Origin of the sequence: Candidatus Electronema sp. JC (assembly GCF_048287365.2) — a bacterium.
Lineage (GTDB): Bacteria > Desulfobacterota > Desulfobulbia > Desulfobulbales > Desulfobulbaceae > Electronema.
Map to the genome: position 1 here is coordinate 1 of NZ_JBLWEM020000028.1, position 85,329 is coordinate 85,329.

The 85,329-nt window shown below is 57.4% G+C and carries 70 protein-coding genes and 1 tRNA gene; 31 read left to right on the plus strand and 40 right to left on the minus strand.

Features of this window, described 5'->3' with window-relative positions; translation table 11 throughout:
- Window positions 1-91: 91 nt before the first annotated feature.
- From ACNKH3_RS04280 to ACNKH3_RS04325, 10 genes are all read right to left on the minus strand, one after another.
- Window positions 92-625, minus strand: coding sequence for a hypothetical protein (locus tag ACNKH3_RS04280; RefSeq protein WP_420208370.1), 534 nt, complete (start codon window positions 623-625; stop codon window positions 92-94).
- Window positions 622-1,368 carry a hypothetical protein gene (locus tag ACNKH3_RS04285; protein WP_420208371.1) on the minus strand — a complete coding sequence of 249 codons (747 nt, stop codon included), beginning with the start codon at window positions 1,366-1,368 and terminating at the stop codon, window positions 622-624. Before ACNKH3_RS04285 ends, ACNKH3_RS04280 begins: the two co-directional genes overlap by 4 nt.
- Entirely contained in the window at window positions 1,349-1,963 is a 615-nt protein-coding gene (locus tag ACNKH3_RS04290; protein WP_420208372.1) for a hypothetical protein, read from the minus strand. The genes ACNKH3_RS04285 and ACNKH3_RS04290 overlap by 20 nt, the downstream gene beginning before the upstream one ends.
- Window positions 1,964-2,101: 138 nt before the next feature.
- Window positions 2,102-3,271: a glycosyltransferase family 4 protein gene (locus tag ACNKH3_RS04295; protein ID WP_420208373.1), complete on the minus strand. Its 1,170-nt coding sequence runs from the start codon at window positions 3,269-3,271 to the stop codon at window positions 2,102-2,104.
- Window positions 3,272-3,704: 433 nt separating this feature from the next.
- Entirely contained in the window at window positions 3,705-6,773 is a 3,069-nt protein-coding gene (locus ACNKH3_RS04300; protein WP_420208374.1) for an FAD-dependent oxidoreductase, read from the minus strand.
- Window positions 6,774-7,517: 744 nt separating this feature from the next.
- Window positions 7,518-9,593, minus strand: a complete 2,076-nt coding sequence (gene fusA / locus ACNKH3_RS04305) for an elongation factor G (protein WP_417916510.1) — start codon at window positions 9,591-9,593, stop codon at window positions 7,518-7,520.
- A 230-nt stretch (window positions 9,594-9,823) separates the two neighbouring features.
- Window positions 9,824-12,988 carry a tetratricopeptide repeat protein gene (locus ACNKH3_RS04310; RefSeq protein ID WP_417916394.1) on the minus strand — a complete coding sequence of 1,055 codons (3,165 nt, stop codon included), beginning with the start codon at window positions 12,986-12,988 and terminating at the stop codon, window positions 9,824-9,826.
- A 435-nt stretch (window positions 12,989-13,423) separates the two neighbouring features.
- Window positions 13,424-13,648 (minus strand): DUF6364 family protein, encoded by a 225-nt coding sequence (locus ACNKH3_RS04315; RefSeq protein ID WP_417916395.1) that lies wholly within the window; start codon window positions 13,646-13,648, stop codon window positions 13,424-13,426.
- A gap of 26 nt (window positions 13,649-13,674) precedes the next feature.
- Window positions 13,675-14,313: a hypothetical protein gene (locus ACNKH3_RS04320; RefSeq protein ID WP_417916393.1), complete on the minus strand. Its 639-nt coding sequence runs from the start codon at window positions 14,311-14,313 to the stop codon at window positions 13,675-13,677.
- 5 nt (window positions 14,314-14,318) lie between these two features.
- The gene (locus ACNKH3_RS04325; protein ID WP_417916392.1) at window positions 14,319-14,750 is read right to left on the minus strand and encodes a hypothetical protein; all 432 of its coding nucleotides are present in this window, start codon (window positions 14,748-14,750) and stop codon (window positions 14,319-14,321) included.
- On the opposite strand from ACNKH3_RS04325, the gene ACNKH3_RS04330 reads away from it, so the two are divergent.
- Complete coding sequence (locus ACNKH3_RS04330) at window positions 14,735-15,004, plus strand: hypothetical protein (protein WP_417916391.1); 270 nt, start codon at window positions 14,735-14,737, stop codon at window positions 15,002-15,004. The genes ACNKH3_RS04325 and ACNKH3_RS04330 overlap by 16 nt on opposite strands.
- Window positions 15,005-15,068: 64 nt before the next feature.
- Complete coding sequence (gene murJ / locus ACNKH3_RS04335; protein WP_417916390.1) at window positions 15,069-16,661, plus strand: murein biosynthesis integral membrane protein MurJ; 1,593 nt, start codon at window positions 15,069-15,071, stop codon at window positions 16,659-16,661.
- Here murJ and ACNKH3_RS04340 read toward each other — a convergent pair.
- From ACNKH3_RS04340 to ACNKH3_RS04375, 8 genes are all read right to left on the minus strand, one after another.
- A complete protein-coding gene (locus ACNKH3_RS04340; RefSeq protein WP_420208375.1) occupies window positions 16,627-17,070 on the minus strand; it encodes a hypothetical protein in 444 nt (147 codons plus the stop codon). The two genes, murJ and ACNKH3_RS04340, sit on opposite strands and share 35 nt — an antisense overlap.
- 141 nt (window positions 17,071-17,211) lie before the next feature.
- Entirely contained in the window at window positions 17,212-18,357 is a 1,146-nt protein-coding gene (locus ACNKH3_RS04345) for a toxic anion resistance protein (protein WP_417916388.1), read from the minus strand.
- Between the two features lie 9 nt (window positions 18,358-18,366).
- Window positions 18,367-19,476, minus strand: coding sequence for a hypothetical protein (locus ACNKH3_RS04350; RefSeq protein ID WP_417916387.1), 1,110 nt, complete (start codon window positions 19,474-19,476; stop codon window positions 18,367-18,369).
- A gap of 18 nt (window positions 19,477-19,494) precedes the next feature.
- Window positions 19,495-20,079 carry a 5-bromo-4-chloroindolyl phosphate hydrolysis family protein gene (locus ACNKH3_RS04355; RefSeq protein WP_420208376.1) on the minus strand — a complete coding sequence of 195 codons (585 nt, stop codon included), beginning with the start codon at window positions 20,077-20,079 and terminating at the stop codon, window positions 19,495-19,497.
- A 126-nt stretch (window positions 20,080-20,205) separates the two neighbouring features.
- Window positions 20,206-20,562, minus strand: coding sequence for a nucleotidyltransferase domain-containing protein (locus tag ACNKH3_RS04360; RefSeq protein ID WP_417916385.1), 357 nt, complete (start codon window positions 20,560-20,562; stop codon window positions 20,206-20,208).
- The gene (locus tag ACNKH3_RS04365) at window positions 20,555-20,971 is read right to left on the minus strand and encodes a nucleotidyltransferase substrate binding protein (RefSeq protein ID WP_417916384.1); all 417 of its coding nucleotides are present in this window, start codon (window positions 20,969-20,971) and stop codon (window positions 20,555-20,557) included. The genes ACNKH3_RS04360 and ACNKH3_RS04365 overlap by 8 nt, the downstream gene beginning before the upstream one ends.
- Before the next feature lie 3 nt (window positions 20,972-20,974).
- Window positions 20,975-22,600, minus strand: coding sequence for a substrate-binding domain-containing protein (locus ACNKH3_RS04370; RefSeq protein ID WP_420208377.1), 1,626 nt, complete (start codon window positions 22,598-22,600; stop codon window positions 20,975-20,977).
- Window positions 22,601-22,768: 168 nt separating this feature from the next.
- Window positions 22,769-23,455, minus strand: coding sequence for a hypothetical protein (locus ACNKH3_RS04375; protein ID WP_420208378.1), 687 nt, complete (start codon window positions 23,453-23,455; stop codon window positions 22,769-22,771).
- A gap of 250 nt (window positions 23,456-23,705) precedes the next feature.
- On the opposite strand from ACNKH3_RS04375, the gene ACNKH3_RS04380 reads away from it, so the two are divergent.
- A complete protein-coding gene (locus ACNKH3_RS04380) occupies window positions 23,706-25,004 on the plus strand; it encodes a citrate synthase (RefSeq protein ID WP_417917020.1) in 1,299 nt (432 codons plus the stop codon).
- 51 nt (window positions 25,005-25,055) lie between these two features.
- Here ACNKH3_RS04380 and ACNKH3_RS04385 read toward each other — a convergent pair.
- Window positions 25,056-25,130 (minus strand) — tRNA-Cys (locus ACNKH3_RS04385).
- Between ACNKH3_RS04385 and rnc the strand changes: the two genes are divergently transcribed.
- From rnc to mutS, 8 genes are all read left to right on the plus strand, one after another.
- A complete protein-coding gene (rnc, locus tag ACNKH3_RS04390; RefSeq protein WP_417917021.1) occupies window positions 25,095-25,955 on the plus strand; it encodes a ribonuclease III in 861 nt (286 codons plus the stop codon). The genes ACNKH3_RS04385 and rnc overlap by 36 nt on opposite strands.
- Window positions 25,952-27,958: a S1 family peptidase gene (locus ACNKH3_RS04395; RefSeq protein WP_420208379.1), complete on the plus strand. Its 2,007-nt coding sequence runs from the start codon at window positions 25,952-25,954 to the stop codon at window positions 27,956-27,958. The genes rnc and ACNKH3_RS04395 overlap by 4 nt, the downstream gene beginning before the upstream one ends.
- Window positions 27,912-28,979, plus strand: a complete 1,068-nt coding sequence (locus tag ACNKH3_RS04400) for an elongator complex protein 3 (RefSeq protein WP_420208380.1) — start codon at window positions 27,912-27,914, stop codon at window positions 28,977-28,979. The genes ACNKH3_RS04395 and ACNKH3_RS04400 overlap by 47 nt, the downstream gene beginning before the upstream one ends.
- A 38-nt stretch (window positions 28,980-29,017) precedes the next feature.
- Window positions 29,018-30,841: a hypothetical protein gene (locus ACNKH3_RS04405; protein WP_420208381.1), complete on the plus strand. Its 1,824-nt coding sequence runs from the start codon at window positions 29,018-29,020 to the stop codon at window positions 30,839-30,841.
- Window positions 30,842-30,852: 11 nt separating this feature from the next.
- On the plus strand, window positions 30,853-31,692 hold the full coding sequence (gene nadC / locus ACNKH3_RS04410; RefSeq protein WP_420208382.1) for a carboxylating nicotinate-nucleotide diphosphorylase: 840 nt from the start codon (window positions 30,853-30,855) through the stop codon (window positions 31,690-31,692).
- Window positions 31,693-31,790: 98 nt separating this feature from the next.
- Window positions 31,791-32,054, plus strand: coding sequence for a hypothetical protein (locus tag ACNKH3_RS04415; protein WP_420208383.1), 264 nt, complete (start codon window positions 31,791-31,793; stop codon window positions 32,052-32,054).
- Between the two features lie 23 nt (window positions 32,055-32,077).
- Entirely contained in the window at window positions 32,078-33,094 is a 1,017-nt protein-coding gene (locus ACNKH3_RS04420; RefSeq protein ID WP_420208384.1) for a hypothetical protein, read from the plus strand.
- A gap of 89 nt (window positions 33,095-33,183) precedes the next feature.
- Window positions 33,184-35,841 carry a DNA mismatch repair protein MutS gene (mutS, locus tag ACNKH3_RS04425; RefSeq protein ID WP_420208405.1) on the plus strand — a complete coding sequence of 886 codons (2,658 nt, stop codon included), beginning with the start codon at window positions 33,184-33,186 and terminating at the stop codon, window positions 35,839-35,841.
- Window positions 35,842-35,900: 59 nt separating this feature from the next.
- On the opposite strand, the gene ACNKH3_RS04430 is transcribed toward mutS, so the two are convergent.
- The 6 genes from ACNKH3_RS04430 to ACNKH3_RS04455 form a co-directional block, all read right to left on the minus strand.
- Window positions 35,901-36,752 (minus strand): caspase family protein, encoded by an 852-nt coding sequence (locus tag ACNKH3_RS04430; protein ID WP_420208385.1) that lies wholly within the window; start codon window positions 36,750-36,752, stop codon window positions 35,901-35,903.
- 32 nt (window positions 36,753-36,784) lie between these two features.
- On the minus strand, window positions 36,785-37,942 hold the full coding sequence (locus ACNKH3_RS04435) for a CHAT domain-containing protein (RefSeq protein ID WP_420208386.1): 1,158 nt from the start codon (window positions 37,940-37,942) through the stop codon (window positions 36,785-36,787).
- 98 nt (window positions 37,943-38,040) lie between these two features.
- The gene (locus tag ACNKH3_RS04440; RefSeq protein WP_420208387.1) at window positions 38,041-38,979 is read right to left on the minus strand and encodes a CHAT domain-containing protein; all 939 of its coding nucleotides are present in this window, start codon (window positions 38,977-38,979) and stop codon (window positions 38,041-38,043) included.
- Window positions 38,980-39,234: 255 nt separating this feature from the next.
- Window positions 39,235-39,657 (minus strand): hypothetical protein, encoded by a 423-nt coding sequence (locus tag ACNKH3_RS04445; RefSeq protein ID WP_420208388.1) that lies wholly within the window; start codon window positions 39,655-39,657, stop codon window positions 39,235-39,237.
- A 29-nt stretch (window positions 39,658-39,686) separates the two neighbouring features.
- Window positions 39,687-41,639 carry an amylosucrase gene (locus ACNKH3_RS04450; RefSeq protein ID WP_420208389.1) on the minus strand — a complete coding sequence of 651 codons (1,953 nt, stop codon included), beginning with the start codon at window positions 41,637-41,639 and terminating at the stop codon, window positions 39,687-39,689.
- A 3-nt stretch (window positions 41,640-41,642) separates the two neighbouring features.
- Entirely contained in the window at window positions 41,643-42,518 is an 876-nt protein-coding gene (locus ACNKH3_RS04455; RefSeq protein WP_420208390.1) for a PfkB family carbohydrate kinase, read from the minus strand.
- Between the two features lie 821 nt (window positions 42,519-43,339).
- On the opposite strand from ACNKH3_RS04455, the gene ACNKH3_RS04460 reads away from it, so the two are divergent.
- Together ACNKH3_RS04460 and ACNKH3_RS04465 are read left to right on the plus strand one after the other, a co-directional pair.
- Window positions 43,340-44,569, plus strand: a complete 1,230-nt coding sequence (locus ACNKH3_RS04460) for an NAD(P)/FAD-dependent oxidoreductase (RefSeq protein ID WP_420208391.1) — start codon at window positions 43,340-43,342, stop codon at window positions 44,567-44,569.
- Between the two features lie 11 nt (window positions 44,570-44,580).
- Entirely contained in the window at window positions 44,581-45,309 is a 729-nt protein-coding gene (locus tag ACNKH3_RS04465) for a DUF1641 domain-containing protein (RefSeq protein ID WP_420208392.1), read from the plus strand.
- A gap of 111 nt (window positions 45,310-45,420) precedes the next feature.
- Here ACNKH3_RS04465 and ACNKH3_RS04470 read toward each other — a convergent pair whose 3' ends face one another.
- The 7 genes from ACNKH3_RS04470 to ACNKH3_RS04500 all read right to left on the minus strand — a co-directional run bounded on the left by ACNKH3_RS04470 (window position 45,421) and on the right by ACNKH3_RS04500 (window position 51,798).
- Window positions 45,421-45,774, minus strand: coding sequence for a DMT family protein (locus tag ACNKH3_RS04470; RefSeq protein WP_417916670.1), 354 nt, complete (start codon window positions 45,772-45,774; stop codon window positions 45,421-45,423).
- 3 nt (window positions 45,775-45,777) lie between these two features.
- Window positions 45,778-46,891 (minus strand): peptide chain release factor 2 gene (gene prfB, locus ACNKH3_RS04475; protein WP_417916669.1). Its coding sequence is split into 2 segments (ribosomal slippage): window positions 45,778-46,806 and window positions 46,808-46,891, totalling 1,113 coding nucleotides; the frame shifts between segments, so codons are not numbered across the junction.
- Between the two features lie 27 nt (window positions 46,892-46,918).
- On the minus strand, window positions 46,919-47,164 hold the full coding sequence (locus tag ACNKH3_RS04480; RefSeq protein ID WP_417916668.1) for a hypothetical protein: 246 nt from the start codon (window positions 47,162-47,164) through the stop codon (window positions 46,919-46,921).
- Complete coding sequence (gene lnt / locus ACNKH3_RS04485) at window positions 47,161-48,819, minus strand: apolipoprotein N-acyltransferase (protein ID WP_417916667.1); 1,659 nt, start codon at window positions 48,817-48,819, stop codon at window positions 47,161-47,163. The genes ACNKH3_RS04480 and lnt overlap by 4 nt, the downstream gene beginning before the upstream one ends.
- Window positions 48,816-49,664 (minus strand): hemolysin family protein, encoded by an 849-nt coding sequence (locus tag ACNKH3_RS04490; protein ID WP_417916666.1) that lies wholly within the window; start codon window positions 49,662-49,664, stop codon window positions 48,816-48,818. The genes lnt and ACNKH3_RS04490 overlap by 4 nt, the downstream gene beginning before the upstream one ends.
- A gap of 106 nt (window positions 49,665-49,770) precedes the next feature.
- Window positions 49,771-50,421, minus strand: a complete 651-nt coding sequence (locus tag ACNKH3_RS04495; RefSeq protein ID WP_417916665.1) for a potassium channel family protein — start codon at window positions 50,419-50,421, stop codon at window positions 49,771-49,773.
- A gap of 15 nt (window positions 50,422-50,436) precedes the next feature.
- Window positions 50,437-51,798, minus strand: a complete 1,362-nt coding sequence (locus ACNKH3_RS04500) for a TrkH family potassium uptake protein (protein ID WP_420208393.1) — start codon at window positions 51,796-51,798, stop codon at window positions 50,437-50,439.
- A 381-nt stretch (window positions 51,799-52,179) separates the two neighbouring features.
- On the opposite strand from ACNKH3_RS04500, the gene cbiM reads away from it, so the two are divergent.
- The 4 genes from cbiM (at window position 52,180) to cbiQ (ending at window position 55,172) form a co-directional block, all read left to right on the plus strand.
- Window positions 52,180-52,785, plus strand: a complete 606-nt coding sequence (gene cbiM / locus ACNKH3_RS04505; RefSeq protein WP_417916331.1) for a cobalt transporter CbiM — start codon at window positions 52,180-52,182, stop codon at window positions 52,783-52,785.
- Window positions 52,782-53,393: a hypothetical protein gene (locus ACNKH3_RS04510; RefSeq protein ID WP_417916332.1), complete on the plus strand. Its 612-nt coding sequence runs from the start codon at window positions 52,782-52,784 to the stop codon at window positions 53,391-53,393. Before cbiM ends, ACNKH3_RS04510 begins: the two co-directional genes overlap by 4 nt.
- A 69-nt stretch (window positions 53,394-53,462) precedes the next feature.
- Window positions 53,463-54,236: a DUF4198 domain-containing protein gene (locus tag ACNKH3_RS04515; RefSeq protein WP_417916333.1), complete on the plus strand. Its 774-nt coding sequence runs from the start codon at window positions 53,463-53,465 to the stop codon at window positions 54,234-54,236.
- A 153-nt stretch (window positions 54,237-54,389) separates the two neighbouring features.
- Window positions 54,390-55,172, plus strand: coding sequence for a cobalt ECF transporter T component CbiQ (gene cbiQ, locus ACNKH3_RS04520; RefSeq protein WP_417916334.1), 783 nt, complete (start codon window positions 54,390-54,392; stop codon window positions 55,170-55,172).
- Window positions 55,173-55,181: 9 nt separating this feature from the next.
- On the opposite strand, the gene ACNKH3_RS04525 is transcribed toward cbiQ, so the two are convergent.
- The 4 genes from ACNKH3_RS04525 to dtd are packed head-to-tail and all read right to left on the minus strand — an operon-like array spanning window position 55,182 to window position 60,835.
- Entirely contained in the window at window positions 55,182-58,097 is a 2,916-nt protein-coding gene (locus tag ACNKH3_RS04525; protein WP_420208394.1) for an insulinase family protein, read from the minus strand.
- Window positions 58,098-58,148: 51 nt separating this feature from the next.
- Complete coding sequence (locus ACNKH3_RS04530) at window positions 58,149-59,165, minus strand: ParA family protein (protein WP_420208395.1); 1,017 nt, start codon at window positions 59,163-59,165, stop codon at window positions 58,149-58,151.
- The gene (locus tag ACNKH3_RS04535) at window positions 59,162-60,370 is read right to left on the minus strand and encodes an ATP-binding protein (RefSeq protein WP_420208396.1); all 1,209 of its coding nucleotides are present in this window, start codon (window positions 60,368-60,370) and stop codon (window positions 59,162-59,164) included. The genes ACNKH3_RS04530 and ACNKH3_RS04535 overlap by 4 nt, the downstream gene beginning before the upstream one ends.
- A gap of 15 nt (window positions 60,371-60,385) precedes the next feature.
- Window positions 60,386-60,835 carry a D-aminoacyl-tRNA deacylase gene (dtd, locus tag ACNKH3_RS04540; RefSeq protein WP_420208397.1) on the minus strand — a complete coding sequence of 150 codons (450 nt, stop codon included), beginning with the start codon at window positions 60,833-60,835 and terminating at the stop codon, window positions 60,386-60,388.
- Window positions 60,836-60,992: 157 nt separating this feature from the next.
- Between dtd and ACNKH3_RS04545 the strand changes: the two genes are divergently transcribed.
- The 9 genes from ACNKH3_RS04545 (at window position 60,993) to ACNKH3_RS04585 (ending at window position 74,127) form a co-directional block, all read left to right on the plus strand.
- Window positions 60,993-62,960, plus strand: a complete 1,968-nt coding sequence (locus tag ACNKH3_RS04545; protein WP_420208398.1) for a bifunctional aldolase/short-chain dehydrogenase — start codon at window positions 60,993-60,995, stop codon at window positions 62,958-62,960.
- Between the two features lie 498 nt (window positions 62,961-63,458).
- Window positions 63,459-64,715, plus strand: coding sequence for a peptidoglycan-binding domain-containing protein (locus tag ACNKH3_RS04550; protein WP_420208399.1), 1,257 nt, complete (start codon window positions 63,459-63,461; stop codon window positions 64,713-64,715).
- A 195-nt stretch (window positions 64,716-64,910) separates the two neighbouring features.
- Window positions 64,911-66,791 (plus strand): molecular chaperone HtpG, encoded by a 1,881-nt coding sequence (gene htpG, locus ACNKH3_RS04555; RefSeq protein WP_420208400.1) that lies wholly within the window; start codon window positions 64,911-64,913, stop codon window positions 66,789-66,791.
- A 137-nt stretch (window positions 66,792-66,928) separates the two neighbouring features.
- Window positions 66,929-68,419, plus strand: coding sequence for a B12-binding domain-containing radical SAM protein (locus tag ACNKH3_RS04560; RefSeq protein WP_420208401.1), 1,491 nt, complete (start codon window positions 66,929-66,931; stop codon window positions 68,417-68,419).
- A complete protein-coding gene (locus ACNKH3_RS04565; RefSeq protein ID WP_420208402.1) occupies window positions 68,412-69,398 on the plus strand; it encodes a glycosyltransferase in 987 nt (328 codons plus the stop codon). The genes ACNKH3_RS04560 and ACNKH3_RS04565 overlap by 8 nt, the downstream gene beginning before the upstream one ends.
- 122 nt (window positions 69,399-69,520) lie before the next feature.
- On the plus strand, window positions 69,521-71,107 hold the full coding sequence (locus ACNKH3_RS04570; protein ID WP_417916476.1) for a peptide chain release factor 3: 1,587 nt from the start codon (window positions 69,521-69,523) through the stop codon (window positions 71,105-71,107).
- Window positions 71,104-73,416 carry an NB-ARC domain-containing protein gene (locus ACNKH3_RS04575; protein ID WP_417916475.1) on the plus strand — a complete coding sequence of 771 codons (2,313 nt, stop codon included), beginning with the start codon at window positions 71,104-71,106 and terminating at the stop codon, window positions 73,414-73,416. Before ACNKH3_RS04570 ends, ACNKH3_RS04575 begins: the two co-directional genes overlap by 4 nt.
- 129 nt (window positions 73,417-73,545) lie before the next feature.
- Window positions 73,546-73,845 (plus strand): type II toxin-antitoxin system RelE/ParE family toxin, encoded by a 300-nt coding sequence (locus tag ACNKH3_RS04580; protein WP_417916474.1) that lies wholly within the window; start codon window positions 73,546-73,548, stop codon window positions 73,843-73,845.
- A 3-nt stretch (window positions 73,846-73,848) separates the two neighbouring features.
- A complete protein-coding gene (locus ACNKH3_RS04585; RefSeq protein ID WP_417916473.1) occupies window positions 73,849-74,127 on the plus strand; it encodes an addiction module antidote protein in 279 nt (92 codons plus the stop codon).
- 42 nt (window positions 74,128-74,169) lie between these two features.
- Here ACNKH3_RS04585 and ACNKH3_RS04590 read toward each other — a convergent pair whose 3' ends face one another.
- A complete protein-coding gene (locus ACNKH3_RS04590; RefSeq protein WP_417916472.1) occupies window positions 74,170-74,508 on the minus strand; it encodes a Kazal-type serine protease inhibitor family protein in 339 nt (112 codons plus the stop codon).
- A 65-nt stretch (window positions 74,509-74,573) separates the two neighbouring features.
- Window positions 74,574-75,953, minus strand: coding sequence for an FAD-binding oxidoreductase (locus ACNKH3_RS04595; protein WP_417916471.1), 1,380 nt, complete (start codon window positions 75,951-75,953; stop codon window positions 74,574-74,576).
- A 168-nt stretch (window positions 75,954-76,121) separates the two neighbouring features.
- On the opposite strand from ACNKH3_RS04595, the gene mtnA reads away from it, so the two are divergent.
- The 3 genes from mtnA to ACNKH3_RS04610 all read left to right on the plus strand — a co-directional run bounded on the left by mtnA (window position 76,122) and on the right by ACNKH3_RS04610 (window position 79,119).
- Window positions 76,122-77,207 (plus strand): S-methyl-5-thioribose-1-phosphate isomerase, encoded by a 1,086-nt coding sequence (mtnA, locus tag ACNKH3_RS04600; RefSeq protein WP_417916470.1) that lies wholly within the window; start codon window positions 76,122-76,124, stop codon window positions 77,205-77,207.
- A 75-nt stretch (window positions 77,208-77,282) separates the two neighbouring features.
- Window positions 77,283-77,915 (plus strand): M23 family metallopeptidase, encoded by a 633-nt coding sequence (locus ACNKH3_RS04605; RefSeq protein WP_420208403.1) that lies wholly within the window; start codon window positions 77,283-77,285, stop codon window positions 77,913-77,915.
- 4 nt (window positions 77,916-77,919) lie between these two features.
- Window positions 77,920-79,119 carry a phosphoglycerate dehydrogenase gene (locus tag ACNKH3_RS04610; protein ID WP_420208404.1) on the plus strand — a complete coding sequence of 400 codons (1,200 nt, stop codon included), beginning with the start codon at window positions 77,920-77,922 and terminating at the stop codon, window positions 79,117-79,119.
- Between the two features lie 52 nt (window positions 79,120-79,171).
- On the opposite strand, the gene ACNKH3_RS04615 is transcribed toward ACNKH3_RS04610, so the two are convergent.
- Entirely contained in the window at window positions 79,172-79,447 is a 276-nt protein-coding gene (locus ACNKH3_RS04615) for a hypothetical protein (RefSeq protein ID WP_417916124.1), read from the minus strand.
- A gap of 160 nt (window positions 79,448-79,607) precedes the next feature.
- On the opposite strand from ACNKH3_RS04615, the gene ACNKH3_RS04620 reads away from it, so the two are divergent.
- Window positions 79,608-82,553, plus strand: coding sequence for a fibronectin type III domain-containing protein (locus ACNKH3_RS04620; RefSeq protein ID WP_417916125.1), 2,946 nt, complete (start codon window positions 79,608-79,610; stop codon window positions 82,551-82,553).
- 173 nt (window positions 82,554-82,726) lie between these two features.
- Complete coding sequence (locus ACNKH3_RS04625; protein WP_417916146.1) at window positions 82,727-84,658, plus strand: aconitate hydratase; 1,932 nt, start codon at window positions 82,727-82,729, stop codon at window positions 84,656-84,658.
- A gap of 40 nt (window positions 84,659-84,698) precedes the next feature.
- On the opposite strand, the gene ACNKH3_RS04630 is transcribed toward ACNKH3_RS04625, so the two are convergent.
- Window positions 84,699-85,329 (minus strand): FG-GAP repeat protein (locus ACNKH3_RS04630; protein ID WP_417916147.1); only part of this gene is annotated, 631 nt, incomplete at its 5' end.

Below are 85,329 nucleotides of genomic sequence, written 5' to 3' on the forward strand. Positions count from 1 at the left end.
CTTTTGGCGCATAAACTGTCAGTTGAATAAAATCAACGAGTTGCAAAACCAACTGCGTAACTCCTATTTCTATTTTACGAAACTCCACGATCTATCTTTTAACTTGACTAAGTATTGTCGTGGCGATTTCATCCACACCAACACTATCAGTATTGACAGAAATCAAGTTTCTAATATTAACTTGATTCCAAAATGGATTGTTTTTAAACCATCCTTTTAACGGCTCTATCTCATGGAATGTTTTTTTTAGTTTTCTACTATCATTAACAACCCTGCTTGCAAGACTATCTTTGCTGGCTATTAAATAAATAAAATAAGTGACATAGCCGCCTTTTCTTAAAAAGTAATCAATTGAATAAAGATAGTTATTATTGTCTGGGCCAGAATAGCAAAATGTAGATATCAGACCATCGATATTTGACATCAATAGTTCAGTATAAAATTGAAAACGAAGCGAATCCCTGTATCGCCTATAATCTGGTGTATTGAAATCATAAAGTAAGGAAGCAATATCTACAGTTTTTGAGTTATCAAAAATTTTAAATCCATTTATATTAGAAATACTTAAAGATACTGTCAATTTTCCTGATGACGGTGGCCCAAGGATCAGTAGATGCTCTTTCATTCCGAGATATCTTCTGTTGAATCTTGGTTGTCTGGTAAAGAAGAATTACACTTATCGGACAAGTTGGATGTACATAGCACAACAAAAGAACATAAAGTCTCTCGTTTTTCTCTAGCTCGATTAAATCTTGATCTCTTAGAGAGATTTTTCATCACAAAATAAAAAACTACCACTAGGATAACTTGATACATTACAAGAACATCGTAAGAGAAGAAAATATAATTGTCAATCAACCTGTGAGCTACAATAGTGGCATAAATATAACACAGAAAAATTGTTGGTAATAAATAAAGACGAATTTGCCTTAATGCATTTTGCCTTTGACTGTTTGCAAATAAAACCAAACTATTATACTGAACAAATGATCTCATTAGAAAGTAATACTGTGAATTCCATGTATTTTCGTTAATACCATGCTCGCTAAATTTTGATAAAAATATCTTTTTCGCTGTATCTTCTAAAGCGTCACTATTCATCTGATTGATGATTTGTCTGACATTATTTGGATCTTCATTATATTTTTCAAAAAAATAAGCAGAACCAGATTGGATAATACCAAACGTATACCCAATTAAAACAAAAAATAAAAGATTAGCTGGTGAGTTTAATAAGGCAGCGATACTTTTAACTTCAATTATCCCAAATTCAACCGAGATGAGAATAAGCATAGAAGTAGAAACAGAACCAGGAAGTAAATATGCTACAAAGTCTGAGTAAGATATTCTATCTAGTATTTTTTCCATGTGTTTGGAATTCGTAATGTTTTATAGCGATATCAATTATTTGATAAACTGTTAAATCTTGATCAATATTTATTCCAGTAAGAAACAGGTATCTTGACGAATGCGCTAAAGCTGATGTGATATTATTTCTTGCTAATGCCTTACGAGCTTTCATCATTAAATGATGAGTTTCAGTTTTTATATATTGACGATAGTCTCTTTTTATAGTTGGCTCATCTATATCAGAAGAATTAATTTTAGCAATAGGTGCGCCAATTAAATATATTTCCAAATACTCATTTGTAACAATTCCTAAATCAATATAGCGAGTTGAATTATCACCATCGTAACAACAAAAGAATCGCCCGAACTGAGCATGTGTTATCAATGATTTTATCGATAGATTGTCTCTTTCCGTTCCGTGTTTCTCAAGTTGACTACACACATCTTTTGCATCTTCTGGAGTGAATTTCATTAATAAATCAAGGTCACTATCTTCTCTGCTTTCTTTATATCCATTTCTACTTCCGGCTAAGTATATATCAATAGGCTCCTTATCTATTATTGACAGAATGTACTCAATTTGTCTATTAAACAGACCATTCGTCAGAGACATTAAATAATTAATGCGCTTACAGAAATGTTCGGAATAGATATTATGCATAAATATTTTTTTACCTTGTCATAATAAAATTAACTTACAGCAATAGCAGGATATTCTGAATATTTTTTCATTTTTTCGAGAATTTCATTTTTAAATGATTTCGTCAATAAATATCGAAGAAAATCTTTTAACAAACAACTCTGCTGAAAAAATCTTCTTGCTACAGGTATAACAATTATCTACAAGAACACGATAATTTAACCCAGAAAAAAACAACTCTAATTTATTTAGAATATTACACTCATTAAAAATATCGTGTTGATACTGCTTATAAACTGGTAAGTTTGAATCTAACTCTACAGGCAAGGTAAGTCCAGTATTGTATTCTTCTATATATCTTGCTATTCCAGCTACATCTGTTGTAATTTGAGGAACACCGTTTGCCATTGCTTCAAGCAAGGCATAATTAAACGAATCGTGAATACTAGTATTAATATTGAAATCAGAGTTACAGACTATCTCCATAGGGTTGTCAAGTAATCCTGTATATACAATTTTAACGTTTCCAACAAGTTCCTCGCGTGGCGAGGTCGGGCCAATAACAAATAACTCTACATCACGGTGTATTGTTTGCGCTATAAGGATTGCCAACTTGATTGTCTGATCTATTCGTTTAACCGGTCGCATATTGCAATGACAAGACAAAACTAACGACCTATCATTTTTGATAAAATTTCTATCATAACTTTTTTTGTTGACATCAATCACAGGCGGTATTACCCGTATCTTTTTTCGTAAACTTGGAAATTTTTTTGAAATTTCATCTGAAAAACGCTCAGAGTAAGTAGCCCAATAATCAATTTCATCTGAAAGCATACGTAATCTAAAAATGTTGTTCAACTGTGGGCCGATCTCCCAGATGTCACTGCCAACCGGGAAAGACAATAACTTGATATTATATCCTCGTAAATTCAAGATATTCTTTGCAGTTATTGCTGCATTTAGATATGGAAAGAGATGGCTAGCCCATATAAGTATCTTCTCTTTTGTTCCAATCTTGAAAGCGATGTTTATTATTTTTTCAATCAACAATTCAGATAGTATTGACTCAAGTGACCCAATACTAGATATAGACATTCCATTGCCTAATATTTCGATTGGAAATTTTTTAGATAAACGTACAGCAGCAGGTGGATATTGATCAGTTATGTAGGTAACTGATTTAACCTTGCCCACTAATTCAGAAAGAAATTTACATTTTATTGTAGCAGCGCCGGCAAAAGTTCCTTTGCCACAGCCTATGATATGAATATTTCCCATATAAAACTCTTTGAATAACCGTTTGATTTTGCTTGACTGTTTCTGTCGCTATAGGCACCATTGTCCGAGCCGTACCCGTCCGAGGTCAAGGATAGAATGATGGTGGTCATATCCAACGCTGCGCTCTGTGATTATTACCCTCTTGTTACTATTCTCGGCAACACTATCAACCGTCCCTTATACTTCTCCTGATATTTCATATCATACGCAACCAGCTTCCGTGGATCGTGATCACACTGCGCAGATATTGCGTGACGTGTCTGACGAATACGGTCAACTGTCGGATCGGTTTTCATCGTCCCTATCCTTCTGCATAAGCTGAAAAGGTGTGGAGCAAACAGGAATCATATCTCTGCTGCCGCCCTCTGTCAACCAAAAACAGCCCGGACTGCTCCTGCAATCCGGGCTGTTTTTTTTCTCTGAAGCCGCTCAGTTACGCCGCCACAGCCTCCTTGACCTTCTCCCCAAAGGCATGAATCTGGGCCATGATGCCGTTCATGGTGAAGCGGCCCATGTCAATCGCCATGGTCGGGCAGCGGGCCGCGCACACGCCGCAGCCCTTGCAGGAGGCGGTGATGGTGCGGGCCTTGCGCTTGCCGTTGTCATCCTTATAGATGTCAATGGCCTTGTACGGGCAGAAGCTCTCGCAGGCCCCGCAGCCGATGCACTGCTCCGCATCAATCTGGGAGACAATCGGGGCCGGAGTCACCGAACCCTTGGCCAACGGATGACAGGCTCGGCCCGCCGCCGCCTGCGCCTGAGCCACGGTCTCATCCATCGAGCGCGGTGAGTGCGCCAGACCGCAGACATACGTGCCATCCACGGGCAGGTCAACCGGCTGGAGCTTGACATGCGCCTCAAGGAAGAACTTCTCTGCCGTGACCGGCACTTTCAGCATCTTGGCCAGCGCGGTCGGGTCTTCCGGGACAATACCGGTGGACAGAGCCAGCAGGTCGGCATCCGCCTCCAGCTCCTCGCCGAGCAACGGGTCAAAGTAACGCACCGTGACCGCATCACCATTCACGCTGACTTCCGGCTTGCGCTCCAGGCTGTAGCGGGTGAAGATCACCCCAAGCTGCCGCGCCTTGCGGTAGTCATCCTCCATGAAGCCGTAAGCCCGCATGTCGCGGTAAAGCACCACAATCTGCATCTCCGGCTGCAATGCCTTGAGGCGCAGGGCATTCTTCAGTGCCTGACCGCAGCAGACCCGGCTGCAATAAGTCAGGTCTTCATCCCGCGAGCCGACGCACTGAATCATCACCGCCCGCCTGGCCGCCTTGAGGCCGTCCTGCTCCGCAACCAGCCGCTGCTCCAGCTCAAGCTGGGTGACGATCTTCGATGATTGGCCGTAGCAGTACTGAGTCGGCTGATAGGGATTGCCGCCAGTGGCGAGCACGGTCACGCCGTGGTGAATCAGCTCGCTCGCGCCCTTGCTCTCGACCGTGGTGGTGAAGCTGCCGACATAGCCGGAGCAGGCTGTCACCTGCGCCTCAGTATGCACGGTGATGCGGGCATGGCCGTTTACCCGGTCAATCACCGCCTGCACCGCCTGCCGGGGATCATTGCCGCGCCGGTCAGCCGTGAGCAGCAATGCCTTGCCGCCGAGCTGGGTTCCCCGCTCAATCAGGGCCACATCAAAGCCCTGATCAGCAATGGCCAGCGCAGCCGTCATGCCCGCCAGTCCGCCGCCGACCACCAGTGCCGAGGGCGTGACCGGAAGCTCTGTTTCTTGCAGCGCGGTCAGGTGACAGGCTTTGGCCACAGCCATGCGCACGGCATCCTTAGCCTTTTGCGTGGCCCGCTCCGGCTCGTGCATGTGGACCCAGGAGCACTGGTCGCGGATGTTGGCCATTTCAAAGAGCGAACGGTTCAGGCCCGCCTCGCGCAGAGTGGCCTGAAAAAGCGGCTCATGGGTGCGCGGCGTGCAGGCCGCCACCACTAAGCGATTGAGCTTATGCTCTTGGATGGTCTCGGTCAGCACCCGCTGCGCGTCCTGCGAGCAGGAATACATGTTGGCCGAGGCATAAGCCACATTGGGCAGGGTCTTGGCGTACTCGGCCACCGCAGGCACATTGACCACGCCGCCGATGTTGATGCCGCAGTGGCAGACAAACACGCCGACTCGCGGCTCTTCCTGACTGATGTCGCGCTCGTCCGGGAAGACCGCCTTGACCGTCTCACTGCCTCTGGCCGCAGCAAGCTGGCCTGCGCAGAGAGCTGCGGCCCCGCCGCCCTGCGTGACGGAATCAGGAATGTCTTTCGGCCCTTGGAAGGCTCCGATCACATAGACACCCGGCCTGCTGGTGGCCAGCGGGGTGTATGTGTCCGTCTCAGCAAAAAGATACTCGTTCAGGTCAATGCCAGCAGCCTGAGCCAGCTTGTCCGCCTCGTCCGGGGCCTCAAGCCCCTGCGAAAGCACGACCAAATCAAACTTTTCGCAATGATGCTGGCCGTCTTCAGTTGACCACGTCAGCAGCAGGCCGCCGCCGAAAACATCCTCGACCTTGGGCGGACGGGCGTAGATGACCCGGAACTTGCCTTCCTCCACCGCCCGCTTGCGGGCTGCGTCAAAGCCCTTGCCGTGGGTGCGCACGTCCATGTAAAACAGGGTGATCTCGCAGTTCGGGTCGTGCTCACGGGCCAGCGTGGCCTGCTTGATCGCGTACATGCAGCAGACCGAGGAGCAGTAGTTGTTGCCGCAGGTCTCGTCGCGGGAGCCGATGCACTGGAGAAAGGCAATCTTCTTGGGATGCTTGTGGTCGGAAATGCGGAGAATTTCGCCGCCGGTCGGGCCGGAGGCGCACATCAGCCGCTCATGCTCAAAGGCCGTGACCACGTCTTGGAATTTGCCCAGACCGTACTTGGCCATGACCTCGTCGCTGACCCGGCCAAAGCCCGGCGCAAGAATCACTGCCCCGACTGGAATCTCTAACGTTTTCTCTGTGTCGTCAAAGCGGATCGCCTTAGCTTGACAGGCCACAGCGCAGAGGCCGCAGGTGTCAAAGTTCAGCTTGAGGCAGGCTTTGGCATCAATGTAATAGGAGGTCGGCACGGCCTGCGAATAATCAATATGCGCAGCGTGATTGACCTCCATGTTCTCGTTGAAATCGTTGCCGATCTGCTTGAGACAGTAGAGCGTGCATTGACCGCAGCCGGTGCAGACCTCCTCGTCAATGTAGCGCGGCTGCTTTTTGATCGTGGCCGTGAAATTGCCCGGCTCGCCTTTCAGCTCAACCAGCTCGGACAGGGTGAGAATCTCAATATTGGGATCGCGGCCCGCCTCGACCAGCTTGGGCGCGAGGATGCAAAGCGAGCAGTCATTAGTGGGAAAGGTCTTGTCCAAGCGGGCCATGACCCCGCCAATGGCCCCGGACTTCTCAATCAGATAGACCTTGTAGCCGAGTTCGGTCAGGTCAAGGGCGGTCTGGACACCGGCCACGCCGCCGCCGATCACCATCACTGCGCCGCTGATCTGCGCGGCGTTTTCTGCAATTGCGGTCATGAATAGCTCCTTCCTGCGTCCGCTGGCCAGAACGCGGCGGCAGAGCCGCGCTGTCTGGCAGCGGCGTGAAAAATGAATAAGCGCAGACGGCTCTCTGTCCGTCTGACGCTTCACGCAAGAAGGATGAAGGGAATCAGAAGGGGAGGACAGCCGTCAGCAGTTTGCCCCGGCCCGAACTGGGCAGGGTGCCGGTACGGCATGTTCAGATATGGCGAATGGTCAGCATTCAGTTGTTCCTTGCAGAGATGCGTTGATAAGAACTGACGGCAACCATAGCTCAATATCGACGGAATTGCAACAGGAAAAGGAGAACAGGAGGCAGTCTGGACAGGAAATGCGGCAGAAGCGAGGCCGCTGGCGCAAACTGGTCTGGCAGGCAGCAAAAAAATGATATTTCCCTTGAAATATTGAATTGCCAGTCTTGGATGCGGCAAGTCGCAACTGGCTGGGCTTTTCTTGCGGAAAAAACCGCGAAAATGCCGTTTTGTCTGTAAAAAAAACTGTATTGCCCGCAAGGGGAGGAGGCAGAGGGCTGCGGCTCAGGCAAAGGCCATCGCCTTTGTTTCGCTCAGTTATTTTGCAAAATCCGCCTTTTTTTGAAAATTGGCATGGCCTTTGCATATACCAAGATGTTCTTCATCTCTTCTTTTTTGGATCGGCTCTTCTTTCATCGGGAGAGCCGATTTTTTTATGCCGCAGCAAAGGGCTGCGTCCGCATTCAGACGCAGCCCTTTCTCATCTGCCTTACTCCGCCGCCGCTTCCGCCTGATGGGCGGCGATGATCTTCTGCGCGATATGCTGCGGCACCTCTTCGTAATGCGAGAACTTGACCGTGAAGCTGCCGCGCCCGCCGGTCATTGAGGTCAGGTCAGGGCCATAGAGCTGAATTTCCGCCTGCGGGGCCTGCGCCCGGATGACCTCGCGCCTGCTGTTGCTGTCCATGCCCAGAACCCGGCCGCGCCGCGAGTTGAGGTCGCCCATCACGTCGCCGACATGCTCCTTGTCCACTTGGATTTCCAACTCCATGATCGGCTCCAGCAGCACCGGGTGCGCGTTCATGACCGCCGTCTTGAAGGCCAGCGAGCCGGCGATCTTGAAGGCCATTTCCGAGGAGTCCACGTTGTGATAGGAGCCGTCTAAGAGGCTGACTTTGAGGCCCTCAAAGGGATAGCCCGCGAGCACGCCTTTGTCCATCGCCTCGACGATGCCCTTTTCCACTGCCGGGCGGTACTGCTGGGGAATCACGCCGCCGACGATTTTATCAACAAACTCAAAATGCTCGCCCTTAGGCAGCGGCTCGATTTCGATGGTGCAGTCGCCGAACTGGCCGCGCCCGCCGGACTGCTTCTTGTGCTTGCCCTGGGCTGTGGCCTTGCCTTTGAGGGTCTCGCGGTAGGGAATTTTTGGCAGCGACAGCTCCATCTCCACGCCAAACTTGCGCTTCATCCGCTCCTTGATCACCTCCAAATGCACCAAGCCAATGCCGGAAACCAGCACCTCGTGGGTCTGGGTTTCGCGGGTCATGCGCAGGGTCAAGTCCTCGTCGAGCATTTTGGTCAGCGAGGAGAAGAGCTTTTCCTCGTCCTTATCCACCTTGGCGCGGACAGCGTAGGAAATGGCGGGCGGCAGCGGCTCCAGCGGCTCATAAACCACCGGCGCGGCCTCGTCGCAAAGGGTGTTGCCGGTGCTGGTGCATTTCAGCTTGGCGGCAGCGACAATCATGCCCGGCACGACGCTGTCCACCGGCTTTTGCTCTTTGCCTTGGATCAGGAAAAGATGACCGAAACGCTCGCTCTCGCCCTTGCTGGCATTATAGAATGTGTCACCTCTCAGGGTGCCGGAGAGCACGCGGAAGACAGTCAGCCGCCCGGTGAAAGGGTCTGCCGTGGTCTTGAAGACTTGGGCGGAGAAAGGCGCGTCCGCCGCGCCGGTGCGCTGCACCAGCTCCTTAGTCTTGGGATTGGTGCCGACCAAGGGCGGACGTTGCTCCGGCGCGGGCAGCAGGCTGACGATGGCATCCAGCACGACTGAGCTGCCCGCGTTGTTGAGCGGCGAGCAAGGCATGGTTGGGGCAATCTTACCCTGCCGCACCGCAGCAGCGAAGCCTGTGAGCAAGGCCTCATCAGACAGCTCGCCTTCCTCTAAGAAATGCTCCAGCAGGTCGTCATCGGTCTCAGCCACATACTCCATCAGGGTGGCGCGGCGGTCAGCAGCCTCAGCAGCCAGCTCGGCAGGAATCTCGGCAATGTCCGCCGTGCCGTCGGGCCGGAAGATGAGTGCGCGGCGGTTGAGCACATCAACTACGCCTTTGAAGTCCTTTTCCGCACCGATAGGCAGATGCAGCACTGCCGGATTGAGCTTGGCAAAGGTCTGGCGGATCTCGTCAAAGGTCTCAAGGAAGTTGGCCCGCTCGCGGTCCATCTTGGTGATGCAGATCAGACAGGGCAGCCTGCGCTCCAGCACGAAATCGACAAAGCGTTCGGTCTGACTGCGCACGCCCAACACCCCACCCACAGTGAGCAGTGCGCTGTCTGCCATCCGGGCCGCAAACTTGGTCTCGTTGACAAAGTTGTCGTCACCGGGCGTGTCGGCTAGGAAAACGCCGCAGTTCTGCCAGGTCAGATGACCAAAGGCCGCGCTGATGGAGATTTTCCGGCGGACTTCCTCTTCCTCGAAGTCAAGAGCGGAGCTGCCCTCATCCACTTTGCCCAGCCGTCCGACCGCCCCGGCAGTGAAAAGCAGAGCCTCGGCCAAGGTGGTTTTGCCGCTGTGGCCGTGTCCAAGGATGACTGTGTTTCTGATCTGCTGAACGTCGTGCATAAATGCCTCCGCTGCCCGGTGCTGGGATTGATCTTGTCGGCAGAAGGCGCGGAAAAGGGCTTCCCCTTTTGCTCCGGGAATGACAACAGCTCTCTGCCGGGACATGATGAGCTGTATTCTGCTCCTTAATCCTTTTCAAGTCAAGCTGCAACCAAACGCGGCCCTGCTCTTCCCGGCAGCGGCGGGGAAAAGGCTCCTTATCCGGCGCAGGGAGCAGCAGCTTGCCAGTTTCACTTCCCCACCAGCACGAACGGTGCCCAATCCTGCACCGGCTTTTTGTCGCGGATGAATTGCAGACGGGTTTGATGCAGGGCCTCTGCCGGGCTGATGTTCTGCTCCGAACTCAGCCACTTGTCGTAGAAGGTTTCCATGAAGTCCCGCGATGAGGCATCGCCGACCGGCGTGAGGGTCATCAGCACATTTTTGGCCCCGGCGGTGCGGAAGGCGCGGACCAAGCCGTACACCCCTTCCGAGTAATCCATCACGCCTTTGCCGGTGTCGCAGGCGGAGAGCGAGACCAGCTCTGTGCCGTGCAGGTTGAGGCCGAGCACTTCGAGGCTGTAGAGCAGGCCGTCGTCGCCGTGCGAATCCACCACGCGGCCTTGCAGCCAGTTGTTGGCTCCGGCAAGGGCCAAGCCGGAAAGCAGCAGCGGAGCCTCGTCCCGGAGTTGTTCGGTCAGTCCGCCTTCCTTTTTGTCGTCGCCAAGGTAAAAGCCGTGCGTGGAGAGATGGAGGATGCGGGGCGGCTGTTTGAGGTGTTTCAGGCTGTATTCGCTGGCATCGTTGCCGATGAGGACGGTCGGCTTTTCGCCGGTCTTTTTGGCGAACAATTCGCCGATATTCAGCGCCTCTTTTCTGCTTTCCGGCAGATACTCGATGCCTTCCGCCAGCTCGCGGACGGCGCGTTGCTGATACGCAACAAGCGTCTGAGCTGGCTCCGTCTTGCCTGCGGGCATTGAATCGCGCACGTATTTCGCCCCGCCGATTGCCACTAATCCTTTGCCTCTTGGAAAGTCTTTGCCGTTCTCAATCAGGTCGCGGCCAGTTTGCAATTGATTGATCTGCTGCCGTTCGGTGAGGAAGCGGCCATCAGGAAGACGGAGGGAGGCGAAGGAGAGGAGGTTCAGCGGGCCGTCCGGGGCGATGTAGAGTTGCTTCAGGCTGCGGATTTGCTCATCAAAGGGAGCTATGAGTCGCTTGTACGCTTCGGCGGTTTCATCTTTGAGATACTTTTCAATCTCCGCGAGCGGGCCAAAATCACGGAAGAGAAAACGCTGTTTGGCTTTTGGGTCGGCGAGCAGCAGCAGGGCAGCAAGGTGCAGTTTTCCTATTTTCCTATTTTTGAAATCTACAGGTACAAACAGCCGGTATTCAATCAGACCGCTATGTTGCGGCAAGGCGGACAGCACCTTGTCAAGCGTCACATCTCTCACCTCAAGGCCAGTCCGCAAATGCCGCGCCAAAGCCAGCAAAGCCGTTTCGGCCTGATTTGCTTTCTCTATCAGTTCGGCGATGTTCTTTTTTTCTGCTGGCAGGCGCAGTGATTGGCTGACCTTTGCCTGCGATGCGCTGATCTGTGCGTTGATCTTTTTTGATTTTGCATCATCATTGAGCGTAAGCATCCTATACTGAACGCTGCTTTCATCGGCATAAAGCTGTTTCCAGCGGAGTATGACTTCAGCGGCGAACTGCTGATACTCTTTTCCTGGCTGATAGTTAGCTAATGAAATAACCGCATCTTGAAAATCTCTTATTGATTGTAGATACAGCCGCCTCGTCTTATCACTGGAACTCGTATAGAGTTCTTGAAAAGATCGGGACAGCAGACGATTTTCCTGCTCTCGCAGCAGGCTCAGGGCAAGTGTAGGACGGTTTGTTATGATCAACAGAACGATATAATTTATCTGCGTTATGAGAGCATTTGGATGTTTCTTTCCTATCACTTTTTCACTAAGCTTGATGCCACGCTTCAAGAGTAGCTCCGCCTTGCCGTAGCTGCCTTGGGCATTATACAAAAATGCCAAATTATTTATGACATACAGCATACCTGGATGTTCCTTTCCAAGTACCTTTTCCCTGAGCTTAATAGCCTGCTTTAAAAGCATTTCTGCCTCGCTGTAGCGGCCTTGGTAATTATACAACAAGGCTAAGTTGTCGATAGAAATGAGCGTATCCGGGTGCTCTTTGCCAAGCACTTTTTCCCTGAGCTGAAGAGCCTGCTTGTACAGCTGCTCTGCTTCGCTGTAGCGATCTTGAGATTGATACCAAAAGGCTAAGTTATTGATAGAAGTGAGCGTATCTGGGTGCTCCTTGCCCAGTACCTTCTCCCTGAGCTGAAGTGCCTGCTTGTACAGCGGCTCTGCTTCGCTGTGACGGCCTTGAGATTGATATAATCCAGCTAAACCATCTATTGAATCTAACGTATCTGGGTGCTCCTTTCCCAGTACCTTCTCCCTGAGCTGAAGTGCCTGCTTGTACAGCGGCTCTGCTTCGCTGTAACGGCCTTGAGATTGATATAATACAGCTAAACTATCTATTGAATCTAACGTATCTGGGTGCTCCTTTCCCAGCACCTTTCTTCTGAGCTGAAGTGCCTGTTTGTACAGCGGCTCTGCTTCGCTGTGACGGCCTTGAGATTGATATAATACAGCTAAACTATCTATTGAATCTAACGTATCTGGGTGCTCCTTTCCCAGCACCTTTCTTCTGAGCTGAAGAGTTTGCTTATACAGCGGCTCCGCCTCGCTGTAACGGCCTTGAGATTGATATAATCCAGCTAAACTGTAAACTGAAGTCAGCAAGCTCGGATGTTCTTTTCCGAATATATTTTCCTTGAACTGAATAACTTGATTTAAAAGTGGTTCTGCTTCGCTGTAACGGCCTTGATATTGATATAATACAGCCACGTTATTAATAGAAATTAATGTATTCGGATGGTTATCGCCAAACACATTTTTACTTAACTGAAGAACCTCTTTAAAAAGCGGTTCAGCTTCGATATATCTACCTTGAGATTGATACAAATAGGCTAAATTACCGATTGAAATTAATGTATCATAGTGTTTGTCTCCAAGTTCAGCTCTTCGTAACCGAAGAACTTCTTTTAAAAAAGGCTCAGCTTTATTGTAGCTTCCTTGGGATGTATACAAGACAGCTAAATTGTTAATTGAAGATAGCGTATACGGATGCGTCGGGCCGAAGTGTTCAAGTGCATACGAACAAGCATGTTCAGCAATGTTAATTCCATTTTGATAATTTCCATTTTGATATTCCGTAGTAGCGCTCTCGTTGAGAGATACCAATTGTTGTCCAGCATCCTCCACGCAATAACCACGCCGCACACCCCAGCCCATCAGCAGCGCAACAGCCAGCGCAATCCTTGCGACATGCTTCATTTCCTCTTCCTCCTATGTAGTCAGTTTTCATTCGCAGCCCGCTTCAGCCGCCTCATCTCCAAGCGAAAACGCCTCGCGTCACGCTTTCCATGCCTCATGTCACGCTTCAAACGCCACGTTTCACGCTTGACTTGCCTCGTTGTCAGCGTGCAACGCCTCTCGTCACGCTTTCCGCGCCTCATGTCACGCCGCAAACGCCACGTTTCACGTTTGACTTGCCCCATTTACAACGTTCAACGCCTCGTGTCACGCTTGATATGCCTCATGTCACACTGCAAACGTCGCGTTTCACGCATGATTTGCCTCTGAGGAAGCGTGAAACGAGGCATTTCATGCGTTCCCTGCTTCATTGTCAGCTTTCCACGCCTCAGAGCAAGCGTGAAATGCCGCTCGTCTTCTTCGCTCCGCCAAAGAAAACCATTTTAATTCAGACACTCAGTCGCTGCCTGATACAGTCGCATCCGCGCCTCTGCCTTTCAGAGCACCTTTCAGCGATTGGACAGTTGGCGGCAGCTGAGATGCCTGCTCCAGATGCTCATGCCGGATCAGCTCAAAGAAATCCGCCACAAGACGGGAAAGAGACTTCCCTGTTCGTGCGGAATACTCTTTTGCCGACTCAATCAAGTGCTTTTCCATGTTCAAGGTCACTCTCGCATTCACAGCATTCCTCCTGTTGCTCTTCTTATTTACCGGCACTCATCCGTCGTCTGATACAAAGGCAGCAGCCGCACCGCCGCCACCTCGCTGTTCGGCACAATCTCCGTGGGAATCTGCTCGCTCACGCCGTCCGCCCGAAACAAATAGAGCTGCTCCTTGCCGCGCAGCAGCAGCCGGTGACAACCCTTGGCCCATGCTTCGCCCCGCTTGTCCTTCTCATCCTTCAGCCAAACCTTCACCCGTGAATACGAAAGAAAATCGCCGCGCTGCTCCCGCGCAAAGTCGGCCTTGCCTGTTCCTGCGCCAAGCTGGTAAAAGACGATGAAGAGGAGGAGCAGGCCGATTGGCCCGCCTGTCTGCGCAACGGCCCGCAGCCAAGAGCGCAGCTCCGGCCGCTGCTGCCAGCACCGCTGCAAGAGCAGCGGCAGGCCGAAGGCAGCGAGCAGGCAGAGCGTCGTCAAGCACCAGCGGGCCTTGCAGACCCAGAAGCCGTAGAGGAGAAAATATTCGCGCTCAATCTCCAAACCGATCAGGCCGAGATGAAAGCACTGAAAATAGTGATAGGCATACGACCAGCCCGCTATGTAGAGCAAGCCTGTGGCAACGCCGGTGATCACACCGGTCTCAATCAGGCCGGCCCAAGGAAAAGAAGTATCGTTGCTGGACATGTCGGCTATTCCATCCCGCTGATGCTGAATTCCATCTTTTTGGGCACCTCGTAATGCTCAATCTGTTCAGTGCAGATTGCATTGCTGCCGGGCATCAGCTCCCAATCTTTTCCCGGCTCAAAATAACTGTCCTTTCTGCTGCAAGCGTAACTTTTCGCTGCGGTACCCGGCATCGTGAGTTCATAGCAGACAAGGATTCTGTCATCTTCCTTGTGCCGGAAGCAGACTTTCTGATGATTGAACAGCTCCCATTCCGGCCCTTCATCAAGATGCGTTTCGTTGCCGTCACGGTCAAAGCAGGTGTAGGCGGAAGGCCCTTTGACGCTTTCGCTGCAATCCAAGTGCAGCATCTTGCTTTTCTTGTTTTTGAAGCCAAGTTCCGCTTGCGCGGCACCTGCCGCCGCAAGCAGAACAAGCGCGGATGCAAGCGCAGGCAATGCTTTTGCTCTCATCTTCTTTCCTCCGTAAAAACGTGCTGGCGGATGAATCAGCCGCCGTTACGCAGCAGCTCCACCGCCTCTTGGCTGAGTCCCGTGCATTTGCTGCATTATATCTGCCGGAACATGCTCACGCAGCATATTCCAAGCGGTCTTCATTTTTTCCTGTTCAATCTGACGAGCTTGTTTTTTGCGCGGAAAAGGGCTTCCCCTTTCGCTCCGGGAATGGTAACAACCAACTGCTGGAACAGTGATGTGCCGCATTTTGCTCCCTGCTCCGGCGCACGTCAAGCAAACAACCATGCGCAAGCAGAAATTATGCCAGAAAAAGCAAGCAGTTCAACAGGGAGAATCGCCAAGTCCGCCGGTGCGGTGAGCGGCGCAGTGATGTGCAGCCGAGTGCTGGGTTTAGCGCGGGAGCAGGTCTTTGCGGGGATGTTCGGCGCAGGCTACGCCTATGATGCCTTTGTTGTCGCCTTCCGCATTCCTAACCTGCTGCGGGATTTGTTCGGCGAGGGCGCTCTCTCTGCCGCCTTTGTCACAGTCTTTTCCGATCACGACACCAACAAGGGCGAAGAGGCGACGTGGCAGCTGGCTTCCAACGTGCTCTCCTTCATCACCGTGCTGCTCAGTTTGATCACCTTGGTCGGCATCCTGCTGGCTGAACCGATTGCCCGCCTGCTCGCGCCGGACTTCGCCCAAGTCGCAGGCAAGACCGAACTCACCGCCCTGATGACCCAGATCATGTTTCCTTTCCTGATCTTGGTGGCTTTGGCAGCGGTGGTGATGGGAATCCTCAACACCAAGGGCAAGTTCTTTATTCCGGCTATGGCCTCGTCCTTCTTCAACCTTGGCTCGATCATCGGCGGCGTGTCCTTGGCCTGGCTGCTGCCGCAATTTGGCCAGCCTGCGATTGTCGGCATGGCCTGGGGGACGCTGCTCGGCGGCCTGCTGCAATTGCTTGTCCAACTGCCTGCGCTGCGCAAAACCGGCTTCCGCTTCCGCCCGCATCTTGACCTGCGCGACCCCGGCCTGCGCCGCATCCTTTGGCTGATGCTGCCCGCCACCATCGGCCTTTCCGCCACCCAGATCAACGTCTTCGTCAACACCAACTTCGCCGCCTCCTGCATGGAAGGCTCGGTGTCCTGGCTGAACTACGCCTTCCGCTTGGTGCAATTGCCCATCGGCGTGTTCGGCGTGGCCTTCTCCATCGCCGCCATGCCGGTTTTAGCCCGTCATGCCGCGCAGAAAGACATGGCCGGGCTGCGGCAGACTTTCTCCTCCTCGCTGGTCATGGTCTTCAGCCTGACCATCCCGGCAGCAGTCGGCCTGATGCTTCTTGCTGGGCCGATCATCCGCCTGATCTTCGAGCACGGGGCCTTCACCGCCGAAGACACGGCCCGCACTGCCGAGGCACTGATCTGCTACTCCTGCGGCCTCTTCGCCTATTCAGCCGTCAAGATCATGGTCCCGGTCTTCTACGCCCTCAACGACACCAAGTACCCGGTGATCAGCTCATTCCTTGCTGTGGCGGTCAATGTCCTTTTCATCACCCTCACCATTGACCTGTTCTCCTTCCGGGCTGTCGCCTTGTCCACATCCTGCGCGATGATTCTCAATTTCCTTTTCCTCGGCACAGTGCTGCACCGCAAGCTGGCCGGTTTCGCCCTGAAGCAGCTTGCCATAGGCACGTTCAAGATCATCGCCGCCAGCGCGATCATGGCAGGCGGCATCTTCGGCATGAGAATGCTGCTCCAGCCGCTCTTGGCCGGGGCAATTCCGTTCCAGCTCGGTGGAGTCGCCGTGCTGATCGGCAGCGCATCGTTGCTCTACGCCGCCGCCCTGCATTGCCTCAAGCTGCCGGAGTTTGATGAGATCACGGGGAAGGTGCGGCAGAGGCTGGGGCGGTGAGCTGCGCTTCAATCTGCGAGAGACGTTGTTCCGCCGCTGCGACAGAGAATTCTTTGATCCAAAAGCGCCGTCCAAGATTGCTGCGTATGAAGTTCTTTGCCTTTGTCTTCTGCATGTCATTGAGGCTGTCAAACCTTGCAAGCAGATATCGGCTGATTTTCAGATACATGCGCACAGCGAGCTGCGGTTCATCGCTATGCGCCCAAGCATAGCCGAAGGCGGTCAGGTCGTCGTCCGCAAGCACTCTGGCAGCCAAACAGGGAACAGCTTCGTCGAACAAGCCGGATTCCACCAGCATCTGAATGCCAAGAATGCTGATGCGTTGATCTTTATCGGCGACGGCAAAGCGTGCGGCTTTGATCTTTGATTCTGATGAAAGACCATCGAGATAATTATTCACGTCCTCCATGTCGCCGCTGCTGATTGCACGTCTAAGCTCAGTCAGGCTTGCAGGCTCATCGGCAGCGGCGCAGCCTGTTGTCGCAAGGAAGACGATCAGGATGCTTCTGACAAAGGCTGCCGCCATATTTGCAGTCTGATGCAAAAAGACTCAGCCTAACGCCGCCTCGCTCGCCGCCTTCAACGCCGCCTTCAGCTTATCCTCGGCTTCGGCCAGCTTTTGCAGGCCCTCGGCCCGCTTCTGCCGGTTCTCGACATCCATTTTGATGCCCTGATCAATGGTCTGAATCAGCTTGTCAGTCATCTTCTGCAAGGTCTCAACTTTGACAAAGCCCTCGCCCTGCGCTTTTTTCACCGCCGCCTGGGTCTCGCCCAGCATTTCAGCGGTGGACATCATCATATTGTTGGTCATCTCCCGCGTCTCATTGACCATCGCCATCGCCCGCTTCTGATCAAAAAGAGAAATGGCGATGACCAGCTGCTTCTTCCATTCCGGGATCATCATCAGGATCGAATCCTGAATCATCTCGACAATGGCCTTGGAACCCTGCTGGGCCACCCGGATGGTCGGGCCGGAGGTGAGAGCCGAAGTGCGGGCCAGCTTGAGGTTGTAGAGCCGCCGGTCCAGCGACTGGATGCAGTCGCCGAAGTCCTTCAAATCCTGCAATTCCTTGGCATCCACGCCGTTCTGGGCGGCCAAGGTCTGCCGCTGCTGCTCGAACTGCGCCTCCATTTCGGCCAGCTTCAGCTCGCCAGCGGCAATCACCACCTCCAGCTGGTTGAAATACTCGTTGTTGCGCTCAAAAAGGGTGTCCAAGCGGTTGAGATGGCTGATCTGATTGGTCTTCTCGCCCTCCAGCCGCTTGATGATGCTGTCAATCTGCACCTTAAGGGTCTCGTAGCGGCGGATGAAGGCGCGGGCCGCGTCCACCTTGGCCGCCAGCCAGCCGCCCACTAACGGCAGACTGCCTGCAAATCTGCTCAACGCGCCACCCGCGCTCTGCGGCAGGCCGCGCACGTCGAGATCAAGGATTTTCCCTTTCAGATCAGACATCAGCTGGCCCGCTGGCCCGGCATCGCCGGAGCGGATATTGGTCAGCACCGAGTCGGTGAAATCCACCAAGCCCTTCTGGCTACTCACGCCGTAAGCCAGCACCGCCTGGCTGCGGCTGAAATCAAGGCCCGGCAGCATGGCCTGCGCGGCCTTCAGCTTTTCCGGGGCCTTATCAGCCAGCTTCTTCCATAGCTGGTCGTTCTTCTGTTCGCTCAGGGCCAGCACCGGCAAGTTTTCCATCATGTCTTCTCCTTAAAAGCTGCTGAGTTGTCGGGTGATTTTGTCCATCGCCGCCGCGCCGGGCATGGGCATGACCGCGTCTATGCTCTTGGGCAGGCCGATCACTTCCAGCACCTCCGGGTCGTTCTCCACGCCCATCAGGCCGCTGCGGAAGCCGTGCTGCTCCCAAGCTAATTTTTGAATCTTCGGCTCTTTCAAGGCCGCGAGCAGCTTCTTGCCGTTCGCGCTCAGGGCGATCAGCGGATGGCTGGCCCAGACCGTCGGCACCGGATAGAGGATGCGCACCTTAGATTTGAGCAGCGGCAGATGCTCCTTGTGCTGAAGCGAATATTCAACCAACTGATTTTCATAGCCGACAATCATCGGATACGCGCCCACGCCCTGCTGAAGGAATTTCTCGAACAGCACGGCGGAGGAGTCCTCCATGTGGCCAAGGCGGGCGTAGAAGTCTTTCACCTGCGGCAGCACCTGATCCGCGCTCTCCGCTGTCACCACCTCGCCGCCGTTGAGGGTGTTGGCGATCAGGGCGGCGAACATGTTGCCGGAATTGCTGCGGGCCGGGTCGGTGGTGCGGATGATCATGCTGCCGTAAAGCTGCGCCAGACCGACCTCCTTCCACTGCTTCTTGGCCATGACATGCTCCAGCAGTCTGGGCAGATCAACGATGTAGTTCACGCCCTCGCGGTGCTGAACAATCCCGGCCTTGATCAGCGCGTCAGTAACGATATCCCACGAGTACAGCACGATGGGCGAGTTGAAGATGTCCGCCGACTGCTGAAGCCGGGTGCCGGACGCGGAATTCTTGAACGATTCCACGTTGAGCTGGCTGGCTGGCCAGAGGAAGTCATCGTTGCTGGCCGCCTCCTGCACCATCTCCACGCTGCCGGTTTTCTTCACCTCCACCTTCAGGCCCTGCGCCGCCAGCAGCTCGCTGACCTTGGCGGACTGAAGGAAGGCGATTTTCTCCGAACCGGCCTGGCCTGTCACGGTGATCAGATTTTCTTGCGGGACCGGACTGCTGCCGCCGCCGCTGAGGGAGGCGACCTTCTCCTTGCCGAGCATGAAAAAGGCCGCTGCCGCAGCCACTGCGAGCAGGATGATCAGCCCTAAAAATTTCTGCATGTCGTTCTCCTTCCGGGTTCAGTCGAAATCGAGCAGGTTGTCAAAGGTTTTCGCGCTGGTGCTGAGGTCAATGGCATCATTTTCCAGCAGGCGGTGGTGCATTTCCTCAAACTTGGCCACGGCTTTGGTGACGGCTTTTTCGGTGGCCTCCAGTGCCCGCGCGCTCTGGGGCGACTGGGTTTTCTGATTGGCAAGGTCAATGTAGCCGCTCAGGATTTCGTGCAGCCGCTGAAGGCGGTCGGGCAGGGCTTGGGCCATGCGCATGTCCTGCGGGTCTTTCTCAAAATTGACCAGCAGCTCGTCGCCCAGCTCGCAGAGATGCAGCACGGTCTGCTTGAAGACCGGATTGCTGACTGCCGCCGCGTCCGCTCGCACCAAGGACAGAGCCAGCCTGCACTGCGAGAGATACTGCCTGAACTCCTCCCGCGAAACGCCGTCCGGCAGCTCGGCTAAAATTTTGCGGTGCTCCGGCGGGAAAAGCAGGCGGATGCCGACGTATGCGCCGGTCGCCAGCAGCAGACTCAGCCACCAGAATGCGCCTTGGACGAGCAGCAGCAGGAAGATGAAGGCGGCGGCAATGCCGGAGATTAGCTCTTTGATCATGGCATTATAGATTCAGTCCGCGCAAAGCGGCGCAGACACGTCCCTAAGCTGTCCGGGGATGTCCAAAACAAGATCATGGACATCCGAAAGTTCACAGCGAACCAAGCAGAGCGTGCTGCCAAGTTCTCAAACTTCTTTGACCACGTGCGCATCGAGGCCGCCTCTGTTCCATTCAGGTTTCAACACCGCATATTTTTTCAGAATCTCCTGCTGAAAGCTCTCCGGCAGCCTTGCCCAGTCCCGCGCTTCAATCAGGACAGGAATATTTGAATCCTGCAACGCCTGCACGAAAGTCCGCAGCTCCTCCAGCGGGATCGGCGACAGGTCAGGAGACCGCAGGACAATATCCAGATCGCTGCCCTCATGCGCCCCGCCGTTCACCCGCGAGCCATAGGCCCAAGCCGTCACGTTTGGCAGATGCCGGGCCAGCAGCCGCGCAAGCTCAGATCTGTGCCGCTCCCGCAGCAAGAGCGCGTCAGTCATGGCATTGCCTGATCACATCGTGCGCCCGGCGGGCATCGGAAATGAACTGCGGCAGCAGATGCAGGGTGTCATCAGCAAAGCCTGCGCCGTAGTCATGGGCTGTGTCATTGCGGTTGTCCCGGTAGCGCAGCCAGCGTTCCGCTTCTTCCATCTCCATGAAGCCGTATTTTGCCGCATGACGGAAAATATCCTTGAAGGTGAGCTGATCAACCTGCTTCGGCGTGGCAAAATACGCCTTCAAACACTTTTTCAGCAGTTTGCCGGTCTGCTCAAGGATGATCTCAAACTCTTTGACGCAGGCAGCCCGGTAGATGTCATACACTTCATCTTCAGCGGACAGATGTTGCAGAGCCAAGAAAGCCCGCTCCAAGGTGCTGATGCAGCGGTCAAGATATTCGGTGTTGATCATGCGCTAATTATACCCCTTGGCCTCGCGGAACGCCTGCACCACATCCACCCGGCCATCGAACATCCGGCCTGACATGGCCTCGGCAAAGGCTTTCATCTGCTCCGGCTTGGCATCGCCGAAGAGGATGGTGAAGACCGGAACATCCTTGCCCATGTTTGTGCCGCCGATCAGCGTCTGGAACTGGCCCAGAGTGCCCTCGCTCATGCCGTCGCTCATCACAATCACGGCGGACTGATACTTGCCGGACTCGGCGTACGGCTTCAGCCGCTGCATGGCCTCTGCCGCGCCCAGATACATGTTGGTGCCGCCGCCCGGCTCCAAGGCTTCAATCTTGGCGAGCAGATCGCCCAGTGCCTGCGGGTCGTTGCCCTGCATCTCAAACGTGGCCATCACCCCGCTGTTGAAGGCCACAATCAGCGTCATGTCCTCTGGCGAGGCTTGGAGGAGATATTCCTTGGCAATGCGCTGATCAAGCAGCGTCCGCATCGCCTTGCGCAGCTGCCCCACGCCGGTGCCCGCCATGCTGCCGGAGTAATCAAGCACGTAAGCAGTGAGCGAGGGTTTGCGGAAGGCGGTCTGATAAAGGTTGAGAGCCTCGGAAACCACCGGCGCGGCAGGAATGCGGATCGGATTGAGAATGCGGCTGACGTTGATGCCCCAGTCTGGGTTGAAGGCCGCGCTCTTGGCCGGATCAGCTTCCATGCCCACCAGCCCGGTGCGGCGGCCTTGGGCCTGAATGCTGTCCTGCACCGCCGGACTGAGCAGATATTCCTGCAATTTGGCAAAGGCGGCTTCTTTGGCCGCGTCGCCCTTGGCAATAAAGCCGAACGGGCTGTCAGCGATGGACACGCCGTCCACCGGATAGACGGCGAAAAGCGGCTCTTGGCCGGGCGGTAGCTGGCGGTTGAACTCAATCACCATTGCCTCGTAGTTGACCATGCCGTCAAAGTAGAGATAGTCCTTCAGCAGCATGTCCTTGAGCCAGCCGGAGCTGCCGGACGAGCGGTTGACGCTGCGCAGGAAGCGTTTGATCTTGGCCGCAGTCTCCGCATTGCTGAGATGCTCGGCGGTCAGCACCTCCGGCCCGCCTGCAAAGGCGGTGAGGAAGGCGAGAAAGGCCGAAGTGCCGGAGTTGGACTGCGTGGCCGAGGTCATGGCGAAGCGCAGATGCTCCTTCTCCACCGCCTCCAGAATCTCCATCACTGTGACATCCTTCGTGTCCCAGCCGAGCTTAGTGGCGACAGACTTCTTCACCGCGAAGACCACCGGGCTGCGCATGACTGACTTGGCGTTCTTGACCACGCCCTGCTTGTCGCCGAGCGAGAGCCAGAGACTGGACGCGGGCCAGACCGCGTCGAACTGCGAGGCTTTGCCCTTGGCCAGCTCCATGCCGATGTCCACCGATCCCATGTACTTGATCGAGACAGCGACGTTCTGCTCCCGGCTGAACTGCTGAAGCAGCGGCTCCAATGTGCTATTCTCTGAGCCGGAGACGATGGAGAGGGAAACTGCCGCTGCGGCTGGTTTGGAGCTTTGCTGCTGGGGCGGCTGGCTTTGGTCGCAGCCAGTGAGAATGAATGCGGAAAGGCTGGTGATCAGGAATACAAGACGGCGGAACGACGGCTTCATGCGCTTCCTCCTGAAGAGGTGAATGGGCTGGATAAACTGCTCAGTTATCGTACCCGCAGTTCCGCAGGAATGTCAAGAGGCTTGACAGACCGTTTCAGACTGACATCTTATTTGAAATTCGTCAAAAATTTGTTAGGAAAATGTCAGGAAGCACTTGACCGACGCTTCTCAGTCCACCTCCACGCCCGGCCCTTCATCAGCGAAACTGGGCCGCTGCTCAGGGGAATAGGCGACGCGCCCCTGCTCCTCCAGCAGCGCCTCGAAGCGGAGCAGGTCGCGCTCGCTCAGCTCGTCCACGCCGAGCTGCTCAAAGCGGCAGTCGCAATGGATGAGCTGGCCGCCGCACCACGGGCAGATTTCCACCGGGCAGCCCAGCTCGTGCGGCTCGCCGGTGGCGGCCTGGCAGGCTGGGCAGAGATCCGGGTCTGTTTGCAGCGGCTGATATTCCGGGATCTGCTCTGTGTCATTGACCGCCTGCTGAAATGCTTCGGCTGACTCAAACTCGAAGAAGTCAAGCAGGTCGCGGTCAAGCCAGCCCTCGCGCAGACTGCCGTTGAACTCGATGCCTTCGCTGGAGACCAAATAGAGATAGGCATCTTCCGAGGCCACAGCGGCGATGAGGAACACGCCCCGCTGCCGGGCCACAAGGCGCAGCTCCTTGATCCAATCGTTCTTGGCCTCTGGCAGGAAGCTGTAGAACTCCTCCAGCACAGTGAGGGCGGTGCGGTCGTCGCGGAAGATCAGCAGCAGGTCAAGGGCCGCGTCCAGCGCCTCGTCAGGCGCGGCGTAGCGCATCAGCGTGCGGATATGCCGCCGTTTTTTCTCCAGTTCGTCCATTGTGCCGCGTGCTTGCATGATCTTCTGTCCTGATGAGCTGCGGCGGCTCTTTTCTCCGCCTTGATCTTTTCGGGAATCTGCGGTACAATCGGCCCTTGTCCGACGCTCCCGCCCTGTCGGCAGCCCTGCGCCGCCGCCTGTTTTCAATCCCTTGCCGCGCGGCATTGTACCCGGACAGGGCAGGCCGCGCATCATCTTTCCGCCGCCTGCCGTCCCTGCGGCGCGGGCAGGAATTTCATCCGTCAACCATCAGCCAGAGGTGCCCGTCATGAGCGACAGCCACAGCGGCGACAGCGCCGTCCTCACCATCGAAGGGAAATCCTACAGCCTGCCCATCGTGCGCGGCACAGAAAGCGACGCAGCCATAGACATCAGCAAACTGCTCCAGCAGACCGGCTACACTACCTTGGATCTTGGCTACAAGAACACCGCTTCCTGCACCAGCAAGATCACCTTTCTGGACGGCAACAAGGGCATCCTCAGCTACCGGGGCTACGGCATCGAGGAGCTGGCCGACAAGTGCCTGTTCGTTGAGGTCGCCTACCTGCTCGTGCACGGCCACCTGCCCACGGCCTCGGAGTATCAGCATTACCGCGACCTGCTCAACCGCTACTCGCTGATCCACGAGGACATGATCCATTTCTTCGACCGCTTTCCGCCCGGCGCGCCGCCGATGGCGATCCTGTCGGTGATGGTCAACAGCCTGTGCAGCTATTACCCGGAGATGAACGACGATCCCACGGCGCCGCTGGATCTGACCGCCGCCCGGCTGATCTCCAAGATCCGCACCATCGCCGCCTTCTCCTATAAGAAGAGCATCGGCAAGCCGCTGATCTATCCCCGCCCGGATCTGAGCTACTGCGCCAACTTCCTCAACATGATGTTCGACAGCCCGGTGGAGCCGTACACCATCCGGCCTGAGGCGGTGGCCGCCCTGAACAGGCTGCTCATCCTCCATGCCGACCACGAGCAGAACTGCTCCACCTCGACAGTTCGGCTTGTCGGTAGCGCGGGCGTGAACCTCTACGCCTCCATTGCCGCTGGCATCAACGCCCTTTGGGGGCCGCTGCACGGCGGCGCCAACGAGGCGGTGATCACCATGCTTGAGGCTATTCAGCAGGACGGCGGCGACTTCCAGAAGTACATCAACAAGGCCAAGGACAAGTCCGACCCTTTCAAGCTCTCCGGCTTCGGCCACCGGGTCTACAAGACCTTTGACCCGCGCGGCAAGATCATCAAGAACGCCTGCGACGAGCTGCTGGCCTCGCTGAACTCCTCTGACCCGCTGCTGGAAATCGCCCTGCGGCTGGAAGAGGTGGCGCTCAAAGATCAGTACTTCATTGAGCGCAACCTCTTCCCGAACGTGGACTTCTACTCCGGCATCATCTACCGCGCCTTGGGCATCCCGACCAACATGTTCACAGTGATGTTCGCGCTGGGCCGCCTGCCGGGCTGGATCGCGCAGTGGAAGGAGCAGCAGGAGGATCCCGGCTCGAAGATCGGACGGCCGCGCCAAGTCTATGTGGGCGAGCCGTCGCGGCCTTTTGTGCCGATGTCCGAGCGATAGGTTGCATGAAAAAAGGCCGGTGAACGTAAGTTCACCGGCCTTGAATGTCCGTGGAGGCGACGAGCGGATTTGAACCGCTGAGTAAAGGTTTTGCAGACCTCTGCCTTACCACTTGGCTACGTCGCCCTGCTGTGCGGCAATTTATACTCCATCCGGGGCAATCTTGACAAGGGGAAAATCAGCCCGCCCGGAATTTTTCAGACAAGGAACATGGGAACCACGCTTGAAGAGCTGACCATCAGACATGCGGAGCAGCTGGCCCAGCTCCAGGACAGCATCGGCCATGTCTTCCGCGACCGCGAGCTGCTTCAGCTCGCCCTGATCCACAGCTCCTTCGCCTTTGAGCGCATGGACTGCGGCAGGCACAATGAGACGCTGGAGTTTCTCGGCGACGCGGCCTTGGACATGGCGGTCGGCCACCTTCTTTTCCTCCGCTTTCCAGATTTGCGCGAGGGCAAATTGACCCGCATTCGGGCCGCCTTGGTGAATGAAGGCAGTCTGGCTGACATCGCCCGCAGCTTTGAGCTGGGACGGCACATCCTCTTGGGCAAAGGCGAGGACAGCTCCAACGGGCGGGAGAAAGCCTCCATCCTCTCCTGCGCCTACGAGGCGGTGATCGGGGCGATGTTCTTGGACAGCGGCTACGAGGCGGTGCAGGCGCATGTGCGGCGGCATTTCGGCCCGCTGATTGACCGGCAGGGCGAGAAGCTGATTGCCGCTGATGCCAAAAGCAAGCTCCAAGAAATCCTGCAAGAGCGGCACAATGAGGGGCCGCTCTACGCCTTGGAAGCTGAGGACGGCCCGCCCCATGCCCGGCTCTTCACCGTCTCGGTCAGCTTCCGTGAAAGGACGCTTGGTTCCGGCACGGCTTCGAGCAAGAAAGAAGCGGAGCAGGCTGCCGCCCGCGCCGCGCTGGAGCAGCTTTTTTCAAACCAAACAGGAGATCTATGAATTTCAGAAGGCTGGCCGCCGCGCTGCTGGCGTTGCTCTGCGCTGTCAGCAGCGCGGCAGCGGAGGACAAAAATATCAGATTCCTCAGCAAGGAGCTGATCACCCGGCTCAATCACGGCATTTACGAAGTGGTCACGCCGAAGCTGGAAAGCAGCCGGATTGAATACGACCGCCCCCTGCCCTTTGACAAGCTGGACTTCCGCGAGCGGAATGAAAAATACAACAGCATCGGCACCGCTTTTTTCATCAGCGGCAAAGAGCTGGTGACAGCGGCCCATGTCTTCAGTCTGACCAGCTTTTCCTTGCAGAAGGACTACTTCATCCGCGACAGCGCGGGCACGGTCTATCCGGTGGACAAAATCCGCCGCTGCTCCACGGTGCGCGACCTGCTCATCTTTGACCTGAAGGAATATCCGGAGCAGGCCGAGCCGCTCGCCCTGTTCAGCGGCGCGCTGGAGGTGGGCGACACGGTCTTCTCCGCAGGCAACGCCTTGGGCGAAGGCATCGCCTACCGGGCCGGGCAGGTGGCCTCCTTCACCGAGGAGCGCGAATATGGCCTGTGGAAGGACATCCGCTTCTCCTCGCCCGCCTCGCCGGGCAACAGCGGCGGCCCGCTGCTCAACATGGCCGGAGAGGTCGCCGGGGTGATCGTCCGGCGGGCCAATGTCGGCGAAAACTACAATGCGGCAGTTCCGATCAGCGAGCTAAACACCCTGCCGGACACGGCGGAATTCCAATCCCGCAATGTCAGAATCGGCATCGCAGGCACTGAGGAGGCTGTGGTGCGGGACTGGGTCTTCAGTTTTCCTCTGCCTGCGCCCGTGGCGGAGCTGGCCGAAAAGGCCCAGAACTCGTTGGAGGATTTCCATAAAGCACTGGCTGCCGAGCTGGCCGAGCAGGTCAAGGACAGGAATTTTCCCGCCGGGGAGAGATTCCGCGACTATCTGCGCAATCAGCCGGTTTTTCAAGGCGCGGCCTCGCTGTCGCCGAGTGTGGATTTCAAGCAGTGGACAGCGGCCAGCTACGGGCTGGAAAAAATCCCGCTCTCCGCCGAGCAGCATGTCCATCGCGGCGAGGCGCTTCATTTCTCCTTTCAGGCTGTGGTTGAAAAATCGCCGGATCTGCCGCTCAAAGCTTTTCTCGGCTCGCCCAAGCTGATCATGGACACCCTGCTCAAGGCGGTGCCCTACTACCGCCAGATGGGCGGAGAAAAAGTCCGCATCGTCAGCTTTGGCGAGCCGGAGCGGAACGAGATCTGGACCGACAAGCTGGGCAGACGCTGGACTTCCTCGCTCTGGTACAGCGAGCATAACAATTTTTTCATGAGCAGCCACTGTCTGCCCTATCCGAAAGGCGCGCTCTGCAATGTGACGGCGCAGCGCGTCGGCATCCTCAAGCTCAACTACTTCGGCATCATCAAGGAAGGCGCGGACGAGATATCTCTCGGCTATGAAGGCGATGCGGACGACTGGGCCGAATATTTCGCCTTGGACAAGGAGCTGCTGCCGATATTCTTCCAAGGGGCGGAGCTGGTCCGCGAAAACAGCCGCCTGCGCCTGAAGCTGAAGGATTTTCAACTCGATTTCAGCAGCCCGAAGATCAGCGGCAAGTCCTCGCTCCATTTCCACCTCGGCTATGACAACGGCCCGCTGCTGGCTGAGGCGCTGGTGCGCTTTGAACTCTTCCCGCAGAAGGGCAGTCCGGCGCATTACCGCGTTCAGCCGCTCTGGGAGCCGGGGCCGTTCAGCACGGACAGCTACAAGAGCACGTGGAAAGAGGCGGTCAGCGGCGCAGGCGAGTTCTCCGGCAAGGTGATTGACAAAGGCGACCGCCGCATCATCCACAAGGCCGCGCCGCAGACGAAAAAAACTGTGGCCGCCCCTGACGGGCAGAAGATCGGCGCGCTGTTCACCGTCGGCTGCTCGTACAAAAGCGCGGCGGAAGAGGAGGGCGACATTGAGCAGGACTGCGCCAGCTTCATCAGCGGCATCAAATTTTTCTGAGGTGTCCGGCCCGCTGATCATCCCGGTTTTCATCCCGCACGAGGGCTGCCCGCACCGCTGCCTCTTCTGCAACCAGCACCGGATCAGCGGCTGGAACAGGCCAGTCACGCCGGAAACGGTGCAGGCGGAAATCGCGGCATGGCTGGAGCGGGCAGGCGGCAGGCGCGAGACGCAGGCCGCCTTTTACGGCGGCAGCTTCACCGCTTTGCCCCGCTCGCGGCAGGAGGAGCTGCTGCTGGCGGCCAGACCTTTTTTGGACGCAGGCCAGCTGCGCTCGCTCCGGCTCTCCACCCGGCCTGACTGCATGGACGCGGAGCAGGCCGCTTTTCTCAAAGACCGCCGCGTGGCCACAGTGGAGCTGGGAGCGCAGTCGATGAGCGATGAGGTTCTTGCCTTTGCCAAGCGCGGCCACACCGCTGCCGACACCGAACGGGCCGCCGCCGTGCTGCGGCAGGCCGGGCTGGAAACCGGCATTCAGCTCCTGATCGGCCTGCCCGGCGACAGCCGCGCCTCGCTGCGCCGCACCGTTGACCGGGTTATCGCCCTGCGGCCTGATTTTATCCGCCTTTATCCGCTCTTGGTGGTGCAGAACAGCGGTTTGGCCGATCTCCACGCGCAGGGCAGCTACAAGCCGCTCAGCTTGGCCAAGGCGGTGATTTTGACCGCCTTCATGAAGGAGCGCTTTGAGCGGGCAGGCATCCGCGTGATACGGACAGGGCTTCAGGCAGGAGAGGAACTGGAATCATCCCTGCTGGCCGGGCCGTGGCATCCGGCCTTTGGCGAATTAGTCAGCTCGCGCCTGCTGCTGCGGCAGACGCGCAGGCTGCTGGCGCAGGCCAAGACCGGCACTTTCCGTCTGCGCATCAATCCACGCGATCAGTCCGCCTTCCGTGGCTTGAAATCGGCGAATGTCGAGCGGCTGCGGCAGCTCGGCCTCTGGCAGCGGATCACTTTGACAACAGACCCCACGCAGGAACGGGGGACAGTGCGTCTGGACGCAGACTCCCTTGAACCGGCATGACAGGCCGCATCTCTCTCCAACACAACCAAGGACATATTATGAACCGCGCCAAACAGAAGCTGCTTTCCATCGTCTTCGCCTCGCTGCTGTTAGTCTCCTGCGATAAAAAAGAAAAGGAGGCGGAAGTGCGGAAGAAGCCGGAGCCGCCCAAGCCCGCCGCTGTCTCCATGCTCAGTCTGGTGCCTGACGACACCATTTTCTTTGCTGGCGGGCTGGAGCCGGTGCCGCTGAAAGAGGCCCTGCAATGGACTGCCGCGCATTTCAAGTTGAGCGACGAGCTGCTGCATCCGCAGGACATGGAGAAGCTCGGCGCGGAGGCCAAGAGCGACGGCCAGCGCATCCTGCTTCAGCTCTGGCAGGCGTATATGGAGACCGCCGCCGCGCCGGACGCGCAGTTCGCCAGCTGGGGCTTTGCCGAGCAGCCGCAGCTCGTCTCCTACGCTGTCGGCCTGGCGCCGGTGCTCTGCCGGATCAGCCTCAGCGACCCGGAGCAGTTCAAGAAGAAGCTCGCCGGGCTGGAGGAGAAGGCCAAGGTGACGGCGGCCCAGGACGGCGCGGCAGGCACAGCCTCGTTCCGGCGTTACGCGCTGACAGCGGCGGCAGCAACACCTGCGGTCAGCCTGATCATCGGCGTGGACGGCAAGGAGGCGGTGTTCATGCTCGACCTTGGCGTGGACAGCGAGCAGACCTTGGCCTTGGCGTTCGGCCAGCGCAAGCCGGAGAAGTCCTTGGAGCAGAGCGGGCGGCTCAAGGTGCTGCGCGACAAGCACAAACTGCACCCGTCCTGGCTTGGCTACCTTGATCATCAGCAGATCGCCACCGGGCTGACCACCAAAGACGGCAACCGGATGGCGAAAATGCTCCAGCTGCTTCTGCCGCAGGCATCGAAGGAGACGGCCAAGCAGCTCGCTGATCTGCAAAACGAGGGCTGCCGCAGCGATTTGCAGGAGATCACCGCGAAGTGGCCGCAGACCTTCGGCGGCTACACGGAGTTCGACCTCAAGGCCCAGCCTGCCCGCCTCAACTCGCTGCTGGTGCTGGAAAGCACCGACCAGCCTGCGCTGGACAGCCTCCAGTCCCTGCGCGGCTTTGTCCCGGACTATGTCCGCAACGCCGCCGGGCCTGCGGTCTTCTCCGTCGCCCTTGGCCTGAACATGGACAACATTGCCCCGTACCTGACGCGGCAGTGGACCGAGTTCACGCAGAAGCAGTACAAGTGCGGCTTCCTGCAAGAGATGCAGGCTGAGGCGAAGACGCAGAATCCGGCGGCGGCAGGCATGGCGGCGGGCATGGCCGCCGGGGTGCGCGGCCTGTCCTTCTCCCTCTTCTCGATGACGATGGACAAGGCGGCGGCAGGCGGCTTCGCTCTGCCGCAACAGTTAGACGCAGCGGTCAGCCTCTCCGCCAAAGACCCGATGGCTTTGGTGCGGACAGCCTCAGCCCTGCTGCCGCAGCTGGCCGCCTTGCAGCTCTCGGCGGACGGCGCTCCGGCACAGGTGCCTGCGCCCTTCCCTTTCCCGCTGACAGCGGCGGTCAACGGCTCGCATCTGACCGTCTATTCCGGCAGCGCAGGCGAGCAGGCGGCCAAAAGCCTCAAGGCCGCCGCGCTGGACTCCTCACAGGGCTTCCTTGCCGGCAGCATGGATTACAGCAGATATTACAGCCTGTTGGAGGAGCTGCTGCCCATTGAGGACGGCAAGAACGCGGAGCTGAAAACAGCGGTCGCGGCGATGAAGCAGGTTGACCTCCGCATGACGACGGAGCTGGATTTCACCAGCCGGGGGATTGAGATGACGATGAACGTGCTGCCAGGCTTGACAGTCCCGGCTGCCGACCCAGCTGCGGCGCAGGCGCAACCCTGATGGCGGCGGCGATGGACACATTTCTGCTGGACGAACTGCTGCGGGGCTTCCTCCGTGAAGACCTCGAACACGGCGACATCACCACTGAGGCCATATTCTCCAGCGAGGAGACCGGCTCGGCGCTCTTCGTGGCGCGGGAGCCGCTGGTCGCTGCCGGGCTGAAGAGCGTCGCCGCCCGCGTCTTCCGCCTGCTTGACGAGCAGATACGCTTCTTCCACATCACCCCGGACGGGACGCGCACGGCACCCGGCGAAACACTGCTGACGGTCAGCGGCCCGGTGCGGAGCATACTCCGGGGCGAGCGGGTGGCTCTCAATCTGGCCCAGCGGCTATGCGGCATAGCCACATTAACCAAACGCTATGTGGATGCAGTGCAGGGCTGCAAGGCGGTCATCGCTGACACCCGCAAGACCACGCCCGGCCTCCGCCTGCTGGAGAAGCACGCGGTGCGCTGCGGTGGCGGGCGCAACCACCGCTACAGCCTCAGCGACGGCGTGCTGATCAAAGACAACCACATCGCCGCCTGCGGTTCCATCAGCGAGGCGGTGCGCCGGGCGCGGGCCGCTGCGCCGCACACCATGGCCATCGAGGTGGAGGCCGACACGCTGGCGCAGGTGGAGGAATGCTTGGCCTGCGGCGTGCCGGTCATCATGCTTGACAACATGGACGTGCCGACGCTGCGGCAGGCAGTGGAGCTGATCGCAGGCCAGGCATTGGTCGAAGCGTCGGGCGGGGTGAACCTGCGCACGGTGCGGGCCATCGCTGAAACCGGAGTGGACATCATCTCGGTCGGCGCGCTGACGCACTCGGCACCGGCCTGCGACATCGGGCTGGACTGGGCGGCGGGCTGATGTTTTGCGCTTCAGCAAGCTGTCCCAGCATGTAAGGGCGGTTCGCGAACCGCCCCTGCGCCATAACCCTACCAACCTCAACCGCACATCCCAGCATCGTGCCCACTGACACTACCTCCGCTTCCCCAGCCGTCCTCAAGATGACTCCCATGCTGCGGCAGTACCTCGAAATCAAGGAGCAGCACCCCGGAGCCATCCTGTTTTACCGCTTGGGAGACTTCTGCGAGATGTTCTTCGAGGACGTGGAGAAAGCCTCGCGGGTGCTGGGCATCACGCTCACTTCGCGTAACAAGGGCGATGAGAACGAGGTGCCCATGTGGCACTTCCTTTCCTGCGCCAATCAACCTTCAGCCTTCCCTTGACAAAGACCGCGCAGCTTTTTAGGATGAGCGGCACGGGCTGTGGGTGCGAACAAATTTCTGAAAATATCGATAGAGAAAAAATGAGCTATTCTTTCCGTATGAGCTTTCCAAAATCGTTGTCTTCAGCAAGTAGCACATTGCAAACAAAGGAATGGAAGATGGAGCTGCCTCTCCATGGATCACCTCATTCAGTCACATTCTCTTCACCTGCGAAAGAAGAGGCTTCGATTTATGACACAGACAAACTCATTGTTTCTGGTTCTGGGTACGAATCTTACGAAGCCGCAGAGATTAATGGGCAACGCATAAAAAATGCTTTGATGGCCACCTGTGCAAGGCATCGTATGGGGCTTGATTTCTCAGAAAAGAATATCACAATGACCGAATCAATGATTACCTTCTTTGAGAAACAAAGAGGACGGAAGCATATTGAACAAGTTGATGGTCATGTGATCATATTTAGCTCTGAAGATAAACCACTCTTTAGCTCTGTTCATTCAACATTTAGAATTGGCACTGATCCTGATATATTTTTCAGGACATTTATGGTATCTTTAAAGTCCTCTCCTGCATTTTCAGAACGTGAGCGTCTTGCCTACCGACTCTTTAATACAGCTCTCTTTCAGCCAGATATTCTTGCTGCTTTCTTATTTTTAGTTATAACAATTGAGGCGTTAAGCGATTACACTCCACGTTCTGAAGCGGCAACTGCGCATGTAGATATGCTGATTGAGTCAACAAAGAATAATCGTGCGCTCACAAAAGAAGATTCGGATTCGATGGTCGGTGCTCTTCGCTGGCTTAAGCAGGAATCAATCAAACAGGCAGGAAAACGGCTTGTTACAGAGCAGTTAGGAAATCGTAGGTATGCAGGGATGATCGCAACGAAATACTTCAGCGAATGCTACGATCTAAGAAGCCGTCTTGCACATAGCGGAACTCTTGATAATGAAAAATTTAACAAGCTGGCACCTCATTTATCATTCTTAGTATCCGATCTTCTTACAGCTCCTGTGCTTGGGCCTCGTGATGAAGAGTAAATACTCCAGTGACATTCTCCACAACCCCAACTAAACCATCCCACATCGTGCCCTCAGATTCCACCCCTTCCATTCCTGCCGCCCTCAAGATGACTCCCATGCTCCGGCAGTATCTGGAGATCAAGGCGCAGCATCCCGGCGCTATCCTTTTCTACCGGATGGGTGACTTCTATGAGATGTTCTTCGAGGATGCGGAGATTGCCTCGAAGACTCTGGGCATCACGCTCACATCACGCAGCCGCGAGGATGAGAACCAAGTGCCCATGTGCGGGGTGCCGCACCACGCAGTTGCCAGCTATCTGAGCAAGATGATCAAGGCGGGCTTCCGGGTTGCGGTCTGCGAACAAGTCGAGGATCCGAAGCAGGCCAAGGGCATAGTGCGGCGGGAAGTTGTCCGGGTGGTCACGCCGGGAGTCACTACGGATGAGCAGCTCTTGGACGAGAAGAGCAACACCTTTGTCTGCGCCTTGACTGCCTCGCACAGGGGAGCGAAGTTGCTGGCGATTGGCCTGAGCTTTCTCGATGTCTCAACCGGCAATTTCCTCATCAGCGAACTGCCTGTTGCAGACGGAAGTCACGAGAGCATCATTGATGAAATCACCCGGCTGCGGCCTGCCGAGCTGCTGCTTGCCGAGGACGAAGCCGAGCCGTTGACCGCGCTCACCGAAAGCCTGCAAGCCCTCCTGCCGGGCCTGTGTCTGACCCTGCGTCAGGACAGCAGCTTTGAGGCGCACACTGCCCGTAGCGCCCTGCTCGAACACTTCCGTGTCAGCAGCCTTGCTGGCTTTGGCTGCGAGGGGCTGGACACCGGCATCCGGGCAGCGGGTGGCCTGTTAGCTTATATCCAAGATACCCAGAAGACGGGTCTCTCCTTCATCCGTCAGCTCCGCCTGCTTACCCGCTCAGGTTTCCTGATCATAGATGAGTCCTCGCGCCGCAACTTAGAGCTGACAGAGACCGCTCTTGGCGGCAGACGGCAAGGCTCGCTGCTCTCAGTGTTGGATCTGACCTGCACGCCTATGGGCGCGCGTCTGCTCCGGCAGCGGCTGCTCTTTCCGCTCCAAGACAAGGCCCGGATTGAACGGCGGCTGGAGGCGGTGGCTGCCCTGCTTGCAGACAGCGTGCGGCGGCGTGATATGCAGGAGTTGCTCAAGGGCGTGTACGACATGGAACGCCTGTGCAGTCGCCTGGTGCTCGGTCATGGCAACGCCCGCGACATGGCGGCTCTCAAGCTCTCCTTAGCCTGTTTACCGGAGCTGAAGAAACTGCTGCTGAACACGCCTGCCAGCCTGCTGCATGAGACCGGCACAGCCTTGGATCCGCTCTTCGACCTGCATGATTTGATCCACCGTGCTGTCCGGGATGATGCGCCGGTGACGCTCCGTGAGGGCGGTCTGATTAGGGAAGGCTTTCATGCCGAATTAGACGAGCTGCTGCACCTCCTCCGTGACGGCAGGCAGCTGATCGCCGCACTGGAGGCCAAGGAGCGGGAACGCAGCGGCATCGCCAAGCTGAAGGTAGGTTACAACCGGGTCTTTGGTTACTACTTTGAGGTCAGCCGCGCCCAGCAGAAAGGCGAGCTGCCAGCCTACTTCATCCGCAAGCAGACCCTGGCTAACGCCGAGCGTTTCATCACCCCTGAACTGAAGGAACTGGAGGAGAAGATCAGCACAGCAGAGGAGCGTCGGCTGCTGCTCGAATACGAGCTGTTCCTTCAGATCAGGGAGCAGATCTCCGCCCAAAGTGAGCGGCTGCTGGCGACCGCGCACGAGGTGGCCCGCGCTGATTTCTACCTCAGTCTGGCTGAGGCCGCAGCCCGGTATCAGTACAGCAGGCCGCAGGTCAGCGAGGGCGACGCGCTCTGCATAGTTGAGGGCCGTCACCCGGTGATCGAGCGGAGCATGGAGGCGGGCAGGTTCGTCCCCAATGACGTGCTGCTGGATCAGAGCGAGCAGGAGCTGCTGATCATCACTGGCCCGAACATGGCGGGTAAATCAACTGTGCTGCGGCAGACCGCCCTCATAGTGCTCATGGCGCACATTGGCAGCTTTGTTCCGGCGGCGCAGGCGGAGATCTGCCTTGTTGACCGCATCTTCACTCGCGTGGGTGCAATGGACGATCTGCGGCGCGGCCAGTCCACTTTCATGGTCGAGATGAACGAGACGGCCAACATCCTCAACAACGCCACCGAGCGCAGCTTGGTCATCCTTGATGAGATCGGGCGCGGCACGTCAACATACGACGGACTGGCCATTGCTTGGGCGGTGGCTGAGGAGCTTGCCGACAAGAACGGACGCGGGGTGAAGACCATGTTCGCCACGCACTACCACGAGCTGACTGACCTCGCGCCCACGCACCCGCGCATCAGGAATTACTCCATCGCCGTGCGGGAGCACAAGGGCAGCATCATCTTCCTGCACAAGCTGGTGAAAGGAGCGGCGAGCCGCAGCTACGGCATCCAAGTCGCTGCGCTCGCAGGTGTGCCCAAGCAGGTGGTGCAGCGGGCGCAGGAGATCCTGACCAACATCGAGCGGGGCGAGTTCACGCCGACTGGCGAGCCGAGCATTGCGGTGTCTGTGCGGAAGGCGAAACGCCAGCAGGCGAACTCCTGCCAGCTCTCCCTCTTCCCAGCCAAGGAGGACTGCCTGCGCCAGCTGCTCAAGGAGGTGGACCCGGACGAGCTGTCTCCCAAGCAGGCGCAGGAGCTGGTTTATGCGCTGGTGGAAGAGGCGATGAAGCGGGGGTGAGAAACACGTTACGGCACCTGAATTCATCAGGTGCCGCAACGTGTTTGTTTTGCAGGCGGTTACGTGAAGAGCTGCCGCTGCTTATTAGCGTCGGTTCCTTCTAACTGCGGCTGCTGGTTATAGCTATACTTATCTTCAAAATCATTTAAATACATATCATATAATTCTTGATAAGTAAGCTTGTAGCCAGCAGCCTTGATAGATTCTATGGCAAAGTATGTCATGGCACCATGATATTTGCCTTTGATTGCAGCATCGAATGAAGATTGCATACGTTTACATCCACTGAGCAGTATTTCCTTCATCTCCGATTCTGGATACTTGCTTTTCTTTATGATAGAAGTTATCTCAGGGGTTTCCCTTGCTGAATTAATTGCTCTAAACCCAAGCCACTCAGGAGGAAGCAAACGAGGCCGCCGATCATCTGGGGGTACAATAGATGATGGTTGCGCTTTAATAATAGCCTTTGTAACTGTAGCAGAATGGCAGGAGTCTGAAATCACCGTTAGCTGCACATCTGCTGGAAGATCGTAGAGAAGTTCTCTGATTTCATCATCTATCAGCAGATTATCTTTGCAATCGTATGGGCAAATTGCTTGATCATACTGACCCATCCATACTGTTTTAATCTCATCGTCATCGTTATCAATGACATAAGTGCCGTGCGACGAGTTTGTAAACACCAGAACATCTCCAGCTTGCGCCCCGAGAAGAAGGTTCTTCAGCCCTTCAATCATCTTCGTCTTCGTTGCTTGATCATCGAGCAGCAAGGTTACGTTTGCAAAATCATAATGATTAACAAGAAGATCAGCCCAAGCCATAGCATCATTCACGCAACCTCTAAGAGAAATATCCTTCCCATCTAAAACAGGATATTTATTGATGCCTACACATAATGCTTTCTTTGACATTGCGTTCTCCTTTTATATAGTTTGTTTTGCAGCTAATTAGCTGTAGCTAAATCTTGTCGGTGTGCAGAACCAGCATCACCATACAAGACAGCACTACATCCCGTCAACTCTCCCCATTCTTCTAAGTCGCAGATTGTTTCTTTCCTGGCCTCCATAAAGGCAAGGCCAACATTTTCATGTTCAAACAAGGTGTTGTAAAATACTCTTGTAAAAGCTGTGGCTCCGCTGTCAGTGACTGGCCAGAAATAGCCAGCATACGCGGAAACTCCGACGGTCAAAAAAGCGGCTGCCAAGCCATTCGTTTGATTTTCTTTGGAGACAAGCCGCTGACCTTTTTTAGCACCGCTCGATTCACAAGCACTGCTAAAAACAAAGCAGGGTGGCGCATTCTTCCACTGTAGTGTCAACACGTCATCCGCAGAAAGTTCTCCATCCGCAAAACGCAATGCGCTGAGACCTGGATTATCCTGATTTAGAAAACCATGTCCACCAAAATGAAGCATATCGTAATCTCCAGCAGCTATTTTCTCCTTGAAATTGCTTAATGTAGCCTGTTCTCGGACAATCATGTCAACCTCAACCTGAAATCGGCCTTGCTGTCCTGTTAATTCGTGCAGCGTAGCAATATATTTTCCTTCAGCAGGAGAAAGATCAGATGTTGGATTAATAACAGCAAGAATACGGACAGTAGAATCCTGCTGCAAGGGATTACGACCTTCCCTCAAAAGCATACGCGTAGTGACAAGACGACCAAAAGGAACCTTGTCAAGAGCAAATTTTTCCGAAGCAAACCCTATAAGCTCCCAAGGGATGCTCATAATTGTTTCATCAATATTAAATAAAATCGCTGTAGGATTTATGCGTTCAAGAACTTTTTCGCCTTCAGTTCCAATGAAAGTTTTATAGAGACACTCGCCAATTTCCTTGAGCAAGCTGTTGGCTTTCTTTAGAGTGAGGCCTATATTCTTGCTCCATAAAAATAAATCGCTAGTCGAATTGATAATATATTCTTTGATCTTCCAGTCAACAATCACATTCTGCTGCCAAGTAATTCCTGTACCCTCTTCGTGAATGGAAACAAGAAAATCCAATGACTGGCCTGTGTCCGGCAAGTCAGGCCGATAACGGGCTATAGAGATATGAATTATTCTTGGCATCTCCTGCCGTCCTGCGCTGTATCCTCCAAACATCACGCTCTGTATCTCCCGCTATTTTTTTGATTAAGGCCAAAATCAAGATGCTCCCTACCTTCTACGGGAAACCGCCTTGGGATGTCAAGAAATATGTATTAGCTGACAATTAAAAAAGCTGTAGATCGAGCGGAGCATGGAGCCGGGCAGGTTTGTCCCGAATGACGTGCTGCTTGATTGCGGAAGAGCAGCTCGCCGAATTCCTGCGCCGAAACCAAGTCCTTGCCGCCCTCCTCGTCCTCAAAGAGCAGCCAGCCCTGCTGCTTGTCCGCTGCCGCGCCGCCTGCCTTGGTGAACTCACCTTTCCCGGCTGCGCTCAGGCTGCTCTCGCTGGCAAAGGTGCCGTGGCCGTCAAAGTGGATGATGTCAATCTTGGGCCGCCGCTCATCCCGCAGCCGCTGCCTCAGAGCCTCCAGCGTAGCCGGGTGGAGAAACTCCACCTCCACCCGTGCCGAATCCTGCTGCTCCAGAGCGGAAAGCACGGCCTCAGCATCGCCGCGCGGGTTGATGAAGCCAGCTCCCTCCGGCCTGCTGACGATAAAGAGCAGATGCAGCACAGACTTGGCAGCGCGTGGCTTCGGGCTGCGTCCCTGCCCTGCGCTCGGCAAGCCCCGGCGGATGGAGATAGGCGGGTTCTCGTTGAAGAGATAGGAGCCGCCCGGCGTGGCCAGCAGCTCCCACGGCAGGGCCAGCACAGCTGGGTGATCGGCAGCAATGCTGAGGACGCGGCCTTCTTCCGCAGTGTCCAAAAAGCGGTCGAACAACTTGGCTGACTTGCGGTCGCTGTCGAATACAGCAGCGAAGAGCGCAGCTCCCCATTCGGGCAGCTTTGCCTTTACTGCGCCGGCCCGCTCATCGTCCGGCTCGGCAGCATAGCTGGTGCCGTAGTCTTCCACGTACCAGCCGAGTTCTTTCAGGTCGTCCTCATTCAACGGACTGATGAACTGAGCTGGCTGGCTGCTGTCCGGGTTGGCTCCGAACAGAGAAACCATGACATGGGCGGGATCAGGGAAGGTGAGGCGCAGTTCGAGGGGCATGGTGGAAGCTCCTGTGGCAATGGGATGGCGGCGATGAACAATAACTATACCCTGCGCACCGTCCGGCGGCAATCAGCCTGGCCTTGGCAAAGGCAAAATCCTTGTCCGGCCACGAGCACTCTGGTGCTCGGAATGCGGACAGGAGAGTGATCGTTTTCCAACCACTCTCCTGTTCGGTTTACGATCACTCTGGTTATCGTCAGACGACCACTCTCCTGATCGTAAAACAACCACTCTGGTGCTCTTGAACAAGGGTCAGTCCTCCTCGCAAATGACCGTGCAGTTAAGATGCAGGACAATCACCACAAGGGCCACGCCCAGCACCTGCAAGGCATTGCCAGAATATCCCATTGCCACAAGGATTGCGCCGAAGGACTCCAGCACGCTCTTGCTGCTCAGGTCGCGGTATCGCTGCCACTGCGCATACAGCACCCCGCCTTCCTCGCAAAGGTCGCGCCGGGCCGCCTGTTTGAACCGCAGCCAGAAGCTGCGCGGCTCCTCCTTAGTGACAGAGGCAATCACCTGCCACTGCGCAGGCAGGCGTTCGGGGATGTCCTGCTTGCCGGGTTCGTCGCCTTTGTATTTGGCATCTGCTGATGCGTCACGCAGCTCGGCAAGCTGCTGGTCAATCTGAAGGGACAGGCTGGCAAGCTGTTCCGAGGTGAAGGGGCTGGGCATGGTATGTCCTCCTGCAACGAGCAGCGTCGTCAGCCTTTTTTGAGCCAGTAGAATTGATAGGGCGGCAGGATCAGCTCATTTTGGAAGCAGTGCGGCGGTCGGCCTGTGACTAAATCAATCATCTCCTCGTGACGGCTAAAGCCGTGCCCCTCCAGCAGGCGGATGTCAGCCGCCTGGGCGCTGCGGTCGAAATTGACGATGACAAAGACCGACTCATCCGGCTGCTGGCCGACGCGGATGAAGCTGAAAAGGCGGTCGTTGCGCAGATCGGTTAGCTCCCGGTTGTTGAAGTCGGCAAAGGCGGCGATCTCCTTGCGCACTGCGATCATTTTGCGCAGCCCTTGAAAAATGGCGTGTTCCGGTGCGCCTGGCTCGTTCCGCCGGGCCAGCGCGTCCCAGTTCAGGCGGGGACGGTGCATCCAGCGGCTGTCGTCGGCCTTGTTCGGATTGCCGGTGTAGCTGAAATCGTTGAAAGTGCCGACCTCGTCGCCGTAATAGAGCAGGGGAATGCCGCCGAAGGAGAAAATCAGGCTGTGCAGCAGCAGTATCCGCCGCACGGCGAAGTCGATCTCCTGCGCCTCCTGATGGTTCACCGCGTATTCCAGCCCGGCCAAGGAGGCCAGCGTTCCGGAAACCCTCGCGTCGCCTGTTTTCTGGTTGTAGCCGAAAATCCGGCCAGCGGCGCGGGAGCCTTCAAAGCTGCCGGTCAGATAATCCACTAAAAATTTGCGGTGCTCGCGCGGCTCGTAGCCTGCGGCCCGGATGTCCGCGTCGTCAAAGCCGAAGCCGATGTCGTCGTGGCAGCGGATGTAGTTCAGCCACGTGGCCCGCTCCAGCTTGTCCGGCAGGCTTTTGATGGCATGAGCCAGCAGCCTGCTGCTGTGGGTGGCCGCCGCGTCCCAGAGCAGGGCCATGAAGGTGGCATTGTAGGCAATTTCGCATTCTTTGGCAACGACTGCGTCCTCGCCGAAATACTTGATCACCTCCAGCGGGGCGACAATGGCCTCGGCGATGAAAAGCAGGCCGGGCGCGACCACTTGGCAGCAGTCCTTGAAGAGCTGAAGGACCAGATGGGCCTCCTCCTGGTTCTGGCAGGTGGTGCCGAGTTTCTTCCAGAGAAAGGCCACTGCGTCCAAGCGGACGATGTCCGCGCCCTGATTGGCCCAGAAGAGGATGACATCCAATATCTCCAGAAAGACCTGCGGGTTGCCGTAGTTCAAATCCCACTGGTAGTTATGGAAGACCGTCATCACCCATTTCTGCATCGCCTCGTCCCAGGTGAAGTTGCCCGGATCAGTGTCCGGGAAAACTTCGGGCATGGTCTGCTCGAACATGTCGGGAAGGTTGCGGTCTTCAAAAACAAAATAATACTCCTGAAAGCGGAGGTCGCCCTGCCGGGTCCGCTCCGCCCATTCATGCTGATCCGAGGTGTGGTTGACCACCACGTCCAAGGCCAGCAGGATGCCCTCCTGCCGGAAGGCTGCGGCCAGCTCGCAGAGGTCGTCCAAAGTGCCGATCTCCTCGTTGACAGCCCGGAAATCGCTGACCGCGTAGCCGCCGTCGCTTTTGCCCGCAGGGCTTTTGAGGATCGGCATGACATGGACCAGATTCACGCCCAGCTCCGTCAGATAGGGGATTTTCTCTTTCAAATGCTGAAGATTGAGGGAAAATCCGTCCACATACAGGGCCATGCCCACCCATTTCTGATGGAGGAACCAGTTGTGATCCTGCTCGCGGGCGATGTCGCTTTCCTGAAGCTCCGCAGGCCGGTCCAAGTAGTTCCGCGCCAGCACTTCGACCAGCTGGAGCATGTACTCCTCAAAATCAGGCCGCCTGCCGTAGAGGCGGCTGAACAGGCTGTGGATGGCGTAGAAATTGGCGCCCAGCCGGGTGTAGAAATGCCGCAGATCCCGTTTGTGGAAATCGGGCTGCATCTGATTGAGAATTTTGTTCAGCAGGGAGTGGGCGATTTGCTCGTACATGACTTACTGCCAGGATTGAAGATGCTGTTGATAAAAGGCCGGATCCGCGCTCACCGCGCCCTGAATGCCGACCACGGCGGCGGCGAACTGCTGCGACCGCCGCAAGGTCTCGGCCAGCGGCCAGGAGCGCAGCAGGCCCAGCAGCAGCACCGAGGCGAAGGCATCGCCTGCGCCCACAGTGTCGGCGACCGCCGCCGGTTTGTCAGGCCGGACTTCGAGCAGGGCGTTGTCCGGGCCGATCGCGACCGCGCCTTGGCTGCCGCACGTCACCACAATGCCTTCAAAAGCGAAACGGGTTTTGAGCTGGCGGGCGCGTTCTTCCATATCCCTGCCTTCGGCAATCAGAGCCAGCTCCTTCTCGTTCAGCTTGAGCCAGTCCAAGCCGTCCAAGAGAGCAAGAACGCTGTCTTTGCTCCAGAACGGCTGGCGGAGATTGATGTCCGCAAAAAGTTTGCCTTGGTGCCGCTGCCGCAGCGCATGAAAAATTTTTCGGTTGTGCGCTGTCCGCAGGGCCAGCGTTCCGAAATAAAGCCAGCCTTGGCTGCGTTCCGGCAGAACAGCGGCAGGAATGTTGTCATAGGCCTGCTGCTCTTCAATGGTGTAGGACGGCTCGCCGCCGACAAACTGCACAGTCACTTTTCCGGTGGGATATCCGGCAGCTGCGCCAAGATGCCTGCGGCTCATGCCCCAGCTCTCCATCCGTTCGGCGATGATCTGGCCCGCGTCGTCATCGCCCACAGCTGAAATCAGCTGCGGCGCCGCGCCGAAGGCGGTCAAATTCCATGCCACATTGAAAGGCGCGCCGCCAAGAACCGCCGCGCCGCCGGGAAAGGTATCAAACAGCACTTCGCCGAATATCCATAGATCAGGTGCGGTCATCAGAAAATCCTTTTGCAGATGAGCAGATTCCACAGCAGGGGGCTGCTGCGGACCGACGGCGCGGCTGCCGCTGAATTGGCCGCGCCGACATCGGAAATTATGTAAAAATAATGAGTTGACAAGTCGCGTCGAACGTAGCAAGCAGAAAAGCTGCATGGTCTAAAACAGAAAATATCGCTAAATTGAATTATTGTCAATATGTTTTAGTTGAAAAATAATTTCAGGTTGATCAGCGCAGCTAAATAAAGAGAATGATTCAATAGCGATAATAGAGCTGTTATCTTTCAGATAATGTGTTTTACACGATATGTTGCCCTGTGATCATTTAAATGAAATTATTCATTCAATTTTCAATGTAAAATATTCTAACGACAAAATTATTTTTTATATAAAAAATCAATCATAAAATCATTGCTGTCTCGACAAAAATTACTATAAAAAACAATGTATAAATTTTTACAATTAAAATTTAAAAATTAAGACCGCTGATCTTTAGATTATTTAAAAATACTGACAACTTAATCCTTTGGTTGTGCAGCTGCAACCCTCAAAGCAAAAAATCCCGCAGAGATTTTATCCCTTTTGAAAAAAGGCAGGTTATAGTCCGCTTTCTTGTTTTTCCAGCGCGCCGAAACGGATCTTTTGGTAAATTCAAATAAAACATATTGTTACAAAGTTAAGCCTCAATGTGCGTTGCAGCTGGAAATGCCACGACGTGGCGAAACAGTCTTGACTGCGCAAGGTGTTTTGTGGTATACAACTATCTTCAGGTGAAATTTTATTGATCAGCTCTAAAAGAAAGTTCAACGGAGACATGCGAAATGAAAAAGCTGGTGATTCTGGGTGCAGGCTGCGCAGGAACAATGGTTGCCAACAAACTGCGCAAGCGGCTGGACCGCAGCGAGTGGTCCATCACAATCATTGACAAAGACGACAGGCATGTGTATCAGCCCGGTCTGATTTTTGTTCCCTTCGGCATGTACAAGGCCGAGGATCTTGTCCGCCCCCGCAGCGAGTTCATCGGCAAAGGGATCAACTTTATTGTGGATGAGATCGTCGCTGTGGATACGGCAACGCAGACTGTGGAGACCACAGCAGGCAAGTACGAGTACGACAAGATCATCGTCTGCACCGGCGTGACCATTGCGCCGCAGGAAATTCCAGGCATGATGGAAGGCTGGCAGACCAAGATATTTGATTTCTACACCTTGGAAGGCGCGGTGAATCTGGAGAAAAAGCTGCGCACCTTCAAAGAAGGCAAGATGGTGCTCAACATTGCCGAGTTCCCCTATAAATGTCCGGTCGCGCCGCTGGAATTCGTCTATCTGGCTGACTGGTATTTCACCGAGCGGGGCGTGCGTGACAAGATAGACATTCACTTTGTCACCCCGATGACTGGTGCCTTCACCAAGCCCAAGGCCTCTGCCTACTTCACCAAGGTCATGAAGGAGAAGAACATCAGAGTCACCGCTGAGTTCATTCTTGCTGAGGTTGACAGCGCGAACGGCAAGCTGATTTCCGCAGCTGGAGATGAAATCGAGTGGGATCTGCTGGTGTCCATTCCGCCCAACGTCGGCGCGCGCTATTTGGTCAACTCCAAGGTCTCCATGGATGAAGTCGGCTATGTGAAGACCAACAACCACACGCTGCAGGCGGAGCACCACGAGAACATGTATGTGCTCGGCGACAATACAACTATCCCCACCTCTAAAGCTGGTTCCGTCGCCCATTTTTCCGCCGAGATCATGGTCGAGAACTTCATGCGCGAGATCAACGGCGAGCCAGTCCGCCCTGATTACGACGGCCATTCCAACTGCTTCATCGAGACCGGCTTCGGCAAAGCGTCCCTGATTGACTTCAATTACAAATACGAGCCGCTGCCCGGCAAATTCCCGCTGCCTGGTCTGGGGCCGTTCTCCCTGCTGGGCGAATCTAAGACCAATCACTGGGGCAAGATGATGTTCAAATGGGTCTATTGGAACAAACTGCTGACCGGCGAGGAGCTGCCGCTTGAGGCGCAGATGTCTCTGGCAGGCAAAGTTCAGGATTGAGGGGGCCTGTCATGACCAATGAAGAGAAGATTCTCGCCCGCCTCGATGAACTCACCGAGGAAGTGCGGGAAGCCAAACGGGCGGTCAGGCCCTATGCGGAGCTGAAGCAGGAGCTGGAGCCGCTGATTCATTCCATCGTGCGTGAGGCCACAGACCGCCTGAGCGGCTTGGACAAGCGCGTGGATTTGGAGGAAGTCGGCGACATGGTCGGCCAGTCGCTGGCATCGAGCAAGAATATTGCCGATGCCATCAAGACGCTGGACAGCATCATGGAGTTCAAGCGGGATGCCGCGCCTTACGCCAAGGACATGTTTCATGAGCTGACGCTCCGTCTTCAGACGGCCCTGCACGGCTTTGAAGGAGAGAACTTGCAGGAGCTGCTCAGGCAGTTCATCGTCAACATGGGCAATATGGCCGAATTGATGAAGATGCTCAGTTCCTTCATGGACATGAAGCGGGATGCGTCCCATCTCAGCGGTCAGGTTTTCAACGATCTTGTTGAACGCTTGGACAGCCTGAAGAAACGCGGCTTAGTGGACGATTTTGAACAGATGATGGCGATTGGCGAGCGGGTCAGCGCGAAGATGAAGACGATTGACCTGAACAATGCCAAACCAGTCACCGGCATTTTCGGCATGATGTCGGCCCTGAAACGCAAAGAAGTGCAGGAAGGGCTGGGCGTGCTGATCGAGCTGGCGACCGTTGCGGCGGCGTTGAAAGAGCCAGCCAAAGCGGCTTGATTAGACCTCTTGCGTAAGCCGCAACTTGGGCAGGGGCGAAAAATTTTTCGCCCCTACATCGAACACATGCTTGGCGCAGCCACTCAGCACAGGGGCAGTTATGCCAGAGGTCTATTGTTGCAGCTTCGCCCGGAACATGAAATACACCGCCCCAACCAAGCAGAGGCCCGCCCAGAGATAATCCAGCTTCAGCGACTCCTTCAGATAGAAGACGGAGAAGGGCAGGAAGACCGTCAGCGTGACCACTTCCTGAATGATTTTGAGCTGACCCACGCTCAAGACCGTGTGGCCGATGCGGTTGGCCGGAACTTGGAGAAGGTACTCAAACAGGGCGATGCCCCAGCTCAACAAGGCCGCGACTATCCACGGCCTGCTGTGCAGCTCCTTGAGGTGAGCGTACCAAGCGAAGGTCATGAAAACATTGCTGCACGCCAGCAGGAGGATGGAAGTCAGGACTGGACTCATCGCTTAACGCGGCTGCCAGAGCAGGAAGGCCTTGATGAACTGATCCAGCTCGCCGTCCAAGACTGCGTCCACATTGCCGACCTCCACGCCGGTGCGGTGGTCTTTGATCAGCCGGTAGGGCTGAAGGACGTAGGAGCGGATCTGGCTGCCCCAGGCGATGTCTTTTTTCTCGCCGTGCAAGTTTTCCTGCGCCTGCAAGTTTTCCTGCTGCTGCTTGTCATAAAGCTTGGCTGTCAGCATTTTCATCGCCATTTCCTTGTTGCGCAGCTGCGAGCGCTCGTTCTGGCACTGCACGACAATGTTCGTCGGCAGATGCGTGATGCGGATAGCCGAGTCTGTCTTGTTGACATGCTGGCCGCCTGCGCCGCTGGAACGGTAGGTGTCTATGCGCAGGTCTTTCTCGTTGATGTCTATCTCGATGGTGTCATCTAATTCCGGCAGCACCATCACTGAAGCAAAGGAGGTGTGGCGGCGGCCCGATGCGTCAAAGGGCGAAATCCGCACCAAACGATGGATGCCGACCTCGGAGCGGGTGTAACCGTAGGCGTTCTTGCCGCTGATCAGCACCGTGACCGATTTCACACCGGCCTCGTCGCCGGGCAGATAATCGAGAATGTCAGCCTTGAAGCTGTGCAGCTCGGCCCAGCGCAGGTACATGCGCAGCAACATGCTCACCCAGTCCTGCGATTCCGTGCCGCCCGCGCCCGCATGAACCGTGAGCAGGGCGTTGCAGCTGTCGTGCTCGCCGTCAAACATGCACTCCAGCTCCGTGGCCTCGACCTCCGCAGCCAGCCGCCCCAGCGAGGCCTCGACCTCGTTCAGGGCCTCCGCGTCGCCTTCCTCAAGTGCCATGTCCAAGAGCAGCTCCGCTTCTTCAACATGCCGATAATGCAGCTCCCAGCCATTGACCACATCTTGCAGCTGGCCGAGCTGCCGCTGCACCTTCTTGGCGTTGTGCTGATCATTCCAGAAATCCGGCTCCAGCGACTCTGACTCCAAGCGTTCAATGTCCAGCTTTTTGCTGTCCAAGTCAAAGATGCTCCTTCAGCGCGAGCATTTTGTCTTTCAAGGCCTGTATCTTCTGCCGCAGTTCCGCAGTTTCGGTCAAATCAGCCATTGTTCCGCTTTCTCCTGAAAATTTAATTTAATCCTGCCTGCCGAACATCTGCTCGTAGGCCTCATTGCGCATCTTCGCCATCCGTTTGACGGTGAAGCTGCGCTCCTCGTCTAACTGGTGGCGGATGATGTATTCATCGCGCAGCAGCGCCGCCACTTTGGCTGTGCTGAAGCCGCCTTCGGTCTTGAGCTTGCCGCTGGCCTTGCGCACCGAATACTGCCACGTGCCGTCGCCGCACTGGCTCACGCCGATGTAGTCATTCTGCCTGTTCACAGCTGACCGCCTCCGCCGCTCCGGGCCTGCTTGCGCCGTCCGATGTCCAGCTGCCAGCGGCCAAGCAGCAGCAGCCCGGTCAGCGCAAGGCAGCAGGCGCCGAACCAGTGGCCGATGCGGACGAAAAAGGTCTGTCCGGTCAGCAGGGCGATGCTGTTGTCAGCCAGCACCGCTTCATGGAACAGCCCGGACTGACTTTTGACCGCGCCGGTCGGCTCGATGATGCCGCTGATGCCGGTGTTGGCCGCCCGGAGCAGGCTGCGCCGGTTTTCCACCGCCCGCATCACAGTCATGGCCCAGGAATGGTGCGGCGCGCTGGTGTGTCCATACCATGCGTCGTTGGTCAGATTGATCAGCAGGTTCGCGCCCTCCGCCGTGGTTTTCCGGGCGATTTCCGGAAAAATGGATTCAAAGCAGATCAGTGTTCCCGCTCTGATCCGCTCCGCCGCCAGCGGCTTGGAGGAGCTGCCGGAAGTGAAGTCGCCGAGCAGCTCGACCAGCGGCCTGACAAACCAGAGATATTCACGCAGAGGAACGTACTCGCCAAACGGCACTAAATGCTGCTTGCTGTACCGGTCAACCATTTTGCCGCTCCGGTCAAGCAGAATGGCGCTGTTGAAGTATTCCACCGGCTTGAGATTCTTTTTTTCTCCGCTGTCCGGCGCGTCCATCTCAACCGTGAAGAAAGGCGCTCCGGTGATCAGCTGAATTTTATTTTTATCGACAAAATCGCGCACCCGACCCATCAGAGGGTCGCGGTGAGGATAGAAAGGCAGGGCGGTCTCCGGCCAGACCACCAAATCCGGCTTCATCCCTTGACTGAGCAGCTGTTCAGTCAGAGCGATGTAGCGTTCCACAGTCGTCGTTTTCTGGGCAGGAGACCACTTGACGCTTTGCTCAATATTGCCCTGCGCCGCCGCCGCCGCCGCCTGCTCCGCTTCAGCCGCCTCAAAGGCCACCTGCCGGTAGCGGAAGGTGGAGTAGCCGCCCGCGCTGTAGAGGCAAAGGCAGACCATGACCGCCAGCAGATATTCGCGTTTGGCCGTTTTCACAGTCGGACGGCGGAACAGCTGCTCCATAATCCAGAGCAGAAGGGCGTTGATCTGGACAATGAAAAAGGTGATCAGATGATGCCCGCCCAAGTCAGCGGCCTGAATCAGCAGCGGCTGGCTGGAAAGGCCGTAGCCGAGGTCCATCCACGGCAGGCCGGTGAAGAGCCAGCCTCGTGCCACGTCAAGGCCGACCCAGGCCGCAGGCGCGGTGAGCAGGACAGTGACCGACAGCGCCCTGCCGCTGTCCGGCCTGCCGGTCAGCCGGTTGAAAATAGCGCAGAACACCGCTGTGTAGGCGGCCATGTAGGCGGCCAGCAGAACAAGGACAGCCAAGGCCGCCGCGCTGTGCAGACCGCCGTAGCGCTCCATCACCCCGCTGATCCAGTAGAAAAGGCCGAGATGATACAGCAGGCCCGAAAACATGCCCATTCCGCCGCTCTTGGCCGGAGGCAGCCGCCGCGCCGCCCAGAGCAGCGGAATCAGGGCGACAAAAAGCAGCGGCCACCAGCCGGTCAGGCCGGGCATGGCCAGCGTCAGCAGCAGGGCCGAGGCAGCCGGAGCGGCCAGCGTCAGCAGTCTGTTCGGGGCGTTCTCGTCGCTCATGTCTTGCGGATTCTCACTGTGCGGACCCGGCGCGGGGTCGCGGTCAGCACTTTGAAGGTCAGGGGCGGCGCGGTCACGCTCTCGCCCTGTTTCGGCACCCGGTTGAGCAGATGGATGAGCAGGCCGCCCACCGACTCGTAGGGGCCGTCCGGCAGCAGGCAGTCAAAATGCCGCTCCACCGCCTCAATGTCAATCCGCGCGTCCACGGCCACGGTCTGGCTGTCCACCTCCAGCATCAGCTCCCGCTCGCCTTGGTCGTATTCGTCGTCAATCTCGCCGACGATCTCCTCCAACACGTCCTCCAAGGTGATCAGGCCCCGGACGCTGCCGAACTCGTCGGTGACAAGGGCCATGTGGTTCTTGCCGGACTGGAAATCGCGGAGCAGCTCGGTGATCGGCTTGGATTCGGGAATCAGCTCCGGCGGGTTGAGCTGCTCCTCCAGCGTGGCTGCGGTGCCGCCGCTGCGGCTGAGGATGCGGAGCAGGTCTTTGGCATGGACGATGCCGACGATGTTGTCCGGGCTGCCGCTGTAAATCGGGATGCGGGTGTAGCCTTCCTCGCAGATCAGGCGGCTGATCTCCTCCACCGAGCTGCTGAGGTCGGCGGAGATGATTTCCGCCGCCGGGGTCATGATCTCCGAAGCCACTGTAGCCCGGAAATTGAAAATAGAGTTGATGAGCTGCTCTTCATGGCTGCTGATCAATCCGTGCTCCTCGCCGTCCTCCAGCAGCTCCTGAATCTCATGCTCCAGCTGCTGGGCCGTGTCCGGCGAGGAGCGGAACAAAGGCCGCCGTAGCCGCTGCCAGAAAGATTTTTCCTTCGCTTCCCCCTCGTTCTCGCTCATGGTCTCCGCTGTCATCCTCCCAGATGTCGAAAATAAATCCGCTGCCGTCTGTCCCGGCCATTATAGCATGAGCGGCCCGGCCCGGCGATGAGAAATCGCCGCCTGCTCAGGGAACGATTTTCGTCATCTGGGAAATTTTGCCGATGGCGACGAAGTTGTCGCCCTCCTGAAACAGCTCGTCAGCCTTGGGGATGTACTCATAGCGCTTGCTGCCGTTGCGGCGCACAGCGATGATCTGAATGCCGAAGGTGTTGGTCAGGTTCAGCTCGATCAGGCTTTTGCCTGCCCAGCGTTTGACGGTGAACTCCTTCACCGCCATGGAGCGGTCAAAGGAGAGATATTCAATGAAGCCGGGCATGGCGATGCGGCTGGCGATCTGCTTGGCGGCCATGAATTCAGGAATCACCACGTCGTCCGCGCCGATCTTGTGCAGCAGCTTCTCGTGATCCTTGTTGGTCGCCTTGACCCAGACCTTATGCACGCCCAGCTCTTTCAGATACATGGTGATCATCACGCTGGCGGCGATGGAGTCGCCGACGCTGACCAAGACATGCTCCAGATCCTGGATGCGGATCTGATCCAGCGCCTCGCGGCTCATCGCGTCCGTCTGCACAACCTGAGTCAGAACATGCTGCGCGTTCTTCACTTTTTCCGGGTCGCTCTCCACGCCCAGCACCTCGTGGCCGAGCGCGACCAAGGTCTGGCCGAATTTGAGGCCGAATTTGCCCAGGCCGATCACGCCGATCTGCAATTTCATCGCTCCGCTCCCTCCTCAGCCGATGGACAGCTTTTCCTCTGGCCGGGAATATAAAAGTTTGGTGCCGAAAGACTGCACGGAACTCAGCAGGACCAGCGGGCCGAGCCTGCCGATGAACATCAGCAAGATAATGATCACCTTGCCCAACGGCGAAAGTTTGGGGGTGAGATCAAGGCTCAGGCCGGTGGTGCCGAAGGCGGAGACCGCCTCGAAAAACAGCTCAAGAAAGCGGCCCTGCCCCTGCCTGCTGGCCGCGCCGCCGCTTTCGGTGAAGCTGAGGGCGATGAGGCTGAAAAAAATGATGGCCACAGAGAAAAAGAGCAGGGTCAGCGCGCTGTTGACAGATTCCCGGTCCACGGCGTAATGGCCGATGACGATCTGATGCCTGCCCCGCAGCTGCGCTTTGATAAAGGCGTGCAGGACCCGGAAGGTGGTCACTTTGATCCCGCCTGCGCAGGAGCCGGGCGCGCCGCCGATGAACATCAGCAGAATCATGAACATCAGCGAGCCGCTGGTCATGCTGGCGATGTCCATGGTGTTGAAGCCTGCGGTGCGGCAGGTGACAGATTGAAACAAGGAGGCCAGCACTGCGTTCTGCGGCGGCAAGGAAGAGCTGCCGAAGAAAAATTCCGCGCACCAGATGCAGAACGCGCCTGCCGCCGTGAGGAAGAGCGAGGTTTTAAGGACTATGCCCACATGCCAGGCATCCTGCGGCGGCAGTTTCTTCCTCCTGAAGCGGAGCAGCGAGCCAGCCTCAAGGAGGACGGAAAAGCCTAATCCGCCCAGCACAATCAGCAGGATGACAGTCAGGTTGACCGCCCAGCTGCCCTGCCAGCGGCTGAGGCTGTCGGCGTTGAGCGAAAACCCGGCGTTGCAGAAGGCCGAGACCGCATGAAACAGGGCGTGAAAAGGCGGAAAGCCCTCCGGGTCGCTGAGAAAGAGCAGCAGCGCGCCGCAGAGTTCAATCAGAAAGGCGACAGCAAAGACCTGGATGAGGAATCTGCCGAGATGAAAGTTGGCGTTGTTGAGGATGCTCTGGCCGACTGCGATCTTGTCGGTCATGGAGACCCGTTTCTTCCACAAATACAAAGCCAAGGTCGAGAAGGTCATGATGCCGAGGCCGCCGCCCTGAATCAGGAGCAGGATGATGGCCTGGCCGCTGCGGCTGTAGGCTGTGCCGGTGTCCACCACAGCCAAGCCGGTGACGCAGACTGCTGAGGTCGAGGTGAAGAGCGCGTCGAGAAAGGAGACCCGGCCCGCTCCGCTGCTGAAGGGCGCGTGCAGCAAGACCGCGCCGAGCAGGATGGCGGCGGCAAAGAACAGCACTGGCAGCGAGATGGGCGTGAGTATCTTTTTCAGTCTTCGGTGCAAGTTCATGCGCGTCAGCAGGGCGGCGGATGGAAACACGGTCTGTCCGCCCCAGAATAGCAAAAAAACAGCTTGCAGGAAACAAATTTTGAACGCGCGGCTGGGCAATGGCGATGTCAGCTCCTTTTTGGCATGTCATCATCCGGGGCCTGACAGCTATCCTCCTGCGTTTTTTAAAAATACAAGAAGACGGCGGCGGGCCGCCGCAACGCGGGGAATGGCCGGCATGGCCTCAAATCAGGCCAAAAGACCGGCGCTGTCATCTGAAGCCTGCATCTCGGCCAGAAAAAAACTTGCCCCGGCTTGACATGGCAGCCGCATTGGAGTATTTGTGTGACTGCATCAATATTACCAATGCGTGTCAGATATTATTCCTTGAAGGAAGCAGTCATGCATATCTCTGAAGGTGTTCTTTCCGCGCCGGTGCTGATCAGCGGCGCAGCGCTGGCCGCAGCCGGAACAGTCCTCGGCCTGCGCCGCCTTGATTTTGAAAGCATCATGCCGACAGCGCTGCTGGCCTCGGCCTTTTTTGTCGCCAGCTTAGTGCATGTGCCCATAGGCCCCGGCTCCGTGCATTTAGTCCTGAGCGGCCTGCTCGGCCTGACGCTGGGCTGGGCCTGCTTCCCCGCCATCCTTGTCGGCCTCTTCCTGCAAGCGGTCTTCTTCCAATTCGGCGGCCTGACCATCTTGGGCGTGAACACCGTGACCATGGCCGCGCCCGCCGTGCTCTGCCGCTATCTGTTCCGCCGCTGGTTAGACAAGCCGGGCACCCGGCCCGGAGCCGCCTTTGCCGCAGGCTTTCTCGCGATTCTGCTCTCCTCGCTGCTCACTGCCTTGGCCCTCGCCTTTTCCGACGAAGGCTTCCTCGCCACCGCGCAGACAGTGATCGCCGCCAACGTGCCGGTGATGGTCATTGAGGGCTTCATCACCGCCTTCATCGTTGGCTTCATAGCCAAGGTGCAGCCGGAAATCCTACAGCTACGGAGCGCGTCATGAACCGCCTTGCTCATCTCGTCGTACTGCTTGCTGTCCTGCTCCTGCTGCCGCCCGCCGCGCAGGCGCATAAACTGAGCGTCTTCGCTTGGCCGGAAGGCGGCGAGATTCGCGGCGAAGTCAAGTTCAGCGGCGGACGCAAGGCCAAGAATGTCCAGATTGCGGTGCAGAACGCGGCAGATCATGCCATGCTGGCGGAAACCGCCTGCGACGAGAACGGTGCCTTCCGCTTCGCCCTGCCGGAGCAGGCCCTGCAAGCTCGGCCTGATCTTCTGATTGTCGCCAATGGCGGCGAAGGACATCGTGGTGAATGGCTGCTGGAGGCCAAGGACTACGCCCCGGCGGTTCCGGCAGGCTCGGTTCCGACAAGCTCGGTTTCGACAGGCTCAACCACCGCCGCCGCTGCTGTTTCTTCCGGCCTCAGCGAGCAGCAGATCCGGCGCGTCGTAGCTGAGGAGATGAGCAAGGCGCTGTCGCCTGTCCGTCAGAGTCTTGCGGAAAGCCTTGACCCCGAACCCACCCTGCGCGACATCCTCGGCGGCATCGGCTGGCTGATCGGCCTAGCTGGTCTCGCCGCCTGGGCGCAGAGCCGCAGAATGAAGCATTCCTGAACGCGCGGGCCGCCGCAGCGGCAGCCCGGCCTTTTGCCAACGCACCAACATCAACCAAGGAGCAGAACAATGCAGATCAAAGCCGCAGCCATGACCGCCGCCCTCCTCGCCCTGCTGACCGGCGAGGCCCTCGCCCACTTCGGCATGGTAATCCCTTCGGAGAACATCGTCACCCCGGAGAAGAAAACCATCACTGTGGATGTCTCCTTCTCGCATCCCTTCGAGATGATTGGGATGAACATGGTCAAGCCCAAGCAGTTCCAGATGATATCCGGCAGTGACAAGATCGACTTGCTGCCGCAGCTCAAGGAGGGCAAGGTCATGGAGCATCAGGCGTGGACAACAGACATCGCCATCAAGAAGCCGGGCGTGTACAGCTTGGTCATGGAGCCGGAGCCGTATTGGGAGCCTGCGGAAGACCTGAGCATCATCCACTACACCAAGACTGTCATTGCCGCGTTCGGCGATGATCAGGGCTGGGACGAGCCGGTCGGCATCGCCACCGAGATCGTGCCCATGACCCGGCCTTTCGGCAACTACGCGGGCAACAGCTTCAGCGGCAAGGTGCTGCTCAACGGCAAGCCGGTGCCGGGCGCGGAAGTTGAGGTGGAGCTGTACAACAAGGACAAAAAATTCACGGCGCCGAGCGACTACCACGTCACTCAGGTGGTCAAGGCTGACGAGAATGGCGTGTTCACCTTCGCCTGCCCGCAGCCGGGCTGGTGGGGCTTTTCGGCCCTCAATGAGGCGGACTACAAGCTGAAGAACCCAGCTGGCGAGGAGAAAGGCGTGGAGCTGGGCGCGGTGCTGTGGATCTACCTGGATGAGTACAAGAGCAAATGAGGAAAATGAAGGCAACATTGTTTTCCGTGCCGCAGTGGATCTACCTGGATGAGTACAAGAGCAAATGAGGGTCGGAGCTGAAACATGCGCAGGGGCATACACTCCGTATGCCCCTGCGCAAGCTGCCGGTATGCCCCTGCGCATACGGACGGCATGGGCAGGCGCATACGCGACCCCGCACGGGCGGTCATGACCTTTGAGCAGTTCAGTGCGGGCCGCTCGCTCCTGCATCAGGCTGACCCGCGCGGCAAGCTGATCAGCGCGGGCGTTCTCAGTCTGATCTTCGCCCTCTGCCAGCAGCCGCGCACCGCCTTGGCCGGACTGCTGCTGGCCCTGCTGCTGACAGCGGCGGCCCGGCTGCACTGGGCCGCAGTGCTGCGGCGGCTGCTGGTGGTCAACAGCTTCAATGCCCTCCTGCTGCTCCTGCTGCCACTGACCTATGGCGGCGCGGAGACAGTGCGCTTTGTCTGGTTCGATCTCAGCCTGAGCGGCCTGCGTTTAGCCGCCTTGATCACTGTGAAGAGCAACGCGGCAGTGCTGCTCTTCATCAGCCTGCTGTCCACCTCCACAGTAGCCCGGCTGGGGCAGGGTCTGCAAGCCCTGCGCCTACCGCAAAACCTTTGTCTACTCCTCCTCTTCTCCTACCGCTATCTCGGCCTGATCCACGAGGAGTTCCTCCGCCTGCGCCGCGCCGCCGCGCTGCGCTGCTTCCAGCCAAGCACCAACCTGCACACCTACCGCACCTACGGCCACCTGCTTGGCATGGTCATCGTGCGGAGCTGGAACCGGGCGGCGCGAGTGCAGCAGGCCATGGCCCTGCGCGGCTTCTCCGGCGCCTTCCGCAGCCTGCATGTGATGGAGCTACGCCGCAGCGACGTGTTGCTGACCGGCGCTTTGCTGCTGGCGGCCCTGCTGCTGGCCGCCCTGGAAGTGTAAGCCGAACCGCTACAGCTCCGTCACCTCGTCAAACAGCCCGGCATCCGCCCTGATCTTCTCCGCGCTGCCGATGCTGGCCCGGAAGCCCTTGGCAGTCAGATTCTCAAAAAACGGGGCAAAGCGGCGCAGATCAGCCGCCTTTGTGTCAATCACCTGCTCAAGAAGCCGCTGCCGGTATTCCTGCGTGATGCCGCAAAGATATGCGTCCCGCTCCTTCAGACCGGCGGCGGCGGGCGAGCGCAGCGGATTCAGGCTGCCGTAGGCCCCGATGACTAACTGATCCAGCTTGGCCGGGCTGAGATCCAGTTTTTGCACAGCGGCGGCCAGCGTCTCGTAGGCCTCATAGGTGCGGGCCACCTGCGGATCCCGGTAGCTGACAGCGGCGAAATTGCCGGTGACCGGATGGAACTGGACAAAGCAGCCGTAGGCGCCGCCCTGCTGGCGCACGGTGTTCCAAAAATAATCCCGTGAAAGCCACGTCTTCAGCACCTCAAAGGAGCCGTTGTACTGGCTGAACCCGCTGAACAGCCTGCCGCCTTGGACGTTGAAAACCACATCGGCTGAGGTGGCGAAAGCCTGCCGCGCAGGCAGGGGAGGAAAAACTAGCTCCGCCTGCCGCCGCTGCGCCGCGCCGTTCAGTGCCTGCCGCATGCCGCCGAGGCGATTTTGCACTGCCGCAATGTCAGCGGCGGAGCCGGTGACGGCGACCGTCAGCCCCTCCGGCTGGAAGAGCAGCTGGCGCAGCTGCTCCAGCTTGCTGAGAAAATCCTCCTCGCGCTCTTCGTAGTTCGCGGCCAGATCCTTGAGCTGGAGATAGGCCGTGGCCCCGTTGACCAGCTCGTTGACCGCTCCGGCCTGACTCAGATGAGCGAAGACGCGGGCCGCCGCCAGCTGATAGCCCTCGCTCTGCACCGAATGCTCGGCCCAAGTGAATTCCCGCAGCACGATTTCCTTGATCCGCTGCCGGTTGCTCAGGCTGAGATCGGCGAAGACCTCCTGCGCCAAATCCAGCGCCTGCGGCAGCCAGCCCGACAAGGCCTTGAGCTGGAGCCAGAGCAAGGGCCGCAAAGGCCGGGACGGGTCCACATGGCTGTAAGTCGAGAAGGAATGACTGAAGCCGCCGGTGCGGATGCTCACGTCCTTGGCGAAGCGGACATAGTCTCGCTGGCCGGTGCCGATCTCGGTGGCGATGGTGCCGAAGAGGTCCAGCCAAGGAAGCAGCTCCGCGTCAAGGCAGGAGCAGTCCAGGCCGAACTGGACATAGGTGATGGCGTTGGTGTCCAGCTCGCTGCTGATGCAGCCATCTGCAACCGTGACCCGATGCAGCGGCGGGCGGCGGTTCAAATCCGACCGGGACAGGCGCGGCAGCAGGGCGAGCTGCTCCTCGCTGTTCGGAGTCTGCTGGAGGCGGATCAGCTCCTGTGTCTCAGCGGTCAGGGCCTCCAGCTGCGCCGGACTGAGCGAGCGCTGATAGTCGGCCAGCCTGCGCTGCTCCTCCTGCGCGGCGCGGGCCGCCTTGTCTGGGTCAGGACGGAGGGTGACGGCGGCGAAAGCCGGGTTGTCGAGCAGTTTTTCCTGGATCAGCCGCTCGAAATACCGCTCCTCCAGCGCCTTTCTGCGGATGGAGGCGAACAGCTCCTCGAAGCGCAGGGCGGCAAAGGGATCCGCGCCATGCTTGAGGGCGGGCATGGCCTTGCCGATCAGATCCAGCCCGCGCTGGGCGTTGGTCAGATCCTCGCGGGCGGAGAACTCGTAATGATTCAGCTCGGCCAGCACCAAGTCAGGCTCCAAGCCCTGCGCGACTGCCGCAGTCAGGGCCTGCCGGTGCAGGGCAAGAAAGCGGTCGCGCTTGTCCGGGTCGGAACCGGCCAGATAGGTCAGCATCACCGTCTGGAAGCAGGAGTCGGCCAAGAACATGCCGCCGAAGTCGCGGCACAGCCCAGCCTCGACCACCGCCTTTTTCAACGGCGAGGCATCGGAATTGTAGAGGATGTTGGCGATGACCTGAAAGGCGGTGTTCAGCTCGCGGTCGAGGACTGTGCCGACCGTCGAGCCGACAGCTAAATATGTCTTGCCGTTCAGGCTGCCGCCAGACGGTGCCGCGTAGCCGTCCTCGATAAAGACCGGGCCGCTGATCCGCCGCCCTTGGACAATTTCAGATTTTCCGCCCGGCGCCGTGTGCTGCCGGAGAAAATTGTTCTGCACCGCCGCCAGCTCCTGCTCCAAGTCCGCGTCGCCGTAAAAAAACAGCATTCCATTGGAGGGATGATAATGCCTGCGGTGGAACTCGGCGAACTGCTCGTAGGTCAGATCAGGAATGCAGGCCGGGTCGCCGCCGGACTCGTGGGCGTAGGTGGATTCCGGCATCAGCCCTGCGAAAATCTGGCGGAAAATGATCTGCACCGGATCGGAGAACGCGCCCTTCATCTCATTGAAGACCACGCCTTGAAACTGGAGCGGCGCATCCGCGCTTTCCTTGTGATAATGCCAGCCCTCCTGCTGAAAGGTGCTGCGGGCGAGCAGCGGATTGAGCGTCACATCGCAATAGACATCCATGATGCTGAAATATTCGCTCAAATTGCGGGTGGCGAAAGGATAGAGCGTGGTGTCCGAGCCGGTCATGGCGTTGAGAAAGGTCATCAGGCCGCCTTTGTGGATCTCGCCGAACACGTCATGCGCCGGATATTTCTTCGATCCCATCAGCACCGCGTGCTCAAGGATGTGCGCCACGCCGGTGGAGTCCTCAGGCACGGTCTGGAAAGCGATGCAGAAGGTCTTGTTCGGATCGCTGTTCTTGATCGCCAAGGCCGGTGTGCCGAGCAGCTCGTGTTCAAAGAGATACACATCAGAGCTGATGTCGGCGACATGCTCCTTGCGCCGGAGGATGAAGCCGTGATGGACGGAGCCGATGGTGAATTCTGTCATGGGAAAAGTCTGGTTCTTTGGTGAAGTGAAGAGATTCGCAGGGTTGCCTGTTCAAAGATTCATGTCTATTTTCGCGGCAATTTTTTTTGCCAGCAGCTCAAAATCAGTTCTGGCATCCCGAACTGCCCCGGCATGGCTGCCGATGGCGCCGTCAGCCGGTGTCAGATTGAAGACAGGCTTCCGATGCTCCTGCGCCATAGGGATGAGACTGCGGTAGTGCTTTATCGTGGCAAGGCGGTACATATCTTGTTCCGGTTCAACCTGTTCAGAATCATTCTGGTTCAGCACAGCTTCACGATAAACACGAGGAATACGTTTTATCCATTTATCATAGGCTTTAACTGGTCTGTCCAGACGCACGCTGTGCTGTTGACATAGATAACCTATAGGCTGCATCCTTCCTTGAGGAAGCTCAAATTCAGCATATTCTTCGCAATCTGAACTTCTTCTCCATCTGTTTAAGCGGTCATTCCAAGTTTCTTTCCATTCAGTCAAGGTTGGACCGAGATTTTTCAACCCTTGCAGTGAAAATAAATCTGCTCCAAGCGGGATGACAACATAATCTGTTGCAATAAGAACTGACCTGTTGATAGCGCCAAGATTTGGCCCTATGTCCACAAGAACTATATCTGCCTGAACTTTTTCTGAAGCCTTTTGCATAACCTGCCAAAAAGAACTCAATATTCGCATTGGCCTGTAAAGGTTGTTATCTCCAATTCGCCATTCACCAGACAAACAGTCTTCGTAAGAAGAAAGAGCGACATCTCCAGCTATAAGATATAGGTCTTGCGTGATATGTTGAAGTATTGGCTCTGCTATGTCTCCAACTCCGGTGAGAGGTTTCACGCATCTGTATACAGTCGCGCCTTTTTGTTTTGAATCCCATATTTCTTCTATTCTTTCTTCCGTAAGGAAAGCAGCTGTCAAATTTACCTGCGGATCGAGATCAGCGACAACAACCCGCTTGCGGAGGCTGGCATACATCCAAGCCAAATGATAAATGAGCGATGTTTTGCCGACTCCTCCTTTGTTGTTGAAAAAAGTCAGAACCGGGACGTGCTGGCTCATGTTTTTCTCCTTAAGGTGCAGACAACTGCGCTCTGGCTGGTTTCAAACTCAGGCTCAGGGTTGCTATTTTCCAACATCGCTTTTTTAGCTATGGCGATGCCTCGGCCAAACGCCTGCACAAAACCGAATGTTTTCAGCACATCGGTAATATTCGGATTGCGATAATCGGTTATCCCTGGTCTGCCAAAATTTTCAGCTGTGACATTGCCGTATGGCCCGCCGGGACTGCTTATTTCAATCCGGTCATTGAACCAATACACCCGCACCGGCGCATTTGTCCTTTCGTAGGTGCGGTGCAGCACCGCATTGTAAAGTATCTGCTGGAAGGCGGCAGGCGGATACGGCAGCTCTTTCTGGTGGGTCGGAGCGGAAATAATGTCAACCGCTGTCCGGTTGTGCGCTTTCAGCTTGTCCTCGGCTCGGCGGAGGATGTCAACTACTGCGCCGCCGATTTTTTCTTCATCAATGACCGGATCAGCAAGTTCAGTTCCGTCAATCCGTAAAAACTGAATGCAGGCTCCGGGCAGAAAATCTTGCGGACTTTTCCCTATGGCGAGAAGACCAAGAATGGTTGGCGTGGTCTCATCAGGCGAGACAATCATCTTGCAGCTTGCCAGACGCTCTGCATAAGAACGATTGTTTGACTCCAGCACATCTGCGGCAAATGCTGACGGCAGATATTCATTTTCAAAAATCAGCTTGGAAAGATCGCTGATTTTTGCCGACAGCACAGGATAAAGATCAAAAGGAAGATTTTTGCATCTTCTTTTCTCATTGAGAATGCGTTCTTCTTGCTCGTTGGCAAGGGCGCGGCGGGGGCCGGTGCGTATCCATATCCGCCCTTCATACTTCACCGGCGGCATGTCGGACGGCATGACCGTGACCACTGCCATTTCCGCTCCTTTCAGGATTCTTTTTTCCACAGAAAGAACAGGCAGCGGCAGAATGTTGCCGTCTGTTTTGATGTCGGCCAAGGAGCGCAGCAGCTGATCTGTGATTTCAATCCCGGACGGCGTTCCGTCATCTTTGGCCCCGATAAAGAGCACACCGGCTTCATTGTGATTCGGCAGATCGTTGGCAAAGGCGCAGACCGCCTGCCTCCCCTTTTTCGGCGCATCACCTTGAAAACTTTCTTTCCGTTCCGCTCGGTCAGATTCCGTGTCGCTCAGCAGAGCTTCCAGTTCCTCATCTGTGAATCTTCTCATGACAGCAAGCCGTTGCTAAAATTTTTTCTGCGAATCCAGCAGCACCGTCACCGGCCCTGAGTTTGTCAGGCTGACTTCCATCATCGCCTGAAACTCGCCGCTGGCCGTGACGATGCCGAAGCACTGCACAGCTTCAATGAAATCAAGATAAAGCTGCTTGGCCCGCTCCGGCGGCGCGGCCTCTGACCACGACGGGCGGCGGCCTTTACGGCAGTCGCCGAGCAGAGTGAACTGCGAGACGACGAGCATGGCCCCGCCGGTGTCGAGGAGGGAGCGGTTCATCAATCCGGCCTCGTCGTCAAAAATCCGCAGGTTGACGATCTTTTCCGCCAGCCAGACGATGTCCTGCGGCGTGTCCGCCTCATGCACGCCGAGCAGCGTCAGCAGCCCCGCGCCGATGGCCCCGGTTTCACGTCCGGCCACCGTCACGCTGGCCCTGCTGACCCGCTGAATCACTGCCCGCATCAGCTATCCTCCTTCAGTTGCAGTTCGTCTTTGAACGTAAACAGCATAGAGCAATCAGGCCGGAAAAGGCAAGCCTGATTTTTCCAAGTTGGCAGGAAGGGCGCGACGGAGTATAGTTGCCGCATTTTTCGCCAATTTGAGCCTTGATTTGATCAGCATGAATAATTTATGGAATGAAAGCGAGGCCGCAGCCTGCGCCGACGAGCTGGCTTTGCGGGTTTACAGCTCCCGCCTGCTGGGCCGCGAGCCTGCCTTGGTGCTGCACGGCGGCGGCAACACCTCGGTGAAGATAACAGAGAAGAACCTGCTCGGCGACGAGGAGGAGATTCTGTATGTCAAAGGCAGCGGCTGGGATTTGGCCACGATTGAGGCTGCCGGATTCGCGCCGGTGCGACTGCGGCCCATGCTCGCGCTGGCCAAGCTGAAGCGGCTGACCGATCCGCAGATGGTCAACGGGCTGCAAACCCAGCTCATCCGCGCCGACGCGCCCGCGCCCTCGGTGGAGACTATCCTTCATGCCCTGCTGCCTTTCCGCTATGTCGATCACACCCACGCTGACGCAGTGGTGACAATCTGCAATACGCCGGACGGCCTGCGGCGCATCGGCGAGCTGTACGGCGGCTTGGCCGTGATCGTGCCCTATGTGATGCCCGGCTTTGACCTTGCCCGCGAGGCAGGCCGCTTTTTCGCCGCGCAGGCCGGGCCGCAGACCATCGGCATGGTGCTGATGAATCACGGCATCTTCTCCTTCGGCGACACGGCGCAGGAATCCTACGAGCGGATGATTCGCTTGGTGAGCATGGCCGAAGAGCATCTGCGCCAGCATGACGCTTGGGAGCTGAACGGGCCGCCAGCAGCGGAGCCGCGCTTTGACCGCTGCGAAATCGCCAAGCTGCGGCAGGCCATTTCCGTCAAAGCGGGCAGGCCGATGCTGCTGCATGTCACCGGCAGCCAGCGCGGGCTGGACTTCGCCCGCCGGGCCGATGTCCGTAAGCTGGCCTGCGGCCCGGCCACGCCGGATCATGTCCTCCGCACCAAGGCCCTGCCGCTGATCGGGCGCGATGTCGAGCAGTACGCGCAGGATTACCGCCGTTATTTTGAAGCGCATGAGCCAACGGCCCAAGAGCGCAAGGTTATGCTCGATCCGGCCCCGCGTGTGCTGCTCGACCCGGAGCTGGGCCTGTGCTTCGGCGGCGCGTCCGCCGCCGAAGTCGGCATTGTTGCTGACATTTACGAGCACACGATGGACTGTATCCTCCGGGCGGAGCGGCTGGGCGGCTGGCAGCCTCTGTCTCCGCACGATCTCTTCGATGTTGAATATTGGGATTTGGAGCAGGCCAAGCTGAAGAAAGGGGGCAAGACTCCGGTCTTCAAGGGGGAAATCGCTCTGATCACCGGCGCGGCATCGGGCATCGGCAAGGCTTGCGTGGACTCGTTCCTCAAGCGGGGCGCAGCGGTGGTCGGCTTGGATATTGATCCGAAAATTGCCGAACTGTCCACCTCTCCCGCCTTTCTCGGCCTGCAATGCGACATCACCGATGAACAGCAGGTCGCGGCGGCTCTTGACCAGACCGCGCTGCGCTTCGGCGGTTTGGACATGCTGGTGCTGAACGCGGGCATCTTCCCGCCCAGCAAGGCAGTTGCCGAGCTGCCCAGCGAGCTGTGGCGACAGGTGATGGCGGTGAATCTTGATGCCAACCTGACTCTGCTGCGCGAGGCGCATCCCCTGCTCAAGGCCGCGCCCGGCAAGGGCCGCGTGGTGGTGATCGGCTCAAAAAACGTGCCCGCGCCCGGCCCCGGCGCGGCGGCCTATTCCGCTGCCAAGGCCGCGCTGACCCAGCTGATGCGGGTCACGGCTTTGGAATGGGGCAAGGACGGCATCCGCATCAACGCCCTCCATCCGAACGCGGTTTTTGACACCGGCATCTGGACTGACGAAGTTTTGCAGGCGCGGGCCACGCATTACGGCCTGAGCGTGGCGGCGTACAAAACAAACAACCTGCTCGGCGTGGAGGTGCGCAGCTGCGATGTGGCCGAATTAGCTGCTGAAATGTGCGGCCCGCTCTTCGCCTGCACCACTGCCGCCCAGCTGCCGGTGGATGGCGGCAACGACAGAGTGGTATGAGCGGCGGAATGACGGCAGGCAATTTTCACCATTTTTTAACCGCTTCGCAACACAGCCGCGCATAAAAGCGCGTGCGCTGCTTGTTGCTGCTCAATGCTATGTCTTATCCGCCGCATACGCGTTCAGCGGCGAGTGCAAAAAATAATAGAACATCAGCAGGCTGTTCCGCCTGAATGGGGAGGGTAACATGTTGAAACTGAAGGTTAAGATATTTTTTAAACACCCTTCGCCGCCAAGTGCAATTTTTTGTATTGCCTTCTTGAACGGCAAATGCTATAGTAGCTCATGTCTTGAGAAAAGAGCTGCGCTGCCTGTGCGCTGTTGACAGCCAAGGGCATTTGCGGTATAGAGCAAAGCAGATTCTTTTCGCAAACTCCGCCCAGCAGCCGTCCGGCTGCTTTCCGCGTCCGCAGTCAGGCTGCGGACACTGGTGCGGCAGGCAGGATCTGATATTGAATTATTGATGCGCACAAAACAACACATGAAAGGAGGCAGGTAATGAAGAAGGATCGCGTGGCGCTCGGAGCAGCTGCTCTGCTGGCTTTGGCCGGATTTGCTCATGCCAATGATTTTGGCGGCGGCTACAACCCGGGCCAGGATGTCGGCGTTCAGGATGAGCCGCTGCAGGACATGGGCGCCGTTCAAGGCGAGCAGGCTGTCGTCCAGAACGAGCAGGTTGTGTATGAGGATGTCTCCGCCAGCGCAGGCCCTGACCAGATGCTGTCCGGCGGTGTTCCCGGCGTTCCGGTCAATGCCAAGCCCGGCGAGTGCTACTCCCGTTGTATCGCTCCGGCCAAATACAAGACCGTCACCGAGCGGATCATGGTCCGTCCTGCCACCGAGCGAATCGAGACCATCCCGGCCAAGTACAGATGGGCTGAGAAGCGCGTAGTGGCAAAAGACGCTTCCGAGCGGATCGAGACCATGCCGCCGAAGTTCGCATGGCGCACCGAGCGCATCGTCCTCCGTCCCGCTTCCGAGCGGCTGCGGGCCATTCCGGCGCAGTACGAGACCCGTCAGGAGCAGGTTGTTGTGAAGCCCGCCTCCACCCGGATCGTCACCACCCCGCCGGTGTTCAGAACTGTGAAAGAGCGCGTTCTGGTGCAGGCCGCCTCCACCAAATGGATCAGAACTGCGGTTCCCTGCGCGCCGGAAGATGTGAAGCTGGGCCTGACCGACTGCGAGACTCTGTGTCTGGTTGAGACACCGGCGATGTACAAGACCGTGATCAAAAAGATTCTGGTCACCCCGCCGCAGGAGAAGACCGTCACCATTCCGGCTGAGTTCGAGACCATCACCAAAGACGTGCTGGTGGCCCCGGCCCGCGTGGAGAAGGAGATCATTCCTGCCGAGTACCAGACCGTGCGCAAAAAAATCATGGTCGAGCCGGCCAAGACCCGCACTGTACCTGTTCCAGCTGAGTACAAGACCATCCGCGTCAAGGAAGTGGTTCAGGAAGCCAGCGAGCGCCGCATTCCGGTTCCAGCTGAGTACCAGAACATCACCAAGCGCGTCAAAGTCAGCGACAGCAAGATCGTCTGGCGGGCAGTGCTCTGCGAAGATCAGATTCAGGACACCAAAGTTCTGAGCGTGCAGCGCGCGCTGGCCCAGGAGGGTTTCAATCCTGGCCCGGTCGACGGCAACTACAGCCAGTCCACTCAGCAGGCTCTCCGCGCTTTCCAGCGGTCCAAGGGCCTGCCTGAAGGCGGCGGCATGACCATCGAGACGCTTGAGGCATTGGGCGTTTACGAGTAAAACCTCTTTTCGCTGAACTGAGGCACCAGAAAAGGCCGGGAGCAATCCCGGCCTTTTTTATTGTCTGCAAACAAACAGTCCGGGCAATGCGGCCTGTCTTGACAGCGGCCTGATCATGCTTATTGTGTGCGGCACAATCCGTTGTCTCACCACAGAGATACTGTAAAAAAACATCTGCCAACGAGGATGCCGATCATGACCGCACAGGCTCAGACGAAGGAATTTCAGGCCGAGACCAGAAAGGTGCTCGATATTGTCATCAATTCGCTCTACACCGAGCGGGACATTTTTGTCCGCGAATTAGTCTCCAACGCTGCGGACGCGCTGGAGAAATTCCGCCATGTCTCGCTGACTGAGAAGCCGGAATTTGATGCCCATGTGCCGCTGGAAATCCGCATTGATTGCAATGACAAAAAGCATATTCTGACCATCACCGACACCGGCATCGGCATGACCGCCGCAGAGCTGGAGGCCAACTTGGGCACTATCGCCCATTCCGGCTCTGGCAAATTCCTCGCCGAGCTGGCCGAGACCGCGAAGAAAGATGTCAATCTGATCGGCAAGTTCGGCGTGGGTTTCTACTCGGCGTTCATGGCCGCCAAGACAGTGAAAGTGCAAAGCCGCTCCTGGGACGGCAGCCAAGGCCACGAATGGTTCTCGGACGGCAACGGCAGCTACACCATCAGTCCCTGCGACGGCCTGCATCGCGGCACGAAAATTGTCATGGAGCTGAAGGAGGATGCGCACGATTACGGCCAAAAATTCACCATCGAGCGGATCATCCAGCAGTATTCCACATTCATTCCTTTTCCGGTCAAAGTCGAAGGCAAGAAAGTCAACACTGTTGAAGCCATCTGGACGCGGGCGAAAAGCGAAATCAAAGACGAAGAGTACACCGAGTTCTACAAATTCGTGGGCAATGCTTACGATAAGCCGCTCTACCGCTATCATTTTTCTGCTGACAGTCCGTTATCCATCAACGCCCTCCTCTTTGTGCCGAAGGATAACTTTGAATCTATCGGCTTGGGCCGGATGGATCCGGGCGTGAATCTGTATTGCCGCCGGGTGCTGATTGATCAGCACAGCAAGAACATCCTGCCGGAATGGCTGCGTTTTCTCAAAGGCGTGGTGGATTCCGAAGATCTGCCGCTGAACATCTCCCGCCAGTCTCTCCAGGACAATGCCCTTGTCGCCAAAATCCGCAAAGTCATCACCAAACGCTTCATCAAATTCATGGAGGAGGAAGCGAAAAACGACGCGGAGAAATATCAGGGCTTCTGGAAAACCTTCGGCCTCTTCATTAAAGAGGGAGCTACCTCGGATTATGAATACCAATCCGAGCTGGCAAAACTGCTCCGCTTTGAGTCATCGGCAACAGAGCCTGGCAAAATGACCTCTCTGGAAGACTATGTTAGCCGGATGAAGGAAGGCCAGAAGGAGATGTACTACATCAGCGGCCCCAGCCGGGCTGCGGTTGAGAACGGCCCATATGTCGAGATGTTCAAAAAGCGGAACATCGAGATCATTTACACGTTGGAGCCGATTGACGACTTTGTGCTGTCGCATCTCGGCACATTCGATGAGAAAAAACTACTTTCTGCTGACCGCGCCGACCTTCGTTTGCCGGAAAATACGGATAAAACCGAGCAGGAAAAGGCTGATGACGCAGGCAAGGAAAAACTCGCCGATGCAGTGCAGACTTCGCTCTGCAAATGGATGAAAGAAGTGCTGGGTGACAAGGTGCAGGAGGTCAAAGCGTCGAGCCGCTTAGTTGACAGCCCGGCCATGATTGTCAATGTGGACGGTCACATGACTTCGACGATGGAGCGGATTCTGGCCGCCCAGGGCCGGGGCAAGGACAACCCGATGATGATGGGCAACAAGAAGGACATGGAGATCAATCCGGCCAGCGGGCTAATCAGAAAAGTCGCTGATCTGCGCGTCAAAGATCAGGATTTTGCCAAAGAGCTGGCCGAGCAGATCTACGACAACGCCATGATTCAGGCTGGTCTGCTGATCGACCCGCAGCAGATGGTCAGCAGAAGCTACCGGATTATGGAAAGAATGGCGGTATAAGGCCATCACGTCCTTGCAGGGGCGTTTCAAAACGTCCCTGCGACTGAAAAATACACCCCGCCTTTCGCCGCATCCGCTCTGAAAATTTAAGAAACGCCCCTTGCAATCCGTGGTCTTTCCTTTTCCGCAACCTTGCCATGCGAATATCCTTCATCAATCCGCCCTATCTGAAGCATTTTTCCCGGCCTCAGCGCAGCCCGGCTGTGACCAAAAGCGGCACGCTCTATTATCCGCTCTGGCTGGCGACTGCCGCCGGGTATGCGGAGGCGGGCGGCCATGAAATTGACCTGATTGACGCGCCTGCGGCGGATTTGTCAAGCGAGGCAGTCGTTGCCAGAGTTAAAGCCCTCGGCAGCCGTTTGGCCGTGGTGGAGACCAGCACGCCGAGCATCAGCAACGATGCGCAGTTCTGCGAAACGCTGAAAAAGGCGGCGCAAGAGAACGGCGGCGACATCTTCATCGTTCTGGTCGGCACGCATGTTTCCGCCCTGCCTGCGGAAAGCCTGCGTCTCAACGCCGCCGTGGATGCGGTCGCTCAAGGCGAATACGATGCCACCATCCGGGAGCTGGCCGCCGCGCTTGAATCCGGCGGCGACATCAGCAAAGTTGCTGGATTGTGGCTGCGGCAGGGCGAGCAGATCATTAACACCGGCAGCCGCGAGCCGCTGCACGATTTGGACAGCGTTCCCTTTGTCAGCTCGATCTACAAACGCTTCCTCCAGCCGGAGCATTATTTCAATCCCAACGCCCTCTTCCCGATGGTGACGATCACCACCAGCCGGGGCTGCCCGCACCGCTGCTTCTTCTGCGTCTATCCGCAGACCATGATGGGCCACCGGCTGCGCGTCCGCAGCGTGGGCAACGTGGTTGATGAGCTGGAACACATCGTCAGCAAGTTCCCGGAGGTCAAGGCGGTCTTCTTTGAGGACGACACATTTCCGGCGCAAAAGGCCCGCTGCATCGCCATTTGCGAGGAGATCATCCGGCGGGGCATCCGCATTTCGTGGACAGCCAACGCGCGGGTTGACCTTGATCTGGAAACGATGCTGGCGATGAAGAAGGCGGGCTGCCGCTGCCTCTGCGTGGGCTTCGAGAGCGGCAATCAGCAGCTTTTGGATGCCATGCGGAAGGGCATCACCTTGGCGCAGTCCGAGCAGTTCATGCGGGCGGCGAAGCAGGCGGGCATCTTGGTGCATGGCTGTTTCATGGTCGGCCTGCCCGGCGAGACGATGGAGACTATGGAAAAGACGCTTGAATTCGCCATCAAGCTGCGGCCTGACGCGATTCAGATGTATCCGGTCATGGTCTATCCCGGCACGGAGGCGTACAGCTGGTACGAGCAGCGCGGCCTGATCGCGACCAAGGATTTCGCCCGCTGGCTGACCCCGTCCGGCCTGCACAACACGGTGATCCGGGGCGAAAATCTGACAGCGGCAGAGCTGGTGGCCTTCTGCGACCATGCGCGGAAGAAATTCTACCTGCGGCCTGGCTATCTGCTCTACAAAGCCGGGCAGATGCTCCGTCATCCCAGCGAGATGCGCAAGACGCTCAAATCAGCCCGCACCTTTGCCAAATATCTCCTTTTCGGCTCTGATCTGAACAAAGAGGCGGTGCGCAGTCATGCCTGAATTGTCTGTCATTATCCCGGCTTGGAACGCGGAAAAGACCTTGCCTCTCTGCTTGGAGGCCTTGGAGCGGCAGACAGTCCCTCGCGACCGCTTCGAGGTGATCGTGGTGGATGACGGCTCCAGCGACAGCACCGCCGAGATTGCCCGCCGGTTTTCCGTCCGCTGCTGCTCACAGGCAAATCAAGGCCCGGCGGCGGCCCGCAATCAGGGCGCGGCTTTGGCACAGGGCAGCCTGATTTTTTTCACGGACGCGGACTGCGTGCCGGATCCAACCTGGCTGGAAGAGATGGCCGCGCCGTTTGCACGGCCTGAAGTGGCGGCGGTCAAGGGTGCTTACCGCACTGAGCAGACCAACCTTGTCGCCCGTTTTGCCCAGCTGGAGTTTGAGGAACGTTTCAGAATGCTGGCGCGGCGGGACAGCATTGACATGGTGGACACTTATTCCGCCGGCTTCAGAAAGGATATTTTTCAGCAGCTGGGCGGCTTCGACACCCGCTTCCCGGAGGCGAACAACGAGGACACCGAATTTTCCTACCGGATGGCCGAGGCCGGACACAGGATGGTCTTTGCGCCCAAGGCCGTCGTGCGCCACCTGAACCACCCGGATTCAGTCCGCCGCTATTTCCGGCTCAAATTCGGGCGCGGCTACTGGCGGATGATGGTTTATCAGCTTTTTCCGGGCAAAATGCTCAAAGATTCCTACACCCCGCAGACGCTGAAGCTGCAAATCCTCGCCCTGCTCGGCGCAGGCGCGGGCCTCATCGCCCTGCCGTGGCAGGGCGCGGCAGCCTTCACCGCCGCCCTGCTCTTCTTTCTTATCCTGAGCATTCCCTTTGCTGCCGCCGTTTTCAAGAGCGACCGGACAGCAGCTCTGCTCTCGCCGCTTCTGCTCGCTCTGCGGGCCGCGGCCATCGGCAGCGGCGCGCTCTGGGGCGCGGCGCGGCTGATGGCAGGCCAGAAATTCGAGTCTCCTGCATAAAAGATTTCAGCAGGGGAAGAGCTTCCGCCCCAGTGCCGCCACATTTTTATTTTCCTCCCCCCGCCTTCCTGATAAGCTGCGCTGCGACATCCTTCAACCTCAACCGCAGGAAGGCAGCACTCATGAGCAGCAATTTGCAGGAAGAAATCCAGAAACGCCGCACCTTCGGCATCATCAGCCACCCGGACGCAGGCAAGACCACCTTGACGGAAAAGCTCCTCCTCTTCGGCGGGGCAATCAACATGGCCGGCGCGGTCAAGTCGCGCAAGACGGCCCGCCACGCCACCAGCGACTGGATGGCAATAGAGCAGGAGCGCGGCATCTCCGTCACCACCTCGGTGATGAAGTTCAACTACCGCGACTTCGAGATCAACCTCTTGGACACGCCCGGCCACCAAGACTTCTCCGAAGACACCTACCGCGTCCTCACTGCCGTTGACTCCGCCTTGATGGTGATTGACTCGGCCAAGGGCGTGGAAACACAGACCACCAAGCTGATGGAAGTCTGCCGGATGCGCAACACGCCGATCATCACCTTTATCAACAAGCTCGACCGGGACGGCCTGAATCCATTCGACATTCTTGCTGATATTGAGGAGAAGCTCCAGATTGAGTGCGCGCCGCTTTCGTGGCCCATCGGCATGGGCAAGGGCTTCAAAGGGGTTTATGACCTGCGCCGCAACGAGCTGAATTTGTTCACGCCCAGCCGCGACACCCGGCCCGAAGATCGAGTGGTGGTCAAGGGCTTGGATGATCCGCGCTTGGATGAGCTGCTTGGCCGTGATGCCGAACAACTCCGGGAGGATGTGGAACTGCTGCACGGCGCGGCCAACGCCTTTGAGTATGAGCAGTATCTGAAGGCAGGGCAGACTCCGGTCTTCTTTGGCAGCGCGATCAACAACTTTGGCGTGCGCGAGCTGTTGGACAACTTTGTTGAGCTGGCCCCGCCGCCTGGCCCGCGTCAGACAGTCAGCCGGATGGTCGCGCCGGACGAGGAAGCCTTCAGCGGCTTCACCTTCAAGATTCAGGCCAACATGGACCCGGCTCACCGCGACCGGATCGCCTTTTTCCGCATCTGCTCCGGCAAGTTCACGCGCGGGATGAAGGTGAAGCACCACCGCATCGGCAAGGAGATCAACCTGAGCAATGCCACAGTCTTCATGGCTCAGGAGCGTTCGCATGTCGATGAAGCCTATCCCGGCGACATCATCGGCATTCACAACCACGGCACGATCAAGATCGGCGACACCTTCACCGACCGTGAGCCGCTCAAGTTCACCGGCATCCCCAACTTTGCCCCGGAGCACTTCCGCCGGGTGATCCTGAAGAATCCGCTCAAGATGAAGCAGCTCGCCAAGGGCTTGGTGCAGATGGCCGAGGAAGGCGCGGTGCAGGTCTTCCGTCCGGTGCTTGGCAATGACTACATCCTCGGCGCGGTGGGCGTGCTGCAATTCGAGGTGACGATGGCGCGGCTCAAGGATGAGTACGGCGTGGAGGCGATTTCCGAGGGCATCAACTACAATCTGGCCCGCTGGGTGAGCTGCGACGATCCGAAGAAGCTGAAGGCGTTTGAGGCCAAATGCCAAGGCAATCTGGCCTTTGACGCGGAAGGTCATCTCGCCTTCCTCGCTGACGGCCAGTGGCGGCTCAAGCACACTGCCGAGCTGTTCCCGGAGATTGTATTTCATAAGACAAGGGAACATAATTGAGCAACGCAGGAGCGAAATTATTTTCGTTCCTGCGAACATCTCGATACAAAGAGGATATTATCATGATATCAGCGGAGAAAAGCGTTTATGTTTCCTACTCCTGGGGTGCGGAAAAGAAATATCCGCTAGTTAACGAGCTTCTGGCCGCGCTTGATGCGAAAGGCATCGAGGTCAAGCGGGATAGCAATGTAATCAATTACGGCGATTCCATCAGGGCGTACATGGATGAGCTGGCCGCAGGCCGGGCGATCATCTTAGTTTTGAGCGAGGAATATTTCAAATCTCCGAACTGCATGTATGAGCTGCGGGAGATTTATCTCAATAACCGGAAAGAGTTTAGAAAGAGAATCTTTCCAGTTGTGATGGAAGGAACAAGATTTCACCGTGCTGCTGACCGTATTACATATATCAAGTTCTGGGAAGAAGAAACTGAAAAGCTGAATGCCAAACTCAGCTCTGTTTCCAGAGAAAACCTCAGTGCCGTATCTCATAATGAACTCAGAGATTATGCCGATTTCCGTCGGATTATTGATGATCTGCTCGCGTTGATTGGCGATATGTGTAGCCCGACTCAAGAGGAGCATCTGAAAACAGGCTTTTCCGCATTGATTGAGCGCATCTTTTCTCGCAACCCGCCTTCTGGTGGTGGCGGCACGGATAAAACTAGCCGAGAAAAAGCGGCGGTCAATCAGTCTGTAGATATTGATCAGAATATTGTTGGAAACGGCAATATCTCTTCCGCGAGTGGGAATATTACTATCGGAAATGTCACCATTTATGCTGCCGGGACTACACCGCCGCCGGAAGAAACATCTTCTCAAAAATTCCCTGCCAAACTCGGAACGCTCTTCAACGTTCCAAAACTTCCGCAGAACTACTTGGAGCGGCCTGAATACCTTGATGATTTCCGCGCCGCCTTGCAGCAGGAGTCTATTGGTCTTACCGGAGCACCGCATGTGGGTGTGCAGGGTATGGGCGGCCTCGGTAAATCCGTTCTTGCAGCTGCCTTGGCCCATGATAAGGAAGTGCAGGCCGCCTTTCCTGACGGCATATTCTGGCTCACCTTTGGCCAAAAGGTTGAAAATGACGTGCTGCTTGTCCAACAGAACAACATCCTCAATTTGCTTGGCCATAAAAATCAGGAAAACTCGCTTGATCTCAGCAGGCATAAGCTGAATTCAGTCCTGCAAGGCAAACTCTGTTTATTCATCATTGACGACATCTGGGACAGCAAGCATCTGAAGTGCTTTGACCTCAGCGGAACAGACTGCCGTTTTCTGCTCACCAGCCGGAAAGCTGACGTGCTGGACCGGCTCGATATGGAACGAAAGCGGATTGATCTACTGAGTGAGGAGCAGGCTTTGACAATGCTGGCGCAGTATTCCCGCTACGCTTTGACTGCTTTGCCGAAGGAAGCCAAGGAGATTGTCAAAGAATGCGGCTATCTGCCCTTGGCTGTGGCCGCCATCGGCAGCATGGTGAAGGGCAAGCCAGCAGACCGCTGGCAATTGGCTTTGCGCAAATTGCAGGAGGCGAAGCTCGACAAGATTTCTTGCAAGTTTGACTATCAATACGAGAACCTGTTCCGGGCCTTGCAGGTCAGCGTTGAGGCGTTGCCGGAAGCGCAGCAGCAATATTACAAAACATTGGCTGTTTTTCCTGAAGATGCGAATATTCAAGAATCAGCTATCGTGTTGTATTGGGAGCATTGCGCTGTCAGCGATGATGAGCCGCAGGATGTAATTGATGCGCTGGTGGATTCCTCGCTGCTCACTCGTGTTGATAATGATTCTTTGCGGCTGCATGACCTGCTCCGGGATTATCTCATCAGTCAGACGGAGGATGTCGCTGCACTGCACAGGCAATTGCTGGAGGCGTACAAGGCGAAGTATCCTAGCGGATGGCATACGATTTCCAATAAAGATTCATTCTATTTTCAGAAAAACTGGTGGAATAATGCAGTAAAAGCTCGTGTAGAAGTTGAGCTTGTTAAAGAGATAACAGCAGATTTGATGACCAGTAATGTCCTTGATCATATCATAGCATTTCTTTCTCCGATTAAAGATTCCCTTGAGTTAGCAGACGGTGATTATTATGAAATCTTCTCAAGAACAACTGGTTTTAACGGGGATATTGACAAGGAAACTTTCAATAAAATTATTGCTGAAGGTGAAGTCATAAAAAATATTCGATTACAATTAAACCCACTTAAAGAGTTGCTTGGCCAGCTCCCTTCCGAAAAGAAGGAATTGCTGCTTAAACAGTTTCCAGATATACCCTTTCTTAAAAAGGCTCTAACAGGTCAATAATACACAAGACTGAACGACTTTCTATTCCTGCTAAGACCGCCGAAGACAGACTGAAACCGCAGCAACTCCTCTTTTCACAGACTGCTGCCGCATCCTTGCTTTTTTGTATCCTGCAAGATACACTTAATTATGCAATACACCCTCCAAAGCACCAAGCAGTTTGACAAATGGTTTGCCAAGCTGAAAGACCCGGCAGTCAGAACAAGAGTTTTAGCCCGATTTGTCCGGGTTGAAAACGGCAGCTTTGGAGATTTCAAGCAACTGAGCGCAAATCTGTTTGAACTGCGCTTCTTCTTTGCCTCCGGCCTGCGGATTTATTACACCGTGCGGCAGAATCAAATAGTGCTGCTGCTTGTCGGCGGCGACAAGTCCACTCAGAGCAAAGATATAGAAGCCGCCAGCAGGCTGATTGACGAATTGGAGAAATGAACTATGGCCCTGCAAACAAAACCGTTCGACATCGCCGAACACCTGAACACCGCTGAAGAAATCCGCATGTTCCTGCAAGAGGTCGCTGCCGACGGCGACGAAGCCGATTTCATTCACGCCTTGAACACGGCGGCCAGAGCAATGGGTATGACGGAAGTCGCGAAAAAAGCGGGCATTTCCCGCGCAAGCCTGTACAAATCGCTTGCTGAAAACGGCAATCCGAAGTTCTCAACCATCAGCAAGGTCACCAAAGCCCTTGGCTGCAAATTGGCCGTGGTATAGCCAAACAAAGGCAGGCGCAACACCTGCCCTTGCCCGCTTGCTTTACTGCTTCGGCGATCCGCACTCGCCTTGATGCTTCACGGAAACCCCGGCTGCCGCCGCCGTGCAGGCGTTGCCGTAGGTTTTGCCGTCGCAGCCGCAGACCGGATTGTACTCTCGCGTGCAAACTTCCGGCTTCGGCTGACAGATGCCGGTCATGTCCGCTATGCCGCAGTTGGCATCAGGGCCGTATTGGCAGTATTGATCCGCCGGACAAAGGACATTGAGGAGGCCGCCGCACACGCCGTTCGGCGGAGTCTCAGGTTTCGGGCCGAATTTGGGGCATCCGGCCAAAAGGAGCATGGCCGCGCCGCTGATGGAAAAGAGGACGAACCGTTTCATAAGAGTCTCCCTGCTGCTTGTTAAAAGCCGGACACTATGTCCAGCTGAAAAAACATGGGGCCACTTCAACCCGCTGAGAAAATTTTTCCCGGATTAAGAATGCCGTTGGGATCAAAAAGCTGCTTCAGCCTGCGCATGAGCTGGAGGCTGGCCGGGTCAATCTCCAGCGGCAGAAAGGCGGATTTGGTGATGCCGATGCCGTGCTCGCCGGAGAGCGTGCCGCCGAGGCTGAGGACAAAGCGGAAGAGCCGCTCTTTGGCCTCAAGGCCGCTGCGGCACTCGTCAGGCTGGCTCTTGTCGAGCATGATGTTGACGTGGATGTTGCCGTCGCCCGCGTGGCCAAAGGTGAGGATGAGCAGCTTCAGCTCAACGGCCAGCCGCTCGGTGAAGGCGACCAGATCAGGAATCTTTGAGCGTGGCACCACCACGTCTTCGGCGATTTTGTGCGGCCTGAGCGAAAGCACAGCAGGCGAGATCGAACGCCGGGCCAGCCACAGCTCCGCCGTCTCCTGCTCGTCCGCTGCCTGCCGGAGGACGCAGCTGCCCTTTTCCGCAACAAAGGCGGCAAAGCGTTCCGCCTGCTGATTTACCTCCTCCTTGCCGCCGTCGAACTCCACCAAAAGCAGGGCCGCCGTCCCTTGCGGCAGCGACCGCTTGAGCCGGTCGCGCACAGCGGCGATGGCGGTTTTGTCCATGTATTCCAATGTGCAGGGCAGCAGTCCGGCAGCGAGGATTTCCGCCACTAACTTGGTCGCTTCAGCCAAATCGGGGAAGGTGAGGAGAAAGGTGGCTTTGCTCTCGGCCAGCGGCAGCAGGCGCAGGATGAGCTTGGTGAAGACGGCCAGCGTCCCTTCCGAGCCGATCAGCAGCCGGGTCAGGTCGTAGCCGACCACGCCTTTTTCCGTGCGCACGCCGGTTTTGATGATCTCGCCCGTGGGCAAGACCGCCTCTAGGCCGATGATATAGTCGCGGGTCACGCCGTACTTGACCGCGCTGGGGCCGCCCGCGCATTCCGCCGCGTTGCCGCCGATGGAGCAAAATTTGAGGCTGGCCGGATCGGGCGGATACATCAGACCGCGCTTTTTCAAAGCCGCTTGCAGCTCGCCGGTGATCAGGCCCGGCTCAACCACGGCGATCATGTTGGCGGCATCAATCTCCAGAATCCGATTCATGCGGCTGAAGACGAGCACGAGGCCGCCCGCCACCGGCAACGAGCCGCCGGTCACGCCGCTGCCCGCGCCGCGCGGGATGACCGGAAAGCGGCACTCGTTGGCTAACCGCAGGATTGCCGCGACCTGCTCCGCTGTTTCCGGCAGCGCGGCGGCATCCGGCAGAAAGCTCTGGCCAGTCGCGTCGTAGCTGTAGCAGGCGCGGTCTTCCCAGCTTGTCAGCAGGCTGTCCGGGCCGAGAATGCGCCGCAGCTCTTTGAGGGTGTGTTTGTCCATGCGCAGAAAAATGAAAACGTTCAGCAGCACTATAGCACATTGCCGACAGGCTGGGGAGTGGTCTTCCAAGGAAATTGCGGGCGCGGCCTTGTGAACAGGCTTTGCCTCCGCCGCGATTTTTGGTAGAGCAGAGATCATCTGTCAGCCTGCAACCTTGAGGAGCGCATCATGCACATCAACGGACAACCTTGGCGCACCATCTGGCTGGAATCTGACCAGCGCAGCGTCGGCATCATTGATCAGACCAAGCTGCCGCACCTTTTTGCAACCGTCCGCCTGCGCACGGCGGAGGACGCGGCCCATGCCATCCGGGCCATGCTGGTGCGCGGCGCGCCGCTGATCGGCGCAGCGGCGGCTTGGGGCATATTTCTCGGCCTGCTGGCGGACAGCTCCGATGCCGGGCTGGAGGCTGTCTGTGTCCGGCTGCTGCAAGCGCGGCCCACAGCCGTGAACCTGCGCTGGGCGGTCGAGCGGATGCGGCACGTTTTGTCCCCGCTGATGCCTGAGCAGCGGACTGACGCGGCCCGCAGCGAGGCGGCGGCTGTCTGCGAGGAGGATGTGCAGGTCAATGAGGCCATCGGCCAGCACGGCCTGCGCCTGATTGAGGAGCAATACCGGCGCACCGGCCAGCCAGTGAAGATCCTCACCCACTGCAACGCAGGCTGGCTGGCAACCGTGGACTGGGGCACCGCCCTTGCGCCGGTCTTCAAGGCCCAGCAGGCGGGAATTCCCCTGCATGTTTGGGTGGACGAGACCCGGCCCCGCAATCAGGGCGCGCAGCTCACCGCCTGGGAGCTGGCCTCGGCAGGCATTGAGCACCGCCTCATCGCCGACAACAGCGGCGGCTGGCTCATGCGGCAGGGCCAGGTTGATCTCTGCATCGTCGGCACAGACCGCACTACCGCCTGCGGCGATGTCTGCAATAAAATCGGCACCTACCTGAAGGCACTTGCGGCGGCGGACAACAGCGTTCCTTTCTACGTGGCCCTGCCTGGCTCCACAATTGACTGGACGCTGGACGACGGCATGGCCATCCCGATTGAGGAGCGGAACGAGGACGAAGTGCTCTTTGTCTCCGGCTTGACTGAGGACGGCCAAGCGCGGCGGGTGCGCATCGCCCCGGAGCAGACGCGGGCGGCCAATCCGGCCTTTGACGTGACTCCGGCCCGGCTCGTCACCGGTCTGATCACCGAGCGCGGCATCTGCGCCGCCAGCAGGGAAGGTCTGCGAAGCCTGTTCCCGGAGCATTCTTGACAGCGAGTCTCTTTCGTGCGACATTGAATGCAACCATTGTTCAATGACCGCCGAAAACAGCCCTCTCCAACTTTGATGTTCCGTCTGCTTCTTTCCGCTCTCCTGCTGACAGTTTGGCCTTGCTCCGCGCAGGCCACTCAAGGCCATGTGCTGGCGAACGGCACGGTCTATCAGGCCGCGACCTACATCCAGCATCCTCATTTCGGCACCCATTCCAGCTACTACGGCTGCCGCCCGGAGCAGGTCGTGGACATCAATATCGGCATCAACAGCCACGATGACGAGGGAATGCCGCTCTTTGCCCCGGAAGACGGGACAGTGCGCATTATCCACCGCAACACCGACGCTTGGGGCTGGTCCCTTGAATGGCGGAACCTCGCAGGCACGGAGCGGCTTTTCCTCGCCCATCTGAAGAACATCTGGGCTGTCGGCGCGGTGCGGGCAGGGCAGCAGATTGCCGAGATCGGCGGCACCGGCGGCTGGAAGCCGCATCTGCACATCGAAAGCTCGCGCGGCTGGCTGGAGCTGTCCGGCAGCATCGTTGTGCCGCCGGTCAATCCCTACGGCAATGGAATGTTCTTTGTCTCCAATGGCCCGGCGGGCAGCAGACCGGATCAGCAGCAGAAATTCTTTGTTGCCGAGCCGACTGAACTGGAGCCGCGCAGCCGCCTGGAGCTGGGCGGCAGCGGTGAATTCTTTGCACGATAAGCTGATGCGCATCTATCCTGTCCACATCCTCAACACCCTCTCCGCCGAAGGCCTCGCCCTGTTCGGCCCGAATTTCCGCATTGAGGAGAACCGCGCCAAGGCGCATGGCCTCTTGGTGCGCAGCTCGCCGGTCAAGCTGGCGGAATTCCCTGAGCTGGAGGCGATTGCCAGAGCTGGTGCTGGAGTGAACAACATCCCCCTCGACGAGGCCACGGAAAAAGGCATCTGCGTCTTCAACACGCCGGGCGCGAACGCCAACGCGGTGGTGGAGTTAGTCTTCACCATGCTCGGCATCTGGCTGCGCCATGTGCCGCAGGGGCTGGACTTCTGCCAAGGCCTGAGCGGCTTTGCCGGGGCGCAGCTCAACGCCGAGATCGAGGCCCGCAAGAAGATGTTCCGTGGGCAGGAGCTGGCCGACAAGACGCTCGGCATCATCGGCCTCGGCCAGATCGGCGTGCGGGCCGCCAATCTCGGCATTCACCACAACATGCGGGTGATCGGCTACGATCCTTACCCGGTGCTGGAGAACATCCACCGCCTGCTGCCGGACGTGCGGCTGGCTCAGTCGCGGCAGGAGGTGCTGGCGCAGGCCGACTACCTCTCGTTGCATGTGCCGCTGAACAAGGCCACCGCCGGGTTAGTCAACGCCGAGTTTCTGGCCGGGATGAAAAAAGGCGCGGTGCTGCTCAACTATGCGCGGGGGCCGATTGCCGATGACGAGGCGGTGCGGGCCGCGCTGGATTCCGGCCATTTGGCGGCCTATCTTTCTGACTTTCCGACCGAACAGCTGCTCGGCCATGACAAGGTGCTGTTCACGCCGCATCTCGGCGCATCCACCTCGGAATCGGAGGAGCACTGCACGGCGATGGCGGTGCAGGAGCTGAAGAATTATCTGCAATACGGCACGGTCACGCACAGCGTCAACTTTCCCAATGCCGAGAGCATTCCCGCTGCCGGGAGCTGCGCCCGTCTGATCATGATCAACCGCGACGTGCCGGGCATGATCGGCCTGGCGAGCAACATCCTCGGCAAGCACGGCATCAACATCGCCAGCTACACCAACAAAAGCAACGGCACCATCGGCTACAACATTATTGACACGCAAACGCCGGTCTCGCCGGAGGTTCGCCGGGAAATCGAGGCGGCGGACGGGGTTATCCGGGTGCGGATCATCCCGCTGAACAGCAGCTCCGGTCTTCCTTGACAAAGAAAAAATCACCCTGTTTAATGAATTTAGTGCGCCTATCTTGGCAATTTCACAAAAAAGAAACAGGGTGACTGATCATGGCTATATTGTGCGGATGGGATTTCAGGGGAAGGGGCGGGCAGACGGTTGTTCCTGCTACAACAACTGCGGCAGGTGTTTCTGGAGCGACAGCAATAGGCAACGGACTTCTTGCAGTTAATGATTTAAGAAACGGACTTGTCGGCAGAAAGCAGACGAAAAAAACGTTGAACGAGGCCATTGCCGACAACGAATACATTTCTTTCACGATAACGCCACAAAGCGGCAAGAGCATCACTATAAACAAAGTTGAGATTCGCCCTGCAAGTCAAAACGTGCGGAGGAATTTTGCTTTGTTTTCAAGCAGGAAGACTTTCGTTGCCGGGAATGTAATAAAAACATTCCAAGCAACAGGGATTTTCCTCCCCTTAACTTCTATTCCCATTATCACCGGCACCATCAGCGGCGTGACCAGCCCGGTTGAATTCCGGCTCTACATTTACGGTCGTGATAATGAATGGGAATCGGTCGGCATCGGCGAGCGGCAGGTCAATGTAAATGAGCTGGATTTGATCGTCACCGGCGAGGTCCGCAATGTCGGCACAGTTACTCCTGACACCCAAGCCCCCAGCGTTCCCGGCGGACTGAGCGCGGCCAATGTCACTGCAAACAGCTTCACCCTGAACTGGACGGCCTCGACCGACAATGTCGGCGTGACCGGTTATGAAGTGTTCCGAAATGGAACCCGCATCGGCACGCCGACGGGCAACTCGTTGAATGTCGCCGGACTGGCTGCCAGCACCACATATTCCATGACTGTGCGGGCGCGGGATGCTGCTGGCAACTTCTCCCAGCCCAGCGCGGCCTTGCGCGTCACCACGGCATCTGGCGCAGACACTCAAGCCCCCACGGTGCCAACGAACCTGAGATCGTCCAACATCACTTCAACAAGCCTTACCGTCAGCTGGACAGCCTCGACCGACAATGTCGGCGTGGTCAGCTATGAAGTGCTGGTCAACGGCGCGTCACGCGGCACGGTCAATCACCCGGCAACGTCGCTGAACATCACCACCGGCCTTGCTCCCAGCACGAACTATTCCGTCACCGTGCGGGCCAGAGACGCGGCAGGCAATGTTTCCGGCAGCAGTGGGCCGATAAGCGTCACCACGCCTCCCGGCCAAGATGTGACCCCGCCCACGGTGCCGAGCAATCTCGCTTTCAATGCCAGCACATTGACGCTGACTTGGACGGCTTCTACTGACAATGTCGGCGTGACGGAGTACAGAATTTTCTCCGGCAGCAGTCAGATTGGCACGGCGAACACCAGCTCGCATTCTCTCGGTTCTCTTGCCGCCGGAACTTACTCCATCACCGTGCGGGCTGTGGACGCGGCTGGCAACATCTCTCCTGCCAGCACGGCCCTGAGCGTGACGATTCCGAACCGGACAACGTCGCGCACCAAGGGTATCGGCATGAACACCCACCTGAACATTGACTACAACATCGACAAGCCCTTTGCCGACGCGATGCGGGTGCACCGCTCTTGGGACCGGATCGGCAGCGGGGCCGGAGCTGACGACGCGCCGCGAGATGCCAGCGGCTGGCCGACCACGGACGCGATTTGTCTGGTTTATCACGGTCTGCGGACAGGAGCCAATCACGGCACCTACCGCCTGACCTTCAACGGCCAAGCCACGCTGTCCAGCGGTGATGCGTCCTTTGCCAATCAGTCCTACAACTCGGCGAACAACACGACAACTGCGGATCTGATCATTACCGACCGGAACAACGAACAGCTCTTCATCCGCTTCAGCAGCACCCGGCGCACCGCCGCCAGCGCGGCAAACACCGGCGTGACCAATGTCCGCCTGATGCGTCCTTCCGCGCCCGGAAGCGCGACTCCGTATCCGCCGACCACGGTCATCACCAGAGAATATCTCGACCGGCTGGCTCCGTTCAGCTGCATTCGCTATATGGGCTGGACGCACACCAATGACGGCAGCGCCGAGACAACGTGGGGCCACCGCATCCGCTGGAGCCGCGCCAGCATCGCCTCCGGCAATGGCAAGGCGAACTGGGAAAGCGTGATCGTCATGGCCAACGCGGCCAACAAGGACGCGTGGATCTGCATCCCGCATCAGGCGGATGACACCTACATCCGCAATCTGGCCCTGATGTTCCGCTACGGCAGCGACGGCAACGAGCCGTACACCGCGCCGCAGGCAAATCCGGTGGTGCCGCCGCTCAATCCAGGCTTGAAGCTCTATGTTGAATATTCCAACGAAATTTGGAACTGGGGCGGGCCATACACGCAGACTCCTTGGGTGCGCGACCGGGCGAGGAACTTCGGCGCGCCGCTCAACTTCGACGGCGACAACGATGAGATCACCCTGCTGTACCGCTTCAAGGCGATGCGCACCGTGCAGATCAGCATCATCTTCCGCTCGGTCTTCGGCGGCGAGATGATGAGCCGCGTCCGCCCGGTGCTCTGCTGGCAGCAGAACTACGGCGACATCACCAACCGCACCCTGAGCTTCATTGACCGCTACTACAACCGGCGCGACAGCCGCTCCGGCTGGAGCGATCCGCACCCGGTCAACTACTACATCTACGGCGGCGGCGGCAGCGCCTACTGGTACACCGACGGCAGAACCACGGTGAGCAGCAGCACTCTCTGGAACAACGGCGGCTGGAATCCGGCTGTCTATCAGGACATACTCTACAACGACATGGCCTTTGCCAAGACCTACGGCTTGGCCTATGTCCTCTATGAGGCTGACGCGCATCCGACCTACGAGAACAACGACGCGACGATCATGCGCCAGACCCACTTGGATCCGCGCATGAACGCCGAAACCGTGGAGCACATCAACGCGTGCAGCGCGCTGGAGGGCGATCTCTTCTGCTTCCTCGTGCTGGCCTCGTGGCAGGACAGCAACGAGAACTACTGGGGTGTCATCAACATGGACAATCCGGCCAACTCGCCGCAGTACGATGCTGTCCGGGCTGTGGCGAACCGTCCGGCAGAGCCGTGCAGCAGAGGCGCAGTCGTGCCCTTCACCCGGCCCGGCGCGGCCTTTGACTGCCCCTGGCCTGCGCTCGGCAGCACGGGTGCTCATACGCTGGTCGCCAACACAATGGAATGGGACCGATTCTACGCCTCCTCCTACGTTTTCAGAACAACGACCAACGGCACTTTCAACGTGCAGGTGGAGTACAGCACCACTGCACCGGCAACGCTGGTCATTGAATTTGCAGGCAATGCTGTCGGCACCTTCAACCTGCCCAGCACCGGCGGGGCCGCTGCCTCCACTGCGCAGATCAGCATCAGCTGCACGGCGGACAGGATGTACGCCATCCGCACCATCGCCGCCACCGGCAGCGTGACGGTGCGGAGCGTCAGGGTTGCATAACTGACCGCCGCTGACCTGAGATTCTGAAGCCTCCGGTTTTCCGGGGGCTTTTTTTATTGGCGTTTTTTCAGGTTGAAGGCGCGGCCATATCCCGTTAAGCTCAATGCCCAGCCAGCAAGGGCCGCAGTGCTGAGACAACCGCAGATCATCACGCAGAAATATAAGGAGAAAACATGGGACAAACCGTCGCAGAAAAAATCATCGCCGCGCATGTCGTTGAAGGCGAGCTGAAGAAGGGCGAGGAGATCGGCATCCGCATCGATCAGACTCTGACCCAAGACGCAACCGGGACGATGGCGTATCTGGAGTTCGAGGCCATCGGCATTCCGCGTGTGCGCACCGAGCTGTCGGTCAGCTACGTGGATCACAACATGCTGCAATCGGATTACAAGAACGCCGACGACCACATCTTCCTGCAAGGCGCGGCCCGCAAGTTCGGCCTGCACTACTCGCCGCCGGGCAACGGCATCTGCCATCAGGTGCATCTGGAACGCTTCGGCATTCCGGGCAAGACGCTGCTCGGCTCGGACTCGCACACGCCCACCGGCGGCGGCTTGGGAATGCTGGCCATTGGCGCGGGCGGGCTTGATGTGGCGATGGCCATGGCGGGCAAGCCCTTCTACATGATTATGCCGAAGATTTACGGCATCAAGCTGACTGGCAAACTGCGGCCTTGGGTGGCGGCCCGCGACGTGCTCTTGGAGGTGCTGCGTCAGCTCACGGTCAAGGGCGGCGTGGGCTACATCATGGAGTATTTCGGGCCGGGCGTGGCAACACTGAGCCTCACCGATCGGGCGACGATCACCAACTTTGGCGCGGAGCTGGGCGCGACAACTTCAGTTTTTCCCTCGGACGAGCAAACACGCAAATACTTTGCCGCGCAGGGCCGCGAGGAGCAGTGGCGCGAATTGAGCGCGGACGCGGATGCGGAATACGACAAGGTGCTGGAGATCGACCTCTCCGCGCTGGAGCCGATGATCGCCTGTCCCTCTTCGCCGGACAACGTGGTCAAGGTAGCCGAAGTGGCGGGCCGTCCGGTGGCGCAGGTGCTGGTCGGCTCCTGCACCAACTCCTCGCTGCGCGACCTGACTGCGGTCTCGAAGATCATGGCAGGCCGTTCGGTGCATAACGATGTCAGCTTTGAGATCAATCCCGGCAGCCGCCAAGCCCTTGAGAATCTCACCGCGCAGGGCGGCGTGCTGCCTCTGCTGCAAGCCGGGGCGCGGATTCATCAGTCCGGCTGCTTGGGCTGCATCGGCATGGGCCAGGCACCGCCCACCGGCATGATCTCCCTGCGCACCTTCTCGCGCAATTTCCCCGGACGTTCCGGCAACAAGGGCGACCTCGTCTATCTGTGCAGCCCGGAAGTGGCGGCGGCCTCGGCCATCAAAGGCGTGATCACCGATCCGCGCGACTTGGGCGAGTATCCGGCCTTCACTCTGCCGGAGAGCTATCTGCCCGGCGACGAGCGCATTGAGCGGCCTCTGCCTGAGGCGGAGAGCGCGAAGGTGGAGATCGTGCGCGGGCCGAACATCGCGCCGTTCCCAACATTTGCGCCGCTGCCGGAGACGTGGAAGGGCAAGGTCGTGCTCAAGCTGGCCGACAACATCACCACTGACCACATCATGCCTGCCGGAGCCAAGATTCTGCCCCTGCGCAGCAACATCCCGGCGATCAGCGAATATGTCTTCTCGCAGATCACGGACAGCTTTGCCCGCGACATGCAGGCAACTTCAGCCGAGGGTTTTGCCGGCGCGGTGATCGGCGGCGACAACTACGGCCAAGGCTCCAGCCGCGAGCACGCCGCTCTGGCCCCGCGTTATCTCGGCGTGGAGGTGAAGTTAGTCAAGAGCTTTGCCCGCATCCACAAGGCCAATCTGATCAACTTCGGCATCGTGCCGCTGACCTTTGCTGATCCCGACGACTACGACCGCATTGAGCAGGGCGCGGAAGTTGTCATCCCCGGCATCCGCGCGGCCATCCTCGGCGGCGCGGAGACGCTGGCTGTGGAGATCGGCGGCAGAACAGTGCAGGCGCGCTGCGAACTGTCCCGGCGGCACCGGGAGATTATTGCTGCGGGTGGCTTGCTGAACTGGGCGAGGTAGGAAAGTTCACGGGCAGGTTCCGCACCTGCCCAGTTGCCTATCACCGCTTCAGCAACAGCATGTACACCGGGGCTAAGTTCATGCCACCAGTCGCTGCGGCGGGGCAGCAGGCATCGCCTTTGCCGTCAGCGTCGCTGTCCTGCTGATTGAAGTTGGCGGCCTGCGGGCAATTGTCGCAGGCGTCGCCCACGCCGTCGCCGTCTGTGTCCTGCTGGTCAGGGTTGTAGATGTACGGGCAGTTGTCGTGCAGGTCAAAGACGAGATCATCGTCTATGTCGTTCACGCCGGTGGGGACGGCAGCAGTGAACACATACGCCGAGCCGGAATTGGTGCCCTTGTCGTCATCGTACATAGCTCCGATGACCGCTGTATCTCCGTCCACAGCCACGCTGTAGCCAAAATTGTCGTTAGCTGCCCCGTCAGCGGCGGTCAGCTTGGCCTGCTGGCTCCATGTGCCGTCCGCCGCCCGGCCAAAGACATAAACAGAGCCGGAATCAATGCCTGTGTCGTCATCACCATAAGCTCCGATCACTGCCGTGTCACCGGCCAGTGCCACACTGCTGCCGAACCCATCGCCAGAAGCACCGTCACTGGCGAGCAGTTTGACGATCCCCGTCCAAGTCAAGACATAGGCAGAGCCGGAATCAGCTCCTTTGTCGTCATCCCCACCA

What these genes read in the sequence shown, in the direction of transcription:
- ACNKH3_RS04450 (WP_420208389.1), bottom strand. Translation starts at nt 41,639, where the DNA reads ATGTACGAGCAAATCGCCCACTCCCTGCTGAACAAAATTCTCAATCAG.
- ACNKH3_RS04580 (WP_417916474.1), top strand. Translation starts at nt 73,546, where the DNA reads ATGCAATACACCCTCCAAAGCACCAAGCAGTTTGACAAATGGTTTGCC.
- ACNKH3_RS04340 (WP_420208375.1), bottom strand. Translation starts at nt 17,070, where the DNA reads ATGGAGGACGTGAATAATTATCTCGATGGTCTTTCATCAGAATCAAAG.
- mtnA (WP_417916470.1), top strand. Translation starts at nt 76,122, where the DNA reads ATGCACATCAACGGACAACCTTGGCGCACCATCTGGCTGGAATCTGAC.
- ACNKH3_RS04585 (WP_417916473.1), top strand. Translation starts at nt 73,849, where the DNA reads ATGGCCCTGCAAACAAAACCGTTCGACATCGCCGAACACCTGAACACC.
- ACNKH3_RS04510 (WP_417916332.1), top strand. Translation starts at nt 52,782, where the DNA reads ATGAACCGCCTTGCTCATCTCGTCGTACTGCTTGCTGTCCTGCTCCTG.
- ACNKH3_RS04535 (WP_420208396.1), bottom strand. Translation starts at nt 60,370, where the DNA reads ATGAGAAGATTCACAGATGAGGAACTGGAAGCTCTGCTGAGCGACACG.
- ACNKH3_RS04445 (WP_420208388.1), bottom strand. Translation starts at nt 39,657, where the DNA reads ATGCCCAGCCCCTTCACCTCGGAACAGCTTGCCAGCCTGTCCCTTCAG.
- fusA (WP_417916510.1), bottom strand. Translation starts at nt 9,593, where the DNA reads ATGCACGACGTTCAGCAGATCAGAAACACAGTCATCCTTGGACACGGC.
- ACNKH3_RS04470 (WP_417916670.1), bottom strand. Translation starts at nt 45,774, where the DNA reads ATGAGTCCAGTCCTGACTTCCATCCTCCTGCTGGCGTGCAGCAATGTT.
- ACNKH3_RS04545 (WP_420208398.1), top strand. Translation starts at nt 60,993, where the DNA reads ATGAATAATTTATGGAATGAAAGCGAGGCCGCAGCCTGCGCCGACGAG.
- ACNKH3_RS04405 (WP_420208381.1), top strand. Translation starts at nt 29,018, where the DNA reads ATGAACCGCGCCAAACAGAAGCTGCTTTCCATCGTCTTCGCCTCGCTG.
- ACNKH3_RS04465 (WP_420208392.1), top strand. Translation starts at nt 44,581, where the DNA reads ATGACCAATGAAGAGAAGATTCTCGCCCGCCTCGATGAACTCACCGAG.
- ACNKH3_RS04625 (WP_417916146.1), top strand. Translation starts at nt 82,727, where the DNA reads ATGGGACAAACCGTCGCAGAAAAAATCATCGCCGCGCATGTCGTTGAA.
- ACNKH3_RS04530 (WP_420208395.1), bottom strand. Translation starts at nt 59,165, where the DNA reads ATGAGCCAGCACGTCCCGGTTCTGACTTTTTTCAACAACAAAGGAGGA.
- ACNKH3_RS04495 (WP_417916665.1), bottom strand. Translation starts at nt 50,421, where the DNA reads ATGAAATTGCAGATCGGCGTGATCGGCCTGGGCAAATTCGGCCTCAAA.
- ACNKH3_RS04590 (WP_417916472.1), bottom strand. Translation starts at nt 74,508, where the DNA reads ATGAAACGGTTCGTCCTCTTTTCCATCAGCGGCGCGGCCATGCTCCTT.
- ACNKH3_RS04435 (WP_420208386.1), bottom strand. Translation starts at nt 37,942, where the DNA reads ATGTTTGGAGGATACAGCGCAGGACGGCAGGAGATGCCAAGAATAATT.
- cbiQ (WP_417916334.1), top strand. Translation starts at nt 54,390, where the DNA reads ATGGGCAGGCGCATACGCGACCCCGCACGGGCGGTCATGACCTTTGAG.
- cbiM (WP_417916331.1), top strand. Translation starts at nt 52,180, where the DNA reads ATGCATATCTCTGAAGGTGTTCTTTCCGCGCCGGTGCTGATCAGCGGC.
- ACNKH3_RS04490 (WP_417916666.1), bottom strand. Translation starts at nt 49,664, where the DNA reads ATGAGCGAGAACGAGGGGGAAGCGAAGGAAAAATCTTTCTGGCAGCGG.
- ACNKH3_RS04285 (WP_420208371.1), bottom strand. Translation starts at nt 1,368, where the DNA reads ATGGAAAAAATACTAGATAGAATATCTTACTCAGACTTTGTAGCATAT.
- lnt (WP_417916667.1), bottom strand. Translation starts at nt 48,819, where the DNA reads ATGAGCGACGAGAACGCCCCGAACAGACTGCTGACGCTGGCCGCTCCG.
- ACNKH3_RS04395 (WP_420208379.1), top strand. Translation starts at nt 25,952, where the DNA reads ATGAATTTCAGAAGGCTGGCCGCCGCGCTGCTGGCGTTGCTCTGCGCT.
- ACNKH3_RS04605 (WP_420208403.1), top strand. Translation starts at nt 77,283, where the DNA reads ATGTTCCGTCTGCTTCTTTCCGCTCTCCTGCTGACAGTTTGGCCTTGC.
- nadC (WP_420208382.1), top strand. Translation starts at nt 30,853, where the DNA reads ATGGACACATTTCTGCTGGACGAACTGCTGCGGGGCTTCCTCCGTGAA.
- murJ (WP_417916390.1), top strand. Translation starts at nt 15,069, where the DNA reads ATGCCAGAAAAAGCAAGCAGTTCAACAGGGAGAATCGCCAAGTCCGCC.
- ACNKH3_RS04430 (WP_420208385.1), bottom strand. Translation starts at nt 36,752, where the DNA reads ATGTCAAAGAAAGCATTATGTGTAGGCATCAATAAATATCCTGTTTTA.
- ACNKH3_RS04525 (WP_420208394.1), bottom strand. Translation starts at nt 58,097, where the DNA reads ATGACAGAATTCACCATCGGCTCCGTCCATCACGGCTTCATCCTCCGG.
- ACNKH3_RS04610 (WP_420208404.1), top strand. Translation starts at nt 77,920, where the DNA reads ATGCGCATCTATCCTGTCCACATCCTCAACACCCTCTCCGCCGAAGGC.
- htpG (WP_420208400.1), top strand. Translation starts at nt 64,911, where the DNA reads ATGACCGCACAGGCTCAGACGAAGGAATTTCAGGCCGAGACCAGAAAG.
- ACNKH3_RS04460 (WP_420208391.1), top strand. Translation starts at nt 43,340, where the DNA reads ATGAAAAAGCTGGTGATTCTGGGTGCAGGCTGCGCAGGAACAATGGTT.
- ACNKH3_RS04370 (WP_420208377.1), bottom strand. Translation starts at nt 22,600, where the DNA reads ATGAAGCCGTCGTTCCGCCGTCTTGTATTCCTGATCACCAGCCTTTCC.
- ACNKH3_RS04380 (WP_417917020.1), top strand. Translation starts at nt 23,706, where the DNA reads ATGAGCGACAGCCACAGCGGCGACAGCGCCGTCCTCACCATCGAAGGG.
- ACNKH3_RS04550 (WP_420208399.1), top strand. Translation starts at nt 63,459, where the DNA reads ATGAAGAAGGATCGCGTGGCGCTCGGAGCAGCTGCTCTGCTGGCTTTG.
- ACNKH3_RS04360 (WP_417916385.1), bottom strand. Translation starts at nt 20,562, where the DNA reads ATGACTGACGCGCTCTTGCTGCGGGAGCGGCACAGATCTGAGCTTGCG.
- ACNKH3_RS04300 (WP_420208374.1), bottom strand. Translation starts at nt 6,773, where the DNA reads ATGACCGCAATTGCAGAAAACGCCGCGCAGATCAGCGGCGCAGTGATG.
- ACNKH3_RS04565 (WP_420208402.1), top strand. Translation starts at nt 68,412, where the DNA reads ATGCCTGAATTGTCTGTCATTATCCCGGCTTGGAACGCGGAAAAGACC.
- ACNKH3_RS04375 (WP_420208378.1), bottom strand. Translation starts at nt 23,455, where the DNA reads ATGCAAGCACGCGGCACAATGGACGAACTGGAGAAAAAACGGCGGCAT.
- ACNKH3_RS04420 (WP_420208384.1), top strand. Translation starts at nt 32,078, where the DNA reads ATGAGCGGCACGGGCTGTGGGTGCGAACAAATTTCTGAAAATATCGAT.
- ACNKH3_RS04330 (WP_417916391.1), top strand. Translation starts at nt 14,735, where the DNA reads ATGCAAGCGCAGGCAATGCTTTTGCTCTCATCTTCTTTCCTCCGTAAA.
- mutS (WP_420208405.1), top strand. Translation starts at nt 33,184, where the DNA reads ATGACTCCCATGCTCCGGCAGTATCTGGAGATCAAGGCGCAGCATCCC.
- ACNKH3_RS04355 (WP_420208376.1), bottom strand. Translation starts at nt 20,079, where the DNA reads ATGATCAAAGAGCTAATCTCCGGCATTGCCGCCGCCTTCATCTTCCTG.
- ACNKH3_RS04500 (WP_420208393.1), bottom strand. Translation starts at nt 51,798, where the DNA reads ATGAACTTGCACCGAAGACTGAAAAAGATACTCACGCCCATCTCGCTG.
- ACNKH3_RS04560 (WP_420208401.1), top strand. Translation starts at nt 66,929, where the DNA reads ATGCGAATATCCTTCATCAATCCGCCCTATCTGAAGCATTTTTCCCGG.
- ACNKH3_RS04345 (WP_417916388.1), bottom strand. Translation starts at nt 18,357, where the DNA reads ATGATGGAAAACTTGCCGGTGCTGGCCCTGAGCGAACAGAAGAACGAC.
- ACNKH3_RS04295 (WP_420208373.1), bottom strand. Translation starts at nt 3,271, where the DNA reads ATGGGAAATATTCATATCATAGGCTGTGGCAAAGGAACTTTTGCCGGC.
- ACNKH3_RS04570 (WP_417916476.1), top strand. Translation starts at nt 69,521, where the DNA reads ATGAGCAGCAATTTGCAGGAAGAAATCCAGAAACGCCGCACCTTCGGC.
- ACNKH3_RS04365 (WP_417916384.1), bottom strand. Translation starts at nt 20,971, where the DNA reads ATGATCAACACCGAATATCTTGACCGCTGCATCAGCACCTTGGAGCGG.
- ACNKH3_RS04515 (WP_417916333.1), top strand. Translation starts at nt 53,463, where the DNA reads ATGCAGATCAAAGCCGCAGCCATGACCGCCGCCCTCCTCGCCCTGCTG.
- ACNKH3_RS04320 (WP_417916393.1), bottom strand. Translation starts at nt 14,313, where the DNA reads ATGTCCAGCAACGATACTTCTTTTCCTTGGGCCGGCCTGATTGAGACC.
- ACNKH3_RS04455 (WP_420208390.1), bottom strand. Translation starts at nt 42,518, where the DNA reads ATGACCGCACCTGATCTATGGATATTCGGCGAAGTGCTGTTTGATACC.
- ACNKH3_RS04280 (WP_420208370.1), bottom strand. Translation starts at nt 625, where the DNA reads ATGAAAGAGCATCTACTGATCCTTGGGCCACCGTCATCAGGAAAATTG.
- ACNKH3_RS04350 (WP_417916387.1), bottom strand. Translation starts at nt 19,476, where the DNA reads ATGCAGAAATTTTTAGGGCTGATCATCCTGCTCGCAGTGGCTGCGGCA.
- ACNKH3_RS04310 (WP_417916394.1), bottom strand. Translation starts at nt 12,988, where the DNA reads ATGAAGCATGTCGCAAGGATTGCGCTGGCTGTTGCGCTGCTGATGGGC.
- ACNKH3_RS04290 (WP_420208372.1), bottom strand. Translation starts at nt 1,963, where the DNA reads ATGTCTCTGACGAATGGTCTGTTTAATAGACAAATTGAGTACATTCTG.
- ACNKH3_RS04440 (WP_420208387.1), bottom strand. Translation starts at nt 38,979, where the DNA reads ATGCCCCTCGAACTGCGCCTCACCTTCCCTGATCCCGCCCATGTCATG.
- dtd (WP_420208397.1), bottom strand. Translation starts at nt 60,835, where the DNA reads ATGCGGGCAGTGATTCAGCGGGTCAGCAGGGCCAGCGTGACGGTGGCC.
- ACNKH3_RS04595 (WP_417916471.1), bottom strand. Translation starts at nt 75,953, where the DNA reads ATGGACAAACACACCCTCAAAGAGCTGCGGCGCATTCTCGGCCCGGAC.